The organism is Corallococcus silvisoli (genome assembly GCF_009909145.1).
Classification (GTDB): domain Bacteria; phylum Myxococcota; class Myxococcia; order Myxococcales; family Myxococcaceae; genus Corallococcus; species Corallococcus silvisoli.
This window is the reverse complement of record NZ_JAAAPJ010000001.1, coordinates 1083048-1197570: the sequence shown is the minus strand read 5'-3', so window position 1 is coordinate 1197570 and position 114523 is coordinate 1083048. Positions and strand designations below refer to the sequence as shown.

Annotated in this window: 92 protein-coding genes (1 of these 92 running past the window's edge); 44 read left to right on the top strand and 48 right to left on the bottom strand. The window is 71.1% G+C overall.

Translation table 11 applies throughout. The features are described 5' to 3' along the window. From GTY96_RS04775 to GTY96_RS37460, 3 genes are all read right to left on the bottom strand, one after another. Positions 1-842, bottom strand: partial view of a phage tail sheath C-terminal domain-containing protein gene (locus tag GTY96_RS04775; RefSeq protein WP_235685328.1) — the 5' portion only. Its footprint begins 475 nt before the window's first position; 842 of the gene's 1317 nt are visible here — the first part of the coding sequence; the start codon lies at positions 840-842; its stop codon lies beyond the left edge, outside the window. A 283-nt stretch (positions 843-1125) separates the two neighbouring features. After that, positions 1126-1638 carry a hypothetical protein gene (locus GTY96_RS04770; RefSeq protein WP_143898810.1) on the bottom strand — a complete coding sequence of 171 codons (513 nt, stop codon included), beginning with the start codon at positions 1636-1638 and terminating at the stop codon, positions 1126-1128. A gap of 318 nt (positions 1639-1956) precedes the next feature. Next, positions 1957-3342 (bottom strand): hypothetical protein, encoded by a 1386-nt coding sequence (locus GTY96_RS37460; protein WP_161663974.1) that lies wholly within the window; start codon positions 3340-3342, stop codon positions 1957-1959. Between the two features lie 312 nt (positions 3343-3654). On the opposite strand from GTY96_RS37460, the gene GTY96_RS04760 reads away from it, so the two are divergent. The 6 genes from GTY96_RS04760 to GTY96_RS04740 all read left to right on the top strand — a co-directional run bounded on the left by GTY96_RS04760 (position 3655) and on the right by GTY96_RS04740 (position 12878). Beyond that, complete coding sequence (locus GTY96_RS04760; protein WP_235685327.1) at positions 3655-5790, top strand: bifunctional 2',3'-cyclic-nucleotide 2'-phosphodiesterase/3'-nucleotidase; 2136 nt, start codon at positions 3655-3657, stop codon at positions 5788-5790. A gap of 16 nt (positions 5791-5806) precedes the next feature. Then, positions 5807-6565, top strand: coding sequence for a tetratricopeptide repeat protein (locus tag GTY96_RS04755; RefSeq protein ID WP_161663973.1), 759 nt, complete (start codon positions 5807-5809; stop codon positions 6563-6565). A gap of 353 nt (positions 6566-6918) precedes the next feature. Beyond that, complete coding sequence (locus GTY96_RS04750; protein WP_143898807.1) at positions 6919-8997, top strand: sodium-translocating pyrophosphatase; 2079 nt, start codon at positions 6919-6921, stop codon at positions 8995-8997. A gap of 316 nt (positions 8998-9313) precedes the next feature. Beyond that, positions 9314-9490: a hypothetical protein gene (locus GTY96_RS37115; protein ID WP_186001757.1), complete on the top strand. Its 177-nt coding sequence runs from the start codon at positions 9314-9316 to the stop codon at positions 9488-9490. A 332-nt stretch (positions 9491-9822) separates the two neighbouring features. Continuing rightward, the gene (locus tag GTY96_RS04745) at positions 9823-11568 is read left to right on the top strand and encodes an ABC transporter permease (protein WP_235685326.1); all 1746 of its coding nucleotides are present in this window, start codon (positions 9823-9825) and stop codon (positions 11566-11568) included. After that, complete coding sequence (locus GTY96_RS04740; protein ID WP_143898806.1) at positions 11565-12878, top strand: ABC transporter ATP-binding protein; 1314 nt, start codon at positions 11565-11567, stop codon at positions 12876-12878. The genes GTY96_RS04745 and GTY96_RS04740 overlap by 4 nt, the downstream gene beginning before the upstream one ends. A 97-nt stretch (positions 12879-12975) precedes the next feature. Here the strand turns inward: GTY96_RS04740 and GTY96_RS04735 are convergent, their stop codons facing one another. After that, entirely contained in the window at positions 12976-13488 is a 513-nt protein-coding gene (locus tag GTY96_RS04735) for a hypothetical protein (RefSeq protein WP_161663972.1), read from the bottom strand. A 406-nt stretch (positions 13489-13894) separates the two neighbouring features. On the opposite strand from GTY96_RS04735, the gene GTY96_RS04730 reads away from it, so the two are divergent. The 4 genes from GTY96_RS04730 to GTY96_RS04715 all read left to right on the top strand — a co-directional run bounded on the left by GTY96_RS04730 (position 13895) and on the right by GTY96_RS04715 (position 20207). Next, entirely contained in the window at positions 13895-17008 is a 3114-nt protein-coding gene (locus tag GTY96_RS04730; RefSeq protein ID WP_201755776.1) for a protein kinase domain-containing protein, read from the top strand. After that, complete coding sequence (locus GTY96_RS04725) at positions 17005-17898, top strand: RNA polymerase subunit sigma-70 (RefSeq protein WP_161663971.1); 894 nt, start codon at positions 17005-17007, stop codon at positions 17896-17898. The genes GTY96_RS04730 and GTY96_RS04725 overlap by 4 nt, the downstream gene beginning before the upstream one ends. 177 nt (positions 17899-18075) lie before the next feature. Further along, entirely contained in the window at positions 18076-18933 is an 858-nt protein-coding gene (locus GTY96_RS04720) for a hypothetical protein (RefSeq protein WP_161663970.1), read from the top strand. Beyond that, positions 18930-20207 carry a Kelch repeat-containing protein gene (locus GTY96_RS04715; RefSeq protein WP_161663969.1) on the top strand — a complete coding sequence of 426 codons (1278 nt, stop codon included), beginning with the start codon at positions 18930-18932 and terminating at the stop codon, positions 20205-20207. Before GTY96_RS04720 ends, GTY96_RS04715 begins: the two co-directional genes overlap by 4 nt. Positions 20208-20222: 15 nt before the next feature. Here the strand turns inward: GTY96_RS04715 and GTY96_RS04710 are convergent, their stop codons facing one another. Then, positions 20223-20690: a DUF2147 domain-containing protein gene (locus GTY96_RS04710; RefSeq protein ID WP_143898800.1), complete on the bottom strand. Its 468-nt coding sequence runs from the start codon at positions 20688-20690 to the stop codon at positions 20223-20225. A 219-nt stretch (positions 20691-20909) separates the two neighbouring features. Further along, a complete protein-coding gene (locus GTY96_RS04705) occupies positions 20910-21449 on the bottom strand; it encodes a hypothetical protein (RefSeq protein ID WP_161663968.1) in 540 nt (179 codons plus the stop codon). A gap of 224 nt (positions 21450-21673) precedes the next feature. On the opposite strand from GTY96_RS04705, the gene GTY96_RS04700 reads away from it, so the two are divergent. After that, the gene (locus tag GTY96_RS04700; protein WP_161663967.1) at positions 21674-24148 is read left to right on the top strand and encodes a WD40 repeat domain-containing protein; all 2475 of its coding nucleotides are present in this window, start codon (positions 21674-21676) and stop codon (positions 24146-24148) included. Between the two features lie 96 nt (positions 24149-24244). Here GTY96_RS04700 and GTY96_RS04695 read toward each other — a convergent pair whose 3' ends face one another. Together GTY96_RS04695 and GTY96_RS04690 are read right to left on the bottom strand one after the other, a co-directional pair. Further along, positions 24245-25219 carry an NAD-dependent epimerase/dehydratase family protein gene (locus tag GTY96_RS04695; RefSeq protein WP_143898797.1) on the bottom strand — a complete coding sequence of 325 codons (975 nt, stop codon included), beginning with the start codon at positions 25217-25219 and terminating at the stop codon, positions 24245-24247. Between the two features lie 31 nt (positions 25220-25250). Further along, the gene (locus tag GTY96_RS04690; protein WP_235685325.1) at positions 25251-26243 is read right to left on the bottom strand and encodes a GlxA family transcriptional regulator; all 993 of its coding nucleotides are present in this window, start codon (positions 26241-26243) and stop codon (positions 25251-25253) included. Between the two features lie 135 nt (positions 26244-26378). On the opposite strand from GTY96_RS04690, the gene GTY96_RS04685 reads away from it, so the two are divergent. After that, complete coding sequence (locus GTY96_RS04685; RefSeq protein WP_143898795.1) at positions 26379-27200, top strand: dienelactone hydrolase family protein; 822 nt, start codon at positions 26379-26381, stop codon at positions 27198-27200. A 454-nt stretch (positions 27201-27654) separates the two neighbouring features. Beyond that, positions 27655-28563 carry a LysR family transcriptional regulator gene (locus tag GTY96_RS04675; protein ID WP_161663965.1) on the top strand — a complete coding sequence of 303 codons (909 nt, stop codon included), beginning with the start codon at positions 27655-27657 and terminating at the stop codon, positions 28561-28563. Between the two features lie 33 nt (positions 28564-28596). Here the strand turns inward: GTY96_RS04675 and GTY96_RS04670 are convergent, their stop codons facing one another. From GTY96_RS04670 to GTY96_RS04660, 3 genes are all read right to left on the bottom strand, one after another. After that, a complete protein-coding gene (locus tag GTY96_RS04670) occupies positions 28597-29586 on the bottom strand; it encodes an aldo/keto reductase (RefSeq protein ID WP_161663964.1) in 990 nt (329 codons plus the stop codon). A 55-nt stretch (positions 29587-29641) separates the two neighbouring features. Beyond that, positions 29642-30691, bottom strand: coding sequence for an NAD(P)-dependent alcohol dehydrogenase (locus GTY96_RS04665; RefSeq protein WP_161663963.1), 1050 nt, complete (start codon positions 30689-30691; stop codon positions 29642-29644). Positions 30692-30859: 168 nt separating this feature from the next. Continuing rightward, positions 30860-31222, bottom strand: coding sequence for a DoxX family protein (locus tag GTY96_RS04660; protein WP_255441863.1), 363 nt, complete (start codon positions 31220-31222; stop codon positions 30860-30862). Between the two features lie 174 nt (positions 31223-31396). Here GTY96_RS04660 and GTY96_RS04655 point away from each other — a divergent pair, with 174 nt between their 5' ends. Then, entirely contained in the window at positions 31397-31804 is a 408-nt protein-coding gene (locus GTY96_RS04655; RefSeq protein WP_161663962.1) for a winged helix-turn-helix transcriptional regulator, read from the top strand. A gap of 116 nt (positions 31805-31920) precedes the next feature. On the opposite strand, the gene GTY96_RS04650 is transcribed toward GTY96_RS04655, so the two are convergent. Next, positions 31921-33771 carry a bifunctional metallophosphatase/5'-nucleotidase gene (locus tag GTY96_RS04650; protein ID WP_143898789.1) on the bottom strand — a complete coding sequence of 617 codons (1851 nt, stop codon included), beginning with the start codon at positions 33769-33771 and terminating at the stop codon, positions 31921-31923. Positions 33772-33866: 95 nt separating this feature from the next. Continuing rightward, positions 33867-36008, bottom strand: coding sequence for a M28 family peptidase (locus GTY96_RS04645; RefSeq protein ID WP_161663961.1), 2142 nt, complete (start codon positions 36006-36008; stop codon positions 33867-33869). A 203-nt stretch (positions 36009-36211) separates the two neighbouring features. Between GTY96_RS04645 and GTY96_RS04640 the strand changes: the two genes are divergently transcribed. From GTY96_RS04640 to GTY96_RS04625, 4 genes are all read left to right on the top strand, one after another. After that, on the top strand, positions 36212-37630 hold the full coding sequence (locus tag GTY96_RS04640) for a hypothetical protein (RefSeq protein WP_161663960.1): 1419 nt from the start codon (positions 36212-36214) through the stop codon (positions 37628-37630). A gap of 225 nt (positions 37631-37855) precedes the next feature. Further along, positions 37856-38935, top strand: coding sequence for an SGNH/GDSL hydrolase family protein (locus GTY96_RS04635; protein WP_328700765.1), 1080 nt, complete (start codon positions 37856-37858; stop codon positions 38933-38935). A gap of 101 nt (positions 38936-39036) precedes the next feature. Continuing rightward, entirely contained in the window at positions 39037-39753 is a 717-nt protein-coding gene (locus tag GTY96_RS04630; protein WP_161663958.1) for a hypothetical protein, read from the top strand. 37 nt (positions 39754-39790) lie between these two features. After that, positions 39791-40336, top strand: coding sequence for an ester cyclase (locus GTY96_RS04625; RefSeq protein WP_143898784.1), 546 nt, complete (start codon positions 39791-39793; stop codon positions 40334-40336). Between the two features lie 42 nt (positions 40337-40378). Here the strand turns inward: GTY96_RS04625 and GTY96_RS04620 are convergent, their stop codons facing one another. Next, on the bottom strand, positions 40379-40759 hold the full coding sequence (locus tag GTY96_RS04620; protein WP_143898783.1) for a GFA family protein: 381 nt from the start codon (positions 40757-40759) through the stop codon (positions 40379-40381). Between the two features lie 222 nt (positions 40760-40981). Here GTY96_RS04620 and GTY96_RS04615 point away from each other — a divergent pair, with 222 nt between their 5' ends. Continuing rightward, positions 40982-42394 carry an RtcB family protein gene (locus tag GTY96_RS04615; protein WP_235685323.1) on the top strand — a complete coding sequence of 471 codons (1413 nt, stop codon included), beginning with the start codon at positions 40982-40984 and terminating at the stop codon, positions 42392-42394. A 12-nt stretch (positions 42395-42406) separates the two neighbouring features. On the opposite strand, the gene GTY96_RS04610 is transcribed toward GTY96_RS04615, so the two are convergent. Then, positions 42407-42847 carry a hypothetical protein gene (locus tag GTY96_RS04610; RefSeq protein ID WP_161663956.1) on the bottom strand — a complete coding sequence of 147 codons (441 nt, stop codon included), beginning with the start codon at positions 42845-42847 and terminating at the stop codon, positions 42407-42409. 33 nt (positions 42848-42880) lie between these two features. Here GTY96_RS04610 and GTY96_RS04605 point away from each other — a divergent pair, with 33 nt between their 5' ends. The 4 genes from GTY96_RS04605 (at position 42881) to GTY96_RS04590 (ending at position 45670) form a co-directional block, all read left to right on the top strand. Next, positions 42881-43276 (top strand): type II toxin-antitoxin system PemK/MazF family toxin, encoded by a 396-nt coding sequence (locus GTY96_RS04605; RefSeq protein WP_143898780.1) that lies wholly within the window; start codon positions 42881-42883, stop codon positions 43274-43276. 130 nt (positions 43277-43406) lie between these two features. Then, positions 43407-43997 (top strand): hypothetical protein, encoded by a 591-nt coding sequence (locus GTY96_RS04600; RefSeq protein ID WP_143898779.1) that lies wholly within the window; start codon positions 43407-43409, stop codon positions 43995-43997. Beyond that, positions 43994-44896, top strand: a complete 903-nt coding sequence (locus GTY96_RS04595) for a nucleotidyl transferase AbiEii/AbiGii toxin family protein (protein ID WP_143898778.1) — start codon at positions 43994-43996, stop codon at positions 44894-44896. Before GTY96_RS04600 ends, GTY96_RS04595 begins: the two co-directional genes overlap by 4 nt. 246 nt (positions 44897-45142) lie before the next feature. Then, positions 45143-45670, top strand: a complete 528-nt coding sequence (locus tag GTY96_RS04590) for a class I SAM-dependent methyltransferase (protein ID WP_235685322.1) — start codon at positions 45143-45145, stop codon at positions 45668-45670. A 22-nt stretch (positions 45671-45692) separates the two neighbouring features. On the opposite strand, the gene GTY96_RS04585 is transcribed toward GTY96_RS04590, so the two are convergent. The 3 genes from GTY96_RS04585 to GTY96_RS04575 form a co-directional block, all read right to left on the bottom strand. Then, positions 45693-46559: a formylglycine-generating enzyme family protein gene (locus GTY96_RS04585; RefSeq protein WP_161663954.1), complete on the bottom strand. Its 867-nt coding sequence runs from the start codon at positions 46557-46559 to the stop codon at positions 45693-45695. 87 nt (positions 46560-46646) lie between these two features. Further along, complete coding sequence (locus GTY96_RS04580) at positions 46647-48359, bottom strand: alpha/beta hydrolase (protein ID WP_161663953.1); 1713 nt, start codon at positions 48357-48359, stop codon at positions 46647-46649. Between the two features lie 232 nt (positions 48360-48591). Then, on the bottom strand, positions 48592-48930 hold the full coding sequence (locus GTY96_RS04575) for a MarR family winged helix-turn-helix transcriptional regulator (protein ID WP_235685321.1): 339 nt from the start codon (positions 48928-48930) through the stop codon (positions 48592-48594). Positions 48931-49113: 183 nt separating this feature from the next. Between GTY96_RS04575 and GTY96_RS04570 the strand changes: the two genes are divergently transcribed. Together GTY96_RS04570 and GTY96_RS04565 are read left to right on the top strand one after the other, a co-directional pair. Beyond that, positions 49114-49686: a class I SAM-dependent methyltransferase gene (locus GTY96_RS04570; protein ID WP_161663951.1), complete on the top strand. Its 573-nt coding sequence runs from the start codon at positions 49114-49116 to the stop codon at positions 49684-49686. 91 nt (positions 49687-49777) lie between these two features. After that, positions 49778-50284, top strand: a complete 507-nt coding sequence (locus GTY96_RS04565) for a DUF1993 domain-containing protein (protein ID WP_143898772.1) — start codon at positions 49778-49780, stop codon at positions 50282-50284. Here the strand turns inward: GTY96_RS04565 and GTY96_RS04560 are convergent. Both GTY96_RS04560 and GTY96_RS04555 read right to left on the bottom strand, forming a co-directional pair. Continuing rightward, the gene (locus GTY96_RS04560; RefSeq protein WP_235685319.1) at positions 50265-52202 is read right to left on the bottom strand and encodes a 2,3-oxidosqualene cyclase; all 1938 of its coding nucleotides are present in this window, start codon (positions 52200-52202) and stop codon (positions 50265-50267) included. The genes GTY96_RS04565 and GTY96_RS04560 overlap by 20 nt on opposite strands. After that, positions 52193-53236: a phytoene/squalene synthase family protein gene (locus GTY96_RS04555; RefSeq protein ID WP_161663950.1), complete on the bottom strand. Its 1044-nt coding sequence runs from the start codon at positions 53234-53236 to the stop codon at positions 52193-52195. The genes GTY96_RS04560 and GTY96_RS04555 overlap by 10 nt, the downstream gene beginning before the upstream one ends. A gap of 91 nt (positions 53237-53327) precedes the next feature. Between GTY96_RS04555 and GTY96_RS04550 the strand changes: the two genes are divergently transcribed. Then, positions 53328-54737, top strand: coding sequence for an FAD-dependent oxidoreductase (locus GTY96_RS04550; protein ID WP_143898770.1), 1410 nt, complete (start codon positions 53328-53330; stop codon positions 54735-54737). Here the strand turns inward: GTY96_RS04550 and GTY96_RS04545 are convergent. The 3 genes from GTY96_RS04545 to GTY96_RS04535 are packed head-to-tail and all read right to left on the bottom strand — an operon-like array spanning position 54677 to position 59435. Next, positions 54677-55876 carry a glycosyltransferase gene (locus GTY96_RS04545; RefSeq protein ID WP_143898769.1) on the bottom strand — a complete coding sequence of 400 codons (1200 nt, stop codon included), beginning with the start codon at positions 55874-55876 and terminating at the stop codon, positions 54677-54679. The genes GTY96_RS04550 and GTY96_RS04545 overlap by 61 nt on opposite strands. Further along, positions 55873-58131 (bottom strand): MMPL family transporter, encoded by a 2259-nt coding sequence (locus GTY96_RS04540; protein WP_143898768.1) that lies wholly within the window; start codon positions 58129-58131, stop codon positions 55873-55875. Before GTY96_RS04540 ends, GTY96_RS04545 begins: the two co-directional genes overlap by 4 nt. Beyond that, complete coding sequence (locus tag GTY96_RS04535) at positions 58128-59435, bottom strand: hydroxymethylglutaryl-CoA reductase, degradative (RefSeq protein WP_143899106.1); 1308 nt, start codon at positions 59433-59435, stop codon at positions 58128-58130. Before GTY96_RS04535 ends, GTY96_RS04540 begins: the two co-directional genes overlap by 4 nt. Positions 59436-59800: 365 nt before the next feature. Here GTY96_RS04535 and GTY96_RS04530 point away from each other — a divergent pair, with 365 nt between their 5' ends. Then, positions 59801-60193 carry a VOC family protein gene (locus GTY96_RS04530; protein ID WP_328700764.1) on the top strand — a complete coding sequence of 131 codons (393 nt, stop codon included), beginning with the start codon at positions 59801-59803 and terminating at the stop codon, positions 60191-60193. A gap of 192 nt (positions 60194-60385) precedes the next feature. Here the strand turns inward: GTY96_RS04530 and GTY96_RS04525 are convergent, their stop codons facing one another. After that, on the bottom strand, positions 60386-60862 hold the full coding sequence (locus GTY96_RS04525; protein ID WP_143899104.1) for an SMI1/KNR4 family protein: 477 nt from the start codon (positions 60860-60862) through the stop codon (positions 60386-60388). 13 nt (positions 60863-60875) lie between these two features. Further along, the gene (locus GTY96_RS04520; RefSeq protein ID WP_235685316.1) at positions 60876-61316 is read right to left on the bottom strand and encodes a hypothetical protein; all 441 of its coding nucleotides are present in this window, start codon (positions 61314-61316) and stop codon (positions 60876-60878) included. A 535-nt stretch (positions 61317-61851) separates the two neighbouring features. Between GTY96_RS04520 and GTY96_RS04515 the strand changes: the two genes are divergently transcribed. Then, positions 61852-62268 (top strand): EamA family transporter, encoded by a 417-nt coding sequence (locus GTY96_RS04515; RefSeq protein WP_143898766.1) that lies wholly within the window; start codon positions 61852-61854, stop codon positions 62266-62268. A 7-nt stretch (positions 62269-62275) separates the two neighbouring features. Here GTY96_RS04515 and GTY96_RS04510 read toward each other — a convergent pair whose 3' ends face one another. Further along, positions 62276-63721 carry an HTTM domain-containing protein gene (locus GTY96_RS04510; RefSeq protein ID WP_161663947.1) on the bottom strand — a complete coding sequence of 482 codons (1446 nt, stop codon included), beginning with the start codon at positions 63719-63721 and terminating at the stop codon, positions 62276-62278. Beyond that, complete coding sequence (locus GTY96_RS04505; RefSeq protein ID WP_161663946.1) at positions 63714-64934, bottom strand: imelysin family protein; 1221 nt, start codon at positions 64932-64934, stop codon at positions 63714-63716. The genes GTY96_RS04510 and GTY96_RS04505 overlap by 8 nt, the downstream gene beginning before the upstream one ends. Positions 64935-65115: 181 nt before the next feature. On the opposite strand from GTY96_RS04505, the gene GTY96_RS04500 reads away from it, so the two are divergent. Then, positions 65116-66642 (top strand): NHL repeat-containing protein, encoded by a 1527-nt coding sequence (locus GTY96_RS04500; protein WP_143898763.1) that lies wholly within the window; start codon positions 65116-65118, stop codon positions 66640-66642. 118 nt (positions 66643-66760) lie between these two features. Next, positions 66761-69142: a TonB-dependent receptor family protein gene (locus GTY96_RS04495; protein ID WP_161663945.1), complete on the top strand. Its 2382-nt coding sequence runs from the start codon at positions 66761-66763 to the stop codon at positions 69140-69142. On the opposite strand, the gene GTY96_RS04490 is transcribed toward GTY96_RS04495, so the two are convergent. From GTY96_RS04490 to GTY96_RS04480, 3 genes are read right to left on the bottom strand one after another with little or no spacing between them, the layout of a single operon-like run. Further along, positions 69139-72201, bottom strand: a complete 3063-nt coding sequence (locus GTY96_RS04490) for an efflux RND transporter permease subunit (RefSeq protein WP_161663944.1) — start codon at positions 72199-72201, stop codon at positions 69139-69141. The two genes, GTY96_RS04495 and GTY96_RS04490, sit on opposite strands and share 4 nt — an antisense overlap. 18 nt (positions 72202-72219) lie before the next feature. Next, positions 72220-73398, bottom strand: coding sequence for an efflux RND transporter periplasmic adaptor subunit (locus GTY96_RS04485; protein WP_161663943.1), 1179 nt, complete (start codon positions 73396-73398; stop codon positions 72220-72222). Continuing rightward, positions 73391-74710 (bottom strand): TolC family protein, encoded by a 1320-nt coding sequence (locus GTY96_RS04480; protein ID WP_161663942.1) that lies wholly within the window; start codon positions 74708-74710, stop codon positions 73391-73393. The genes GTY96_RS04485 and GTY96_RS04480 overlap by 8 nt, the downstream gene beginning before the upstream one ends. A 142-nt stretch (positions 74711-74852) precedes the next feature. Here GTY96_RS04480 and GTY96_RS04475 point away from each other — a divergent pair, with 142 nt between their 5' ends. The 4 genes from GTY96_RS04475 to GTY96_RS04460 are packed head-to-tail and all read left to right on the top strand — an operon-like array spanning position 74853 to position 78675. After that, on the top strand, positions 74853-75509 hold the full coding sequence (locus GTY96_RS04475; RefSeq protein ID WP_143898758.1) for a response regulator transcription factor: 657 nt from the start codon (positions 74853-74855) through the stop codon (positions 75507-75509). A gap of 22 nt (positions 75510-75531) precedes the next feature. Next, complete coding sequence (locus GTY96_RS04470) at positions 75532-76860, top strand: sensor histidine kinase (protein WP_161663941.1); 1329 nt, start codon at positions 75532-75534, stop codon at positions 76858-76860. 10 nt (positions 76861-76870) lie between these two features. Beyond that, positions 76871-77545: a response regulator gene (locus GTY96_RS38520; RefSeq protein ID WP_143898756.1), complete on the top strand. Its 675-nt coding sequence runs from the start codon at positions 76871-76873 to the stop codon at positions 77543-77545. Further along, complete coding sequence (locus GTY96_RS04460) at positions 77542-78675, top strand: sensor histidine kinase (protein ID WP_161663940.1); 1134 nt, start codon at positions 77542-77544, stop codon at positions 78673-78675. Before GTY96_RS38520 ends, GTY96_RS04460 begins: the two co-directional genes overlap by 4 nt. Here the strand turns inward: GTY96_RS04460 and GTY96_RS04455 are convergent. The 4 genes from GTY96_RS04455 to GTY96_RS04440 form a co-directional block, all read right to left on the bottom strand. Then, entirely contained in the window at positions 78590-80140 is a 1551-nt protein-coding gene (locus tag GTY96_RS04455) for a glycosyltransferase family 39 protein (protein WP_161663939.1), read from the bottom strand. The genes GTY96_RS04460 and GTY96_RS04455 overlap by 86 nt on opposite strands. Positions 80141-80263: 123 nt before the next feature. Next, positions 80264-83296 carry an efflux RND transporter permease subunit gene (locus GTY96_RS04450; protein WP_161663938.1) on the bottom strand — a complete coding sequence of 1011 codons (3033 nt, stop codon included), beginning with the start codon at positions 83294-83296 and terminating at the stop codon, positions 80264-80266. Beyond that, the gene (locus GTY96_RS04445; protein ID WP_161663937.1) at positions 83293-84366 is read right to left on the bottom strand and encodes an efflux RND transporter periplasmic adaptor subunit; all 1074 of its coding nucleotides are present in this window, start codon (positions 84364-84366) and stop codon (positions 83293-83295) included. The genes GTY96_RS04450 and GTY96_RS04445 overlap by 4 nt, the downstream gene beginning before the upstream one ends. Then, positions 84356-85552, bottom strand: a complete 1197-nt coding sequence (locus GTY96_RS04440) for a TolC family protein (protein WP_161663936.1) — start codon at positions 85550-85552, stop codon at positions 84356-84358. Before GTY96_RS04440 ends, GTY96_RS04445 begins: the two co-directional genes overlap by 11 nt. A 251-nt stretch (positions 85553-85803) precedes the next feature. Between GTY96_RS04440 and GTY96_RS04435 the strand changes: the two genes are divergently transcribed. Continuing rightward, positions 85804-86379, top strand: coding sequence for a CYTH domain-containing protein (locus GTY96_RS04435; protein WP_143898750.1), 576 nt, complete (start codon positions 85804-85806; stop codon positions 86377-86379). An 18-nt stretch (positions 86380-86397) separates the two neighbouring features. Here GTY96_RS04435 and GTY96_RS04430 read toward each other — a convergent pair whose 3' ends face one another. From GTY96_RS04430 to GTY96_RS04415, 4 genes are all read right to left on the bottom strand, one after another. Beyond that, positions 86398-87330, bottom strand: coding sequence for a serine/threonine protein kinase (locus GTY96_RS04430; RefSeq protein WP_161663935.1), 933 nt, complete (start codon positions 87328-87330; stop codon positions 86398-86400). A 73-nt stretch (positions 87331-87403) separates the two neighbouring features. Next, positions 87404-89764 carry a phage tail tape measure protein gene (locus GTY96_RS04425; RefSeq protein ID WP_235685315.1) on the bottom strand — a complete coding sequence of 787 codons (2361 nt, stop codon included), beginning with the start codon at positions 89762-89764 and terminating at the stop codon, positions 87404-87406. Between the two features lie 174 nt (positions 89765-89938). Beyond that, entirely contained in the window at positions 89939-90361 is a 423-nt protein-coding gene (locus tag GTY96_RS04420; protein WP_143898747.1) for a VOC family protein, read from the bottom strand. A 58-nt stretch (positions 90362-90419) separates the two neighbouring features. Beyond that, complete coding sequence (locus tag GTY96_RS04415; protein ID WP_143898746.1) at positions 90420-91376, bottom strand: alpha/beta fold hydrolase; 957 nt, start codon at positions 91374-91376, stop codon at positions 90420-90422. A 256-nt stretch (positions 91377-91632) separates the two neighbouring features. On the opposite strand from GTY96_RS04415, the gene GTY96_RS04410 reads away from it, so the two are divergent. Further along, positions 91633-92643 carry a lytic transglycosylase domain-containing protein gene (locus tag GTY96_RS04410; RefSeq protein WP_161663934.1) on the top strand — a complete coding sequence of 337 codons (1011 nt, stop codon included), beginning with the start codon at positions 91633-91635 and terminating at the stop codon, positions 92641-92643. A gap of 150 nt (positions 92644-92793) precedes the next feature. Then, positions 92794-93309, top strand: a complete 516-nt coding sequence (locus tag GTY96_RS04405) for a hypothetical protein (RefSeq protein ID WP_143898744.1) — start codon at positions 92794-92796, stop codon at positions 93307-93309. Between the two features lie 6 nt (positions 93310-93315). Here the strand turns inward: GTY96_RS04405 and GTY96_RS04400 are convergent, their stop codons facing one another. From GTY96_RS04400 to GTY96_RS04390, 3 genes are all read right to left on the bottom strand, one after another. Further along, positions 93316-93813 carry a hypothetical protein gene (locus GTY96_RS04400; RefSeq protein ID WP_161663933.1) on the bottom strand — a complete coding sequence of 166 codons (498 nt, stop codon included), beginning with the start codon at positions 93811-93813 and terminating at the stop codon, positions 93316-93318. A gap of 26 nt (positions 93814-93839) precedes the next feature. After that, positions 93840-94481: a DUF6585 family protein gene (locus GTY96_RS04395; protein ID WP_328700763.1), complete on the bottom strand. Its 642-nt coding sequence runs from the start codon at positions 94479-94481 to the stop codon at positions 93840-93842. A 246-nt stretch (positions 94482-94727) separates the two neighbouring features. Further along, a complete protein-coding gene (locus GTY96_RS04390; RefSeq protein ID WP_235685313.1) occupies positions 94728-95600 on the bottom strand; it encodes an acyl-CoA desaturase in 873 nt (290 codons plus the stop codon). A gap of 185 nt (positions 95601-95785) precedes the next feature. Between GTY96_RS04390 and GTY96_RS04385 the strand changes: the two genes are divergently transcribed. The 3 genes from GTY96_RS04385 (at position 95786) to GTY96_RS04375 (ending at position 100977) form a co-directional block, all read left to right on the top strand. Next, positions 95786-96595: a hypothetical protein gene (locus GTY96_RS04385; RefSeq protein ID WP_143898740.1), complete on the top strand. Its 810-nt coding sequence runs from the start codon at positions 95786-95788 to the stop codon at positions 96593-96595. A gap of 162 nt (positions 96596-96757) precedes the next feature. After that, on the top strand, positions 96758-100351 hold the full coding sequence (locus tag GTY96_RS04380; RefSeq protein WP_161663930.1) for an annexin: 3594 nt from the start codon (positions 96758-96760) through the stop codon (positions 100349-100351). Then, complete coding sequence (locus tag GTY96_RS04375; RefSeq protein WP_161663929.1) at positions 100348-100977, top strand: hypothetical protein; 630 nt, start codon at positions 100348-100350, stop codon at positions 100975-100977. Before GTY96_RS04380 ends, GTY96_RS04375 begins: the two co-directional genes overlap by 4 nt. 63 nt (positions 100978-101040) lie before the next feature. On the opposite strand, the gene GTY96_RS04370 is transcribed toward GTY96_RS04375, so the two are convergent. The 4 genes from GTY96_RS04370 to GTY96_RS04355 form a co-directional block, all read right to left on the bottom strand. Next, on the bottom strand, positions 101041-101913 hold the full coding sequence (locus GTY96_RS04370; protein WP_161663928.1) for an NAD-dependent epimerase/dehydratase family protein: 873 nt from the start codon (positions 101911-101913) through the stop codon (positions 101041-101043). A gap of 99 nt (positions 101914-102012) precedes the next feature. Beyond that, entirely contained in the window at positions 102013-102963 is a 951-nt protein-coding gene (locus GTY96_RS04365; RefSeq protein ID WP_161663927.1) for an HTTM domain-containing protein, read from the bottom strand. Beyond that, positions 102960-103508 carry a hypothetical protein gene (locus GTY96_RS04360; RefSeq protein ID WP_161663926.1) on the bottom strand — a complete coding sequence of 183 codons (549 nt, stop codon included), beginning with the start codon at positions 103506-103508 and terminating at the stop codon, positions 102960-102962. The genes GTY96_RS04365 and GTY96_RS04360 overlap by 4 nt, the downstream gene beginning before the upstream one ends. Positions 103509-103511: 3 nt before the next feature. Then, positions 103512-103979: a hypothetical protein gene (locus GTY96_RS04355; protein ID WP_143898735.1), complete on the bottom strand. Its 468-nt coding sequence runs from the start codon at positions 103977-103979 to the stop codon at positions 103512-103514. A 156-nt stretch (positions 103980-104135) separates the two neighbouring features. On the opposite strand from GTY96_RS04355, the gene GTY96_RS04350 reads away from it, so the two are divergent. From GTY96_RS04350 to GTY96_RS04335, 4 genes are all read left to right on the top strand, one after another. Then, positions 104136-104642: an Mpo1-like protein gene (locus tag GTY96_RS04350; RefSeq protein ID WP_143898734.1), complete on the top strand. Its 507-nt coding sequence runs from the start codon at positions 104136-104138 to the stop codon at positions 104640-104642. 424 nt (positions 104643-105066) lie between these two features. Beyond that, the gene (locus GTY96_RS04345; RefSeq protein WP_143898733.1) at positions 105067-105417 is read left to right on the top strand and encodes a DUF3175 domain-containing protein; all 351 of its coding nucleotides are present in this window, start codon (positions 105067-105069) and stop codon (positions 105415-105417) included. A 283-nt stretch (positions 105418-105700) separates the two neighbouring features. Continuing rightward, positions 105701-107953 carry an RCC1-like domain-containing protein gene (locus GTY96_RS04340; protein WP_235685311.1) on the top strand — a complete coding sequence of 751 codons (2253 nt, stop codon included), beginning with the start codon at positions 105701-105703 and terminating at the stop codon, positions 107951-107953. Positions 107954-108084: 131 nt separating this feature from the next. Further along, positions 108085-109260, top strand: coding sequence for a serine hydrolase domain-containing protein (locus GTY96_RS04335; RefSeq protein WP_268903912.1), 1176 nt, complete (start codon positions 108085-108087; stop codon positions 109258-109260). A gap of 9 nt (positions 109261-109269) precedes the next feature. Here the strand turns inward: GTY96_RS04335 and GTY96_RS04330 are convergent, their stop codons facing one another. From GTY96_RS04330 to GTY96_RS04320, 3 genes are all read right to left on the bottom strand, one after another. Then, a complete protein-coding gene (locus tag GTY96_RS04330) occupies positions 109270-109860 on the bottom strand; it encodes an SRPBCC family protein (RefSeq protein WP_161663923.1) in 591 nt (196 codons plus the stop codon). Between the two features lie 149 nt (positions 109861-110009). Further along, on the bottom strand, positions 110010-111311 hold the full coding sequence (locus tag GTY96_RS04325) for an acetamidase/formamidase family protein (RefSeq protein ID WP_161663922.1): 1302 nt from the start codon (positions 111309-111311) through the stop codon (positions 110010-110012). 54 nt (positions 111312-111365) lie between these two features. Further along, positions 111366-114437: an aminotransferase class I/II-fold pyridoxal phosphate-dependent enzyme gene (locus GTY96_RS04320; protein ID WP_161663921.1), complete on the bottom strand. Its 3072-nt coding sequence runs from the start codon at positions 114435-114437 to the stop codon at positions 111366-111368. Positions 114438-114523 lie beyond the last annotated feature (86 nt).

Genomic DNA, 114523 nt, shown 5'->3' with positions numbered 1-114523 from the left:
CTGCCCACGAGCCCCGCCACCGCGCCAACGACGCCATTGGGCGCCACCAGCACGAAGCGGTCACTCACGAGGTTGCTGGCAAGCTGCGTGTGAGCGCTCGCCGCCCCCGAGGGGGGCACCTGGCCCAGGCCCAGCCGGCCCTTGCTGTCGCCGCTCAAGCTGTTGCAGTGGCTGATGACGTCGCCGTAGATGCGCGTCACCTTCGCCCGGTCGCTGAAGTCCTGGACGGCGGCGATCACCAGGTCGACGTCGGGCTCGTTGGACAGCCGGCCGAGCGCGGTGGCGTAGTCGTCCGCCGTCGCGTCCTTGCCGCCCGCCAGCGTGTACGTGCCCGCCGTGGGCCAGCCCACGGGCTTGGACGCGTCCACCTTCACGAAGGACGAGCCCTCCAGCGAGGAGACCAGCGACGCGGAGCCGACGCGCCGGAACACCTCGGAGGCGCCGCTGGCCGGGTGGGTGATCTCCAGGTCGAAGGACACCGACTTGTCGATGTACTCGCGGTACTCCACCTTGACGGTGAGGCCGTTGGCCCAGGGGCCGGGGGCCTTCGCCGTCAGGGTGATGCCCGCCTTATCCCCCGTGGCGCCCGCGGGGAACCGGCTGGCGTCGCCCGCGATGGCGATCGAGGCGGCGGCCCCGGCTCCCACGGGGAGCGGCGAGATGACCAGCTCCGAGACGCCGTTGTCGAGCGCCTGTCTCGCCTCCGGGAGGCTGTAGGCGCTGGCGCGCCCCATGACCTCCACGAAGCGGGACCAGCTCTCTGCGCGGACGACCTTGCCGGCGTTCTGTTCCGTGAAGCCGGTGATGCCAAGCACTCCCGAGGGGGCGAGTTGCTGGGGCAAGACTTCCTTGACGACCGTGACCTGGACACCAGGAATGATGAGGCCTGTGGCCATACCCTCTCCGACCCTCATGAACGAGGGGGTGGATGCCCCTGCTCAGGGTGCAGGTTCCCTGGACCGTATCGATGAGCCATCAGCCCACCCCTCAGGGGTACGGTCCACTGCATCAGCAATGACTTCACATCAATGGTGAGGGCGTGCGCAGGGCCGTGATGACACGCTGAATCCCGTCCGCGGCGAACCCGGCTCCGCGACACGCTCACGCGACTTGCAACCGGGAGGACTAGCCGGCCGCCAGGACGTTGACGCCGGACTTCTTCAGCGCGGCGATGGTGGTGTCCGCCAGGCGCGCGCCCTCGTTGATCAGCGCCTTGCCCACGTTGAGGAGCAGGTCGATGATCGCGACGATGTGCTCGACGCCCGCGCCCACGAAGTCGACGATGATGTTGAGGAACCGCTGCCCCGTCTGAGCCAGGCTGCGCGCGGAGTCCGGCAGCAGGTCCAGGGTGGAGTTCACCAGATCGCGGCCCGCCTCGAGCACGTTCTTGATGGAGTCCACGACCTTGGGATCCATCAGCGGCTTGATCAGGACTTCGACCTGCTTGAGCACCGAGCTGAGGACGTTGCGAACCGGCGTCCAGATGACGGAGATCTTCTCGGTGATGCTCTTGAAGCCGTCCCCACTGACGGCGAGATACAACTTGTAGAGTGCCTGCTCGACCTTGATGGCGACGTTGTCGACGGTGGCGAGTGCACTGGACACGTTCGTGGCTGCGTCGTCTGCCGCTGCTGGCATGGATGTCTCCCCCTGCGGTGCAAAAAACCCGGCGGACTGTACGGTATCGAACTCCGCGTCAGCAAGGGTTTACAAGGTAGGGAAGATTCAGAAACACGGATCCTACCGAACCCGGCTGGTCACGACGGACCCTGACGACATGACGCATCTGGTCGCATGTGTCTCGGCCCATGCGCAGGGGGGCTTATCGTTTCTGCCCCAAGTTGAGCCGGTGCGAGATACATGTGTCAAGGTTGTGTCACGGCTCAATGCCTCTCCAAGAGGAGGGGCCCCCTCCCCTCCTCCAAAGACAGGCATTGTCACACCGGGAGGCCAGCCTCAGTGGCAGAGCCGCTCGACCGACTTGATCCGCGTCGTGCCGTCGACGTTGGCGTCATTCGTCTGGTCGCCGATGGCGATGGTGCCGGTCGTCGTGAAGTTGTTCCGGGTGAGCTTCGCGACGCCGTCGACGCTGACCGTCGCCAGCTTCGCGGCATCCACCGCGAGCTCGTAGACGTGGTACGCGCCGTCGGTCACCGCGAACGCGGCGGACTGCGTGTCATCCGCCCAGCCAAGCTTCGCGCTGTCCAGGTAGATCATCTGCGCGCGGTCCGTGGAGTTGCCGACCGACGGGGTGAAGCTCCCCATGATGGCCGCGCCACTGTCCAGGGAGTTGTGGGCGTTGACCGACTCGACCTGCATCGTCACGCGGAGGGTGAACGGCTTCGTTGGGTCGACCGCGTTCGCCCGCACGATGAGCAACTGCCCGCTCGTCCGACCCCCGACGTTCGTCGACGTCGCGAGGCTGACGTAGTCCGCTCCGTAGGTGAGCGCGCTCGGCGCCTGCGAGACCGTCGTCCACCCCTGCGCCGCGAGGTCCTCGCCGCCGACCAGCAGCGGAATGCTCGCGGCCGCCGTCCACGCCGTCGTGGACGTCTCCGGCGCGCACACCTCGCAAGCATTCGCCGGGTTCGGCGCCCCCGCGGCGTGGAGCCCGCCGTCGATGAAGCACTTCGGGCTGCACATTCCGGCCGAGCAAACCTGGCCTGAGTCGCACTGCGTCCCGTCCGCGCGGGGCGTCCACGCCGTCGTGGACGTCTCCGGCACGCACACCTCACAAGCATTCGCCGGGTTCGGCGCCCCCGCGGCGTGGAGCCCGCCGTCGATGAAGCACTTCGGGCTGCACGTGCCGGCCGAGCAAACCTGGCCTGAGCCGCACTGCGTCCCGTCCGCGCGCGGCGTCCACGCCGTCGTGGACGCCTCCGGGACGCACACCTCGCAAACGTTCGCCAGGTTTGGCGCCCCCGCGTCATAGAACCATCTGTCGATGAAGCACTTCGCGCTGCACACGCCAGCGGAGCAGACCTGCCCCGAAGCGCACTGCGTCCCATCCGCGCGAGCCGTCCACGTGCTCGAGGACGTCGCTGGCGTACACTGCTCGCACGCGTTCGCCGCATTCATCGTTCCGGCGGCAACCTGCTCGCCGTCAATCTCACAGAACGCGACGCAGACGCCGCCCTCACAGTCCTCGTGGGTTCCGCAGGAATTGTCGCACGCCCCGCAGTGCTCCGGGTCGCTCTGGATGCTCACGCAAGCACCCTCGCACAGCATGTCGCCGGCGCTGTCGCACTGCTTGACCGGGTCGGGAGTGGAACTGTCACCGCAAGCAGCGATGAAGCCGAGCACAAGGAAGAAGGACAGGGCGGTGGCGCGAAGGGAGACCATGGTGCCCGCTATCTTACTCGTCCCCACGCTCGCGCTCCGCCTTCAACTTGCCTGGAGGTGGAGCGACACACCGCGGCGAACCCGGCGGGGCTTCGTCCGCTTCCCGCCGGTCCCGGACGCGCCGTGCGCCTTTCTTCACACCCGTCCGCGACCGAGGCGTGGAGCCAGGGTCACGCGCTCGTGAAATCGCGCGATTTCGAGCGCGGCGCGATGAAGGTGTGACACAACCCGCAGCGCGTTGTTTCACGAGTCACCGAGAGTCCCGCGCACCGGAGCCTCCTCTCCTCAGCGCTCCGGCGGAGACCTCCCTCGATGATTGCGAAGCTCTCGCGCTCCACCGCCGCCATGCTGCTGGCGAGCGCCATGACCCTTTCCGCGTGCGAGGGCCCCCAGGGCCCTGCCGGCGGAAACGGCTCCCCGGGCCCCGCCGGTGAAGACGGTGCCCAGGGCCCTGCTGGACCTGCTGGACCCACCGGCCCCGAGGGCCAGCCGGGCACGCTGCCCACGCAGCCCACGGCCGTCGGCACCACCGCGGAGCTCGCGCTGCTCGAGTCCACGGACCTGCACACCAACATCCGCAGCTACGACTACTACAAGCTGGCCGAGGACAAGAGCCTCGGGTTCGAGCGGCTCGCCACCTTGATCAAGGCGGCGCGGATGGAGTTCCGCAACTCCCTCCTGGTCGACAACGGCGACACCATCCAGGGGACGGTCCTTTCGGACTTCCAGGCCCTGGTCCAGCCCCTTCGCTGCGATCAGACCCTCGCGATGTACAAGGTCATGAACGCGCTCAACTACGACGTGGCCGGCGTCGGAAATCACGAGTTCAACTACGGCCTCGACTTCCTCAGCCAGGTCACCGGCAGCCGCTTCGAGGTGAATGGTACGCCCAACCCCAGCGCGACGAAGTGCGCGGGTCCGCGCTTCCCCATCGTGCTCGCCAACGTGCTCAGCGCGAAGACGGAGAAGCCGCTCTTCCAGCCCTACACCCTCATCGAGAAGGCCGTCACGGCCATCGACCCGTCGGGCAAGGAGGTCGCCGCGAAGGTCAAGGTGGGCTTCATCGCCTTCACGCCTCCCGCGATCATGAACTGGGACAAGCGCTGGCTGGAGGGCAAGGTCTACACCGCGGGGCTGAAGGAGACCGCCGAGAAGTACGTGCCCGAGATGAAGAGCAAGGGCGCGGACATCATCGTGGCCATCTCGCACGGCGGCCTCGATGACCGGACCTACTCGCCCACCATGGAGAACGGCAGCTACCACCTGTCGCAGGTCCCCGGCGTGGACGCGCTGCTGCTGGGCCACTCGCACCAGGTGTTCCCCGACGCCGCCTCCACGCAGGCGCAGTTCAACCTGCCCGGCGTGGACAAGAAGGCGGGCACGGTCAACGGCGTCCCCGCGGTGATGGCGAACTTCTGGGGCAAGCACCTGGGCGTCATCGCGCTCCAGCTGACCTTCGATGGCACGCGTTGGTCCATCGACAAGACGAAGACCCGGGTCGAGGCGCGCTCCACCCAGTTCGCGGACAAGACGTACGTGGACGTCGAGCCCGCCATCGCGGCGCTCGTACGGACCGAGCACGAGGGCACCATCACCTACGTGAAGACGGCGATTGGCGCGTCGGACTTCCGCATGACCACCTACTTCGCGGACGTGGGTGAAGTGGGCGCCGTGCAGATCGTCAACCAGGCCCAGGCCGCGTATGTGGACCAGTACGTCAAGAACAACCTGCCGCAGTACGCCGCGCTGCCCGTCATCTCCGTCAGCGCGCCCTTCAAGAGCGGCTTCGGCGGCGGTGGGGACTTCACCGACGTGGCGGCGGGCAACCTGGCCATCAACAACGCGGCGGACCTCTACCTGTACCCCAACACGCTCTACGCGGTGAAGGTCACGGGCGCCGGCCTGAAGGCCTGGCTGGAGATGGCGACCACCCGGTTCAACAAGATCGACCCGACCAAGCCCGCGGCCCAGAGCCTCATCAGCACCTTCCCCGGCTACAACTTCGACATGCCGACGACGGCGGACATCCAGTACGAGATCGACGTCACCCAGGACGTCGGCGACCGCATCAAGAACCTCTCCTACAAGGGGACGGCGGTCAGCGAGGGCCAGGAGTTCATCGTCGCCACCAACAACTACCGCGCCAGCGGCGGTGGCGGCTTCCCGGGCCTCGATGGCAGCAACATCATCCTCGCGTCGCCCGACGCCAACCGCGACGTCCTCATCAACTACGTCAAGGAGGCGAAGAACCTCACGCGCGTGGCCAACGGCGCGGCCCGAAGCTGGCGCTTCACGCAGGTGACCACCGCGGGCCCCGTCACGTTCGCCTCGGCGCAGGGCAAGCTCGACGTCGCGCAGGCCGCGGGCCTGAACAACATCTCCGTGTTGAACGCGGACGATGGCACCGGCAAGGGCATGGCGCTCTACGCCATCGACCTGAGCAAGTAGACCTCGGGAACCGACCATGCTGAAGCGTCCCATCGCCGCCGCGGCGACCCTCGCGGCGGCGCTCCTCGTCCTCTGCGTCGCCCTCTGCGCCGTCGTCCTGGTTCGCGCCGGGCGCGAGCCCTCCCGCATCACCGCGCTCGGCGCCAGGGCCTATGCCGGCCATGACCGGGGGGCGAAGTGGGAGCTGCACCTGCTGGCCCTGGCAGGGCGGCCCCGCGCGAACCTGATGATCGGAGAGGCGACCTTGGACGGCGCGGCGGGGGTCCCTCCCGCGGAGGGGCTGCCGTACCTGCGCCGTGCGGCGGAGGCGGGGGACCGGACGGCTCAGCGCGTTCTTGGAAAGGCGCTGCTGCGCGGTCGAGGCGGCATCGCGAAGGAGCCATCGGAAGCCAGCCGATGGCTCCAGGCGGCGGCGGAGGCAGGAGACCCCGCCGCGGCCTATTACCTCGGCGTGCTGTACCGCACGCCGGGGGTGCCAGGGCATTCCTTGAGCGAGGCCATCCCCTGGCTGCGCCGCGCGGCCGACCAGCACCTGCCAGCGGCCTTGTTCGTCCTTGGCAACGCGTACCGTTCAGGAGCCGGGGTCGCGATGGACGAGCGCAAGGCGCTGGATTGCTACACCGAGGCCGCGGAGCTGGATCATCCCGAGTCCATCCAGGCGCTCGCCATGGCGTACCAGCAAGGGGAGCTGGGCCTCGCGGTCGACCCGGAGAAGGCCGCGGAGCTGATCCGGGACCTCGAGCACGCCATCCACGACGCGCCCGCCAATCCTTGAGCGGTGGATTCGCGCCGGGTGTCGACCCGAGCGTCCGGCGCGCGTTGTAGTAGCGCTGGAACTCGCGAAACAGTCACCGGGCGTGGACTTCGCTCAAGGTGACGTCAGAGACCAGCAATTCCCGCCAGGCCTGTCCGTTTCCGAGGGGGCGTCCCCTCTTGGGAGCCCTCCTGGCGGCCGGAGCCGTGGCACACCCGTCCCCTCCCTCGACAGGCCGAGCCGTCCAGCCGGGGCGCTCCGAAGAGGCTCCCCGCTTGCCCTGAAATCACGTATACGCCCTCCGTACAATTTTCGTGGCACACGAGCGACGCGGAGGGAGAGGTCAGGCCCCCGGAACTGCTCGGGAGGAATGGATGGAGTTGTCGAGTCTCGAGTCGAATTTCTGGGCAGTCGCGCCGGGCGTCATCGGCGCCATCGGGCTGCTCTTCTCTGCGTTCTTCTACTTCCGCGTCAAGGGCCTCCCGGACGGCGACGCGACGATGAACCGCATCGCGGGCTACATCCGCGAAGGCGCGATGGCGTTCCTCGTCCGCGAGTACAAGGTGCTCGCGATCTACTGCGCGGTCCTCGCGGTGGTCATCGGCCTGGCGCTGGGTTGGCTGGCGAGCGCGTGCTTCGTGCTGGGCGCGTTCCTGTCCCTGCTCGCGGGCTACATCGGCATGAAGGCCGCGACGTTCGCGAACGTGCGCACCGCGCAGGCCGCGCGCAGCGGCTCGAAGCCGAACGCGCTCCTGGTCGCGCTGGACGGCGGCGCGGTGATGGGGCTGGCGGTCGCCGGCCTGGGCCTGCTTGGGATGGGCGGCGTCTACTACGTGTTCCGGGGCAGTGAGCACATCTCCCCCATCCTCCACTCCTTCGCCGTGGGGGCGAGCTCCATCGCGCTCTTCGCGCGCGTGGGCGGCGGCATCTACACCAAGGCCGCCGACGTCGGCTCCGACATCGCCGGCAAGGTCATCGAGAACATCCCCGAGGACGACCCGCGCAACCCCGGCGTCATCGCCGACAACGTGGGCGACAACGTGGGCGACGTGGCCGGCATGGGCGCCGACATCTACGAGTCCATGGTGGCGGCCATCGTGGCCGCGATGGCCATGGCGCTCACCGCCAATGCCTCGGAGCTCTCCCGCCTCGTGGTGGACCCGTCGGCGACGGGTGGCGCGCGGGTGGCGGGCGTGGTGCTCCCGCTCGTGCTGTCGGCGGTGGGCCTGGTGGTCAGCGTGCTGAGCATCTTCATCGCGCGCGCCCTCAAGCACATGAACCCCGCGCAGGTCCTGCGCAGCGCGCTCATCATGCCCCCGGTCATCCTGGTGGGCATTTCGTTCGTGATGATGAACGTGTTCGGCCTGTCGCAGTCCATCACGGTGGCGCTGGCCGCGGGTGCCTTCGGCGGCGCCATCATCGGCCTCGTCACGGACTACTACACGTCGTCCAGGCCGGTGCAGCGCATCGCGGAGGCCTCCATCACGGGCGCGGGCACCAACCTCATCCGCGGCCTCGCGGTCGGCATGGAGAGCGTGGGAATCTCGATGGCCACCATTGCCCTGGTGGCCTACATCGCGGACCGGGCGCTCGGCCTGTACGGCATCGCGCTGTCGGCCGTGGGCATGCTGGGCGGCACGGCCGTCGTGATGACGGTGGACGCCTACGGCCCCATCTCCGACAACGCGGGCGGCATCTCCGAGATGTCGGGGCTCGGCCCCGAAGTGCGCGCCATCACCGATGAGCTGGACGCGGTGGGCAACACCACGGCGGCCATTGGCAAGGGCTTCGCCATCGGCTCCGCGACGCTCACCGTCATCGCGCTCTTCTCCGCGTTCAACCTGGAGGTCAACCACACGCGCGTCGCCGCGGGCCTGCAGGAGATGACCCTGCTGCTCACCGACCCGCGCGTCATCGTGGGCCTGCTGCTGGGCTCCATCCTCCCGTTCCTGGTGGGCGCCTCCACCATGCTCGCCGTGGGCCGCGCGGCCGGCGCCATCGTCGAGGAGATTGGCCGTCAGTTCCGCGAGATTCCCGGGCTGATGGAGCTCAAGGCGGACCCGGACCCCAAGAAGATCGTCGACATCGCGACCAAGAGCGCGCTGCGCGAGATGATCTTCCCGGGCGTCATCGCCGTCGTCGCCCCGCCGCTGGTGGGCTACGTGCTGGGGCCCGCGGCGCTGGCGGGCCTGCTGGCCGGCGCGCTCGTCGTTGGCGCCACGATGGCCCTCTACATGGCCAATGCGGGCGGCGCGTGGGACAACGCCAAGAAGTACATCGAGAAGGGCAAGCTGCCGGGCCACGCGAAGGGTTCGCAGGTCCACAAGGCCGCCGTCGTCGGTGACATGGTGGGCGACCCGTTCAAGGACACCTCGGGTCCTGGCGTCGCCATCCTCATCAAGGTCATGAGCGTCGTCTCGCTGCTCGTGGCCTCGCTCATCGCGCTCAGGTAGTCCCCATCCGCGGTGTGGCGCCCGAGGCCCAGGCACCCCACCGCGGACAGCAGCTCGGGCCGCGCGGCTCCCGGTGGGGCCGCGCGGTGCCTCGGATGTAGAGCACCGAACACCTCGCCACCCGATGTCCCGGGGGGGCCCTGGGCGGTGGGCACACGCGCACTACACTTCCTCGTGTTCCGCGATTGCCTGCGCGCCAGACCCGACCCGGAGCAGCGGCACCGCCCCAGCGGACCTGACGCGCGCGCTCTCGCACCCGTTCCCTCGGGTGAGAGGGTGAAGTGCCACCGCCGTTGCGCTGACCGAGAGGTGTCCCATGGTCCTGGAGCTCTCCCAGCAGCAGATCCGCCTCCTCCATACGTGCCTCGACGAGAGCATCGACGAGCTGCACGACGAGGTCCTCCACACCGACGAGCGTGAGATGCGCGGCGAGCTGAGGGAGAAGCTCGACCAGTTGCAGGCCCTCCAGCGTCAGGTGAAAGCCCTGATGTGAGCCGGAGCCGGTGAGCGGTCCGCGCGACGCTGTCGAACGGGCCCGCTTCCGATGCGCCACGAGCGTGACCTGGACGCCCAGGTCGAAGCCCCTCGCGCTGGCGGCGGGTTCCTGGAGCCGATGCCCGCGGCCCTGGCGGTGGCGATGCGCACTGGATGATCAGGAAGAGCACTCGGCGACACTTCGCCCGGGCGCGTTTGCATCGATGGGTGGGGGGGGATATCGGCACATGGAGCACGACCGGGGGTCCCCATGCGCCTGCCTTCCGTTTGTTTCCGAAGAGCACCTCAGGCCGCGGCCTGCGTCTTCGCGAGCACGGGAGGGGCGCGCCCTTGAGGCACCTCCTCGCTTCCGTCTGGGGCCGTCCCACGGGGGCCACGGAGCCGCGCCTCCCGCTGCCATGGATTGACGTCCTCATCCTCGTCGGCATGGCGGGCATTGCCCTCGCTGTCTTCCAGACGTCACGAGAGTGGGTGGGACATCTGCGGCCGACCGTGCGGATTGAACTCACCCCGTGGGCCCTGCCCCGCTACACCCTGCTCTCCCTGTCGCGAGGGATGATCGCGTACGTCCTCTCACTGGGCTTCACGCTCGTGTACGGATACTGGGCCGCGAAGGACAAGCTGGCGGAGCACGCCCTCATTCCCCTGCTGGACATCCTCCAGAGCATCCCGGTGCTGGGGTTCATGCCGGGCCTGGTCCTCGCGCTGGTCAGCGCCTTCCCCACCAGCAACGTCGGGCTGGAGCTCGCCGCGGTGCTGATGATCTTCACCAGCCAGGCCTGGAACATGACGTTCAGCTACTACTACTCGCTGAAGTCCGTGCCGCTGGACCAGCGCGAGGTGGCGCAGGTCTACCGCTTCTCGCGGTGGCAGCGGCTGCGCTGGGTCGAGCTCCCCTTCGCCACCCTTGGGCTGGTGTGGAACAGCATGATGAGCATGGCGGGGGGGTGGTTCTTCCTGATGATCAGCGAGGCCTTCGTCCTGGGAGACAAGGACTTCCGCCTGCCCGGGCTGGGCTCGTACATGAGCGTGGCGGTCGCGCAGGGGAACACCGCCGCCATGCTGTGGGCCGTCCTCGCGATGGTGGTGATGATCGTCGTGCTGGATCAGCTCCTCTGGCGCCCGGTGGTGGTCTGGGCCCAGAAGTTCCGCGTCGAGGAGGGCGGGCTGGCGGAGGAGATGCACTCCTGGTTCCTCGACTGGCTGCGACGCTCCCGGCTCATCCGCTGGTTCGCGTCCTGGCTCAGGCGCCTGAGCGGGGCTGTCGCCCGCCGGCTGATACCCAAGGGCCCCCACCACCCCGCACCGCACCCCGGCGTGGCCCGGGTCGGCCGCGCCGTGTCCGGCGCGCTGTACCTGTTCATGGTCGCGGGCCTCCTCTATGGCGTCGTGCGGCTGGTGATCCTCCTGCATCCCGTGACGGTGGCGAGCTGGGGACACATCGCGTCCGGAGCGGCGCTGACGCTGGGGCGCGTTCTGCTCTCCACGGCGTTGGGGACGCTCTGGGCGCTCCCCGCGGGCCTGGCGATTGGCCTCTCCCCACGGCTGTCCCGCCTGCTGCAGCCCGTGGTGCAGGTGGTGGCGTCGTTCCCCGCCCCCATGCTCTTCCCGGTGGTGATCGCCGCGCTGAAGGCCGCTGGCGTCACGCTGGGCTGGGGCAGCGTGGTGCTGATGCTGCTCGGGACCCAGTGGTACATCCTGTTCAACGTCATCGCCGGCGCGATGGCCATGCCCGCGGACCTCCGTGAGGCGGCCCGGAGCTACCGGCTGGGGCGGTGGCAGCGCTTCACCTCGCTCTACTTCCCGGCGGTCTTCCCCTATCTGGTCACGGGGTGGATCACCGCTGCGGGCGGAGCCTGGAACGCCAGCATCGTCGCCGAATACGTCACCTTTCGAGGGGAGGTGCTCACCACCAGGGGGCTGGGGGCGCAGATCAGCGCCGCGGCGTCGTCCGCCAACTTCCCGGCGCTCGCGGCCAGCATCGTCGTCATGTCCATGGTCGTCGTGGCATTCAACCGCTTCGTCTGGAGACGGCTGCAGGGCCTCGCCGAGACCCGCTTCTCGCTCAGCAAATGACGCCCGACACTCCTCCGTCCCCGCGACCCTCCTCGACGGCGCTCTGCGAGCTCGAGCACGTCACCCATGAGTTTCCCCAGCCCAACGGCACACCGCTTCGCGTCCTCCAGGACATCAGCCTGCGGGTGGAGCCAGACGAGGTGGTCGCCCTGCTGGGGCCGTCCGGCTGTGGCAAGTCCACCATCCTCCGCATCCTCGCGGGGCTGATCCGCCCCACGTCCGGGAGCGTCCGCTACCGGGGCAAGCCCCTGGTGGGCTTGAACCCCGGGTGCGCCATCGTCTTCCAAAGCTTCGCGCTCTTCCCGTGGATGACCGTCATGCAGAACGTCCAGGCGGTCCTCAAGGCCGCCGGCATCCCGGAGGCGGAGCGCCCGCGACAGGCCGCGAACGCCATCCGGGTGGTGGGGCTGGAGGGGTTCGAGGAGGCCTTCCCCCGGGAGCTGTCAGGCGGGATGAAGCAACGGGTGGGGATGGCCCGGGCGTTCTCGCTCAACCCCGAGCTGCTCTTCATGGACGAGCCGTTCAGCCAGGTGGACGCGCTCACCGCGGAGAGCCTGCGCGCGGAGGTGCTCGACATCTGGAGCGCCAAGGGCCGGAACCCCTCATCCATCCTGATGGTCAGCCACGACATCAAGGAGGTCGCGTACATGGCGGACCGCATCGTGGTGCTCGGAGCGCACCCCGGCGTGGTCCGCACCGTCGTGGAGAACCGGCTGCCCCGGCCGCGCGACTACCGCTCTCCCGAGCTGCTTCAACTGGTCGACCGGCTCCACGACATCATCACGGGCTCGGAGATGCCAGACGCGCCCCCCGCGCTCGCCCCCGTCGCGGACCTCATCGAGCCCATCCCCTCGGTGACCAGCGGCGAGGTGGTCGGCCTGCTCGAGTACCTGGACGCCCGGGGCGGCAGGGACGACATCTTCCGGATCGCCAATGACACGGACCGCGAGTTCGGTCACATCATCAACGTGGTGAAGGCCGCCGAGTTGCTGGACCTGGTGGACACCCCGAAACGGATGGTGCTCCTGGACTCGGTGGGTGTCCGGCTCGTGAGGGCCTTGCCGGAGGAGCGGAAGGTCCTCTGGCGCGAGCAGCTCCTCCATCTGGGGCTGTTTCGCAGCGTGAAGGCCGCCATCGAACGAAGCGAGGAGGGGTACGTCACGCGGGAGTTCGTCCTCGAGACGGTGGTGATGGCGATGCCCTCCGAGAACTACGAGCGGATCTTCGACACCCTGGTGCGCTGGGGGCGCTTCGGCGACCTCTTCGCGTACGACGAAGACACGGAGCAGCTCTCCCTCCGCGAGGTGTGACGCGGCATCGCGGAGGGGATCTTGATTCGCTGGAGCACAACGTGCTCCCAGCCGAAGCTGCTGCGTGAGGACCGACACCTCCGGCTGTCGCACTTCGTTATCGTGGACCCTTCAGCGGATAGAGCTTTTTCACCTTGTCGTCGTCACGCGCGTCGTCGGGCTCATCCACGTCGCCTCCTCCATCCATGCCGTCCGGCCCGATGGATTTCGGGCCCCCGTCTGGACCGAGCCCCTTCACGTGACCCGCGAGGCCCTTGAGGACAGTGCCCGCCTTGCCCGCCAGCTCCTTGGCCGCCTCCGCGACCACATTGGCGGCGACCCGGGCCGCGTCGCCGGCGACCAGACAGAGAACACCTCCGGCATTCCTGACGACGTCCTCGAGCCCGTCAAGCCGCGCCCCATGAGACCTGGAGACAGCTTCCGCGGCGCCGACTTGCTTCAGGTGCTTGTCTTTCCTACGGGTGGGAGATTGGCTCGGCGGCGCGCCGACAGGCGGCCTGAGGATGCTTGTCTTTTCACGTGTGGAAGACCCCGTGCCAGGACATCCCGTGGACCTTGGGCTGTCTACCTTTGAGGCCGCCCGACGATTGAACGGCACGACCTTACCCATGAAAACATCCCCCTCCTGCCATCCACCAGGACTTCACCATGGGTGATTCACACACCATTCACATCCCCAAGAGCCAGGGAGCGTCCACCCACGCCGCAGCCGGAGCTCGAACACATGTCACCTGCCGCGTCGACCGCCTGTCTCCACCGACCATCCTCCCTTCCCACACATTTTGTATGCCTCCGTAGGAATGGCGATGACGCCCGCGCGTCCAGGGCAGGCGTTCCCCACCGACAGACATGGGGCGGCTTGAGGCACCCTCGCGGGCTTCCACAGTTCGACGAGGGACATCTCCGCTCCACGGGGCACCCCAGGCTTATCCGGCTATCGGGAAATAGGAGGGAATGGGCTAGCCTTCATCCCAAGAATCCTTGGGCGCCCCCGTACGTCCGCGGAACCCTTACCTATGCAGCCATGTCCGCAGGAAGCGACGCTGACTGACTTTCTCTCCGGTCTGCTCTCCGAAGAGGACCGGGTTCGTGTCCTTGCTCACGTGGAGAGCTGCTCGGACTGCCGGTGGGCCCTCGCGGCGGGTGAAGGCGGTCCCGCGGCCCGGTCCGGTGCTCCCGCAGCCCCATCCGAAGCGCATTCCCCACCCCAGCTCCTTCCTGGCCACAGCGTCTCCCGCTACGTGGTGCGCGAAACCCTCGGCGCGGGGGCCATGGGCGTCGTCTACGCGGCGGATGACCCGGAGCTGGGCCGGCGGGTGGCCCTCAAGGTGCTGCGCCCCGAAGGGCGGCACCACCAGGAGCTCCAGCAACGGCTGCTGCGCGAGGCCCAGGCGCTGGCCCGGCTCTCCCACCCCAACGTCGTCACCCTCTACGACGTCGGCACCCACGGCGACGGGGTCTTCCTGGCCATGGCCTTGGTGGAAGGCATCACCCTGGCGGAGTGGATGAAGCAGCCCCACCCCTGGCAGGACGTCCTGCGCGTCTTCCTTGAAGCCGGCAAGGGCCTCGCCGCCGCGCACGCCGCGGGGCTGGTGCACCGTGACTTCAAGCCCGCCAACATCCTCCTGGGGAAGGATGGGCGCGTCTTCGTCACGGACTTCGGCATCGCGCGGCTCTTTCAGGAGGAAGAGGCCGCGGCGCGCGAGGAGCACGCGGAAGCCCCTGTCGCCCCCGCCGGCCAGCTCACCCGGACGGGCCAGCTTCTGGGCACGCCCGCCTACCTCGCTCCGGAGCTGGTGCGGGGTCAGCGCGCGGATGCCCGCTCCGACGAGTTCAGCTTCTGCGTGGCCCTCCACGAAGCCCTCTTCGGCGGGCGCCCCTTCCAAGGCGAGACGCTGAAGGAGCTGGTCCAGGCCGCGCAGCAAGGCAGGCTGAGCCCGCCGAAGCGCGACGTGAAGATCCCGACCCGGATTCGACGCGCGGTCCTCCGGGGGCTCAGCGCGAAGCCCGAGGAGCGCTTCCCCTCCATGCACGCGCTGCTGGCCGCCCTCGCGCCACGGCCCGTCCGGTGGCTCGCGCGGATCATGGCGACGATGGCCGTTGCCGGCCTCATCGGGACGCTCGCGGCCTACGGGACGACCGCGCAGCGGCGCGAGGCCAGCTGTGCGCAGGAAGCGGAGAAGGTCGCGGTGGCCTGGAGCGCCGCGCGGCGAGAACAGGGCCGCGCGGCCTTCCTCGCCACCGGCCTGCCCTATGCCGCGCAAGCCTGGGAACAGCTCGCGGCGGTGCTGGATGCCCACACCGCGCAATGGCAGTCGCTTCGCACCGAGGCGTGCCTGGCCATGACGGGTGAGGCCGCGGCCTCGGCCAGGCAGACCGCCGCATGCCTCGATGCGCGGCTCTGGCAGCTGGCCGCCGTCACGGAGGTGCTGGAGAAGGCTGACGCGCAGACCGTGCAGAACACGCGCCCGCTCGCGGCCTCCCTTGAGGGGCTCGCCGGGTGCCGGGACACGAGCGGACTCGCCATCCGCCCGCAGCCGCCCGACAGCCTCCTCTCCCGGGTGGAGGCGGCGAGGCACAAGCTGGCGCAGGCCCGGGCCCACCTCGTGGCACGCCGTTTCACCGACGGCCTCGCGGTGACGTCCGCGCTCCTCGAAGAGCAGCAGGGGCTTGGCTACAAGCCGCTGGAGGCGGAGGTGTTCCTGGCCCACGGCGAGCTCCTGGAGCAGAGCGACAAACCCAAGGAAGCGGAGTCGGCCCTCTACGAGGCCGTGTGGGCCGCCGAGGCCGGGCGTGACGACGAGAGCGTGGCGCGTGCATGGCTGGAGCTCATCTTCGTGGTCGGTGAGGCGCAGTACCGCCCCGCGGACGCGGAGAAGCTCATCCGGCACGCACGGTCCGCCGTCGAGCGACTGGGGCGGGAGCGCTTCCCGGACCTCACGACGCTCCTGCACCTGCGCCTGGCCTCGCTGCGGGAGCAGCAAGGCAACCTCGCCGAGGCGGAGAAGGAGGCCGTGCAGGGCCTGGAGTTCTCACGCAGGAGAAACGGCCCGGACAGCCTCCACACGGCGAGCCTCCTCCACGAGATGGGGAGGATCCGCATGGTCCAGAACCACGACAACGAGTCACTGGAGTTCCACCTCCAGGCGCTCGAGCTGCGCAAGCGCCTGTTGGGCCCCGACAACCCCGAGCTCGTCGCCTCCTACAACCGGGTCGCCTCGGCCTATCTGCACGTGGGCAAGCGCGCCGCGGCCGTGGACATCTGGCGCACGGCCCTGGCCCTCCACGAGGCCTCTCACGCCCCGGAGAATACCCTCCTCGCGACAGCGCTCCTGAACCTCGCGGCGGCCCTGCGCATCGAGGGCCGACAGGAGGAAGTGGCGCCCATGCTCGAGCGGGCGCGCGCCATCTTCGAGAGAACCCGCGCTCCCAATCACTACTCGGTCGTCCAGGTGATCGAGGAGCAGGCGATGGTGGCCGGGGAGGCCGGGAAGTTCGACAAGGCGGTCGAGCTCTCCACCCAGGCCCTGGAGCGCATCCAGCAATTGCAGGGCCCCGACACGACGCGAGCCGTCCCGTCGCTGGTGGTCCGAGGGCTCACGCTCATGAACCTGGGCCGCCACTCCGAGGCACGGCGCGACGTGCTGGACGCGCTGAGGCGGCAGGAGAAGGCGCATGGGCCGGAGGGGGCCGGGTTGCTGTCCGTGCTGCTTCCCCTGGCCGACGTGACCCTGGCCGCCCAGGCCCCGCAGGACGCACTCATGTACTGCGAGCGCGCGCTGAAGCTCACCGAGAAGGCCGACGGCGTGGAGTCCCAGGATGGTGCCGGTGCCCTGTCCTGCGCTGGAGAGGCACAGCTGGCGCTGGGCGCCGTGGCGAAGGCCATCCCGCTGCTCGAGCGCGCCCGGCGCATCCAGACCCAATCCGGCGACATCAAGGACCCGTGGTTCGCTGGCAAGACCGCCTTCGCGTTGGCCCGGGCGCTCGTGGCGACGCGGTCCGCCCCGGACCGGTCGCGGGCGCTCGCGATGGCCGACGAGGCCCGGGCGCATCTGGAGTCCGTGGGAATCCGAGGTCGCCCGGAGCTCCAGCAGGTGTTGGCGTGGCAACAGCGTGAGGCGAGGCCATGAGCGACGAACGGAACCCAGGCACCCTCGCGGCGCTGCTGCGGGAGCACCTGCCACGGGGGCAGTCCGCGGAGCTGGAGGCCGTGGAGGGGTGGGAGGCGCTGCTGCACGGACACGTCGAGGCGGCCCGCGCCGCATGGCCCGCCCTCCCGCTCCCGGCCGAGTCCTTCGTGCGGCACCTGGCCCGGCACCTGCCCGCGGGGAAGACCCTGGAGGTGCTGCGCGTCCTCCATGCCGCCGACCTGTACCTCGCGTGCGCCTGCGCCACCGGGGAGTCCGCCGCCCTCCGGGCCTTCGAGCAGCACCTCCTCCGGCTCGTTCCCTCCCGGCTTGGGCGGGTGTCGCCGAGCATGCTGGACGAAGTGCTGCAGATGCTGCGCGAGCGGCTGCTGGTGGCCAGCGGCGGCGCGCCCCCCAAGATTTCGAGCTATGGGGGACGAGGGCCCCTGCTCACCTGGGTCGTCATCATCGCCGCGCGCATCGCCGGGGAGCTGGTGGGCCGGGACGAGCGCCATCAGCTCGTGGCGGATCCTCCCGAGGAGCTCGCGCGGCTGCTGGCCCCGAGCAATCCCGAGTACGCGCTGCTGCGCGAAGACGCGCGCCAGCTCCTCGTCGAGTCGCTGCGGAAGGCGGTGGAGGTGCTCCCCGAACAGGAGCGGACCCTGCTGCGCCTGCACCACTTCCACGGGTTCACGATGGACCGGCTGACGCTCCTGTATGGCGGCTCACGCTCCAGCGTCGCGCGCAGGGTCGCCGACGCCCGCGAGTTGCTCCTCGAGCGCGTCCGGATGGAGCTCACGCCCCGGCTGAAGCAGGACCAGCTCGCGCTGGAGAGCCTGCTGGGCCTCGTCAACAGCCGGCTGGATATCAGCCTGCACGGGCTGCTCGACTGACTCGCGGAGCAGGCTGACCCACATCGGGCCGCCCAGGAATTCTTGGGACGAAATCCAGCCCGCCCCCTCTTCCTGCCTGGAGACCCGGACACCCCTGGGTCGCCGCGTGGAGCGGCCCCGTCGCGCCCCACTGCCTCGACGCCAACACGCGGGACGCGTTTGAAAGAAGTCCAGGCGATGCCAACGAAACAGCTCGTGCCCATCCGGGTCTGGCCCCTGCTCCTGGGGCTCGCCCTCATCCCAGGGGTCGCCCGGGGCGACGACTCCACCGAAGTGCACCGCTGCGTGGTCTCCGTCCATCGATTGATCGAGGACCTCGCCTACGAGAGCGCGCTGGAGCAGGTGGCCCGCTGCAAACAGCTGTCGACGGGGCCCGAGGATGACGTGGCGATGTTGCTCTACGAGGGGATCATCCTGGCGGAGCAGATCAAGAACCGTCAGAGCGACGCCGCCTTCAGGGCCTGTCTCATCCTGGACCCCGACGCGACGCTGCCGCTGAACGTCTCGCCCAAGCTGAAGCGGCGTTTCGAGGCCATGCGCAAGAACGTGCGAAGCGAGCTGGCCACACGAGGAGAGGACCGCGAGCCCCCGAGACGGGAAGCCCTCGCGCTGACCCAGGCGAGTCCGCCCCCCTCCGAGCCGCTTCCGGTGGCGGTCTCGGTGGCGCCAGTGGCGGCCCCCGAGTCGGCGCTGGACGCGTCCGGCTCACGGGCCTCGCTGCGCACCCGGGCGCTCATCCCCGCCGTGGCGGGAGGAGCCCTCGTGGCCACGGCGGGGATCTTCTGGGGGATGGCGGAGGGGAGGAAGGCGAAGCTGGAGGGCGCGGCCCCGGACCTCCACTCCCGAGCCGACGCCCTCGACGTGGCGCGCGGTGCTCGCGGGCTCCAGAAGGTCAGCGTGGGGCTCTTGATGGGGGGCGTGGTGGGGCTGGGCGCCGCCACGGGAATGTACCTCCTGGGTGCGCCAGAGAAGCGATCGTCCTTGCAGGTAGGAACAGACGGCACATCCGCGTTCGTCGCCGGGAGGTGGCCATGAGTCCTCCACTTCGCTTCGCGGCCCTGGGACTGCTGGCGCTCGGCATCCACATGGCCGGGTGTCTCGACGTCGATGGCGCCGTGGATCGGTTCTGTCAGGCCAACCGCGTCACCTGTCAGGACCCGGGGCCCGCGGAGGATGGAGGAGGCGAGCCCGATGCAAGCGTTGACGGTGGGGATAAGCCGGATGGTGGAACGGACGCAGGGTCTGACGGGGGGCCGCTGGAGACCGAGCCACCGGGGTGGAAGCCGGTGCCTCCAATGCAGACGCGGCGCATGGGCCACACCGCCACGGTCCTGAACGATGGCCGGGTGCTCGTCGTTGGCGGGAGCAGCAATGGCTTCTCGCCGACGCGCTCGACGGAGCTCTACACGCTCTCAACCAACAGCTGGAGCGATGGCGGGGTCCTCACGACAGCGCGGATGGACCACACCGCCACCCTGCTGGGCGATGGCAAGGTCGTGGTGGTCGGCGGACGGGGTCCATCAGGCAGCGCGCTGAGCAACGCGGAAGTCTACGACCCGGAGACCCGTGCGTGGACCCAATACGAGTCCATCGACCTGGGAGCACGTGCCAGCCATGCGGCCGTCCGTCTGCCCTCGGGGAAGGTGCTGGTCGCGGGTGGCGGGACCTCGGATTACGACGGGCTGAATACCTCGGCGCTCTACGACCCGGACAGCCACACCTGGACGAACGCGGGGAACCTGAATGTCGGCCGAAGCGCGCTGACACTCACCTTGCTCGACGAGGACATGGTGATGGCGATCGGTGGCTTCAATCAAAACGGTGCGCAGACGACCGCGGAGCTCTACGACTCGAGTCAGCCGGATGCTGGCTGGCGCCCCCTCTTCGCGCGGATGAAGAATGGGCGCAACGGGCATGCCGCCACGCTATTGCCGTCAGGCGAAGTCCTGGTCACCGGCTCACGGGTGGGGTCGCCTGGATGGGTCATCAGCTCGGTGGAGCGCTACGACTGGGAGACTGCCGCGTGGATTCCCCAGGAGGACATGAAACACGCTCGCTTCGTCCATACGGCCACCGCCCTGCCCTCGGGCGACGTGCTCGTCACGGGCGGGTATTCCTCCACCGACTACACAGCCCCGCGCGACTCCGCGGAGCTCCTCCGGCCGGATGGCGGCAGGGAGCTCATCGCCCCCATGGCCGCCGCGCGCGCCTACCACACGGCCACATGGCTGGATGCCGGGGGCGTGCTCATCATCGGGGGCGACTCCGACGGCGGGGTCTTGAACACCGCCGAGCGGTACGTCCCTTGAGTTCAGCGCCTCCGGCTACTCGGCGCGGTTCCAGTGCTGGGTGCGGCCCAGCAATGACATGCCAATGTAGCCGCGGACCTTCAGCTTCTTGCCCCCCTCCTCGACGGCGATCTTGCACTTGTAGGTCTTGCCGTTCGCCGGATCGAGGATGGTGCCACCGGACCACTCGTCGTCGTCCTTCTTCAGGTCGCGCAGGATGGTCATCCCGATGATGGGCTGGTCCTTCAGCGCCCCCTGGCACTTGTCACAGACCGGGTTCTGCTCTTCCGTGGGCTCGCGGAAGAGCTTCTCGATCTTCCCGTACAGCTTGCCGTTCTCCTCGTAGATGGCGATGACCGACTTGGGCTTCTTCGTCTCGTCATCGATGGTCGTCCACCGGCCGACGGCGCCCGTCGCCTCCGCGGGGGCCTTGTCCTCGGCCAGGGAGTTGGAGGCCAGCAGCAACATCAGGGAAGCGAGTCCGAACCACCGGGTTGCGTTCATGTCGGCATGTCCTTCTGCGCGAGAGTTCACGTCGGAGGGAGCGCTTGCGCGCCAGAGTCACGTCCCACCCTGTGTACTCCACCGCCGTGCCGGCAGTCAGGTCTTCCGCACGCTCTGTGCGATGACCAGCAGCGTCACACCCCGGCCCCGGAGGTCTCGCGGCGGGCTCGCGAGGGAGGAGCGTCACGGGGGCTCTGGACGCTCCTCCGGATGACACACCTATCTGCGTCGAGCGGTGCCTTCCAGGTACGTCCGGAACTCGGCTCCGGGTGGGGCGATCTCGAATTTGACGTTGAGCGTGCCGTCCGCGTTCAGCCGATACGAGAGCCGGAAGCGGGGGCCGCCGCGGCCTTCGTCGGTGACGAACTCGGCGCTCGCGGGTGAGTCCTCCGCGTGGGCCGCGTACTGCAGGACATGCCCCTCGTTGTCGAAGTAGCTCGCGCGGACCGCGTCGGGCGTCGGCAGATAGAGGACCATCAAGTCCTCATGGATTCCAGCGGGCGTCGAGGACTCGTTCCGGCGGACCAGCACCTGCCCCTGCACATCGGGTTGGAACGTGAAGGTCCCCGCCGACGCGCCGGGCGTACCGCCGCCCGCCGCATCCCAGGTGCCCAGGAGGAAAGCGAAGGGCTTCAAGGCCCCGGCCAGCTCGACCACCTTGGCCGGCGCGGCGTGAGCCTCCACCGGGCGCTGCGTGCCCGTGGTGGCACAGCCTGAGAGCGAGAGGAGGACCGAAGCGCCCACGACGAAGGTTCGCAACCTCGTGATGTTCATGAGGTGACCTGAGCGTCGAGCCGGGGAGTGGATGTCATCGCCAGAAAATAGCGGAGGCGCGTCCCGAGCCCAAGTGTGAGCCGCCGCCCCGATTGCGTGCTCACACCCGGGCGACGGCCGGCTGTTCCCAGCTCGGTCACGGGCATCTTCGAGCCACCGGCGCACGCTGGGTGCGAGTACCCTCCAGGCCTCACTGCCCCGGCGCCACCATGTCCCCTGACTCCCCGTCCCTCGCGTCACTCACCGACCTGCCCACCCTCGAACGGCTGCTGAAGGCCGGGGGCGTGGACGCGCTCATGGCCGCCCTGGATGACGGACTCGCGCGGACGCCCGCGGAGGCCCGTGTGTCCACGGCAGGAGGTCCCATCGTGGGCCCGCGGACGCTGCGCTTCCTCCGGAGCGCCGTCGCGCTCGACGCGGACTTCCTGCGCGAGCATCCAGAGGCGCTGTTTCAATGTCTCTACAACCGCCTGCGCTGGTTCGACGCGCCAGACGTCGCGTCGCACTACCCTCCGGAAGCGCGAGGCGCCTGGACCCATCCAGAGGCACACCTGTTCCAACTAGCGAAGCTCTGGCGCGGGCAGCGGGATGCCGCTGGGGGCGGGCCCTGGCTGGAGTCGCTGCTGCCGCTGCGTGGCGAGCTGGACTCCACGGATCAAGTCCTCCCTCACGGCGCCATCGTGCTCTGCGCAAACTTCAGCCCGTCGGGGACGATGCTGGCGACGGGGTCATGGGAGGACGAGCGGAACGTGAGCGTCTGGGACCTCGCCACGGGCCAGCGCCTGCGGGTGATGGCGGGTCATGAGGCGGAGGTGCGCAGCGTCGCGTGGAGCCCGGACAGCACGCGGCTGGCGTCGGGCTCCCGCGACCATGAAGCGCGCATCTGGGACGTGCGCACGGGCGCGCTCCTGCACGCGCTGACCCGGCAAGAGGGGCAGGTGACGTCGGTGGCGTTCAGTCCCGACGGGAGGTGGCTCGCCGCCGCGAACCTCGGGTGGGTGGTGCGCCTGGTCGACGTCGAATCCGGCCAGGAGGTGCGCACGCTGGAGGGCCACCAGCAGTCCGTGCTGTGCGTGGCCTTCCATCCCTCTGGGCGGTGGCTCGCCTCGGGCGCCTCGGACAACACGGTTCGCGTCTGGGACACCGAGACGGGCACGGTCGTGGCGGTCCTCCCCTCCCAGATGCCCGTCGAGTCCATCGCCTTCAGCCCCGACGGGCGGTGGCTCGCGATGAGCACCGACAACGGCATCGCGCGGGCCGAGACCCGCGACTGGAAGCTGACGCCCGGGTCGAGCGGGCACGTTGTCTACTCCAGCGTGGCGTGGCTCGACGACACCCGCCTGGGGGCGCTCACGTTCAACCGCGTGGAGGTGCTGGACGCGCGCACAGGAGAGGTCCTGCTGACGCGCCCGTACCCCCACAACTGGCGCCAGCGAAGCGTGGCCTTCCACCCCAACGGGAGGCGCTATGCCCTCACGGCCTCGGACGGACGGGTGCGCGTCAACGACCTGGATGCGGAGGTCCCGCCCACGCTGCTCGCCGAGGGGGATGGCGTCCTGGCGCTGTGGGGCCCCTCGGAGGGGAGCATGGCCATCGCACGGCGGCTCCAGTCGTCGCTCGCCATCGACGCCCAGGGCCACGCGCGCGCGTTTCCCAACGACCCCGCCGAGGCGGGCCACCATCCATGGGGAGTCTCGCCCGGAGGCGAGCGGGCGGCGTACTCCATCCGGCGCTCGGGTGAATCACCCCTCCACGCGGGCGTCCAGGTGATGGACCTGCGAACGCTCGCGCCGGAGCGCGTGCTCGCGGCACCGCCGGGCCCGCCCGAAGGGCCGGATGTCCTCCTCTCCGAGCAGCCCATCGCCTTCTCCCCCGACGGCCAGCTCCTGGCCGGACCCGTGGAGCCGGACACGGTGCGGCTGTGGCGCGCGACCGACGGGGCCTTGCTGCACGCATTTCACGGCCCCGGGGGAACGGCCGACGTGGTGGCCTTCACTCCGGACGGCGCGCACCTGGTGACGTGCTACCCGGAAGACTCCCGCTTGCAGGTGCATGACGTCATGAGCGGAGAGCGGATCGTCGACACCGAAGCGCTCATGGATCCCCAGCCGTCCTGGGCCACCGCGGAGCGGGCACCCCGTCTCGCGGTGGGTCAGGCCTCGGGGGCGGTGGAGCTGTTCGACCTGACTGGAGGTTCGTCGAGCGTCATCGAGACCTCGGAGGAGCCCGTCGGCCTGGGGCTCTCCGCGGATGGAACCCTCCTGGCGGTCTGCGGCATGGATCGCGTCGTGCGCCTCTACGACGCGCGCACCGGGGTGCTCCTGCACGCGTGGCCCCACCCAGCGCTGGCCTTCGCGGTCGCCCTGGGCGAGAGCGTCGCCATCACCCAAGCCAATGACCAGATCACCCGATTCTTCGACCTGGAGACGGGCGCCCTTCGCGGGGAGGTCGAGGGAGCGGTGGCGCCCGAGGAGGCCCTGCGCCGGCCGCTCTGGGAGGCGCTGGGAGACGGCCCCGTGGCGTTCCACCAGAGGCGGGACATCACGCCGCTGGTGCACTTCCACGACGCGATGGAGGAGGTGGTCATCCTGCGCGATGGGCTGGTGGTGGCGCGCGGGCGTACGGAGAAGGACTTCCTCTACGTCCTGAAGCTCCGCGGCCAGGTGAACACGTCATCCCGTTGAGCCGCGTCGACGGACAGGGCGAACGCCGCGCCTGTCGCGGCGGCGGCCCCCGCTGCCCAGCGGACGCCGGGCCCACATGCCCCCGGAGCGGTCCGCTCAGACAGGTGTCGCAGGCTCCGCGTGGTACCCCTTCGAACCGACGATTCGCGAGAGCTCGCTGCGGTGACTCCGCGAGAGCAGCAGCTCCTGCAGCACGCTCCGGAAGTCCCACCGGGGCCGCCATCCCAGCTGCGTCCGCGCGAGCTCATTGACGTACACGCGCTCGATGGTGGGAAACATGGCCCAGCCGCGCTGCTGATACAGCGCCTCGAACTCGGGCGCGTACCGGCGCACGACCGCGGGCGCGTCGGTGCGCAGGAGCGCCAGGTCGTCACGGGTGAAGGGCGTGGTCGCGCTGATGATGTAGCGGCCAAAGCCAATCGACCGCGCCTTGGTCATCGCGAGCAGGTGCGCGTCGACGACGTCTTCGATCTCGACTCGGCGATAGAGGAACTCGTTGACCTTCGCGTTGGTGTCCTCGTAGGCGCTGCGCATCGCCGCGTCGTCGTCCCCCTCGGGAAAGAAGCGGGAGGTGCGCAGCACGATGCATGGCAGGCCCGCGTCGCGGTGGGTCAGCTCGCACAGGTCCTCCGCGGCGACCTTGGTGACGCCGTAGATGTTCTTCGGCACCGGCACCACCGCCTCGGTGATCCACGCTGCGGGCTCGCCTTCGGGCGGCACGAGCGCACGACCGAAGGTGCTGGTGGTGCTGGTGAAGACGAAGGCGCCCACGCGCGCCGCCACCGCCTCCTCGAGCAGGTTCAGCGTCCCGGTCAGGTTGGTGTCGAGGAAGGCCTGGCGCGAGTGCGTCGCGACATGGGGCTTGTGCAGGGTCGCCGCATGAAGCACCGCCTCGACGCCGTCCATGCAGTCGCGCACGAAGGCGCGGTCGACGAGGGTGCCGACGCGCTGGGTGAACGGGGAAGGAAGCCGGTCGACACCGATGGCGTCATGTCCCTGGCGAAGCAGCGTACGCATCAGCGCCTCGCCCAGGTGGCCGGCACTGCCAGTCACGAGGACTCTCTTCTTCATGCGTTCATCGTCGCGTTCACCCCGAGGGCCGTCAACGTGACCGCTCCGCGCCGCCGCCGTCCCCACGGGCCCTCCGGGTGACTTCACCGGCTCGCGACCGGAGGCTGCCCGTCCGCTTCGCTCGGGGCGCCTCTCCGGTTTCACGACGGAAGACGCGCCGGAACGCCGCTGCGTCCGCGTAGCCCACACGCGCCGCGATGCTCTCCACGGAGTCGCGGGTCGTCTCGAGCAGGTGCACCGCGCGGGAGATCCGAAGCCGTTGCGCGAAGCGATGGGGCGTCGTGCCGAGCGCATCCTCGACCCTCCGCGCCAGGGTGCGGGGCGAGGTGGCCGTGGCGCGAGCCATCTGCTGAATCGACACCTGCCGCTCGATGTTCGCCAGCACGAACGCTTCCAGTTCCCGGACCGACGGGTCCGAGCTGCGAAGGTGCTCCGTCACCATGTAGCGCGACTGCGAGGTGCGCTCGTCGAGCACCAGGTAGCGCGCCACCAGGTGCGCCAGCGCCGGGCTCGCCGTGCGCGCCACGATGGCGAGCATCAGGTCCGCGTGCGCGAACGCGGAGCCCGCGGTGAGCACGCTCCCCGCGTCCACGACCATCCTGTCCGCGCGCAGCGTCACCCCCGCGAAGCGTCGCGCGAAGGCACCGCTGAGCCACCACGTGGTCGTTGCCTGCCGCCCGTCCAGAGCACCGGAGGCCGCCAGCACGAACGTCGCCGAGCACGATGCCGCCAGCACGACGCGCTTCCTCGCAGCGCGCGTGAGGAGTTCCACTCCGCGCGAGATGTCGGGCCGCTGGAGGAGCCCGGCGACCTGGGACTCGGTGGCCGCCCCGAGCCCCGGCAGCGCCAGCACGTCCCCCTCCCGGAGCCCGCGCGCCGACAGCGCACCGTCGACGGGCAACGTGCGCCCGGCGCCCGTGCGGACGGGCCTGCCATCCACCGACACCACGCACTGGCGCAAGGCCCGCTCGGGCACGGACGCCGTGACGAGCCCCGAGCGCAGGAGACGCGCGGCGGTGCTCATGACATCCAGTCCGACGCCCAGTGGACCGTCCGCGACTCCGTCGAAAACCAGGTGCGTCACCATGTGGCGATATTAGACCGAAGGTTGTCATTCCTGCCACTTGGCCCCGACCGGCTTCTCGCTCATCGTCGGCGCATGACTCTCTCGAACGAAACCACGGCCGACGATCCGCTCGATGACTTCGAGCGTCGCGACATCACCCTGCAGGACCAGCAGAAGGCGGTCCATGTCACCGGCAGCGGCCCCGCCGTCATCGTGCTGGCCGAGATGCCCGGCATCAGCCCACACGTCGCGCGCTTCGCGCGTTGGGTGAGGGACGCGGGCTTCACGGTCTACATGCCTTCGCTCTTCGGCCGCGACGGCGCCTACCCACTCGCGGGGGAGGGGCGCGCGGTCCTGCAGCGCGCTTGCGTGAGCGCGGAGTTTCGGGCGTTCGCGGCGAATGGGTCGAGCCCCGTGACCCAGTGGCTGCGCGCGCTCGCGAGCCTCGCGCATCAGGAGTGTGGGGGGCCGGGGGTCGGCGCGATCGGGATGTGCTTCACGGGGAACTTCGCGCTCACCCTGATGCTGGAGCGCGCGATGCTCGCGCCCGTCCTCTGCCAGCCGTCGTTGCCGCTGAACGACCCCGGCGCGATCCAGCTCTCGCAGGATGAGGCGTCCGCGGTGCGGGAGCGGCTGGAGCGCGATGACCTGACGGTGCTCGCCTATCGGTTCGAGGGGGACCGCTTCTGTACGGCCCAGCGGTTCCAGGCCTACGCGGCCGCGCTCGGAGACCGCTTCGTTCCGAGGGTGCTCCCGTCGTCCGCGGCGAACCCGACCCCGCCTCCATTCTTCGCGGAGGTCATCGGGAGCCCGCACAGCGTCGTGACAGCACACCTCATCGACGCCGCGGGAGAGCCCACCCTGGCGGCGCGCGATGAGATCCTCGCGTTCTTCGCACGCAGGCTGCGAGCATGAGGGCGCGCGGGGCCGGGGAACGCGGCGTCGAACCGGCTCATAGGCGCCAACCCCATGACGGGCATGGGCACCTCACGGGTCTGACGCGGGAGCGGCTCGCGGGGGGACTCAGGGCTGCGCGCCGTACTGCGCGTCAGTGACCTTCTCCATCCACTCGACGACCATGCCGTCGCTCGCCTCCTGGCTGGCCAGGTGGGTCATGGCGGTGGTGGGCGAGGCACCGTGCCAGTGCTTCTGACCCGGCGGAATCCACAGGCGATTGAGAGTGGCGTGCGCCCACCTCCCGCATGGAAGTCCACGCTGGACCCCAGGCCGACTGGACAGCCCGAGGCGGATGGGCTCTTAAGCAATGATTGAAAATCGAGCGCGGCACCCTCGGGGCCGGACTGGCCCCTGGGTGAGTCCGCGCGCGGGGTCGGGCGAGGTTTCCCGAAGCCTCACAGGAGCTATCGCGATGAAGCCGGCCCTCCTCCCCCAGCTGCAGGTGTTCCTCGTGGTGGCGCGTCAGCGCAGCTTCAGCGGCGCGGCGCGCGAGCTGGGCGTCTCCACGGCCGCCGTGAGTCAGTCCGTGCGGCAGCTCGAGAAGCACCTGCGCGTGGTGCTGCTCGCCCGCACGACGCGCAGCGTTTCACTGACGGACGCCGGGAGGCGGCTGGTGGAAGGCGCGGGGCCGGCGCTGGCGCAGGCGACCGCGACCCTCACCGAGGTCTCGGCCCAACCGGGCGAGGCCGTGGGCCGGCTGCGGCTGTCGCTGCCTCGGGCCGCGGTGCCCTTCATCATCGACCCGGTGCTGCCGACCTTTCGCGCGCGTCACCCACGTGTGGAGGTCGAGGTGTCGCTCGAAGACCGCCTCGTGGACATCGTCGCGGGGGGCTTTGACGCGGGCGTCCGGCTGAGCGAGACCATCGAGCGCGACATGGTGCAGGTCCGGCTCACGGATCCGTTTCGCTTCGTGGTGGTGGGCACGCCCGAATACCTGGCGCGGCACGGGACACCGCAGCGCCCCGAGGACCTGCTGCACCACGAGTGCATCACCTTCCGCTCCCCGACCACCGGGACGCTCTATGCCTGGGAGCTGGAGCGGGGGCGGAGGACCTGGCGCGTGCCGGTCCGCGGCGGCGTCGTCACCAACGATGGCCTGATGTGCTCCTCGATGGCGAAGATGGGCCTGGGGCTGGCGTACGCGTTCGAACCCAGGGTGATGGAGGAGCTGAACAGCGGGCAACTGGTGCGGGTGCTCGAACCCTACGCGCCCACGGTTCCTGGCTACTTCCTCTACTTCCCCAGCCGCGCGCAACGCTCCGGGCCGCTGCGCCTCTTCATCGAGGCGGCCAGGGAGCTGGCCCTTCGCGGCGTGAAGTGACCCGCGAGGTGCCAGGGCCGCGGAGACGTGCCCTCAGAGACCGGTCCTGCGCTCCAGGTGCTCCGGGTAGCGCGCGCCATGCACGGCGATGCTCGAAGCCGCGGTCTCGATTTCGCGCAGCTCGTCGGCGGACAGGTCGATGCCCGCCGCGCCGTTGTTCTCCTCCAGCCGACTCAGCTTCGTCGTGCCCGGAATGGGGACGATCCACGGCTTCTGCGCGAGGAGCCACGCGAGCGCGACCTGCGCCGCCGTCGCCTTCTTGCGCGCCGCGACCTTGCCCAACAACTCGACCAGGGCTTGATTCGCCCCAAGGGCCTCCGGCGTGAAGCGCGGGAGGATGTTCCGGAAGTCCCCCTTGTCGAACCGGGTCTGGGCATCCATCTTGCCCGTCAGGAATCCCTTCCCCAGCGGACTGAACGGGACGAACCCGATCCCAAGCTCCTCGCAGGTGGGCAGCACCTCCGCCTCCGGGTTTCGCGTCCACAGCGAGTATTCGCTCTGGATGGCGGCGACCGGCTGCACCGCGTGCGCGCGACGGAGGGTCTTCGCCCCCGCCTCCGAGAGGCCGAAGTGCTTCACCTTGCCCTCACGGATGAGGTCCTGCACGGCCCCGGCGACATCCTCGATGGGCACGGCCGGGTCCACGCGGTGTTGGTAGAAGAGGTCGATGGCCTCCACCTTGAGCCGCTTGAGCGCTGCCTCGGCGACCTGCTTGATGTGCTCGGGCCTGCTGTCAGTGCCCACCTGCTGCCCGTTCGCATCGAACTTGAACCCGAACTTCGTCGCGATGGCCACCTGGGCACGGAAGGGCGCGACGGCCTCGCCCACGAGCTCCTCGTTGGTGAACGGGCCGTACGCCTCGGCCGTGTCGAAGAACGTGACGCCCTGCTCGAAAGCCGCGCGGATGAGCGAGATTCCCTGCTGCCGGTCCATCGGCGGGCCGTAGCCAAAGCTCATCCCCATGCAGCCGAACCCGAGGGCCGAGACCTCCAGGCCGCTCTTTCCCAACATGCGTTTCTTCATCGCATCTTCTCCTGAGTGGGCTCCCGAAACATCGGGAGCGATTCGGGCTGGTCTGTCAGCCTTTCAAGCTCGCCATGTCGATGACGAAGCGGTAGCGGACGTCACTCTTGAGCACCCGCTCGTAGGCCTCGTTGATCTTCTGGATGGGGATGACCTCGATGTCCGAGGCAATGCCATGCCTGGCGCAGTGGTCGAGCATCTCCTGCGTCTCGGCGATGCCGCCGATGATCGAGCCCAGGAGCCGCTTGCCCCCGAGGATGAGCGAGAACGGATGGAGCGGCGACGCGGTCGCCGGCGCTCCGACGATGGCCATCGTGCCCCGAGGGCGGAGCAACCCGAGATAGGCGTTGTAGTCATGTGGCGCGGAGACGGTGTCGATCAACAGGTCCAGCCGACCCGCCAGCCGTTGGAAGGACTCCGCGTCCTTCGTCACCACGAAGTCGGTGGCGCCGAGCCGGCGGGCGTCGGCTTCCTTGCCGCTGGACGTGCTCAGGACCGTCACCTGGGCCCCCATGGATGCCGCCAGCTTCACCGCCATGTGGCCCAGCCCGCCGAGTCCAACCACTCCCACGCGGTCGCCCGGCTTGCAGCCACTCTGGCGCAGGGGCGAGTACGTGGTGATGCCGGCACACAGCAGGGGGGCGGCGGCCGCGGGGTCCATGCCCGCGGGGATGCGCAGGGCGAAACGTTCGTCCACCACGAGCTGGCTGGAATAGCCGCCATAGGTGGGGGTCTTCCGGTCCATCTCGGTGCCGTTGTAGGTGGGCGCATTGCCCTCCTGGCAGAACTGCTCCAGGTCCTCCTTGCAGGGGCCGCACGTCCGGCACGAATCGACCATGCAGCCCACGCCCGCGATGTCACCGACCTTGAACTTGGTGACTCCGCTCCCAAGTCGCGCGACCCGCCCCACGACTTCGTGCCCCGGGACCATGGGGAAGACGCCGCCCGACCACTCATCGCGCGCCTGATGGATGTCGGAGTGGCAGACGCCACAGAACAGGACGTCGAGGACGACGTCGTGAAGGCCCGGCTCGCGCCGCTCGATGATCATGGGCGCGAGCGGAGTCCCCGCCGCGGCAGCTCCCCAAGCTTGAATCTTCTGCATCTCTCTGCTCCTGGATGAAGGGAGGGTTTCTCCGGTCAGGTGGAGAGAGATACGGTCTTCGTTCGCGCAAGACTAGGCGCCGGGGATCGGATGGGCTTTGAAGCCGTGCTTGATAATGGAGCGTCCCGGCCCGGCGGGCGGACAGGCCCTTCAAGGGACTCCCGCGCCTCACGCACGCGGCGGGATGGGCCACTTCGAGCGCCGTCCCCAGACGACGAAGAGCGCGAGGAACACGAGGAAGAAGTTGAAGGGCGTATTCGCCGCTTCACCGCGTGACAGGTGAAAGACGATGGCGCTCACCTGAAGGAGCGCGCACCCCAGCGCCGCGAGCCAGGTCAGGCCTGGCTGGATGCGCGTCAGCGCGGGCAGCACGAGCCCGACTCCGCCCAGGAGATCGATCACGCCCGTCGCGAGGAAGAAGGCCGCGGGGACCTGTCCAGCCCAGGGGATCAGCTCGGCGATCCTGGGGATGGGGGTGAGGAGCTTCCACAGCCCCGTGCCGGCGAAGGTGACGGCCAGGAGCGCCTGCACGACCCATAGGCCGACATGAAGGGCCTTCGATGGCTGCGCGTTGGATGTGATTGGAGCGGCCGCGTCGTTCATCGCGTTCCTCGGGGTTCCGGGTGGTTACTTTCGTGTGCCTGGTCACTGAAGGTGACCGAGGGGTTATCTTGCGTACCGCGCGACGCCTGACAAGGAGGCACATTGAAGTCACTAGGGAACGGAAAGCTGACCAAGCGCATCGCCGACGACTGCGTCGCCACGCGCGAGGTCCTGAACCGCGTCGGCGACAAGTGGAGCGTGCTGGTGATCGTCAACCTGGGGGACGGCGCCCTGCGCTTCAGCGACCTGAAGCGCGCCATCGAGGGCATCTCCCAGCGCATGTTGACGCTCACGCTGCGGAGCCTCGAGCGGGACGGGCTGGTGAGGCGCACCGTCCTCCCGACGACTCCACCGCGCGTCGACTACGACCTCACCCGGCTCGGGCGGACGCTGCTCGAACCCGTGACCGGCCTCGCGGTCTGGGCCCAGCGCCACAGTCCCGACGTCCAGCGGGCCCGCGACACCTTCGACCGGGCCGCGCGGGAGACGCCCCGCGCGAGCGGCGGCTGAGCCCCGAAGAACCGGGGCGCTGTCGCGCGACGGCGCTTCACGAGCGCCCCACCCTTCGCCGGGGTCCGGGCGCGCACGAACCTCGAGCGCCCGGACCCATGGAAGTCCGCCCGCTGCTACTCCGGCTGCACGCACTTCGCCGCGCCGAGCGTGGACGCGAAGTAGTGCGTGTAGAGGTCGGGGGCGAGCGAGAAGTTGCAGGTGTTCACCGCGTCCGGCGACAGGCCCTGGTGCGTCTGGAGATAGCGCGCGACGTAGTCACGCACGCCGTCCGCCGAGGTCCACAGCACACGGCCCTCCCGGAACATGCTGTACCCACCGCCACCGCCTCCGCGGTAGTTGTTGACGGCGATCCGGAAGACCTGGTCGTCCCGGACGTCCTGGCCCTGGAAGCGCAGGTGCGTGAGCCGCGAGCCCGCGGGCTTCGTCAGGTCGTACCCGTAGTCGATGCGCGAGTAGAGGTCCCAGTTGTAGTCCGCGACGACGGGCGAGGTGGCCTTCGCGCCCTCGGGCTTCGCGGGCAGGTTGTTCGCGTCGAGCGTGGCGAAGTAGAGCGTGTTCATCTCCAACGCACGCCGGAGGATGGAGCCGTTGATCTCCATCACATACAGCGTGTTGTCGTAGATGTAGATGCTGTAGGCGTCGCGAAGGGTGACGTCCCCCGCCGGCAGCGCGCCATCGTTGGTGAAGAGGGCGGTCGCGGACAGGTCCACGGCATGACCGGCCTCCAGCGCGGCCTCCTCCTGCACGATGTTCAGCAGGTCCGCCAGGGGGCTGTCCACGTAGCGCCCGGCGAAGCCGCCGGGGAACGCCGCGGTGGTGGTGCCAATCTTCTGGTTCACATAGGTGACCGTGGTGTCGTGGTAGGCCTGGGTCAGCCCCGCGACCGTGGCATCCACGGCCACGCTGTCGTCCACCGCATGGAGCCGGGCGTCGTGGGTGTCCACACCCCAGCGCTCGCCGCTCCAGGTGACGCGGAGCTGGACGTCGGCCAGATGGCTGCCCCAGCGGTTGGGCTGGGTGAGCAGGACCTCGTGGCCGTCCTGGTTCTTCAGCAGCATCTTCGGGATGGGTTGGTGGGTGTGGCCGGTGAGGAGCACGTCCACGCCGGCCACCTCCTGGGCAATCTGAACGGCCTCGTTCTCACCCGGGAGGTTGCCCCGGTCCGTCCACTTCGTGGCGTCCGCGTAGTCGGCGAGCCACGACTCGGGGCTGCTCGCGCTGCCAACCGGCTGCTTGTCCGGACCGCTGTGGATGGCCACCACCACCACGTCCGCGCCGGCCTGCTTCATCTTCGGCACGTAGGCCTTCGCGGTCTCCAGGGGGTCATCGATCCGCAGGCCCGCGATGTTCTCCGCGCGCTCCCACGTCGACACGCCGGGCGTCACCAGACCGAGGATGCCGACCTTCACATCGCACACCGTCGTGAGCACATACGGCGTGAAGGCCTCGGAGCCGTCCGCGCGCTTGCGCACGTTGGCGCCCAGGAGGGGGAAGTTCGCCTCGCTCTTGAACTTGTTGAGGACGTCCAGGCCGTAGTTGAACTCATGGTTGCCCAGGGCCATGGCGACATAGCCCAGCTCATTCATGGCGGCGGCCATGGGGTGCTTGGGCGCGTTGTCCACGAGGGCATAGTAGGTGCCGAGCGGCGTGCCCTGGATGGTGTCACCCGTGTCCACGAGCAGCGTGCAGTCCGGATTCTTCTCACGCTCTTGCTTGACGAGCGTGGCCACCTTGGCGACGCCGCGCTTCGCGTCTGGCTTTCCGGTGAAGTAGTCCCACGGGAAGATGTTGGTGTGCAGGTCGCTCGTCTGGAGCAGCGTCAGCGTGCGCGGCGAGGTGTCCCGTGGGGGCGGTGGCACCGGCGGATCCTCGCTGGAATCACCACAGGCGGTCAGCAGCGAGCAGGAGCCCACGAGGAACAGGGAGGCGGTGCGCAGCGCACGCGCCAGGACAGGGAGACGCATCAATCAACCTCAACGAAGTGGAATGCCGGGAGGGAATACCCAGCCGGCGGACCCTAACGTCTCCCTTTCCATCCCAGACATGAATTCACCTTCTCTCAGCGAATCCGCGTCATGACGCCGCCCTGCTCCAACAATCCAAAGAGCTCCACGAGTGCATCCACGGGAAAGACATGGCCGTACTCGGCATAGGCCGCGTCGCGGATGTCCGCCACGGAGCGCTTGCCGTCGGCGTAGCTCGCGAGGGCATCCGGCAGTTGGTAGAAGCGCAGCTCCCCCTCCCCACGCTCCCGCAGGGCCGTCTCCGCGGCGGTGATGGCGGCCTGCACGGCGGCCACCCGGGGCTGCTGCTCGGGGGCCGCCTTGCGCGCCAGCTCGTCGAACGAAGCAAGCTCCTGGCCCTTCACGCGGCGCGGGACGAAGGTCCGGGCCTGGCGTTCGGCCGCGCTGGGAGAAGCCTCTCGCAGGGATGCGCCGCGAGCCTTGCCGTCCACCTCCAGGCGTCCCAGTGCCTGCGCCTCCGCGCTCTCCAGTGCCTTGGCCATGGCCTGCACGGGGGCGGCGGGCGCGCCCAGGGACAGACAGGAGCGCAGGGCCTCGCGCTCGCGCTGATAGGCGATGCGCACCGCGGCGCGGGTGAGCCGGTAGGTCTCCGGCAGCTCCGCCACCGGGACCGAGGTCAGATCGCGGCGGGCCCTGAACTCGTCCTCCGCCACGCGCCGCACGCCGTGCAGCGCCACCAGACGCGCCAGCTCCAGGGCGCCCGCGCCTTCCGCCCAGGCGGCGACGGTGATGGAGGCCAGACCCGCGAAGGCGGCGCGGTGCAGCTGGGTCGGGTCCACGTTCTCCGGCCGGTCGCCGCTGGTGTGGTAGCCATCGTCGGGCCAGGTGGAGAAGGCCACGCCGGGGATGCCGTGGTCGTTGAAGAGCTGGTGATCCGAGCCGCGGCCGTAGCGCTCCATGTGCGCGTCCATGGGGTCCTGTGACCCGGTGACCGAGCCGATGCGGAAGTCCTTCCGCGGCGGATACACCACGCTGTTGAAGCGGTTCATGAAGGCCAGCGTGGATTCGGAGACGGCGTTCACGAAGCTGCCGTTCCAGTCCGGGGTGTAGGACACCTGGAAGCGCGAGTGGGCGCGGGTCAGGCTCGCGCCGAGCATGTCGAAGTTGAACTGGGCCACCCGTCGCACCGGCTCCTCACCGTGGAGGGAGAACCATTCGCGGGTGCCCTCGAACTCCGGCAGCCAGAGCACGCGCAGGGTGCGCACCGGCGGCGGGAGCACGCCCCGGCGGATGAGCGTGGTGTAGGTGCGCACCAGCTCCAACAGGGTGGCCGACCCCGAGGCGTTGTCATCCGCCCCGGGCTTGTAGTGGTCCAGGTGGGCAGTGAGGACGAGCTCCTCCCCGGCGCGGGTGCCAGGAATGACGCCGCTGACGATGCTCAGGTGTCCCGTGTCGGTCTGCGTGGCGATGCTAACGTCCACCTTCACCGGGCCCGCCCGAAGCTGGGCGAGCAGCTCGCGCCCCTGCCGGTCGGAGATCATGAACAGGAAGGGTGCTGGCACGCCCGGCGTCGACAGCGACCTTGGGACGACGCCCCAGCCCACCTGATCCGGAAAGTCGCCGTCCATGCGGTGTGACAGGTTCCAGGGCGGCGTCGAGTAGGACGACACCACCCCCACCGCGCCGCGCTTCACCACGGCGTTGCGCAGGGCGGCGACGGGGTGGCCCCGGGTGAGAGCCACCTTGCCCTTCAGGTCCTTGCCCGCGTACTCCGCCTCCTGGGTGCCCGTGCCCACGTCGACCAGCTCCACGTCCGCGCCCTCGAAGGCTCCGCTGCCCGCCGCCAGGGACATGGGCAGGTCGGCGTACGACGTCACGCGGTACCGGTGGGCGCCGGCCACCCACAGCTCGCCGCGGGTGGCGCGCCACTGGGGACCGTCCTTCATGGGCTCCAGGCGCACGTCCTGGAGTCCGGCGGCCTCCGCGGCGGTCTTCGTCCACGCGGCGGCTTCGGTGTAGCCGGACTGGGTGTCCCGCGCGATCAATGCGAGCCGCTGCACGCCGTCATGGATGCGGTCGCCGGAGCTCTCCTGGATGAGCGCGCGCACCGCGTCGTCCCGCAGCACCAGACCGGTGGTGGGCGACACGGGCCCCAGCGGGGACGTGGGCGGCTGCGCGGCGGCGCTGAGCGTGATGAGAAGGACAAGGGAGGCGAACGGATGCGGGCAGGTGCGCATGAGGTCCCTCCTCAGTACGAGCGCCAGCGGATGTCCAACAACTTCCGTGGTGGGAGCCAGGACCCGCGCCCGTTTCGCTCACCGCGTCATGCGCACGCCCTGGCTCGAATCCCTCTCCTCACGACGAATCATTGCCACCCGGGGCCCATTGCCAGACATCTCCAAACGCTGTCTGTTTGAGCGCTCACCCAAAGGAGAAGGTCATGGCACATCGCGGATTCGGCCTTGAGGTCTTCTGCTGTATCGCGCTGTTGGGATGGGGGTGCGGTGGAGTGCCTCCGGGCACCGACGAGCCGCCCAGCGCGACGCAGGTGGAGATGCAGCTCCAGGAAGCGGTGGAGGAGGAGTCCACGGAGGACGCCCGGGGCCATGGCCACACACCGCCCGGGGCGAGCGTGGAGCTGCGGCAGCTCCAGGCCTTCCCGACCTCCATCACACATGACCGGGACGGCAACCGGGTCCTCCTGGCCTCCTTCGCCGGAACCGTCGACTTCGGAGGGGGGCCCGTCTCCGTGCCGGGGGGCGGCGGCGGCTTCGCGCTGGTGGGATACAAGCCCCATGGCGCCTTCAAATGGGCTCGGGCCTTCGCGGGCAGCGCCTCGTCATTGATTGGCCCGGCGATCGACAGGAAGAGGAACCTCGCCCTGGTGGTGGAGAAGTCATTCCAGGGAGCCATCGACTTTGGCGGAGGCCCCATCTCCGCCGCGCGTTTCATCGTCGGGTTGGATCCATCCGGTGGCTTCCGCTGGGTCCGCCCCATCGCCGGCCAGGGCTTCTTCCAGCCCTATCAGATTGTCGCCAGCCGCTCCGGAGACATCACGATCTCGGGCGTCTACAACGGCGTCGTGGACTTCGGGCAGGGCCCGCTCGCGTCGGCGCTGGATACGGCCTTCATCGCCCAGTATTCCGCCGATGGCACGCCCCGCTGGAGCCACATCTTTCCCGACGTGAAGGGCAGCGAGGCCACCGGGCTGGCGGTGGATGACGACGGAACCGTGTACCTGGGAGGAACATTCACCACCGCCTTCAACGGAGATGGCAGCTACTACGGCGACTTCTTCCTCATGCGATTCACGCCCAGAGGCACCCGGGTCTGGAGCCGACGAGTCCTGGGCCCCCTGGGCAACGTGAGGCGTCTGGCCATGCATGGCAACCGGGTGGCGCTGACTGGCTTCTTCCGCGAGCCCTTCTCCTTCGCGGGAAAGACCGTGACGCCCTCGGACGGGCGGGATGCCTTCGTCGCGACCTACTCGACTTCAGGCGCGGAGTCCTGGGGGTGGGGCTTCGCGACCGACGGGCGCTCCATCGACATGTCCCCGAAGGGTGAGGTGGTGGTGGTCGGTGAGTACGTGGACGGAGACTCGATCGTCGGAGTCCCGCTCCCACCGGTGCCGCCGAGCGCGTCCCCTTGGAGCCTCTTCGCCGCCAGCTTCGAGAGTTCGAATGGACGACTCCGGTGGGCGCAAGGATTCCCCTCCACCGGCATCTGGGTCTCCGACGTCAGCATCGGCAAGCAGGGCGTGAGCAGGGTCGTGGGGTACTTCTGGGGAGACACGGACTTTGGCGATGGGCCGGTGATGCCCGGGTCGTCGCCAGGGTTCGTGCTGGGACTCGCGCGCTGAGGTGAAGAGTCCGTCAGGGAGCGTGCCCGAGAGACGGAAGCGATAGTCTCCCGCGCCATGAGGATGAGCATGCACGCCGCGCCCGGAACCCCCTCCTGCCTGGGACGAGGACTCCGGTTCGCCAGCCTCGGCCTCGGTGTATCCCTGGCGGCATGCAGTGCTCCTCCTCGGCCACCGGCGGGGGACCCCGGCTCCGGGGCCCCCACGGTGGGAACACAGACGTGGGTGAACCTCCCCGCCGCGGACGCGCGCGTGCAGTACATCGGACGGACGTGGCGCTCCGGCACCGGCGTCACCTTCTCCCACCCCGGGGTGACGATTCGCGCGCGCTTCTGGGGGGACGCCGTGCGGATGCGGCTCGACGACGCGGGCCAGGGCGGCGAGGTGGGGACCAACTACTTCGACGTGGCGATTGACGGGGCGCCTCCACAGCGGCTCGCGGTGCGAAGCAGCCAGTCCACCTACCCGCTCGCCAGCGGCCTTCCGGTCGGACTTCACACGGTGGAGCTCATCAAGCGCACTGAGTCCTCGGTGGGCTCCAGCACGCTCGTGGCGCTCGAGATCCATGGGGAGCCCCGTGAGCCGCCCGGTCGCTCGAAGCTCCGGATGGAGTTCGTCGGGGACTCCATCACGTGTGGCTATGGCACCGACGTGGCGTTCATCCCTGAGTCAAAGTCCTGGAGGGCGCCCACCTTCACGTCGAAGCACGAGAATCCCAGACGCAGCTACGCCTGGCTCACGGCCATGCACCTGGGAGCGGAGCCCACCTTCGTCTGCTATTCGGGCCATGGGGTCTACCGGAACCTGGACCTGTCGACGTCCGGGTTGCTCCCCGCGCTCTATGAACGCGCGGTGCCAGACCTGCCCGCCTCCTGGGACTTCTCACGCGATCCCCCCGCGGTGATTGTCATCAACGCGGGCACCAACGACGTCCTCGCGGGAAGCGGCACGGACGCGTTCCTGCCCGACGAGGCGGCCTTCAAGGCGGCCTATCGGGCCTTCCTCGAGCGTCTGCGGGCGCTGCACCCCGAGGCACACATCGTCTGCACGCTTGGCAGCATGACGGACGGCTACAAACAAGCCTCCCGGGAGGGTGTGGTGACTTCGGCGCATGTCGGCGAATGGATCACCGAGCTGGTCGCGGAGCGACAACACAGGGGGGATGCCCGGGTCTACCGGCACGTCATGGCCGTACAGGTCCCGGGCGTCGACGGCGTTGGCGAGGACTGGCATCCGTCCGCCGCCACGCACCGGAAGATGGCGGAGGCGCTCAGCCGGTTCATCCAGGACGTCGTGCGGCCCTGAGCGCGAGCCGACCTGCGCGGGCGCCACGCCGATGAAATGGCTTCTCCCTGGAGAGGTGTCGCTCTAAACCAGGGGGAAGACACCCATCAGGAGCGAGCGACGTGTTCTGTGAGCACAAGGCCATCAGGTGGAAGAAGGTCAGCGCGAAGAAGGCCCGCCAGACCTTTGTCATCGAGGAGCGCAGCCAAGGGCTGATCGACCCGGAGGAGAACTTCCCGGAGGAGCCGAGCCACTACTTCGTGGCCACGGGAGACGTCGTGATCGACGGTCCGATTGGCTTCGGCGCGGAGGACGATGATGACGCCACGGTGTACGTCATCGACGGCGACCTCACCGTGCGCGGGCCCCTCAGCGCCACCCAGGGCGACTTCTACGGCGTCCTCCTGGTCACGGGCTCCGTCACCTGCGAGGACTTCGAGTCCATGTGGGATGGCCAGGTCGTCATTGGCGGCGGATTGACGGTCTCGCGGCTGATGGTCACCAACCTGGGTGACGCAGGCGTCCTCGTGGTCAGGGGCCGTGTCTCCGCCGGGACCTGGCTTGAAATCAGCGGACGGGGCTCGATTGACCTCTCCGGCCCCGCCAAGGGCCGGATGCTCCGAGGTCCCGGTGAAGACTTCCCCGAGTGGTCCACGGGCCGCGACGAGGACGGCAACCCGCTGGACCCTGACGAAGACGACGCCCCGCACTACATGTTCGATGCCTCCACCGCGAGCGACGCCTCCACCGCGCTCCGGCCTGAGTTCATCGAGGACGGTGAAATCGACGCGGACGCCCTGCGGGACGCGATCCGGGAGGGGCGCCCCGTCCTGCGCTGACCGACGCGCCCTGACATTCCCCCGAAGCGAGGCACGCGTGCTCACAGACCAGGTCCGCAAGGCCAGACAGAAGCTGGTGTTGAACCACTTCCACGACGAGGTGAAGCAGAACTGGGACGACGTCCTGTCGACCTTCCCGCACCCGCACTACGAGCTGATCCCCACCCTGACGGTGCATGACGGGGACCGCGCGGTGCGCGACTACTACCGGGAGACCCGCGTCGCGTTCCCCGACCAGCACCATGAAATCATCGCCCTGCGGCACAGCGACGATGCCGTCATCGTCGAGTTCTGGCTGATGGGCACCCACCTGGGGCCGCTGGGCCAGATTCCCCCTACGGGCAACAAGTTCCGGGCGCGGATGTCCGCGTACTTCATCTTCGACGAGTCCGAGACGCTGGTCTGCGAGCGCGTCTACTTCGACACGCTCAGCATCCTCAAACAGCTCGTCGGAGGCCTCGACATGAAGCGCCCGAAGAACTGGCTCCTCGCCGTCCGCTGCCTCAAGGGCCTCCTGGCGATGTCCGGCGACAAGCCGGTCCCCGCGCTGACCGAGACCACCCCGCCCACCTTCACCGACTGACAGCCCCTGTCGCGCACGGCGTTGACCGCGACGCGCCGTGCGTCAGTGCGCGTTCTGGGGCAGGCCGTCCCCCAGCTCGTAGTAGTCGCCCTTGTCGGCCACGAAGATGTGCATCGCCAGCCGGGCGCCGGTGGGCGAATCGAACGCCCCCATGGCGATGGCGAGGGTGTCCTTCGGGAGCGGATCCCAGAAGAGGAACGAGCCGCAGACGGAGCAGAAGCCCCTGCGCACCTTTTCGGAGGAGCGGAACCAGGTGAGCTTCTCCGCGCCGTGGATCGTCACGGCGTCGCGGGGGACATCCGTGGACGCCCAGAAGTGACCGGACTGCTTGCGGCACTGTGAGCAATGGCAGGCATTGGGCGGAGGCAAGGCGCCGGCGACCTCGAAGCGAACGGCTCCGCAAAGACAGGATCCCTGGTTCATGGCGTCCTGCTTGGTCGACATCCCCCGGCGGGTCAAGGCCCGCCCGGACGGAGCGCGCCTCCCTCTGCCCGGGGCTGTCAGGTCCCGTGGGCCGGGCCGTCCAGGGGGCGCGGATGCTCCGGCGTCCCGACCGCGGCTGCTGACCCGAGGTCCCGAATCTCATCGCTCACGTCCCCCGGGCAGTCCGCCGGGTCAGATTCCGAGAAGGTCATGCAGCCGAAAATGAATCGGCTCCTGCGGGCGCTTGCCCGTGAGGGGCTGGATGTCACCTACGACGGCCGTGTCTACACGGTCCGCCTCCAAGCCGATCCCCATGCGCCCCCCGCCGAGGTCCTCCTGCCACCGGACCTGCCGGTGGAGGGCAAGGCGCTCCAGCAGCTCGCGGCGCTCGCCGCGCTCCATCATCCCGCCGGAGGGCGCGTCAGACAGGTGCGCGCGACGCCGGACTTCCATCCGGGCGACTCCGGGGTGGCCATCGGCTCGGTGGTCCACACCGAAGGGCTGGTGGTCCCCGGCGCCGTGGGGACGGACATCAACTGCGGCATGCGCCTGCACGTCGCGGACATCCCCGTGGACGCCTTCCTCGCCCGCCGCGACGCTTTCGTGGAGCGGATGAAGGGGCACTACTTCTTCGGCACGCGAGACGTCGCCCAGGGCTCGCGCGCGCTGGAGGCGCTGCTGCGCGACGGACTGCCCGGGTGGCGCCTGGAGACGGAGGCCCAGCCGCTGGGCATGTCGGCCCGGGCCGACCTGGGCCAGTTGGGGCGCGAGTCCGCGCGCGTCCACCTCGGCGGTGCGCTCGAAGGAGACCCGGCCTGGGCGCCCACCGGGCTGCGCCGGGAGGGCGTGGTGCGCGACCCCGGCCTGGCCACCATTGGCGGAGGCAACCACTTCGTCGAGGTGCAGCAGGTGGAGGCCGTGGTGGACCGTGCACGGGCCTGGGAGTGGGGCGTGCGCGAGGGCCAGCTGGCGTTCATGGTGCACTCCGGCTCGCGGGACATGGGCAAGCATGTGGGGCGCACGTGGCAGGAGCGGGCGCGGGCCGCGTGGCCCGTGGGAGTGCCCTACCCCGCGAGCGGCATCTTCCCGCTCGCGGATCCGGACCGCGTCCGCGAGTACCTGCGGGCCGAAGCCACGGCGGCCAACTACGCCTTCCTCAACCGGCTGCTCCTCGCGGAGCTCTTGCGGCAGACCCTGCGCGAGCTGTTCGGGGACGTCGAGGCGCCGCTCGTCTACGACGTGCCCCACAACATCACCCTGCCCTGGGAAGACGGGTGGCTGGCGCGCAAGGGAGCGTGTCCTGCGGAGGCCGACCAGCCGGTCATCATCCCCGGCTCGATGGGGGCCACGTCCTACCTGATGAGCGGCCTGGGCAATGCGCGGGCGCTGTCCTCGGCCTCGCATGGGGCGGGCCGGGCCCACTCGCGCTTCTCCATGGCGCGAGGTGGCGCGGAGCACCGCGAGGAGGCCCTGGGGCTGACCGGGGTGGACTGCATCGCGCTGCGGGCTGAGCGCCGCATCGAGGAAGCCCCCGCTGCCTACAAGCCCATCGGCTCGGTGGTGGCCGCGCAGGTGGAGGCGGACATCGTCCGAGAGGTGGCGAGGCTGCGCCCGCTGATGACCTTCAAGGCCTGAGGCCCGGCGAGGTCAGGTCGCGGAGAGGAAGGCCTCCGCGTCACCGGCCTCGCACTTCCAGTGGGCGAAGACCCCTACGAGCTGGCAGCCCATGCACATGCATCCGATGTAGTACCAGCGGACGTCATTGCTTTCCGCGTAGAGGGCCACCGACGACAGGAGCTGGAACACCTCTTCCCGGCAGACGCAGACGTGGTGTTCGAACTCCGCCTCGTCCGCGTACTGAGCGCTGTCTCCCATCAGGTGGACCGCGCCGCAGGTCGCGCAGACACGCCTCGCGGCGCCCACCTCTTCGTCGCTTTCGAGCTTGAACGTCAGGCTCCCACACGGACAGACGGGCGAGGAGAATCGCGTGGCGGGATAGCCGTTGAGCTGGCTGAACCGGACCACTTCGGCCTGGACATCCTGGGTGTCGGTTCCGTACCAGTACTTGCCCTTCTTCTTCAGTCCCATGCGGCATCTCCGAACCCACGTCGCGAACAAGCCATGAAGACGACCCCAGTCGAATCGGCGGAGGCAGGGCCCGTGCGGATCCACCGCGGAGACGTGTTCTGGCTGGGCCCCGATGATTCACGAGGCCCCGCCCCCAGCTACTCGCATCCTCATGTGGTCGTCCAGGAGGACGTCTTCAACCACTCGCGAATCACGACCGTGGTCGTGTGCGCGTTGACGTCGAACCTGCACCGGGCGAGCGAGCCGGGCAATGTCCTGCTCGAGGTCGGCGAGGGAGACCTCCCCAGACAGAGCGTGGTGGTCGTGTCGCAGATCTCCTCGGTCGACAAGACCCGCCTGGGTGAGCGCATCGGGTCGCTGTCCGACGCACGGGTGGAGCAGATCCTGGCCGGACTGCGCTTCCAGCAGGCGTCCTTCTTCGCCCGGTAGGGTGGGGCCGCGGCCTGGGCGCGGCGCCCCCGTGGCGCCACCCACGAGGCCCCCCGCCTGGATAGATTGGCTGCCGTCAGGGCCTCCGTTCCGCCCCGTCCTGGCTCCAGTCCCGAAAGCCCTCGCCCTCATGCTCCTGGAGACCCACCTCACCCTCGCCCTACCGCTCGGCACGGAGCCTGAACTCCGGGCCTGGGCCGCGCGCCATGGCGTGAAGGCGCTGTGCATCGAGCTCGGGCGCGGGGTCGCGCCACGGCAGGTGATGTTGACGCTGCATGGAAGCGCGTCGGTGGAGGAGGCGCTTCAGCGCGCACGGGCGCTTGCCTCCGAGACCCTGCTCCTCCATGGCGCACGGCCGCGACGAATCAAGGTCGAGGCGACCTGGAACAACACGCGGCTCCCGGAGCATGCGCCGGCGTACCTGGAGCACCACGTCCGGGTGGCCACACACGACCTGGAGTCCCTGGAGCGCATCGCGGCTTCGCGGGGAGCCCACCTGTCCCGCAACGCCTACAAGGTGTCTCCCGACGGGCTTCAGGAGCGCTTCCTCACCCAGCGCTTCGGCCCCACGGACGATGCGACCATGAGCGAGGCCTTCGACGCGCTGATGATGGCGCTGGTGGACGCGAGGCTCCCGGTGACGAAGGTGGAGCGCGAGCGCGTGCTCTTCGACGACAACATCGCCCTCGATGAGGGCTGGCTGGAGGAGACATCCCGATGAGCGACCCCACGAAGCCCGTTCCGCTGAGGCGCCAGCACCCCGCGGGCTACGAGCACGACGACAACCGTCCGGATGTGTTCGACCCGGCGCTGAAGCATCACGACTCCGGGTACATCAAGGGCCCTCCCCGCTTCGAGGACGCGGCGGAGGCCGCCCGCTTCCGTGAGGCTCGCGCGCGGCTGCTCCGGCGGTGCCTCGCGGGAATCGGCCGCGCGCCCGTGGGAGCTCAGGTCGTCGCGCGCGGCAGCGTGGTCCTGGCGCTCTGGTACGGCGAGCGCGCCCGGCCCGCGAAGGACATCGACCTCGTCGTCACGCCCGAGACCGTGGGCCCGGAGTCGAGCGAGGGGCGCCAGCTCATGGCGGAGCTGACCCGGGCCGTCACGGACGCACTGCGGCTCGAGGGCATCGACCTGGATCCAGCGACCATCCCGGTCGACGGCATCTGGACGTATGAGCGCGCCGAGGGCCGGCGACTCACCTTCCCGTGGACCTGGGAGGGGCGCGTTCGCGACTCGGTCCAGGTGGACGTCGTGTTCAACGAGCGGCTGTTCGAGGCGCCCCTTCTGCACGACGTGGACGACGTGAAGGTCCAGGTCGCCACACCGGAGGAATCGCTCGCGTGGAAGCTCATCTGGATCGCGCATGACATGTGGGCCCAGGGCAAGGACCTCTACGACGCGGTCCTGCTCGCGGAGAACACCCCACCCCAGCCGCGCGTCATCCAGCAGGTGTTCGACGCCCAGGAGGGCAACTGGGCGGAGTACTTCAACCACGGCGTGTATGAACCGGCGGGCGACGTGGACTGGCCGAACTTCGTGCTCGAACACCCCACGCTCGCGGGGGGAACCCTCGAGGAGTACCGGGCGCGGTTGGATCGCGCGCTTCAGCGGGGCTTCTGAGCGGCCGCTCGAAGCGGTCGACTGGAGAGGGATTCCCTGGTTTGCTCCTGGCGCCATCCCTTGCTTGTCCCGGTGATTGGAATGACGCCCATGCGCTCCCAGGCAGTCCCCCGCCCGCTGATGGGATTGTGTGTCTGTCTCGTGCTGGCCGGCACCGCGGCTTGTCGCTCCGAGGGCGCCAAGGAGGAGCGAAGGGAGGCCCCTCGCGCGGCGGTGGAGGTGACTGAGAAGGACACTCCGGCGCCCATGCATGGGGTCGGGGGAATCGAAGGTGAAGACCCCACCTTTGATCAGGCCCGCCAGCCCGCCCGGGTCATCGCCGCGCTGGGAATCACACCGGGACAGCACATCGCGGACATCGGGGCGGGGCGCGGGTACTTCACGCTGCGGCTCTCGGATGCGGTCGGGCCGGAGGGACAGCTGGTTTCAACCGACGTCGATGACGCGGTCATCCAGCAGCTCCGCATGCGTGTCTCCGCGCGGAAGAATGTCGTGGTGCGGAAGGTGGGACCGGACGACCCGGGGCTCGAGGCGGGAGCCTACGACCTCATCCTGCTCTCCGAGGTGGACCACTTCCTGTCGGACCGCGCGGCCTACCTGATGAAGCTGCGCGCCGCGCTCGCTCCACACGGACGAATCGCGGTGACGCACCTCCGAGCCATGCGTCCACCGCTCGTCGCCGCCGCCCAGGCCGCGGGCCTCTTCGTCGCCTCCGAGGACACGAGCCTCCCGGACCACTACCTGCTCATCCTCCAGCCCGCCTCCAGCCACTGACGCGGCCAGGGCGCGTGCGGCACTACCGCCGCACGCACCGGAACCCGACGCCGCTCAGCCCATGAGACGGGTAGTTCCGGCCACGGTGCGCGGCGCGGAACAGCGAGGGGACGTGGTTGAGCCAGGAGCCACCCCGGTGGATCGGATCCACCGGGTCTCCCGGGGGGACGACGTTGACGTCTCCGCTCAGGTGCTCCTGATAGCCGGTGAGGGTCCATTCCCAGACATTGCCCGCCGTATCGCAGAGCCCCCAGGCGTTGCAGCGGGCTCCCGTCTCCGCGACGGGGGCCGTCTCCCCCCGGCACCCTCGCGCGGCGCATGACACCGAGCTGATCACCCGCGTGTCATCGAAGCCGGGCCCCCACCAGAACGGGCCGGTGGTTCCGGCCCGCGCGGCGTACTCCCACTCGGCTTCGGTTGGCAGGTCGCCCCCCGTGAGCCGGCAGTACGCACGGGCGGCATGCCAGTTGACGCAGTTCGCGGGGTGAGCGCGCCGGGTCGAGCCGAGATTGCACTTCCCTCGCCATCCTTGCGGCGTCTCGTCCTCGCGCCACCAGCGGGCCGCGGGAGCGACCGCCTGAAGTTCGGCGATGCGTGCTTCAAAGGCCTCTGTCGTGACGGGCGTCCGGTCCATCCGGAAGCCCGCGACGGACACCTCTAGCCGAGGACCTTCATCCGTGTCCCGCTCCGCCTCATCGTCAGGCGACCCCATCCGGAACACGCCCGCCGGGATCTCCACGGCGTGCTCACGCGAGTCCACGGAACGGGGCGCCCGCGCGACCTCCGCCGCCGCGGGCGTTCCCCGTCCAGGCGTGGCACCGCACGCCAGCAACACCACTCCCGAGATGCAGCTCCCCCACCGGGCCCACAGGCCCGCCGTCCTTGTCATCCGCATGACCTCGTGCCCACAGCGCGCCACCAGTCTCATGGCGCGCACGATACCCACAATGCGGACGCCCTGGTGGACAGGTCTGGCTCACTGGCCGGACTGGCGGGCCGCTGCGAGCAGGAGCTCCCGCAACCGCGCCGTCTTGTCCGCGGTCCAGCCCTCGGGCCGCAGGAGCGCGGCCCAGCCGTCCACGTGCTCGCCGGTGTACACGTGGCCGTAGCCGGCGGGGACCTCCATCCCCAGCGGGAGATCCGCCGTCACCTGCCAGAACGTGACGAAGGGGATCCACACCATCTCCCCGAGGACGTCATCGCCCCGAGGCTCGCGCAGCCAGTCCGGCCGCTTCACCAGGAGCCTGGGGCTCCACCAGGTGATGGGGTCGGAGGGGTGCAACAGATACAACACCCGGGAGTCCCCCCACGGAGCGGACGCCGGGGGGATGTCCTTCCCGGGCCTGCGACTGAAGCGGACGATGCGGCCGTCGCGATAGACGGGCTCCACCTCCGGACTGCCCGCGTCCCGGTGGTCGGTGAACTCGCGATACAGGGTGTTGAAGTTCGGCGGCCCCACGAACAGCACACCGTCGGTGCGATTGGCCAGGTCTCGCTCGCCGCTGAACGCCGTCTCGCCACCGTAGGAGCCCAGGCTCTCGCCGAAGACCAGCAGCTTCGGGCGGTGGTCCGGGGGGAGCCTGGACCAGCGCTCGTAGACCTCATCGAAGAGCGCGCGCCCCGACTCCCGTGCCCGCTGCTGATCGACCAGGACGGAGAGCCACGACCACAGGTGTGAGTACTGCATGGCGACGATCGCGGAATCGCCGCCGGCCAAGTACTCGAAGGCGTCCACGGCGTCCGGCACCACCCAGCCGCTGCCCGTGGTGGTCACGACCAACAGGTAGGCGCGGTCGAAGCCACCCGCCCGCTCCAGATCATCGACGGCGAGCCGGGCCCTGCCCTCCGCATCCGGCGCGGACGCATAGCCGGCGTACGCGCGGATGGGCTCCTTCACGGGCGCCCCATGGAACCGGGAGAGCTCGTCAACGGAGGGCCCGCGTCCCACGAAGTTGCGCCCCTCCCGCCCCAACGAGTCCCACGTCACCCGCGAACCGGGCCCCCCGGAGCGCAGCGCGGTGCGCGGGGGGACCACTCCCTTGTCCGTCGTCAGGTCCCGCACCTCCAGGGTGCGGTCCGCCATCCCGATGAGCCCGTCCCACAGCACTCCGCTGGCCACCAGGGCGGTGAACACCACCACCGCAAGGCCACTCGTCGCACGCGCCGCGCGAGGACCGATGTGCTTCGCCAGCCGCGCATCCAGCCCGCGGTACACCGCCCGCAGCCCGCGCCCCAGGGCGATGAACAGGAAGAAGACGACCGCCCCGACGAAGGGCGCGAGCAGGTACCCCGCGCCGCTCGCGAGGGGCATGCCCATCAGCTCCCGGATGCGCTGCTGCCAGTGCCATCCCAGGAGCAGCGAGCCCACCAGCGCCACGCAGCCCGTCACGAGAAAGGCCCGCCACGCGCGCGGGCGAGGTGCCCTCGCGGGGCGGGGGGCGAACTCGCGCCAGAGCCAGGCGCCCAGGCACCCCAGCCCATAGCCAATGGCCGCGCTGAGGCCACTGACGAATCCCTGGAAGGGTCCGGTGCGCGGCAGCAGCGACGGGGTGAAGGACAGACACGCGAGGAGCAGCGCGACCCAGGACCCTGGCAACGTGTAGCGCAGCCACCGCGGCCAGGCCCGCTTCACCCGCCAGGCACCGCGCGCCGGTGCAGGCTGATCCGCGCGAGTGAGTAGGTGCTCCATGCGAACCCCCAGGGAAGACGCTCGATGGCCCCACGGTGGCGGGGGCCGCGCGGGCGCCCCTTGCCTTGGACGTGCACCAGCCCCGCCTGCCGGCCAGGGAGCCGCCCGGCGTTGGACGTGGTGCTCGCCGCCTCCCCAGGGCGCACTCCAGAGGGTAGGCCCCGAGACCGCTCCCCGGCAGCGGGCGCCTGGCATGCCCGGCTCCAAGACCGCCGACACGCCCGGGTGCTCTTCAGTCCTCGGCCGTGGGGTCCAGGTTGCTCACCACGCGGCGCAACAGCGCGATGAGCGTCGCGCGCTCGCGCTCACTGAAGCCCGCGGTCGCCTGGTCGGCGACCTCCCCCAGTTGCTCCCTCGCCTGGGGTACGCGGGCCTTCGCCTTCGCGGAGAGCGAGATCCGCATCGCGCGCTTGTCCCCCGGATGCGGCTCCCGCGTGATGAGGCCATCGCGCTCCATCCGCGTGAGGAGCGCGGCCATCGTGGGTTGCTCGACGCGGGCGAGCTCCGCGAGCTGCTTCTGCAACAGCGCGCCGTGCTCTTCCAGCTCCCCGACGACCGGGAGGTAGGCCATCCCGAAGTCCAAGGGCCGGAGGCGCTGCTCGAAGTGGCGCATCAACAGGCGGGACGCGTGGTTGATCCAAAAGGTCGGCGCGGCCGCGGGGTCCCAACGGGGGGGAGTCTTGACTTTCATAGCATGCTATATAGATTGCCTCGTGTCCGGGAGCGACGCGCACCGGGCGCATGGAGGCAGCACATGACAGTACCCATGAAGAGCGCTGATTTCGATCGCGCCTACCGGGCTCCCATCACGTTCTGGGGTGACATCCGGATTCCGGAGGAGCTCAAGGCCCTGGCGCGGCAGGGCTCGCCCCGGACGGCGCTGGAGCTGGGGTGTGGCGTCGGAAGGTTCTCCCGCTATCTGGCCCAGCAGGGACTCCGGGTGACGGGGGTGGACTTCTCGCCGGTCGCCATCGCCAAGGCGCGGGAGGGCGCCGCCAGGGAGACCCTCCGGCCCGAGTTCATCGTGGGTGACGTGACCCGGCTGGAGGCGCTGAGCGGCCCGTTCGACTTCTCCTTCGACGTCGGGTGCTTCCACTGCTTCGACGCGCAGGGCCAGCGGGCCTATGTGGCGGAGGTGTCCCGGCTGCTCAAGCCGGGGGGCATCCACCTTGTCTGGGCATTGGACTCCGGTCCGAGCGGCCTGTCGTTCTCGCCTGCGTCGGTGAAGGAGGCGTTCGCCCCTGGCTTCGAGTTGCAGCAGGCGCTCAAGAGCCGGCGCCGCCTCATTCGTTCCCATTGGTACTGGCTGGTCCGCGCGTCGGGCTGAAGTGCCCATGACGCACCCTCCCAATTCACAGACGGAGGAACCCCGAGAGATCAGGTGGTGCGGAAAGAGCCCCACGGTTAGCTTGCGCGCCATGTACTTCGAGACCTTTTCCCAGATGAAGAAGCAGCTCGGGCAGATGGAGAAGTGGCTGGAGACGGCGGCGACCTTCGCCAAGTCGAAGCCCTTCGACCCGAACATCTACAGCGGGTTCCGGCTGGCGCCGGACCAGCTCCCGTTCGCGCGGCAGGTGCAGATCGCCTGTGACTCCGCGAAGCTCGGAGCGTCACGACTGACAGGCAAGGCCGCCCCGTCCCACCCCGACACGGAGCAGACGCTGGAGGAGCTTGGCGCCCGCATCCGCTCGGTGGTGGCCTATCTGGATGGGTTCACCGCCAAGGACTTCGAGGGCGCGGGGGAGCGCGTCGTCACCCAGCCTCGTTGGGAGGGCAAGGTGATGAGCGGCGCGGACTACTTCCTCCAGCACGCGCTGCCGAACTTCTACTTCCACGTCACCCACGTGTACGCGATCCTCCGTCACAACGGCGTCAACCTGGGCAAGGCGGACTATCTGGGGTCGCTCAACCTCCGCTCGCCTTGAGGCTGGAGGCCGGGCGCTCCGCGAGCGCGAGCGCCCACAGCGGGAAGATGCGCAGGTAGGCGTCGTAGTGGATGGCGCAGGTGCGGCTGAACACGCCGGCCAGGGGCTCCTGGGGCCACTGGCCTCCGGGCCCCTGTCGCTCGCGCAGCCACGCCACACCCCGGCGGGCGGACTGGGAGTCCGCGTCGCCCGTGGCCACGAGCGACAACACCGCCCAGGACGTCGTTACCGCGTGCCCCGCGCGCCCCTCCACCCAGCGGCGCTCACGGCAGCTCTGGATGGTCTCGCTCCAGGAGCCGTCGTCGCGCTGGTGGGCCTTCAGGAACGTGGCCGCACGGCGCAGCGCGGGGTCGTCCTTCGCGGCGCCCGCGGCCACCAGCCCGTTGACCCCGAACCACGTACCGTAGCTGAAGCACACGCCCCAGGAGCCCTCCCAGCCTCCCTCCGGGCGCTGCTGGCGGCGCAGGAAGTCCGCGCCTCGCGCGATGGCCCGCCCCACCGGCGCCTCCGGTCGTGCACTCCGCCACGCCGCCAGCGCCTGCACGCACGCCGACGTGCACTCCACATAGCTGGTGTCCACCATGATGCCGGCGAACACGTCCGACGGGTTGAACCGCTCCAACCAGCGCGGGCCCCGCTGCCGCTCGTAGGTGGCCCAGCCGCCATCGCGGTTCTGGAGCGACAGGATGAACGCCACCGCCTGCGCCAGCCGCTCGCGCGACACGCGGTTGAGCCCGAGCGGCTCCAGCAACAGACACGCCTTCACCGCCTCCGCCGTGCAGTCGCTGATGGGCCAGCCGTGGGCACGCGTGCTGAAAGGCCAGCCGCCCCGGCTCGGATGCCGGTGGAAGCGCGCGGCGCGCGGTGAGTCCTCCAGCACCTGCTCCGCCTCCAGGAAGCGCCCTGCCCGCTCCAGCGTGTCACGCGTCCCCGCGTCCGGTCCGGCGGCCACCAGGGACTGCACCGCGAACGCGGTGTCCCAGAGCTGCGAGGAGTTGTAGCCGTTGAAGGTGATGCCTCCGCCAGACTCTTGGAGGTAGTCCGACAGGCGCTCCAGGTGGGCGCGCACCTCCGGGCCTCCCGGCCGCGCCAGGTGCCACACCACCGTGTCGAGCACCTTGTTGATGGGCCCGATGCAGAGGTGGTGCGTGGCCTCGTCCTCTCCTCGAATCAGCGCCAGGGATTCATCCAGCGCGCGGGCCCGCAGCCGCTTCGAGTGGATCCGCTCATACCCCCCCAGCACGCGGTGCGCCGCGCGCAGCAACGGCCCGTGGGGACTGTAGGCGTCGGACGGGGCCACCCGGCCGCGCGCGCGCTTCCAGTCCACGTCCGCGTACGGCTGGGGATACAGCTCACGCCGCAGCTCGGCCAGCAGGGGCGTCTCCGGCGCGCGGGCCCGGCGGCCATAGAGCCAGCCCATGGGCAGGTACACCATGCGGCAATGGCACCACAGCCGCGAGGGGTGGAACGGCAGCGCTCGCGGCAACAGCCACAGCTCGGGAGGCACGGGGGCCAGCCCGTCGTATTCGTAGAGCCCCAGCAGGGCGAGGATGAACTTCCCCCAGGACGCGCTGCCCAGCGGCCCTCCCCTGGGGAGGAACCACTCCCGCGCGCGGACGAGCCCCGGGTCCGCGGGGCCAACGCCCATCAACCGCAGCGCGACGTAATCCAGCACCGTCGTGAAGACGAGGCTGGGCGACTCCACGTCCAGTCCCCATCCGCCATCCGCGTTCTGGTGGGCGCGCAGGTAGGCGATCATCCCCTCCCGGGTGCGCGCGTCCGGGGTCTGGCCCATCACATACAGCCCGGCCACGTACACCGCGCCCAGGAAGAGCGGGCCGCTGTAGTCCCCCTTCCAGGAGCCATCCGCCTCCTGGGTCCGGGCCAGCGTGGCGCGGGCCCGCCGCATCACCGCCATTCCGCCACCCCCGCTTGCGCCCGCGAGCACTCGGCGTAGAGCGCCCGCAGCGCGTCGTCGGACGCCACCCGCTCCTGCGTGAGCTGCATCAGCATCCCCACCGCCTCGCGGCTCATCTTCACGGGGGTGGGGTCGAACACGGCGGGGTTGCCCTCCAGCGTGTTGAGCGTCATCACCGCGAAGAACAGGGGGTAGAGACAGAACAGCCGCAGGCCGGGTTCGTCGGCGGGCAGGGCCAGCGTGTATTCGAGCGCCGCGTCCAGCTCCCGCCGCGCCACCGCCACCAGCTCCTCCATCAGCGCCACCGCCCGCGCTCGGCTGCCGGGCAGCGCGAGCGTGGCTGGCGTCAGCCCATGCGCGGACATCCGGTCCCTGGGCAGCCAGCAGCTGCCCCGGTCCAGGTCCTCGCGCACGTCCTTCAGGATGTTGGTGAGCTGCAGGGCCCGGCCAAAGGCAAGCGCCCGCGGCGCGAGCCGCTCCTGCCGGGGGGCGACGCTCGGGGAGCCGGCGATGAAGAGCCCGGTCAGCATCTCGCCCACGACGCCCGCCACGTAATAGCAATACATGAACGTCGCCTGGAGGTCGGGCAGGCCCATGACCTGACTGTCGCCCCCGTACAGCCGTTGCATCTGTCTCATCCCACCGGTCATCGTGCGAACGCACCGCGCGATATGCGGGTGGACCCAGGAGGGGAGCGCCGCCAGGGTCTCCAGCACCGTGAGCGTGCGTGCGACGAGCTCGGCTTCCGCTTCGGGGACCTCCGGCCTGAGCGCGAGGCCCGCCCGCCTCGCGAAGGAGCTGGCGCGGGACTCCCAGTCCGGCCCCAGGCACACGAGCTCTCCCAGCTCGTCGAGCAGGGGCCCCTGGAGTGCCCCCGGGGCCTCGTCCTCCAGCGTGTCCGCGATGCGGCACAGCAGGTAGGCCACCGTCACCGCCAGGTCCAGCGGCCCGGGCAGCAAGGGGATGTTGAGCGCGAACGTCCGGGATACCCGGGGCAGCTGCGTGCGACAGAACGACTCTCCCGGCAACCTCATGCCTGCCTCCTCTGCGTGCGGCACGGCGACTCAATGGCTAACTCGTCCATGACAGGACAGACCAGGTGTCTTCAGACCGAGTGGGGGCCGTGTGTTGGACGTCGACGTCGTGATTGCCGGTGGTGGGCCCGCGGGGTGCTCGGTGGCGGCGGCGCTCCACGAGCTGGGCTTGTCCGTCATGCTGCTGGACGCGGGCGTGGACCGGCACAAACAGCTCGCGGGCGAGCTGCTTCACCCTCCCGGGGTGCGGGACCTGCGCGCGCTGGGCTTCGGGGACGTCGTGGATGCCTGGACGGCCCAGCCGGTGCGCGGCTTCGCGGTGCGCTTCCATGCCCCCGCGCGCACGCTCCTGCTGCCCTACGGGAACGGGGTCACGGGCCTGTCGCTCGAGCATGCGGCCCTCACCGTTCCCCTCCTGGAGTCGGTGGCCCGGAGGCCCGGCGTCACCGTGCGCACCCGGGCCCGCGTGACGGCCGTGGAGCACAACGACACGCACGGCGTGCGGGTGCGCTTCTCCCATGAAGGGGCCGAGCACACCCTGAGCGCCCGGCTGCTCGTGGCCGCGGACGGACGCGCGTCGCCCGTGCGGCGGATGCTGGGCATCGCCGAACACCTCACGCGCATCTCCACCATGCTGGGCGTCACCGTGGACAGCGCCTGCCTGCCCTACCCCGACCACGGACACCAGTTCGTGGGCGGCCCCGTGCACGCGCTGGCCTACGCCATCCAACCCGGCGTGGCGCGGGTGATGGTGGATCTCCCCCTGGGCAGCACGGCCCAGATGTTGAGGGCCCATCCGGAGTACCTGCTCGCGCTGCCCGCCCGGTTGAGGGATGAGGTCCGGCAGGCGCTGGAGCAGCAGCCCACGCCGCGCATGGCCTCCAACGACGACCGGCTGTCGGAGACCGTCTGGATGGGGAGCGCCGTGCTGGTGGGCGACGCCGCCGCGTGCTGCCATCCGCTCACCGCGAGCGGCATGGCGTCGTGCTTCCACGACGCCCGCGCATTGCAGGAGGCCCTGTACCACCACCGGGGGAACATCCCCCGGGCGCTCGAACACTACGCGCACGAGCGGCGGCCGGCGCAGCGCACCCGCGTCGCGCTCGCCTCCGCGCTCTACAGCGCCTTCGCGGGGCAGGACGACGGCATGCGGGCGCTGCGCCTGGGCCTCTTGCACTACTGGCAGTTCAGCCCCCGCGGCGCGCGCGCCTCCATGGCCCTGCTCTCCTCCGAGGAGCCCCGCATGCGGGTGATGGCCCGCGAGTACCTGAGCGTCGTGGGCCACGCCTTCGCGGCGATGCTCTCGCCGAGCGGACCGGGCGGGAACCTGCGGTCCGCCGCGCCGCTGCTGCGCTCGGCCGGACCGCCGCTCCGGAGCACCGTGGCGAGCGCGGTGGAGCAGATGGGGAGTTGGCTGCATCGTCGCGTCCGCCGTCCCGTCTACACGCTGGCCCGGGCGGGCTGGGCCTCCCCCAGGCGAGCCTTCGCATCCAACCGGTAGCCGCGGCCGCGCCAGTCCACGTCGCGAGACAGCCGCGTGGACAGCGCCACGCCCGCGCCCAGCAGCGGCAGCACCGCCGGGACCCAGAAGTGCCGGGGCGCGACGCGGGGCCCGTGGCAGGCGCGCTGCAACCGCAGCTGGCTCCACACGGAGAAGCCAATCGGCAGGGCCGCCAGGGCCGCGGGCCCCCAGGCCCTTCGCGACGCCGCCGTCACCAGGCCGCCCCACGACAGCCAGCCCACCAGCCCCCGCACCCAGTTGGGCCGCGCGAAGGCCCAGGGCAGCCCCGCCTCCGAGAAGAGGATCCACCGCCGGAAGATGCGCAGGAAGGCGCGCAGCTCCAGGTTCCCCGTGACGATGCGCAGGGGCGCGTGGATGACGCGGTTCTTCCACCCGGCCTCGTGCAGCCGGCGCCCCAGGTACATGTCATCCACGAACTGCCCGGCGGCGCAGCCCACGCCCCCGATGGCCGCGAGCGCTTCGCGGCGGAAGACCATCAGCTGCCCCATGATGAAGGGCAGCGCGCCATCCGGCCCCGCCGTGCGCGCCACCGACGCGCCGTACCACGCGTTCACCAGCAGCCCGTAGCCCACGTCGCCCGCGAGGGGCGTGTCCGCCGCCGCGTACACCGGCGCGAACGTGGCGCCCGTGCGCGCGTCCTCCAGCAGGGCCCCCACCAGCGCCGTCAGGCCGCCGGGTTCGGGGCGCGTATCCGAGTCGCTGAAGGCCAGCAGGTCTCCCCGGGCCCGGGCCACCCCCACCTGCATGGCGTTGAGCTTGCCCGTCATCCCCTCCGGGGGCTCGCCCGCCACGATGAGCGCCACCCGCTTCGCGCGCGTCGGGTGCGAGCCCACCTCCTCCCGCGTGGGAGCGAACGCCGGGTCGTCCTCGCTGTCGAAGATGAAGAGCACCTCCCACTCGCCGGGGTAGTCCAGGTCGAGCAGCGCGCGCACGTTGGCGCGCGCCTCCACGTCCAGGCCGCGGATGGGGCGGATGACCGTCACCGACGGCGGGTCGAACCGCTTCCCGGAAGGCGCCGGGCGCCGCCGGACGCCCGCCATCAGCCCCAGGTGCCCGTGCATCAACAGACCGAGCGCCGCCGCCCCCGCCGCCGCCCATCCCAGGTCCCGCGCGTTCATGGCCTCACCTCCGTCCCCTCCGCCCGCACGTGCGGACGCCCGCGATGACCGGGCCCCCACCAGTTCAGGTCCCCCATCAGGCGCATCATCGCGGGGACGATGAGCACGCGGACCAGCGTCGCATCCAGCGCGACCGCGATGGCCATGCCCACTCCCATCGCCTTCACCACCACCACCGACGCCAGCGAGAAGGCCGCGAACACGGCCACCATGATGGCCGCCGCGCTGGTGATGAGCCCGCCGGTCCGCTCCAGCCCCTCGGCCACGGCGTGGGTGTTGTCCCCCGTGCGCAGCCACTCCTCGCGGATCCGGCTGAGCAGCAGCACCTCGTAGTCCATGGACAGGCCGAACAGGGCGCAGAAGAGCAGGATGGGCAGCGACGGTTCGATGGGGCCGGGCTCGAAGCGCAGCAGCCGGTGCAGGTGTCCCTCCTGGAAGATCCACACCAGCGCCCCGAACGACCCGGCCAGCGACAGCACGTTCATCAGGAGCGCCTTCAGCGGCAGCACCACCGAGCGCAGCAGCACGAAGAGGACCAGGCACGTCATCCCCATCACGAACCCCACCGCCGCGGGCGTGTGGTGGCGCACGAAGGCCCCGGCGTCCACGTCCGTGGCCGTCTGGCCCCCCACCACCCAACGACCATCGCCCACGACGCGGTTCTCGCGCAGCGTCCGGACCAGGTCCCGCGCCTCGCGGCTGCTGGGCGGCGCGGACGTCAGCACCTGCATCACCGCCACGCTCCCGGTGAGGTACGCGGCCCGGGAGGCGGCCAGCTCCGGTGGCATCGCCTGGGGAGGCGCCGCCGCGAGCCGCTGCACCGTCGCGCGATCCATCCCGGGCACCAGGTCCACCGCGCTCTCCACGCCCAGCACGCCGGGCAGGGCCGCGATGCGGCGGCTGGCATCGAAGAGGGCTCCGGCGCGCTCCGGCGTCAGGGGGTTCCCCGACGGAAACTCCACCGCCACCAGTACACGCGTGGCGGCCTCACGCGGGAACAGGCGGGCCAGCCGCTCCGCGCCCTGGCGCGCCGGCGTGTCCTCGGGCAGCGCCGTGATGTCCGTGGCCGCCAGCTCCAGCCGCCGGAACGGCAGCCCCATGGCCAGCAGGAGCGCGAGCGTGGGCAACAGCACCCACCAGGGATGCCGCATCACCCAGGTGGCCAGCGCATGCCAGAGGCCGCCGCGCCCCGCTCCGCGTGTGAACGGCAGCCTCCCCCGGTCCACCCTCGGCCCCAGCCACGAGAGCAGCGCGGGCAACACCGTGAGCGCGAAGAGCACGGCGAAGGCCACCACCAGCGCGCCCCCCAGCCCCATGGCGCTCAGGTAGGAGCCGCGAAAGAAGAGCAGCCCGCCCAGCCCCACGGCGACGGCCAGCCCGGAGAACGCCACCGCCCTCCCGGCGGTGTCCAGCGTGCGCATCAAGGCCCGCTCCGTCGTGAGTCCCGCGGCGAGCTCCGCGCGGAAGCGGCTCACGATGAAGAGCGAGTAGTCGATGGCCACGCCCAACCCGATGAGCGACACCACGTTGAGCGTGTACTGGGCCATGTTGGTGTACCGCGACAGCAGCAGCACGCCCGCCACGCCGCAGAGCACCGCCAGCCCGCCCACCACCAGCGGCAGCACGGCCGCCACCACCGTCCGGAACACCCACAGCAGCACCACCAGCGCCAGCGGGAACGAGAGCAGCTCCGCGCGCAGCAGGTCGTGCTCCAGCAGCTGGTTCAGCGCGTCCAGGAAGGCCACCTTGCCGGTGAGCGTCGTCTGGAAGCGGGGATCCTCCAGCGCCTCCCGCACGGCGGGGAACGCGGCGGTCGCCTCGCGCTCACCGCCCTTGAGCCGCACCAGCGCCAGCAGGTCATGCCCCGTCTTCGCCACGAAGCGGGCGCGGATGGCCGGCGGCGCGTCCACGGGCGACACCACCGATTCGACCTCCGGCAGCCGCCCCACGCGCGCCAGCACCTGCGTCACCGCCTGGGTGAAGCGCGGGTCCTCCGCCGTCCAGTCGTCGCGGTGGAAGATGACGGCCAGGGTCTGGTCGTTCGACCCCGCGGCGGCGCCCCGGGCCAGCGACTCGGCCCGCGCGGCCTCGATGCCGTCGATGGTCCCCGTGGTGAGCGCCCCTCCCTGGAGCAGCAGCCAGAGCGCCGCGGCCAGGAGCGCGAGGGTGCCCGCCAGCACCCGGCCCCGGTGCCGGTGCACACCCGAGGCCCACCTGGTGAATACGGAGGGCGCGTCCCCCGCCGGCTCGTTCATGGCGCGGGAGCCTCCTGGAGGGAGGCGAGGATCTCCCGCGCGGTCTCCACCTTGACGCTGCCGCGCTCCACGAGCAGCACCGCCACCTTCTCCACGTCCATGCCGCGCGCGCCCGCGGTGACCGCGACACACCGCGCGTGCAGCGCCATGTGGCCCTTCTGGATGCCCACCGACCCCAGGGCGCGCACCGCCGCGAAGTTCTGCGCCAGCCCCACCGCCGCGAACACCATGGCCAGCTCGCGCACGGAGCCGACGCGAAGCAGCTTGAGGCCCAGTTGGGCGCCGGGGTGCACCTGGATGGGCCCGCCCACCATGCCCAGCGCCAGCGGCAGTTCGATGCGCCCCACCAGGTGGCCCTGCTCCAGCGTCCAGCGCGACAGCGGACCGTAGCGGCCCTTGCGGCACGCATAGGCGTGCGCGCCGGCCTCGATGGCCCGCCAGTCCTGGCCGGTGGCGATGGCCACCGCGTCGATGCCGTTCATCACGCCCTTGTTGTGCGTGGCGGCGCGGTAGGGGTCGGCCTCCGCGAAGCGGCTCGCCTGGAGGATGCCCTCCGCGATGTCCTCGCCCGGCAGGTCGAAGTCCGCCAGCGCCTCCACTGGGATGCGGCAGGAGGCGCGCGCCAGCCGCTGGTCGGCCAGATTGGAGAGGATGCGCACGAAGACGCGGCCTCCGGTGAGCTGCTCGATGAGCGGCGCCACGCCCTCCGCCATGGTGTTGATGAGGTTGGCGCCCATGGCCTCCCGCGTGTCGACCACGAGGTGCACGATGAAGAGCGGTTCACCCTGCGGGCCCTCGGGCGCGGGCAGGATGCGCACCTGCACGTCGCGCGCGCCGCCGCCCCGCCGCTGGAGCGCCGGGTGGAAGCTGTTGGCCAGGGCGAGCAGCTGCTCCCGGGCCGCCAGCAGGCGCTCCCGGGCGACCTCCGGCACGCCGTAGCGGGTGAGCTGCACCTGACCAATCATCAGGGAGGGGTCCGCGTCCGCGGTGAAGCCGCCCGCCTCGCGCACCACCTTCGCCGCGAACGACACCGCGGCCACCACCGACGGCTCCTCCACCGCCATGGGCACCAGGTGATCACACCCGTTGACGGTGAGGTTCAATCCCAGACCCAGCGGCAGGGCGAACACCCCCACCGCGTTCTCGATCATCTGGTTGACGATGTCGAAGGAGGGCGTGCCCAAGGCCCGCAGCACCCGCAGGTCCTCCGGTGAGACGTCGCCTCGCCGCGCCAGTTCCCGCCACCGCGAATCCATGTCGCGACGGTGAAACCCCGGCAGGCGCGACGACGGTCTGTCCGGAATGAGCTCCGGCAATCCCTCGTCCCCCAATCCCGACATTGATGCCCCCCCGCGATGGATCCATTCCGCCCCAGGGAACTGGTGACGGACGAGGGCATTGGACAGGGGGCGGCGCGACTTTCATCCCTTGGGGCGGTCCAGGACCGGACGACAGGGCCCGCGATGTGGACCGACAGGCGTTCGCGCGGCATGCCTGCCCCTCCCTCCAGGATGGCGCGACCGTCGTGGATCCGCCCGGGCCCACCCGCGCGAGTGGCTTCACGCTGGAGTCACCCGCGGACGTGGATGAGGTGATTGTCCGGCCGACCGTTGGGACAGGGACACAGGCGGCGTGAGCGGACTGGAGCGGCCAGCCCGCGTGGAGTGGGATGGCCTCAATGATCGACCACACGGGCATCGGGGTGGCGGACATGGCCCGCTCCGCCGCCTTCTACGACGCGGCGCTGGGCGCGCTCGGCCTCCACCGGGTCATGCAGCTTCCAGAGGGCGAGGGCAGCGACGGCATTGGTTACGGCCGCGCCCATCCCGTCTTCTGGATTGATCGCTTCCATCCTCCTGGTGTGAAGCAGCACACGGCCTTCGCGGCAGGAAGCCGCGCCCAGGTCGACGCCTTCCACGCGGCGGGCCTCCGAGCGGGCGGCACGGACAACGGTCCGCCGGGACTTCGCGACCCCGCCATGGGTTATCCGCCCGGGTATTACGCCGCGTTCGTCCTGGATCCGGACGGCAACAACATGGAAGCCGTCTTCCGCGAGCGCTGAAAGCCGAGCAGTTTGAAGGCTGGAGGGAGTGTTACTGGCAGGGGGCGCGATGTCGGGTTGCTTCGCGGCTGATGGATGAAAGCCGAGAGCAGTTGGCCGAAGCGAATCCGGAGTGTGCGTGCGCGGTGGCACCGCCGCCCGTGCCGCAGGCGGCACCGCGTCAGCAGGACAGCAAGGCGCCGCGCCTTGGCCTCACTGCCCCTCTTCTTCGATGGATTTCAGCCAGTATGACCTCCCAGCGGCCGCCAGCGCGCCCGCCAGGAACTCCGCGAACGAGTGGGCGATGACCGGGCAGTAGTACGGGTCCGGAAATCCCTCGCGATATCCATCGCGGAGGGGATAGCGCCCATCGAACTGTTGCCCCACGTCCAGGAGCACGTAGTTGCTGTCCTGGAGCTGGCACACCGCGTACCAGGACGCGGGGCCCGCCGCGTCAGTGTCGGCTTGGGACATGACCACCCGAGCGCGACGCACCTCTGCGAGTGGCAGGATCTGGTAGGGCGCGTTGGAGCCGCGGAACAGCTTCGCTCCATCGAAACGCGAGTAGAAAGCACGCAGGTCCGGGTCCAGGCGCCATCCCATGCGATGCTCGAACGCCTCGACCGCCGCGGCCGTCGCGGGCGGGTGCGGATAGTGCTGGGCCGCCACGACGTTCAGGAGTTCGGTCATCGTCGGCATGTGGCTACTCTCCGTAGGGGTAGCTGCCCCCGACGCTCGTCCACGGGGGCTGTCCCGCGTAGCACTGGTTGTAGACCTGATTCAGGCCGGAATGCAGTTCGGACGGATAGGGGATGATGTTGTCCCAGTCGGTCGGGTTACCGCCGTGCTTGAGGTCGCGGATGTGGTGGGCCGGATAGTTGTTCCCGCTGGCGTCGGTGGGCCACTGGCCGAACTTCTCTGCCCAGCGCTCGCGGAAGCCATCGCGGATGGACTCCCAGCGTCCCCGCGCCGTTGCGTTCTGGCTGACGCTCAGGGCCGGATAGTTACAGCAGCAGTTGGTGATGCCGAACCTGGAGCCCGCACGGACCACGTCGCCGTCGAAGTCCATCTTCACGTCCGCGAGCCAGACGCATCCCTGGAGCGCGAATCCATCCCCGGTGCACTTATCGCGGCAGTAGTTCATGAGCTGCTGACTGCACTGCCACGGGCCGTAGAAGATGTTTGTCCTGAATTGCCCGCCACCTGGGACCGTGACCTGAGGGCCCACCCATCTGCGGACGCCGCTCGCCGTGGACATGGCGCCTTCGGCGCATGCAGACAGGGACAGCGCTCCAGCCAGATGGACAGCGAGGCGGAGCCGCCAACGCGCGGCAATCGTGGTTGTCATGCTGCGCACGGTAGCGAACGGCACCGACGCGCTCGCTGCGCTGCCCCCAGGGCTCGGCAGGGATGCGTTCAGGCACGCTCTGGCCACGGAGTAGGTGTTGGAAGGCGGGCCGCACGGTGGAGGACGTGATGGGCGTGCGGGCGGCACGGACAACGGTCCGCCGGGACTTCGCGACCCCGCCACGGGTTATCCGCCCGGGTATTACGCCGCGTTCGTCCTGGATCCGGACGGGAACAACATGGAAGCGGTCTTCCGCGAGCGCTGAAAGCCGCGAGAATGACGGGCACGGCGGAGCCGTCACTGGAGTCGGGCCCGCGCCCAGGAGTCACACATGACGTGGTGGATCTACGCCCTGGCCTCCGCGGGTTTCGCCGCGCTGACGGCCATTCTCGGCAAGGTGGGCGTGGAGGGAGTGCCCTCGACGCTCGCCACCGCCCTGCGCACCGTGGTGGTGCTCGCCTTCGCCTGGACCATCGCGTTGGCCCGGGGCGAGGGGGCGGCGCTCCCCACCCTCAGCCGGCGCACCCTCCTCTTCCTCGCGCTCTCCGGCGTGGCCACGGGCCTGTCGTGGCTCGCCTACTTCCGCGCGCTCCAGCTCGCGCCCGCCTCGCGGGTGGCCCCCATCGACAAGCTCAGCCTGGCGCTCACGCTCGTGCTGGCGTGGGGCCTGCTAGGCGAGCCCATGTCGTGGAAGCTCGTCGTGGGCGTCGGGCTGATGGTCTGCGGTGCCCTGCTGACCCTGGGCTGACGGGACGTCAGGCGCCAGGGCTCCGCGCCTGCGAGGCGCGCGTGGGACGCAGGTGCACCGGCGGCCCCTCCGGCGCGGGGAGGATCCACGCCTTGGGTCCCAGGCCGTCCTCCTCCTTCGACAGATCCACCGTGGGGTCCACCAGCCGCTCCGACATCCGGCCGTTCAGGGACACGCGGACGTCGGCCCGCACCTCCACGGGGTGGTGCGTGGTCGCCTCGAAGTCCCGGGCGATGCGGTGGGCCAGTTGCAGGATGAGGTCCGGCTGCACCGCCATCTCCCGCTCCTGAAGCCGCGTGAGGTACTGGCTGGGCGGCACGTGCCACTCGCGGCCGGTGACGCTGTCGCGCACCATGAACGTCGCGCTCCCGTTCTTCTCCCGCGTCATCACCCGCCACGAGAAGCGCATCCCCTGCTCGTGCCAGAGCACGTTGCCCCCGTACGCGTGGGTGCGCAGCGGCAGCGCCAACTGGAGGAGCGCGTAGACCGCCGCCGCCCCCAGCGCCAGCTGGCCCTTCCAGCCCGGCGCCACCGCCGCCGTGGGCGGGATTGGGGGAGCGGGGACGGGCCGCCGCCGCACCCGGGCGAGGAGCGCGCGCGGCCACGACGGGTCGAAGAACACCAGCGCCCCCGTCACCATGATGAAGGGGAACATCCCGATGGGGAACAGCACGAACGTCACCGCGTGGAACCCCAACACCACGACGTACGCGAAGGGCCGCGTGCGACGCCACAGCAGGAACAGCACGATGGTGCTGTCGAAGAGCATCCCGCCCCAGGCCGCCGCGTAGGCCACCCAGCGCTGCTCCAGCAGGGGCCCCACCCACGGCAGTCCCGTGCGGGCGGCCAGCCAGATGTTGAGCGGCTGCGCGTGCACCAGCCAGTCGTTCGTGACCTTCGCCAGCCCCGCGAACACGTAGACGACGGACACCTGGAAGCGCAGCAGCACCGTGCACCACGCCGGCAGCCAGTCGCTCCGCAGCGCGGGCTTGCGCCACGCGTCCACGGAGAAGGCCCGGTGCGCCGGCACGAAGCACAACAGCGCCAGCAGCAGGCTCACGAGGTAGTAGTGGTTGAGGTAGTTCGTCACGTCCAGCAGCTGCACGTACGCGAACACCGCGAAGAGCAGCACCACCGTGACCCGGTAGAACAGCCCCACCATCAACAGCACCCCCAGCACGCCCAGCGCCACGAAGAGCGCGGGCATCCAAGGGCCTGGGATGACGGGCACCCAGCCGAACCCCCAATAGGTGAAGCGGAACCGAGGCTGCGCGAACAGCACGCCCACCCAGCCGTAGGCCAGGAAGCGCACCGCCGAAACGGCGATGAGCAGGCCCAGCGCCACCCGGAACGCCGCCAGCGCGGCGATGTCCCGGGGCGACAGCAACCACGCCCACACCCGCGCCACGGGGCGCGAGGACGTCACGCCCCCGGCGCCAGGCGCGTCAGTCATTGTCTCCCTCGAGGCCCGCGGGCGGCTCCAGGTCCAGCGTGGTGATGAAGTCCGTCTTCAACAGGTCCGTGATGCCCTTGAACTCGGTGTAGACCGCCTGCACGGACGCCTTGTCCTGCGCCAGCGCCTGCCGCAGGTCGTCCTCCTCCACCGCGGCCAGCGCCGCCTCCGCCTCCAACACCTGCTGCCGCAGCCGCGTGGCCACCGCCTCCGCGCCCGCCGCCGCCAGCACGTCGTCGAAGCCGATGCCCGTGTAGTCCGGCCCGCAGCCGTCCACGATGCGCCGGAAGCCCACCAGGTTCAGGTGCAGGTTCTGCTTCGAGCGGCCCGCGAACTGCGACTCCAGCAGCTCCGGACAGGTGTCCGACGCGCAGTCGCGCAGCGCCAGCGGACGCGCCAGCTTCTGGTCCTTGCCCTCGCGCTCCACGTAGAAGAGCGCGTCGCTCATCGCGTTGAGCGCCACCTGCGTCGTCGGGAACACCTTGTTGCCGGAGCCCGCCGTCGCCAGCGTCTTCAGGAAGTCGCCGCTCTCCGGCGCCCACGCATCCACCAGCGCCTGCGCGCGATTGCGCACGTCCGCCGCCACCACCGCCGCGTAGGCCCGCTTGCGCGCCGCCCGCTCCTCCGCGGACAGCGCCGCCCACGTGCCCTGCGCCACGATGGCGGAGTTGGGCCCGCACACCGTCTCCGCGCCCTCGTAGAACAGCAGGTACTCCAGCGCCAGGAACCCGCGCCGCGTCACCAGGCTGGTGGAGAAGCTGGCCGACTCGTAGCCCCTGGAGACGATCTGCTCCTCGATGGAGCACCGGTTGTAGAGCGGGAACGAGTGGATGTTGTCGCGGATCTCCGCGCCACCCGGGCTGCTGCGCGGCGCCGCCGGCCCCACCTGCATCGCCTCCATCGTCTGCCAGACGTCCATCGCCTCATGGAACGCCGTGCGCGCCGCCGCCTGGGCCGCCGCGTCCGGGGCGTCCCGGAGCGCCGCCGTCCTCTGCTCCAACGTCGTGGCCTTGGGCAGGAAGTCCCGCGCCGTCCCCAGGATGCAATCACCCGCCGCCTTCAGCAGGTCGACGCGCACATCCACGCCCTCGGGCGGAGGCGGCACCGGCTTGGGCTTGCCGTCGCTGCACGCCACGCACAGCACCGCGGTGAACGCCAGGGCCCTCACTCCCAGCCAGGAGGGCGCTTCGGGACGGGTTCGAAAGACACTCATGCCCGTCGAAGTACCAGCCAAAGTTGAGACTGACAATCATTCTCGACGCAATGAACAGCACCGTGTGTCAGTCGGCCGATGCCTTGACTTCACCGGACTCGCGGTCTACTCAGGCGCCCCGTCAACGCGTTTGAAAATGAGAATCGTTCTCATTTCAAACGCACCCTACCCGAGGGTTTACATGTCGAATCAGAGGAAGCACCGGAGCTTCAAGAAGCTGCTGCCCAGCATGCTGGTCCTGGGCCTGGCCGTGACCTACCTGGGCGGCTGCGGCGATGACGAAGAGCCCACGCCGACGCCGGACGCGGGCACCCAGACGGATGCCGGCACCGACGCTGGCACCGACGCGGGGACTGACGCTGGCACCGACGCGGGGACCGACGCTGGCACCGTCACGCCGGACACGGACCTGGCGTTCCTGCGGCTGAACGCCAACGGCACGGTGGACAACAGCTTCGGCGCGAACGGCAACGGCATCTCGCGCGTGAACCTGGGCACGGGCGCCGGCACGGTGCGTGACTCCATGTGGGGCATCAGCCGCGACGCGCAGGACCGGCTGGTGGTGTTCGCGACGAAGAAGGCGGAGGGCACGCGCACGGACACCGACCGCGTGGTGGCCCGCCTCACCGCCAACGGCGCGCTGGATGAGACCTTCAACGCGACCCCCGCCGCCAACGCGCGCAAGGGCTTCTACGCGCTGGACATCGGCGGCCTGGGCGACTCCGCGCGCCACGGCTTCGTGCAGGCGGACGGGAAGATCATGTCCGCCGGCTACCTGTCGCAGCCCTCGGGCGTGGGCGCGCAGTCCGCCAACCGCATCGTGCTGCTGCGCCTGGAGAGCACGGGCACGGTGGACAACACGTTCGGCTCCAAGGGCGTGCTGAACTCGGCGCCGTTCGCCACGAACGACCCGACCAAGGAGTGGGGCATCTCCGAGGCCTACGCGGCGGTCCGCCAGTCCACGGGCGCCTACGTCACCACCGGCTATGGCCGCGCGGCGGGCGTGGCGGGCAACACGGTGGACCTCATCTCCTTCCGCTACACGGCGGAGGGGCTGCTCGACACCACCTACGGCACGAACGGCGCGTTCATCCTGGACCTGGCCGGTGACAACGACCGCGGCCGTGACGCGGTGGTGCTGAAGGACAACCGCGTGTTCATGGTGGGCAGCGGGACCCCGACGTCGGGCAACATCGACGCGATGGCGGTGCTGATCACCCCGGACGGCCACCCGGCGGCCGCGGACGGCTTCAACGAGGGCTTCAAGCTCTACTCCTTCGACCGTCCGGACGAGGCCTTCTTCAACGTCGCGAAGGCGGACATCGGCGCCGACGAGTACGTGGCGGCCGCGGGCTACCGCGCGGGTGGCGGACAGGACGACGACGCCATCCTGCTCATCCGCAACATCACGACGGGCGCGGAGTTCGCCGGCGCGGTGCCCTTCTCCGAGACGGAGAACGACCGCTTCTGGGGCGTGACGTTCGGCCCGGACAACAAGGTGTACGCCGCGGGCTTCGTCACCGAAGGGGGTGACAACCGCTTCGCGGTCGCCCGCTTCAACCTGGATGGCACGCGCGACACCACCTTCGGCACCGGCGGCATCGTCACGGTGAACATCATCGCCGGCAAGCTGGACGAGGCCGCGCGCGGCATCACCGTGCAGTCCGACGGGAAGATCGTCGTCGCGGGCGCCGCCGAGGCGCAGTAGACGTCCACGCGGTCGCTGTAGCGGCGGTCTTCCAGGACCGGCGGGGACGCGTCACGCCCCCGTCGGTCCGGTCGGCCGCCGCGCTTCTTCGCACGTTCCTCCGGGAGTCTTCGTCTTCATGGGTGCACCGGCCTGGGCAGTCGCAGTCGTCTCCTTCGTCGTCTCCTCGTCGGCCCTGGCGCAGGCGCCCGCGCCGCAAGAGGCCTCCCCGCCCCCCTCGGAGACCCCGCTGGCACCGCCGCCGGCCTCCGAGCCCGCGCCCGAGCCGGCCGCCGCCGGAGCCCCGTCCGTCCCGGGCTCCGCCGCCGCTGCCGACGCGCCGCTCCAGGCCCCGCCGCCTTCGGAGCCTCCCCTCGCCGGACCCGCGCCGTCCGACGCGCCCGTCGTCGAGGCCCCGCCCACCGACAACCGCCGGTTCGAGAGCGTGGTGGTGGGCACGTCCGAGGCGAAGACGAGCGGCTCCATCCACATCCTCAAGCCGGAGAAGCTCCAGCGCTACGAGCTGGACGACCCCCAGGCCATCCTCCAGTCCGTGCCGGGCGTGTACGGCCGCGGCGAGGACGGCTTCGGCCTGCGGCCCAACCTGGGCCTGCGCGGCGTCAACCCGGACCGCAGCAAGAAGGTGACGCTGCTGGAGGACGGCATCCTCTTCGGGCCGGCGCCCTACTCCGCCCCCGCCGCGTACTACTTCCCGCTGATGACGCGCATGCAGTCGGTGCGCGTGCTCAAGGGCCCCTCGTCCGTGCAGCAGGGCCCGCAGACGGTGGGCGGCTCGGTGGACCTCATCACCCGGGACATCCCCGCGCAGGAGTCGTTCGGCCTGGACGTCGCGGGCGGCCAGTACCTCTACGGCAAGGCGCACGGCTTCTTCGGCGCCAGCACGGAGCGGGCGGGCTTCCTCATCGAAGGCGTGCACCTGCGCAGCAACGGCTTCAAGGACATCGACAACAGCGACGCCACCACCGGCTTCCACCGCAACGAATGGATGGCCAAGGCGCGCTACCGGCTGGTGCCGGACGGGGAGCTGCGCCAGACGCTCCAGCTCAAGCTGGGCTACTCCGACGAGGGCTCCAACGAGACGTACCTGGGCCTGTCGGACGCGGACTTCGCGGCGAACCCGCTGCGCCGCTACAAGGCCAGCCAGTTCGACCACATGCAGTGGCACCGCACCCAGGCGGTGCTCAGCCACGTGCTGGAGGGGCGCGACGTCGCGGTGACGACGTCGCTGTACCGCCAGGACCTGGACCGCACCTGGCGCAAGGTGAACGGCTTCCGGGGCATCTCCATCTCCGACGTGCTGGCGGACCCCACGAGCGCGCGCAACGCCATCTACTACGCCGTGCTCACGGGCGAGCAGGACTCGTCCACGCCCGGTGAGACCATCCTCATCGGCCCCAACCACCGCGTCTTCGTCAACCAGGGCATCCAGAGCATCGCCCGCTGGACGGCGAAGACGGGCCCGCTGTCGCACAACGCCGAGTTCGGCGTGCGCTACCACTTCGACAGCATCGACCGCCGCCACACGCAGGACGGCTTCCGCATGGTCAGCGGCGAGTTGGTCGCCGAGGGCGGCACCACGGAGGTCACCGCCGACAACAAGGACTCCACGCACGCGCTCGCGCTGCACGCGACGGACGCCATCGCCTGGGGCCCGCTGGTGGTGACGCCCGGCGTCCGCCTGGAGATCATCCGCTCCAAGTCCGCGGACAAGCTGGCGGACACCGTGCAGCACGGGTCGCTGGAGGCGCTGATGCCGGGCGTGGGCGTCTATGGCGCGCTCACCCCCGCGCTGGGCCTGTTCGCCGGCGCCTACCGGGGCTTCTCCCCGCCCGCGCCGGGACAGCCCCAGGCCGTGGGTCCGGAGAAGAGCGTCAACTACGAGGCCGGCGCGCGCTGGGCGCGGCGCAGCGAGCGCTTCGAGGTCGTGGGCTTCTTCAACGACTACTCCAACCTCACCGACGTCTGCACCTTCTCCAACGGCTGTCTCAACGACAACCTGGACCGGCAGGTGGACGCGGGCGAGGCGAACATCTACGGCCTGGAGGCCTTCGCGGAGAAGACCTTCCGTCCGGGCGGGGGCATCACCTTCCCGCTGACGGTGGCGTACACGTTCACGCGCACGAAGCTGCTCAACGACTTCCGTTCGTCGGATCCCCAGTTCGGCAACGTGGTGGTCGGCGACGAGCTGCCGTACGTGCCCCACCACCAGCTCTACGCCTCCATCGGCATCGAGGGCGCGCGCTGGGGTGCCTTCATCAGCTCCACCTATCTGGCCAGCATGCGCGAGCAGGCGGGCCAGGGGGAGATCCCCGAGGGCCTGAAGACGGGGGCCCTGTTGACGTTCGACGTGAACGCCAGCTGGAACATCACCCGCTGGGGACAGCTCTACGTGAGCGGCCGCAACATCCTGGATGAGGCCGTCATCGTCGGCCGCCGTCCCTACGGCGCCCGCCCCAACGCGCCCCGCACGCTCATTGGCGGCTTCAAGATCCAGCTCTAAGCCGCCCCCGCTCCCCTCCCGAAGCGCAGGTACAGGGAGGGGACGAGCAGCACGTTGAGCACGGCGGACGACACCAGTCCGCCCAGGATGACCACGGCCATGGGGTGTTCGATCTCCTGCCCCGGCCGCAGGCCCCCCGCCACCAGCGGCACCAGCGCCAGCGCCGTCGTCAGCGTGGTCATCGCCATGGGCTGGAGCCGCTCCAGCGTCCCGCGCAGGACCAGCTCGCGTCCGAACGGGACGCCCTCGCTGGCCTCCAGGTGACGGTAGTGGCTCACCAGGAGGATGCCGTTGCGCGCGGCGACGCCCAGCACGGTGACGAACCCCACCAGTGAGCCCAGCGAGACGACGCCCCCGGTGAGCAGCACCCCCACCACGCCGCCCACCAGCGCGAAGGGCAGCGTCCCCAGGGTGAAGGCCACCAGCCGCGGCGACTGGAAGTCCAGGTAGAGGACCAGGGCGATGCCCAGCACCGCGAGGAGGGAGAAGGCCAGCAGCCGCGTCCGCGCGCCCTGGCGCTCGGCGTACTCGCCCAGGACCTCGGCGTGGTGGCCGACCGGCCAGTCCAGTCCGGAGAGCGCGGCCCGGATGTCGGTGACCACCGCCCCCAGCGCGCGGCCCTGGGCGTCGCAGGTGATGTCCAGCCTGCGGGACGCGCCCTCGTGCTGGATGACGTTCGGGACGGAGACCATCTCCACGCGCGCCACGTCGCCCAGCCGGTAGGGCATGCCCGAGGGGGCCACCAGGCGCAGGGACTTCACGGCGGCCACGTCCTGGCGCAGCGACTCCTCGCCCCACACGACGACATCGAGCGTGCGCTCGTCACGGTACACCTCGCCCACCTTCGTGCCCTGGAGCAGCGTGGCCACCGCGCGCTGCACGTCTCCCGGCGTGAGCCCCAGCCGGCGGCCCGCCTCCGGCTCCAGCCGCACCTGGAGCTGGGGCACCAGCACCTGGGGCTCCACCTTCAGGTTCACCACGCCGGGAATCCCGCGCAGCCTCGCTTCGATGTCGCGGGCCTTGGAGCGGAGCGTGTCCAGGTCCGGCCCCGAGGCGCGCACCACGATGGAGCCGCTCGCGCCGCTGAGCACCTCCTTGATGCGCTCCTGGAGGTACGTCTGCACGTCGCGGTAGAGCCCGGGGTAGCCCTCCACCACCTCGTGGATGCGCTGGACGGTCGCCGGGTAGTCGTCGACGGGGCCCAGGCTGATCCACAGCTCCGCGAAGTTGGGGCCCACCACCTCGTCAGCCACCTCCGCGCGGCCGATGTGCGCGCCGAAGTGCCGGACGCCTGGAATGGCTCGCAGCTCCTCACTGGCGCGCAGCGCCGTGCGGAGGACGGCGTCGCCGGACGTCCCCGGCTTCGCCACCCAGTGCATGAGGAAGTCCGACTCCTGGAAGTGGGGCAGGAACCCCTCGCCCAGCCACGCCGCGAGGAGGCCTCCCGCCAGCAGCACGGCGAGCACGCTCCGGACCGCCAGCTGGGGCCGGTCCATCATCCAGGCCACCAGCGGGCGGATGCGCTCGCGCAGCCATCCTCCCAGCCGGGGCGCCCGCTCCTCCCCCCGCTTCGACAGGAACATGAGGCACAACACCGGGGTCAGCGTGAGCGCGACCGCCATCGACGCGCCCACCGCGAGGACATACGCCACCGCGAGCGGACGGAAGAAGGCGCCGCTCACGCCCTCCAGCAGGAACACCGGCAGGAAGACGAGGACGACGATGACCGTCGCGTAGACGACGGCGCTGCGGACCTCCAGCGAGGCGTCGAGCACCACCTGGAAGGCGGAGCGGGGGCTGCCCAGCGCGCGGTTCTCCGAGAGGCGCCGCTGCACGTTCTCCACGTCGATGATGGCGTCATCCACCACCTCGCCCAGCGCCAGCACCAGCCCCGCGAGCACCATGGTGTCCAGGGTCGCCCCCACCAGGCGCAGGGCGACCACCGCGCCCACCAGCGAGAGCGGGATCGCGACGAGGCTGATGGCCGCCGTCCGCACGTCCTGGAGGAAGGCGAACAGCACCACGATGACCATCACGCAGCCGAGCAGCACGGCGTGCTGGAGGTTCCCCACCGCGGTCTCGATGAAGGTCGCCGGACGGAAGATGCCGGGGACCACGGTGACGCCCTGGAGCGCCGGACGCAGCTGTTCGAGCGCGGCCTCCACCTGCTCGGTGACCTCCAGCGTGTTGCCCCAGGGCTGCTTCTCGACGATGAGGAGGATGCCCGCCTCGCCGTCGACGATGCCCTCGCCGATGGGCGGCGGATGCCCCTCCTGCACCGTCGCCACGTCCGCGAGCCGGATGGACGCTCCGTTGCGGAAGGCCACCGGCACCTCCTCCAGCGCCGCCAGCGTGGTGGCCCCCGGGAGGGTGACCGCCAGCCGCTGGTTGGGCGTGTCGATGAAGCCTCCGGAGGACGGCAGGCTCGCGGCGCGCGCCACCCGGAGCACGTCGTCCAGCTGGAGGTTCGCGGCGCGCAGCCGCTCCGGGTCCACCCTCACCTGGAACTGGCGGTCCCGCTGTCCCCAGATGGCGACGTTCGCCACCCCTGGGATGCCCATCAGCCGGGGGCGGAGGGTCCACCGCGCCACCTCCGACAGCGCCATCCGGTCCAGCGTGTCGGAGCGCAGGCCCACCTTGAGGACCCGGCTCGTCGCCGACACGGGAGAGAGCATCACCGGGGGCCGCGCCACCGAGGGCAGCGTGGCGGCGATGCGCGCCAGCCGCTCCTGCACCAGCTGCCGCGCCCGGAACAGGTCCGAGCCCCGCTCGAAGATGAGCACCACGGAGGAGAGGCCGAGCACGGACTTGGAGCGGAGCGTCTTCAGCGCCGGCACCCCCGCGAGGCCGTTCTCCAGCGGCGTGGTGACCAGCTTCTCCACCTCCAGGCTGGACAGGCCCGGGACCTCCGTCTGGATCTCCACCAGCGGGGGCGCGAACTCCGGGAAGACATCCAGCGGCATGCCGCGAAGGCTCGCGTAGCCCAGCACGAGCAGCAGGGCCGCGGCCGCGATGGGGATGAGCCGGTAGTGGAGACAAGCGGAGATGAGTCGATTCATGTCGAAACCCGGTCTTCCTCAGTGGCCCGCGCCGAACTCGGTCCCAAACAGCTCCGCCGCGCCCACGGCCACGACGGGGGTGCCCTCCGGAGGTCCCCGGCCCAGCAGCAGGTCCGTCCCCTCCAGGCGCACGACGTCCACGCGGACGCGGGCGTACACGTGGTCCTGCTGCCGCGCGTAGACCCAGGCCCCGCCCAGCGCGTCGTAGACGACGGCGGACGCGGGCACGGCCAGCAGCTCCGCGTCCTCCTCCAGGTGCAGCGACACCGCGACGCGCTGGCCCGGCGCGAAGCGCGCGGCGGCGGGCAGCTCATAGAACCGGTCCACCGTGGCGCTGACCGGATCCGCGCTGGGGGGCCCCATCACCGGCAGGGCCTCCACGCCGTCGTCCCGGCCCGACAGGAGCGCGTGCACGCGCGCGGGCACGTCTGGCTTCACGCGGGGGGCCTCGTCGACGAAGAGGGGCACGCGCACCCAGTTCGCGGTGACGCCCACCACCTCGAAGAGCGGCGCGCCCGCAGTGACGGACTGGCCGGGCGCGACCGAAACCTGCCGCAGGACGCCGTCGCGAGGCGCGCGGATCCGCAGGCTCACGTCCGACTCCAGCGGCGAGCGGCTCACCAGCTCCATCCGCGTGCGCGCGGCCTCCAGCTCCGACCGGGCGACGGCCCGCTCCGCGCGCGCTTCCTCCACGGCCCGCTCCGTCCCCGCGCCGTCGCGCAGCAGCCGCTCCGTCCGGGCGAGCCGCCCCGCGGCGACCTCGTCGCGGGCCGCCGCCGCGTCCACCGCCCGGCGGGCCTGGGCCAGCAGGTCCCGGTCCACGGTGGCGAGCGGCACCAGCCGCAACAGGACATCGCCTCGCTTCACCGGGGCCCCGGGGCGCAGCGCGGGCGTCGCGCCCTCCGCCGCGACGCCGCCCGCCACGGGCGCGGTCACCACCAGGGCGTTGCCGGACGGCACCACGACCTCGCCGCCCAGCACCTGCCGCCGCGGCGCCTTCCGCTTCTCCACGGGTTGGACGCGCAGGGCCAGCCGCGCCTCGGCCTGGGGCTGGAGCGTCACCGTCGCCAACGAGGCCTCGGCCACGTGGGCGCTCACGGAAGCCGCGGGGGGCGCGGGCGCGGGCTTTGGATCCCGGCAGGCGAGGCAGGAGACGACGACACCGGCGACGGCGGCCAGCCGGACATGCCTATTCATGGGCCACTCCCTGTTTGCCCAGCCCCCGGTCCAGCTGGGCGAGCGCGCGGCGCAGGTCCGCTTCGAGTTCAAGGGTGCGAAGCCGCGCGTCCGCCAGGCGGCGCAGGGCGTCCAGCACCAACACATACGGCGCATCCCCGGCGTCGAAGGACTTGCGCACGCCCTCGCTCGCGGAGGTGAACGCCGGGAGGATGTTCGCTTCGAAGGCCTGGAGTGACGCGGCGGACTGGAGCACCCGCTCCCGGGCCACGAGGACCTCGTTCGCGACCTGCTGCCTCAGCAGGACGTAGCGGGCGGAGGCGCGCATCAGCTCCGCCTCCGCGCGCCCGACGCCGCCCGGGTTCCAGTTGAAGAGCGGCAGCTCCAGCTGCGCGCCCGGCACCCACAGCGCCTGGGGCGAGCCCTTCGCGGACGTGGACGGCTTCACGTCCAACCGCGCGAGCAGGTTGACGATGCGCGACTTCTCCCAGCCCAGCCGGCCTCCCGCCATCTGGATGCCCAGCTCCGCCGCGAGCACGTCGGGCCTCGCGGCCTGCGCCAGCTGGATGAGGTCGGGGAGCGGCCGCGGGGCCTTGGCTTCCAGGGGTGCCCCTCGCGGGCGGGCAGCGGCGAACAGCGGGCTCTGGACCACGCCCATCAAGAGCCGCAGCCGCTCCCGGGCCAGCAGCACGTCCGTCCGCGAGCGCCGGGCGGTGTCCTCCGCCAGCAGCGTCTCCGCGCGCAGCGCGTCCATCTCCGTGCGGCTGGCGTCACCGGCCTCGAAGCGCGCCTGGGCCAGCTCCAGCGTCCGCGACCACAGGGCCGACAGCTCCTCGAGCGCCACGCGCCGTCCCTCCGCGAGCACCCAGTCCGCGTGGGCGACGCGGACGTCCCTGGCGACATCCAGCCCGTTCTGCACCAGCCCGCGCGCGACCTGCTCCACCTGGGCCTTCGCGGCGGCGACGCGGGCCGGGCGCTGCCAGAGGGAGAACAGCGGCAGGAGCAGCGAGGACTCGATCGTCCGGGGCCCCACGGGCAGGAGCAGGGAGAAGGTGGGGTTGGGGAGCGCTCCCGCCTCGGCCAGGTCGGCGCGCGAGACGCCGAGCTGTGCCATGTCGGCCTGGAGCGCGGCGCTGTTCCAGAGCGCGACGGCGACCGCGGTCCGCTCGTCCAACGGCTCCGCGTCCTCGACGCCCGGGGGGAGGGAGGCGGGGGTGTCCACGCCCGGCCCGAGGGGGGCGGCGAGCGAGCCAAGCTCCGCGGACACCCACGCCCGGTCGTAGGGCGAGGTGGCGCAGGCCGTGGCCATCAGGAGCCACGTGAGCACCATCATGCGAGCAGCGGGCGTTCGGGGCCTGCACCGGGAAGACATGCGCGGACCCTGCCAGCCCCTGTTGAACGGCGGCTGAACGGCCTCCGGAGCCCATGGGCCGGAGGCCGCTCGCCGGTGCTATAGGTCGGCCGGGAAAACCGCCATGCGCGTCCTCGTCGTCGATGACCATCAGGAACTCCGCGCCCTCGTCACCCAGGCGCTGGAGCGCGACGGCCACGTCGTCCGGCAGGCCGCCGACGTGGAGCAGGCGCGGCAGGCGCTGGTCGACGCGGTGGACGTCATCGTGCTCGACATCGGCCTGCCGGATGGCTCCGGGCTCTCGCTCTGCCGGGAGCTGCGCGCGGACGGCCTCCAGACGCCCATCCTCATCCTCACCGCCCACAACCGCGTGGACGAGCGGGTGGAGGGGCTGGACGCGGGCGCGGACGACTTCCTGGGCAAGCCCTTCGCCATCGCGGAGCTGCGGGCGCGGGTGCGCGCCGTCGGACGCCGGAGGGAGCGGACGGGCACGGTCCGCGTCCAGCGGGGCGACGTGGTGCTCGACTTCGGCCGGAGGGAAGCGCTCCGCTCCGGCGCGGCCGTCCCCATCACCGCGAAGGAGTGGGCCATCCTGGAGACGCTGGCCGCGCACGGGGACCGCGTGGTGGGCCGCGACGCGCTGCTGGAGTCCGTCTGGGGCGAGGTCTCCGCCGGGGCCGCGAGCAGCCTGGAGGTCCTGGTGGGGAGGATCCGCCGCAAGCTGGGCGACGACGTGGTGCGCACGCTGCGCGGCGAGGGGTATGGCCTTGGACAGGGCTGACGACGGGCTCCCTCGGGATTCCATGGTGCGCCGGCTGTCGCGCGCCATGCTGGCGGTCACCCTGGCCAGCAGCGCGCTCACGGCCGCGGCCACCGGCCTGATTGCCTACCACCTGCTGCTGGAGGGAGAGGACCGGCGCCTGCGGGACGCGGCGGTGGACCTGGTGGAGGAGGTGGCCGGGATGACGGACGCGGAGGCGGGGGCGGCGGCCCAGTCCGAGCAGCAGGAGCTGGCGGCCTTCGGCATCCACATCGCCCTGTTCTCCGGGGAGCGGCGGCTGGGCGGCGCGCCCGGCATCCCCGTCGCTTCGGGCTGCGGTTGGTCCCCGCTCCCGGCCGAGTCAGGCATACGGTCCTGCGGCGTGATGGCCCACGGGAGGCTGGCGGTGGCGCGGGAGAACCTGGAGAGCATCCCCCTGCTGCGGCTCTCCCTGCCGCTGGCCGCCCTGCTCGCGGCGGGCTGCGCGGCCCTGCTCAGCCTGGGCGTGAGCCGGCGCGTGGCGCGCTGGGCGGCGCGGCCCCTCACGGAGCTGAGCGCGGAGCTTTCGCGCATCGAGCCCGGCGGCCCCCTCCCCGCCCCGCTCCACGCCCCGGCCCGCTACAGCGAGGTGAACGCCGTGCGCGCCGCGCTGGTGGACCTGCTCACGCGCCTCCAGGAGGCGCTGGACCAGTCCCGCCGCTTCGCCGCCAACGCCGCGCACGAGCTGCGCACGCCCCTGACCACGCTGCGGGCGGAGCTGGAGCTGCAGGCGGAGCTGTCCCAGCCCCCGGACACCGCCCAGGCGCTGGAGCGGATGCACCGGACGGTGGTGTCGCTGGGGGTGCTGGTGGAGCGGCTGCTGGTGCTCGCGGACGGGACGCGGGGCGCGCTGGAGCTCCTCGAGCCGGTGAGCCTGTCAGGCATCGTGGAGGACGCCCTGCGCTCACTGCCCGAAGGCGAGCAGCGCCGCGTCGACTTCGAGGCCGGGACCCCGGGCGTCATCCCGGGGGATGGCCACCTGCTGCGGCAGCTGGTGGACAACGTGGTGGAGAACGCCCTCAAGTTCTCCAACGGCGGGCGGGTCCACGTGTCCCTCCAGCAGACCCCGGACGCCACGCGGCTCGAGGTCCGGGACGAGGGACCGGGCATCGCCCGCGAGGACTCGATGCGAGTCTTCGAGCCCTTCTACCGCACGCCGAGCGCCCGCGCCGGCAAGCAGGGCCATGGCATTGGCTTGTCCCTGGTGGCGCTCGTCGCACGGGCCCACCGGGCCCACGCGGAGTTCCTTCCTTCGACGGAAGGGGCCCACCTGCGGCTGTCGTTCCCCCGCGACGGCCACTCCCCCGCCGCCCCTCCCGGGGCAGGCTGCTAGGAATCCCATCGTGTCCATCCTCATCGTCGAAGACGAGCTGCGAGTCCGGGCCTTCATCGCGCGGGGCCTCACGGAAGAGGGGTTCCGCGTGCGCGAGTGCGCGGACGGGGCCCAGGTCCAGGAGCTGATGCGCCACGAGCGCTTCGCGTTGATCATCCTCGACTGGATGCTCCCAGGGCTGTCGGGGCTGGAGCTGCTTCGGGCGTTGCGCGCGAAGCAGGACACCACGCCCATCCTCATGCTCACCGCGCGAGACGCGGTCGCGGACCGCATCAGCGCGCTCAACGCGGGCGCGGACGACTACCTCATCAAGCCCTTCGCCTTCGACGAGCTGCTGGCGCGCATCCGCGCCATCCTCCGCCGGGTGGACAACCGCGCCACCCCGCTGCTGACCCACGCGGACCTGACGTTGGACCCCACCACCCGGAAGGTGGTCCGGGCGGGCGTGGAGATCCCCCTCACCGCCCGCGAGTACGCCCTGCTGCAGTTCCTGCTCGAGCACGCGGGCGAGGTGGTCTCGCGCACGCGCATCGTCCAGGCCGTGTGGGACCACGACTTCGAGACCTTCTCCAACGTCGTGGAGGTCTACATCCGCTACCTCCGGGCCAAGGTGGACACGCCCTTCCCCACCCGGCTCATCCACACGGTGCGGGGGGTGGGCTACGTGCTCCGGAGGCACGGATGAAGCGCCCGCGCACGCTCCGCGGCCAGCTGACCTTCTTCTTCGCCAGCTCCGTCCTGGGCACCCTCCTCCTCTACGGCGCGCTGGTGACGGCGGTGCTGGCCACGGGTGAGTGGCTCGAGCACCGCGCGGACCCCCGCCTGGGGCTGACGGAGGGCATCTTCGACGAGGCGTTGCAGGCCCTGGGCGCGATGTTCCTCAGCATCCCGTTCGCGGTGGTGGGGTCCCTCGCGCTGGGGGGCAGGTTGGCCGACCGGGCGCTGGCCCCGCTGCGCGAAGCCAGTGACCGGGTCCGCGTCGCGCGGGCCTCGGAGCTGGACCTGCGGCTCCCCGTCCGGGGGACGAGCGACGAGTGGGACACGCTGGCGTCGACGCTGAACGAGCTGCTCGCGGATGCCCGCGCGTCGTTCGAGCGCATCCGCTCCTTCACCGCTGACGCCGCGCACGAGCTGCGCACGCCGCTCACCGTCATCCTGGGCGAGACGGAGGTCAGCCTGCGCAGGGACCGGGCGCCGGCGGAGTACCGCCGCACGCTGGAGGTCGTGCTCGACGAGACGCGCCGGCTCACGCACCTGGTGGATGAGCTGCTTCAGCTCGCGCGCGCGGACGCCGGCGCCCGGGTCCTGGAGGCGGAGCCCGTGGACCTGTTCCTCCTGGCGAAGGGCGCCCTCCAGCGCACGGAGCAGCACCTGGCGGCGCGCTCCCGGAGCCTGACGCTGGAGCTCCAGGGCAACCCCACGACGGTGCAGGGCAGCCCCGTGCTGCTGTCCCACGTGTTGGACAACCTGCTCTCCAACGCCTTGCGCCACGCCCGGCAACGCATCCGCGTGGAGGTGCGCGCGACGGACGCCGGGGTCCAGGTCACCGTGGGCGACGACGGCCCGGGGGTGGACCCCGCCTTCCAGGCGCGGCTCTTCCAGCGCTTCGCTCGCGCGGACCCGTCACGAACCGGAGAAGGCACGGGCCTGGGGCTCGCGCTGTCGCGCACCATCGCCGAGGCCCACGGCGGCACGCTCGACTACGCGCGGAGCGACGGCGAGAGCCGCTTCACCTTCCGCCTGCCGAAGCCGGGGGCGGCTGACGGACCGCCACCTCTCGGGGCGCATGCCAGCGCTGGCAGGACCACACCCTGAACGTCGTCACCGGGCGCGGGCCGCGGTGCACCGTCACGGAGGGCAGCTCCTTCACCGCGCCGCAGTGCGCTTCCAGGCGGGTGGCCGCGTCGCGCAGCGGCTGGCGCGCGTCCTCGACGACGAGGGCGTCCACCCCGGGGCTCACCCGGTCCAGCCAGAAGCCATACGCCAGCCCGTCGCCGCCCAGCGCGGAGTCGGACTGCGTCTCCGGACGGCCGGGCAGGTAGTAGGCCAGCTCGCTCGCCGTCTTGTAGCCCCACCCCACCACCAGGGGCGCGGGGGAGCCCGCCGCCTCGCGGTGCCGCTGCACGGCGTCCGCCAGCTCGCGCCAACCGCTCACCAGGTTGTCGCGCTCGCGGAAGGGAATCCACGGACAGAGGGGCATCAGGTACATGCCCGTCATCAGCACCGCGCCCACGCCCACGCTCAGCGCCGCGTAGCCGCGCACGGCCCGGTGCTGGCGCAGGGCCCACGCCCCCGCCGCGGCGGCCACCATCAGCCCCAGGTACGCGGGCGCCACCCAGTTCATCTTCACCCAATGCAGCGGGCTCACCAGGGTGAACGCGGCGAGCCCCGGCACGCTGGCGACTCCCAGCAGCCGCGCGCGGACATCCCCCCGCCACGCCTGGCGCACGAGGACGCCCGCCGTCAGCAGCAACGCCACATAGAGCAGCGGCCCCACGGCCACCGCCTGCAATCCCAGATAGCGGCCGACGAGGTAGCCGTGAAAGCCATCCACCGTCCTCGCGCGGCCGGTGGTCTGGAACGCGAAGGACGCCCAGCCATGCGCCTGATTCCAGACGAGCACGGGTGAGAACACCGCGAGCATGAGCACGCAGGCGGCGTAGGGATGCGCGGTGCGCAGGGCCGCGCGGCCCCGGGGCGTCACCAGCGCCGTGGCCAGCACCTGGAGCGGCAACAGCGCGGCGGTGTACTTGGACAGCAGCCCGCCCCCACAGAGCGCGCCCAGCAGGTACCAGCGCCAGCCGAAGCGCCCCGGGCCCCGCCCGTCCGGGAGCACCAGCTCACAGAGGACCCGCAGCGCGGCGGCCCAGAACAGCACCAGGGGCACGTCCGGCGTCATCACCACCGCCCCCAGCCCGAAGAGGACCGTGGCGTTCGCGGCGACCGCCGTCAGCATGCCGACCGCCGGCGAATACAATCGCTTGCCCAGGGAGTACAGGACCCAGCTCAGCGCGGCGGAGGAGAGGATGGCGGGCAGGCGCAGGGCGACCTGCGAGTCCCCCAGGAGCCGGACGGACAAAGCCATCCACCAGGCGCACATGGGGGGATGGTCCAGATAGGACCAGTCCAGGTGGCGCGTGTATTGCCAGTAATAGGCTTCCTGCGGAGCCAGCTCCACCCGCGCCGCGTAGGCGAGCCTCAAGAGGATGAGCCCGCATGTCGCCGCCAGGCCCCAGGGCCACCCACGGGCCTGGGAGGTCCGCTCGGACGTGCGAGGCATCAGGTATCCTCTCGTCCCCAAGGGCCGCCTGGGCATCAGTGCTCCGGTGCGCGGGGAATGTCCTGATTCATGCCCGATGCGGGTTGGCCGTGTCCGCGCGCCACGGGCTGTCTGAGAGAGTTTTCATCGGGCCTTCATCTTCGCAGGGGAATCACGGCGCACCCACGCGTAGGCCGCGGGCAGGCCCACCAACACCGTGAAAGTCGACAGAGCGAGCCCCCCCAGGACCGTGACGGCCAGCGGGCGTTGCAGGTCGCCGCCCTCCCCCAGGCCGAGCGCGAGCGGGACGAGTCCCAGCAGCGTCGCGAGCGTGGTCATGAGGATGGGGCGCAGGCGCACGGCGGTGGCGGTCGCGACGGCCTCCGCGGCCGGCAGCCCTTCGGCGAGGCCCTCCTCCGCCCGGTCGAGCAGGAGGATGCCGTTCTTCACGACGAGCCCCACGAGCAGGATGCAGCCCATCAACGACGACACATTGAGGGGGATGCCGGTGAGCCGCAGGCAGGCGATGCCCGCCGCGAGGGCCACCGGGACCGCGCCCAGGATGAGCAGCGGCAGCACGACCCCGCGGAAGTGGAACGTCAGCACCAGGAAGACGCTCAGCGTGGCCAGCAGCAGCACGAGCACCAGGGCGCGGAAGGACGCGCGTTGGCTCGGGTGCTGCCCGCCCAGCCGCACGTCCACCCCCGCTGGCGGCGTCAGCGTGGCGAGCCGCGCCTGGACGTCGGCGGTGACGCTCCCCAGGTCGCGCGACTCCAGCCGCCCCGTCACCGCCACCAGCGGGCGGAGGTTGTCGGACCGCAGCTCCGACGGCAGGCATTGCTGTCTCACGCGCACCACCTGCGTCAGCGGGACCTCCACCCCCGACGGGGTCCGCAGCCGCAGGTGCTGGAGCACCTGGGGCTCCAGGCGGTCCGCGTCGCGCAGCCGCACGCGCACGTCCACCGGCTGGCCCTCGCGGGGGAGCGTCCCGACGACCTCCCCCAAAAGCGCGGTCCGGACCTGCGTCGACACGTCCCGCGTCGTGAGGCCCAGGCGGCCCGCGCGGACCAGGTCCACCTCCAGGTGGGCCTCCGGCGTGCAGCCGGCGACCCCGTCGAACAGGTCGGCGAGGCCCGGGATGTCCTGGAGCCGCTCGGCCACTCGCGGCGCGAAGCCCCGCAGCACCTGGACGTCCGGGCCCAGCAGCTTCACCTCGACGGGCTCTGGCGCGCCCTCCAGGTCGGAGAGCATGTCCTGGAGCAGCTCGACGAACTCCAGGCGCACGCCCGGGAGGGCGGCTTCGGCGCGAGCGCGCGTCTCCTCGATGATGGCGGGCCCCGGGCGCGTGCGCCGGGGAGAGAGCGACACGGTCAGGTCGCCTCGCGAGGACTCGGTGGCCGCCGGAGGGCCCAGCTCCGCGCCCAGCCGGCGGCTGGTGCCCACGACCTCCGGGACCCCCGCGACCACCGCCTCCAGCGCGCGCCCCAGCCGGTCCGCCTCCGCGACCGACGTCCCCGTCGGCGTGAAGTAGTCCACCACGAACGCGCCCTCATCCAGCTCCGGCAGGAAGCCGGTCCCCACCCCATGGCCCAGCACCGCCAGCAGCACGGTGAGCAGCGCCACGCCCGCGACGAGCACGCCCGGCCTCCGCCGCCACCGCGCGCGCAGGAACTCCGGGAGGGAGGGCGCCGGCGGGGCGTGGGTGCCGGGCGCGACGAGCAACCATCCGCACAGCAGCGGCGTCAGCGTGAGGGCCAGCAGCAGGGAGAACAGCACCGCGGCGCACAGGGTGAAGGCCAGCGCGGAGAAGAACTGACCGGACACGCCGGGCAGCAGGGACAGGGGCGCGAAGACGACGACCGTGGTGAGCGTGGAGTTGGTGACGGGCCAGGCGATCTCCCCCAGCGCCTCCGCGGTGGCCGTCCACCGCTCCATGCCCGCCGACACCCGCCGGTACACCGCCTCCACCACGACCACGGCGTCGTCCACCACCAGCCCGATGGCGACCGCCAGCCCGCCCAGCGACATCAGGTTGAGCGTCCCGCCCGTGAGCCAGAGCGCGCCGAGCGTCATCGCCAGGGCAGCGGGGAGCACCACCGCCGCCGCCGTCATGGCCCTCCAGGAGCGCAGGAAGAGGCCCACCACCCCCAGCGTGAGCAGCCCGCCGAGGAGGACCTCGTCGCGCACATGGGCCACGGACCGCGCGATGAGCCCGGCTTGATCATAGGAGACCTCGATGGCGATGCCCGGCGGCAGGCCCCCCCGCATCCGCGCCAGCTCCTCCTGGATGCCCCGAGCCAGGGCGACGGCGTCCGCGCCCGGTCCCCGCCCCACGTTGACGAGCACCGCGGGCCGCCCGTTCGCGTACGTGAGGGAGAGCCGGTCCGCGTGTCCCTCCTCGATGCGCGCGACGTCCCCCAGCCGCACCGGCGCGTCGGGGGTGCCCCCCACCACGAGCGCCGTCAGCGACCCCGGCGAGTCCACCGGTCCCCGCACCACCACCAGCTCCTGCTGGTAGTGCACGTCCACGCGGCCCGCGGGCTCCAGCATCAGCGCGCTGCCCACCTGCGTGGCGAGCGTGGGTAGGTCCAGCTTCGCCTGCGCCAGCCGCTGCGCGTCGGCGGTGATGCTCCATTCGCGCACGTCGCCGCCCACCACGTCCACGCGCCCCACGCCCGGGAGGCCCGCCAGCGCGGGGCGCAGCGTCCCCAGCGCGAAGTCCCGCATCCGGGCCTGCGACGCCGTGCCGGTGACGGCCAGGGTCTGGATGGGAAAGGACGACGGGGTGAGCCGTTCGGCGGTGAGGGTGGCGTCCGGGGGCAGCGCGCCCCGCACCTCCGCGAGCCGGGCGTTGACCAGCCCCAGGGCCCGCTCCATGTCCGCGCGCGAGTCGAACCAGAGCGAGATCTCCGACGCCGCGCGGAGGGTCCTCGAGCGGACCTGCCGCACGCCGATGACGGTGGACAGGCCCTCCTCCACCGGGCGCGTCACGGTCAATTGCATCATCTGCGCGCTGGCGCCGTTCAGCGTCGCGGCCACGACGATGCGGGGGAAGGACACCTCCGGGTAGAGCCCGCCGGGCAGTTGGAGGGCGCCAAGCCCCCCCGCCAACGTCAGCATCGCCAACAGCACCACGACCCCGGGCGCGTTGCGCCGCAACAGCGCCAGCCACGTCACCGCAGGACCTCCACGCCGGCGTCGTCCGGGAGGGAGTAGCCGCCCTCCACGACGACGGGGTCGCCCACCGCGAGCGGCCCCTGGATGACGGCCCGGCCCTCGTCCTCGGACACGATGCGCACCGGCACGGTGTGGACCCGGCCGTCCGCCACCCGCGCGACCGCGACGCCCCCGTCCTCCTGGGGGAGGAGCGCGGAGGACGGCACGGCCAGCGCGGCGCCCAGGTCCTCCAGGACGACGTGGGCCCAGGCGGCTCCGCCCAGGCGCAGGTCGTCGCGCGGGTTGGCGAAGCGCAGGCGGACCCCCACGTTGCCGCTCAGCGCGTCCACGGCCGGGGCCACCGCGGTGACCTCGCCCTCGCGTGCACCCGCCAGCCCTTCGACGCGGAGGCTCGCGCGCTGGCCGGGCCGGAGCGCCGCGGCCTCCTGCTGGGTGACGAACGCGCGCAGCTCCAGCGGATCCGTCGCGGAGACCTGGACCACCGCGGGCGTGGAGGCATCCACCATCTCGCCCTGCCGCACCCACACCGTCGTCACGACGCCGTCGAAGGGGGCCTGGAGCGCGGTGCGGCCCACGCCGCGCCGGGCCAGCTCCAGGGCACTGCGGGCCCGCGTCTCCGCGGAGCGCGCGGCGGCCTCCGCGCTCCGGTCCTGCTCCGCGTCCTGACGGGCCGCCACGCCGCGGTCGACCAGGACGTCCGTGCGCGCGCGCTTCTCCCGAGCGGCCTCGAGCGCCGACGTGGCCTCCTTCAGCGTGGCCTCCGCCTGCTGGAGCTCCGCGGTGGCGGGCCCCAGGTCCACCTGCGCCAGGACCTCTCCCGCGCGCACCCGGTCTCCTTCGGCCACGCGCAGCAACGACAGCCGGCCGGGCACGGGCGGCGCGAGCCGGACCTCGCGCCCGGGAAGCGCGGACAAGAGGCCGGTGACTCGCAGACCGCGCACGGCCTGGCCCGGAGCCACCGGGGCCACGCGGACGCGCGGCAGCGGCTGCGCGCCCTCCTCCGGCGGCGGGCGCTGGCAGGCCGCGACGGTGACCAGCAGACAGCCGAGCCATGGGAGTCTAGGGCTCATCGAGGGGGACCCCGGCCGCGAGTTCAAGGTCCGCGAACGCGGACTGGGCGGAGAAGGCGGCGTCGATGGCCTGCGTCCGCGTGTCCGTCGCGGCCTGGAGCGCGGCGTTGAGCGCCACCCGGGGACTGCGGCCGGCGCGGTAGGCCTCGAGCGCCATGCGCTCCGTCCGCTCCACCGCGGGGAGGATCTCCCGCGTGTAGAGCGCGAGGCTGGCGACCGCGGCCGCCAGCCTCGCGTGGGCCGCGACCAGCTCCGTTCTCCGCGAACGAACGTCCTCGTCCTGGCGGGCCCGGGCGGCCTCCAACTGCGCCGCCGCCCGCACCGTCTCTCCCCTCCCCAGGCCGGGGAGGACCATCTCCAGGGCGAGCGCGCCCCGGAGGAAGGCGTGGCGACCCGCCGGACCGTCCCCCTCCATGGAGACGCCCACCGTGGGGGTCGGCCACCGCTCCCGCCGCGTCGCCCGCAGGGTCGCCTCGGCCGCCGCCACCTCCGCCTGTCGCGCTTCGGCGGCGGGAGCACGCGAGCCCAGGGCCAGCACCGCGTCCAACGAGGGCAGGTCCGGCGTCCGCGCATCCACCGGCTCCAACACGCCACCCGGCGTCCGCCCCAGGAGCAGCGCCAGCGCCACCCCGGCGCCGGTCAGGTCGCCCTGACGGGTGAGCACCTGGACCTCCGCGGTGCCGCGCGCGATGCGGGCCTGGAGGAGGTCCAGCTCCGGAGCCGCGCCGGTTTCAAAGAGCAGCGCCGCGGCGGCCTCCGACTCGCGCGCGAGCGCCAGGGCCCGCGCGCCGGCCTCCACGAGCTGTCGGGCGCGCAGCAGGGAGAAGTACGCGCGCCGGGTCTCCGCCCGGACCGAGGCCTCGCTCGCGCGGCGATCATCCCCTGCGCTTCGCGCCGACAGCTCCGCGGCGTGGACGCGCGCGGACCGGGCCCCCGGGAAGGGGAGCTTCTGGGTCAGGCCCACGGCCCAGTGGGGGTCGTTGCCGCCGCCCGCCAGGAACAGGGTCACCGGCGCATAGGTGCGGGCCAGCGCCTCCTCGCCCTGGGCCACGGCTTCCTGTGCCCGGGCCTGCGCGAGCGCGGGGGCCTGGCTCCGGGCCTCGAGGAGCGCCGCGCGCAGCGTGAGCGGCTCGCCCAGCGCGGCGGTGCCACACAGCAGCAACAGGGTGACGACCGTGCAAGGCATTCCGCTCTCGAGCCACATCGAAGGCCAGACACCACGACGACGGCCCCCGCCACAATCCCCAAGGAGCGCCGCGCATCCCGGGGCATGCACCACGCTGCCCTGGAGTCGGTGAACGTGTCAGCCCGGCGTCGCTTCCGGCACGGCACGGACCCGCCCATCTTGGGGCGCTTCACGTGCGACCGTTAGCGGATGAGAGAGCCCTCATCCCCTCCCCATGCGCGTCTCATGGGCGCCCGCCATCATGACGCGTCATGCGTGAGGTGGAGCTCAAGAGCGTCGTGGACGACGTCGCGCGCTGCCGCAGCCGGGTCGAGGCGGCGGGCGGCACGCTGCGCTTCGCCGGGACGATGGAGGACCGGTACTACACGCGCAAGGACGGCGGCACCGGGCGGCTGCGGATCCGCACCTACCAGTCCCCTGAAAGCCAGTGGTCGGAGCTGACGTGGAAGGGCGGCGCGAGCCTGGAGCACGGCTACAAGGTGCGGGAGGAGTTGAGCACCCGGGTGGAGGACCCCTCCACCCTGCGGGACATCCTGGAGCGCACCGGCTTCACGCCGGGCGAGCACCTGACGCGGGAGATCGCCTGGTACGCGTGCGGGGACGCCACCCTGCGCTTCGAGCAGTTCCCGCGCATGGACCTGCTCGTCGAGGTGGAGGGGTCTCCCGAGGCCATCGAGGGCGCCATCCGCGTTACTGGGATTCCTCGCGAGCGCTTCACCGCGGACCGGCTGAAGGAGTTCATCCGCCGCTTCGAAGCGCGGACCGGCACGAGGGCCCAGCTGTCCGGGGAGGCCCCAGTCCACGCGCCCGCGTCCGCGCTGGATTGAGCCGCGCAAGCAGCCTGTTCACTTCCCCCTGCCCTCCGACTCCTGACGAAGCCGCACCAGCCACTGGCCGCGGTCGTCGGCGTGGAACGAAGGCGCGTGGGCGGACATCCAATCCGACAGCGCGTCGCGCAGCGCCTGGGCGGACGGGTACCGGTCCTCTGGCGACGTCATCAAGGCCCGCTGGAGGATGCCCAGAAGCTCCTCATCCAGAGAGGGCTTGTGCTGTCGCGCGGGGATCAGCCGGCCCTGCCGTACCTCATCGAGCCGCGCGAGATCGGAGTCGCCGCGCAGGTGAAGCTCTCCGCACAAGAACTGGTAGAGCATCACCCCCGTCAGATAGACCTCCGAGCGGGCATCCTCCGCGAGGCCAGCGGCCCATTCCGGAGTGAAGTACTGGAGCTTGCCCGTCATGATGTTCAACCGGGACACCGTGTCGGGAGAGAGCATCCGCCAGTCGTGGGAGAAGTCGATGACCTTCACCGCTCCTCCAAACCCCAGCAGGACATGGCGGGGGGAGAGGCTTCCGTGGAGCATGCCCATTCGCGTATGGGCATGATGCAGGGCCTGACAGACGTCGCGGGTGACGCTCACGGCGATGGGCTCGGGCATCCCCTTCAGGCCCCGTCTCCTGGCCGAGTGCCGCACGCCCATCAGGTCGCGGCCGTCCACCCACTCCCGGGCGAGGAAGTACTCGCCTCCCACCACGCCGAAGTCCAACGTCCGCGCGATGTTGTCGTGGTGGGACTTCGCGGTCCTGCGGGCCGAGGTGAGGAACTTCTCGATGAACGCAGCGTCGCCTGAATAGACCTCGGAGAGCCGCTTGAGGAGCACGGGCGTGCTGGCACCCGGCGCCTCCGTGTCGCGCGCCAGGTACAGCCTGGCGAACCCGCTGAACTCAACCGGCATCAACAGCTCATACCGGCCAAACCGCTCCACCCGGAGTTCGCCCATGCCTGGAGAAGCTAACAGCTCGTGCTCCGACGAGGGCCGGAGCCGTGGCACTCCGCGCGCGGAAGGCCCCCGCTCAGCGGCCGAGGATGGAGCGCCAGGCGTCGCCGTTGCCGCCGTTGAGGTAGCCCTGGACGTCCGCCTCGGAGAGCACGCCTGTCTTCAACGCCGCGTCGAGCGCGGCCTTCGCGCCGCTGCGATCCATGTCCAGGCCGTTCTGGTCGATGAAGCGCACGAAGTTGTCGAGGTAGCCGTTGTCCTTCATGCGGTGGATGAACTCGCTGGTGTACGCCTCGTCGCCCTTGTTCTTGTCGCACAGGCGCGCGTACGTGAGCGGGAAGTCCATCATCCCCGCGTTCTGTTCGAAGTCGCGGTCCGCGCGCAGCCGCGACTCCGCGCTGGCCCCAAAGAGGTCCGGCGCGTGCTCCTGCGCGTGCGCGTAGGCGGTCGGGTAGCGGCCCTGCACATACGCTCGCCAGGAGTCGTCCGTGGAGGTCGGGTGCGTGCCGTCGCCCTGGATCATCGGCTTGACGCCCAGCAGGTCCCACGCGAAGTCCCCGTTGTCCTTCGCCATCGCGTCGATGAAGCCCACCGCGTCCTGGCCCTTCATTCCGCACGCCTTGGCCGCGTCGATGGCGGCCTGTCCCAGGCCCGGGGCGTCGAAGAGCGTCGGGTAGCGCTTCGCGACGTCCTGGATCTGCTCCGGCGACAGGCCCAGGTCCTTGGACAGGCGCTCGGGCTGCTCATCCCCGTGGGCGAGGGTCTTCGCCACGTCGGGGTCCATGCCCATCTGCTTGAGGATGCCCTCCGACTCGTTGTCCAGCGCCTCCTGCTTCTCCTTGCCCACGATGAGGCCGCCCAGCGCGGAGAGCACCAGGCCCACGCCCTCGACAATCTGACCGACGCCGGGGAGCACCGTGCCCAGGCCCGCGCCCACCACGGCCACCGCGTCGCCGAAGGCCTGGACGCCGCCGCCCACGGACGGATCATCCAGGAAGTCCTTGAAGTGCTCCGCGAGCACCACCGAGTTGGCCACCACGCCCAGCGCGGGCGCCAGTCGGGAGAGGAACTGCGCCGCCTTCTCCCCCGTCTGCGCGGCGATGCGGCCGGACTCGCCCAGGGTGCGCATCACCGCGGCGGCGGCCTGCGCGCCACTGCGGCCCGCGTTCGCCAGGTCCTTGACGACCTTGCCCCACTCACCTCGCGCGGCATCCGTCGCCGCGCTCGCCAGCCCGAAGGCGACGCCCACGCCCGCCAGGGCCGTGCCCAGCTTGCCCCCCGACTGGGAGAGCTGGCGCAGGGGGTTCGGGTCGCCTGAGTCGAGCGCGGCCTTGATGGTCTGGATGCCGTTCTTGAGGGCCGCGCCCCCCTTGGAGAGAGGAACGAGCGGTTGGGTGAGCTCCGTCAGCGCCTTCAGCGCCGCCTGGGCGTCCCCGCCGTTCTCCGTGAGCAGCTGGCCCGCGGCGGTGGAGAGCGCCGGCGCCGTGACGTCCTCGTCGATCTGATCCTTCAGGCCTTCGAAGGCGGTGCCCGCCGGGCCCTGCGGATCCATCGCCTTGGCGGCCCACTCCAGCGCGCCCTTGGCCTGGGGCGACTCAGCGAGCGACTTCGCCGCGTCGACGCTCTCCTTCGCGACGTCCGGGTTGTTCTTCGCGGCCTCGAGCAGCTTCGGATCATTCAGCGCGTCGTTGAGCTTCTTCGCCGCGGCCTCTTCGGCGGCGAACTCATCCGGGTGGCTCTCCCGGAACTCCTGCACGTACTGCTGCTTCTGTGCGTCGGTGAGCGCCGGCCCCAGCTTGGCGAGCTCCTGGTTGAGCTTCTCGTTCAGCTCCGCGGTCTTCTTGTGCGCGTCGTCGTACGACTGCTTGGCGTCGACCAGGTTGGTGCGCGCCTCGTCGACCGTCGTCGCGCCAGTGGCCGCCGCGGCCGGCGCCGCCGTGGACGGGCCCGTGACGGCGCCCGCGTCCGCGCGGAAGTTCGCGGGGGTGGCCCCGAGCGAGGGAGTCCCGAAGAGCGAGGCCTTGGGACGGCCGGAGAAGTCACCGCCGTCCGCCAGCAACGTGTTGCGGAGGGAAGGTCCCGCCGGGAAGGGCGCGGGCCGGCCCGCGGCCAGGGCGGTGGTGTTCGCGTGCTGCGTCGCGTTCCGCGCCTCCGTCGCGAGCTGCCGGGCATTCGCGTCCGCCGCCACCGAGCGCTGCTCCAGCTTCAGGCCGCCCTGCGGATCCGCGCCGGGCTGACGCGAGGGCCCCACGTTCGTCGACGCCGCCTGGAGCTGTGCCCTCGCCCGCTCCGCCTCGGCCGCCGCCTGCTGGGCCCGCCGCATCGCCTCCTCGGCCGCCCGCCGTGCTTCCTCCGCCGCGCGCCGCGCCGCCTCCGCCGCGCCATCGCTCCCGGAGGCCGTGCCCGTCTGAGAAACACCACCGCTATTGACGCGCATCGCCATCTCCGAAGCCCGAAGCTCGCGGCCGGGTCCGTCCCGGTCGTCTCGGATTATGGGAAGAGGGCGTCCGGAAGTTTCCTGCTTCGAGAAGACGTCATGCGCCGTGGCAGGACCCGCGCGACGAGCGCGAGGCCCCGCTGTGTCGAAGCACGGCGATGCCGCGAGCGAGGCTCACGCGCCCCCGTGGCCACCGCCCGCCGCTTCATCCCAGAAGGACGCCTCCACCTTGTGGCCGTCGGGATCCCTCACGAAGCAGCCGTAGTAGGGCGCGCCGTAGAGGGGACGCGGCCCCGGAGCGCCGTCATCGGTGCCTCCCGCCGCGAGCGCCGCCTGATGGAAGTCATGCACCGCCTGCTTCGACGGCGCGATGAAGCCGAAGTGCGTGCCATTGCCCAGGCTCGCGGGCTGGCCATTGATGGGGGCCTGGACCCAGAACTCCGGGAACTGGCGGCCGTAGGCCGCAGCGTTCGGGAACTCCAGGACGCGGCGGCAGCCCAGCGTGGCCAGGACCTGATCGTAGAAGGCCACCGCCCGCGCGTAGTCATTCGTGCCAACGGAGACATGGGACAGGATGCTTGGGTTCTCAGCGCTCATGGGGCCGTCGATAGCACGACGCGCGCGCGGAGCCAGCGCCTCCTGTCCCCCCGCCCTGTCAGGAGGGCAACGCCTTCAGGAAGTCCAGGAGCGCGGCGTTCACTTCCGCAGCGCGCTCCTGTTGGAGCCAATGGCCCGCGCCCGGGAGGACGTGCTGTCCCCGGAGGTCGGGCACCAGGGCCGCCATGAGGTCGGGAGGGGCGAAGGCGCGCCCCGGGTCCTTCTCTCCGATGAGGAAGAGCGCGGGCTGCTCGATCTTCACCGTCGCCAGTTCGGGCAGCTCCGCCCAGTCGCGGTCCATGTTGCGGTAGCGGTTGAGCCCTCCCCGGAAGCCGCTGCCGGCCAGCTCCTTCGCGAAGTACGCGACATCCGCCTCCGTGAGCCAGGAGGGCAGCGTGTCCGGGGCCTCGAGCCCCGTGAGGAACCCGTCCCCTGCCTTCTTCGCCTGCACGGTCCGGTCCTTCGGGTCGAAGCCGGGGACGCCCGCGAGGAGGATGCGGACCGTCCTGGGGATGTCCGCCTCGAACTCCGCCTCCGCGACGCCCGGCTCCTGGAAGTAGAGGATGTAGAACCACGTCTCCCCGAACATGCGCTTGAAGAGCTGCGTGGGCGGCATGGGCGCGCGGCCCAGGTGCGGCACGCTCATGCCGACGACGGCGCGGAAGCGGTCCGGGTGGAGCGCCGCGCAGGTCCACGCCATCGCCGCCCCCCAGTCATGCCCGACCACGACGGCGGTCTTCTCCCCCAGCGCATCCAGCAGGCCCACGAAGTCCGCCAGCAGCTGCTTCATGCTGTACGCCTCGACGGCCTGGGGCTTGTCGCTCTGGCCGTAGCCGCGGACGTCCGGCGCGACGGCGTGGTAGCCGGCCTCCGCGAGCGCCGTGAGCTGATGGCGCCACGAGTACCAGGACTCCGGCCACCCATGGAGGAGCAGCACGAGAGGCCCGCGCCCCGCCTCCGCGATGTGGAGGTGGATGCCGTTCGTCTTCACGATGCGGTGGGTGATGTCGGCCATGCGGCCCGTTCTGCCCGACTCGCCCTCCTCCGCCAATCCCGTCCGCGCCCGGCGGTTCGGCTGGTGACGCTGGCCACCGGGCCGATGACGGCAGTCATCAGGGCGCCCCCCACCAGCGCCATCCCCGTGCTCCGGCGCCCCATGTGAAATCAATGGGTTGCCAGCGCCCGGCCGGTCCGAAGGGGCTGGCACACCGGCTGCTAAGGGAGTCCCCGTCGCTTCACCGAACTCCCAATCCCCTTCGAGGAACACCCCCATGAGCATCTCGGCCTTCCGCAGCGCCTCCGCTCCCGCCTCCCGCCTCTCCACGCAGGACAGCGCCGTGTCCCGCCCGTCGAGCTTCCAGGGCGGCGTGGGGGGTGCCTCCTCCAGCCAGAAGCCGGGCTCCCGGCTGTCCTCCCCCGGGCTGGCCGCGCTCCAGCAGGACGGCTTCGACGCCGGCTCCGGCAAGGGCCAGGAGCTGGGCAAGCTGCTCCAGGACACGCTGTCGGTGCTGAGCTCCATCGTGCAGCTGGTGGCGCAGGCGAGCGGCGCGCAGGGGCTCCAGGGCCTCACCGGCGGGCAGGACGCGCAGGGCGTCACGGGCGCGAAGGGGTGCTCGGGTTCGCAGTCCTCCGGCAGCAGCTTCACGCCGAAGGACGCGTCGGGCCGGCCTCCCGTGGACCTCAACCCCGTCGCGCAGAACACGGGCCCGATCCCGCCCCCGCTGCGCCAGGATGGCGCCAGCCCGGCGCCGTCGCAGCAGAACACCCCCAGCCCGGTGACGTCGCAGCAGGGCCCGTCCGGCGGCTCGCGCCTGGGCGGCAACCTGCCCGCGGGCCTGGAGAAGTTCCGGGGCGCCATCGAGTCCGCGGCGGCCAAGACGGGCATGCCCGCGGAGATGCTGGCCGCGCAGATCTGGCAGGAGTCGCGCGGCAACCTGGAGGCCGTCACCACCAACGGCGGCAATGGCCTGACGGACACCGGCCTGATGCAGGTGAACCCCAACACCTACCAGGAGCTGCAGGCGAAGCACCCGGAGCTCCAGGGCAAGAACCTCGCCGACCCGGAGACCAACATCCTCGCGGGCGCCTTCTACATGAAGGACATGAAGGAGCAGTTCGGCAGCGTGGACCTGGCCCTGCGCGCCTACAACTCCGGCCCGAACGGCGTGGACAAGAGCAACCCCGACGCGATCCCCGCGGGCACGGGTGACGCCACCTACGTGCAGAAGGTGAAGAGCTTCATGAACACCCTGGCCACCGGCCAGGGCACGCTGCCCGCGTAGTCCGCGCTCAGGCAAGAGGCCGTCCCGGGGAACGCAGGGCGCGTGACGCGCCTTGCGATTCCCTTTGGGGCGTCATGACGGACCGATGACACGCTGACCAGCGGGCCGTGGAGCAGCCGGTGCGCGGGGGCGTCTAGCCTGACGCTCACCATGCTCCGCTCCCCCTTGCGTCCGTCCCTGTGCGTCGCCGTCTCCTCCGCGGGCCTGCTGTTCGGGGCCTGCTCCACCACGTCCCGGCCCACCGACTCGCTCTCCGTGCGGGAGCTGAACATCGTCGATGAGAAAGGACAGGCGCGCGTGCGCATCAGCGCGCCCATGCCCGACCCCAAGGGCCTGAAGCGCGCCGTCACCGCCTACGGCATCCAGTTCATGGATGCCTCCGGCGAGGAGGTGGGCGGCCTGGGGATGATCGACTCCCTGGACATCCGCGGGCTGTGCTTCGACAGCAAGGAGGGCTACGAGGCGATGTGCATGAGCCTCATCCAGGGCCAGCCCAACATCACCTTCCGGCGTGACTGGAAGGAGCGCATCACCCTGGGCGTGGTGGATGGCGTGGCGAGCATCGTGCTCCACGACGCCCAGGGAAAGCCCCGCCTCACGCTGGAGGTGGACAAGGACGGCGGGACACGGGTCGTCGGCCTGCCCCCCGCTCCGGCCGTCCCCTAGCCCCGCTCAGCGCGCGGAGGACGGGCTCTCGCCCTGGCTGTAGCTGTCACAGAGCGCCAGGTACTCGTCGCTGTTCATGGCGAGCGCGGAGACCCGCAGCTTCTTGAGGCGGGGCTTCTTGAGCGTGGTCTTGACCTGCACCAGCTTCATGATGGGGATGCCCATGTACGACTGGTGGAAGTAGACGTTCTCCTCCATGTCCGCCCAGGCGATGAGGACGCCATCCGGGAAGCGGATGCCGTCCCGGCCAATGAGCAGCACGGGCGTGTCCAGGCTCCCCAGCGGCCGGACACAGCTGAAGAACATCCAGGCCGCGCCCAGCGTGACCACCCCCGCGAAGGCCAGCGCGCCGGTCTCCGTCCTCGAGCGCCAGGCGAGCGCGCCGAAGAAGGCGACCGCCAGCGACCAGATGACCGCGCCGATGATGAGCCGGGTCCGCGAGTAGTAGATGGCCTTCGGCTGCTCCACCTGCTTCTTCGCCTTGGGGGAACGGTAGACTTCCATGGGAGTGTCCGGGTGTGAAGAGGAGGTCAGCCGGCCAGCCGGTCTGACAGGTAGGCCAGCAGCACTGGCGCGTTGACGATCTTCGAGGTGTCGAACTTCCGGGTCCTGCCCTGCGCGACGATGACCAGCTCGCGCGCCGCCACGCCGTGGTCCACCTCGTCCTGGAGGCGGATGCTCTCGATGTCCTCCCAGGTCAGCAGCCGCCCCTTGTGGGTCAGCCCCGCGTCGCCCAGGGTCAGCGGGCCGAAGCGCACCGCCTGCCCGGCGGCGACCTGGAGGTGCACGCGCTCCAGCAGCCGCGACACGACCTGCCCCTGCACCTCCTGGTGCAGCTCCTCCGAGTCACCCCAGAGGCCCAGCCGCAGCCGGTAGCGTCCCCCCGCGTGGCGCAGGACGACCCGGTCGTGCGCGGGCTGTTCGACGATCTCCCGCACGTCCCGCCACCGCACCCGCGTGTCGCCGTCGCGCAGCCCCTCGTCGTCCAACGTCAGCGCGCGCGGCGCGACCATCCAGACGAAGAGGTCATCCGCCCGCCACCCAATGAGGTAGATGCCGCAGGGGGCGCCGAACAACAGGATGAAGGGCCCGAAGCGGTCATGGAACAGGGCCTGGATCACCTCCAGGGGCAGCAGGCGCACCGAGGTGGGCGCGAGAAACGCCGCCGCCACCACATAGATGAGGACCCCTCCCCCAACGAACCAATACAAAGAGTGCGTGGGAAAGTTCCGGGGGTACGAGCGCTTCAGTGCTGCCTCCAAGCGGGCCTTGGCGGAACACGTCCTATAAACAATCGCGAGGGGCTCCGCGATGTCTTTCGTCCCCACCCGGTGCGTTCTCGCCCCCTGGGAAATTCCCCCTCGCCCACCGAGACGGCGCTGGCTGGATTTGCGCGGACTCTGTTTTATCCAAAGACATCACAGCCGGGATGGTTCACCGTGAAAGCGGTGGCTTCTGACCGAGCGGACGAGCCCGACGGCCTCCATCGCGCGGAGGCTGAGCCAGCCCAGGTCGAGCTCGTGGGTCCGCAGGCCCATCCGCGCCGAACCGGCGAACGCATGGTGGTTGTTGTGAAAACCCTCCCCGAAGGAGAGCACCCCCAATAGCCAGACATTCGTGCCGCTCTCCGTCGCGCCCGGAACGGCATGCGGCCGCGAACCCCAGACATGCGCGACGTAGCCGACGAACCAGTGGCCCAGGATGCCTCCGGCGGTGCGAGCGCAAATACAGACAGCCACCGCGCCAGGCCCGCCCACCGCGAAGGTGACCGCCGCCAGCGCGAGCACGTGCAACGGCCAGGTGCGCGCCAGGAAGCGCAGCCACCGGTCCTCCATCACGTCCGGAGGCAGGCGCGACAGGGCCCGGTCATCCGCCGCATCGAAGCGCAGGTGCAGGTTCCACACGAAGTCGCGCGCCAGCGAGTGCCGGTACGCGAAGTACGGCGGGCAGTCGCGCTGGTTCTGCCAGTGGTCGCGCACGGCGTGCAGCCGCGCCCAGGACAGGGGCCCGCCCAGGCCGCTCAGGACGAAGAGGTACGCCAGGGCGCCGCGCACGACGGGGCCCGCTTCGTAGGTGCGGTGGATGACGCCCCGGTGCAACCCCACGGAGTGCCCCAGGCACAGCGTCAGGAAGGTCATCCCCAGGGACGCCGTGAGCGTCGCGGGCGTCACGGACAGGGGCCCGAGGACCACGCCTGGAATCACCATGCTCCAGAGCCAGAGGCTCTTGAACGCATCGAACCGGACCTGACCCACTTCCAGCGGCACGGGGGCTGCTGTTTCGTTCGACATGGGGATGCGGCCTTTCGTCGTCCCGGAGGACGCTGACGGCGACCCATGACCACGGCGCATGCGTAACCGCCACGAGCCCCCCTCGCAACCCGCGCCGTGTGCCTGGATTCACAAGCCGCGCGGCGGGGCTAGACTCGCGGCCCATGCACGTCCTGCGACGCGGTCATGCACCCCATCAGCCTCTCTTGCTGCGCCCCCTGTTCGGCGGGGTGCAACGCATTGGCATGCGCTCGGAGAGCACCACCACGCTGCGCGACGCGGGCCGGACCAGGCCCGGGCCTTCGCTTCCAGGCGTCCAGATGGTGATGGTCGCGGAGGTGCTGCGGGTGCTCCCGGACGGCACCGCGCGCTACCGCTTCACGCTGGAAGAAGTGGACCTGCTCGTCGCCGCGCGCACGCCCGTGCGCGCCGTGGAGGCGGCCCGCGCGCAGCTCGCGCCCCTGCCGGGATTGAAGGGCGAGGGGCAGGTGGGCCCCCACGGCCGCTCCACCGGCTTCGAGTGGAAGCTGCCGCCGGACCTCTCCGCGCCCGTGCGAGGCCAGATGCAACAGATGGCGGACCTGCTCAAGGACCTGGGCACCTTCCTGCCCACCGAACCCGTGGGGCTCGGGGCCCGGTGGGAACAGCAGGGCGTGGGGAGCGGAGCGCTCACCGGGGCCACCACGCGCGTGGAGCTGCGCAGCCTGGAGCGCCAGTCCGTGGGCCTGCGCCTCCAATGGGAGACGCCGCGCACGCCCCAGCCGGTGCCCGCCTCGCTCCGCACCCCCAACGGCGGAGAGACGATGCACACGGAGGCCAAGGGTCACGGAGGCTGCCTGCTCGCCCTGGACCGGCTGTGGCCCGTCCAGTTGGAGTTGGACGTGGAGTCCCACGTCGCCCTGCGCGCCGGGGCCCAGGAGGCGCCCCGCCGCTTCGATGGCTTCACCACGTCCCGGCTCCGCGTCCGGGAGCTGTCTTTCACCCCACCCCGCCTGCGCGCCACGCGCACCGTGTAGGCAGACACCCACTGTAATTCCTACCCATCGGGGGCCATCCGAAACCCTGGGGTGGGTCGGTGCGATAATCTGAAAAGGATTGCACCCGGTGGCGGGGGACGCCGCGGTTCCAGGGCGCCAGCATTTGGACCCACCGAGCGCAGAAGTCTTCGGAGACAGACGATGGCGATCGACGGTCCTCGCAACAACGGCGTTCAGCGCACGCTCCCGCAGCAGCCCCAGGCCCCCGCGCCGCCTCCGCCCCCACCTCCCCCTCCCAAGCCTCCGCAGCGGGACCGCTCCTCCTTCGAGCGTCCCCAGGCCCGGACTGGCCCGTCGCTGGGCACGCCCACCCCGCCCGCGACCGCCAGCACCGTCGCCGGTCCCCAGGTCGCGGCCACGCCTCCCGCGCCGGCCCCCGCGCCCGCCGCGCCGTCGTATACGCAGGCCCAGGCGGACAAGGACGCCAGCGCCCTGCGCGAGGCCATGGAAGGGGGCCTCACCGGCTGGGGCACCGACGAGGACAAGCTCTTCCAGACGCTGGAGGGCAAGAGCCCGGAGCAGCTGGCGATGATCCGCCAGAGCTACCAGGACCACTACGGCAAGAACCTGGATGAGACCATCCGGGGCGAGCTGAGCGGCTCCGACTGGCAGCGCGCGGAGGGCATGCTCCAGTCCAACACCGCGAAGAGCGACGCGGTCAACCTCCAGTCGGAGATGGACAGCCTCTTCGGCACCAACGAGGACATGCTCAAGGTGCTGGAGAAGCGCGCCCCGGAGGAGCGCCACGCCATCGCCCAGCAGTTCGCGGAATTGAACGGCGGCACCGCGCCGGGCCAGACGCCCGAGGACTTCCTGCTGTCCCGCCTGGGACGCGAGATGGACGGCGCCCAGCTGGAGCGGGCCCGGAGCATGCTCGGCGCGGGACAGGCCACGAACCCCGCGGAGGCCACGGCGCTGGAGGCCCAGGCGCTCAAGGCCGGCCTGGAAGAGGACATGGCCGGCTGGGGCACCGACGAGGGCCGCCTCTTCGAGCGCCTGGAGAAGGCCACCCCCGAGCAGCGTCAGATCCTCGCGCAGGACGAGGGCCTGAAGGCGAAGCTCAAGGACGACCTGTCCACGGAGGAGTACGACCGCGCCATCGGCATGCTGCAGGGCAACCCGGCCCAGGCGGACGCGGCCCGGCTGCGCGAGGCGATGGGCGGCTTCTTCGGCGCGGACGAGAGCGGCGTGCGCGACATCCTGCAAGGCAAGACGCCCGACCAGCTCACCGCCATCAAGGCCGAGTACCAACGCCAGACGGGCCAGTCCCTGGAGGACCAGGTCCGCCAGTGGGACGGCGGCGACCGCGACGTCACGCTGCGCATGCTCAACCCGCCCGCGGCCGACGACGCGCAGGGGCAGGCGGAGGCCGCCGCGGAGAAGCTGTTCCTGGCCATGGACGGCCTGGGCACGGACGAGGACGCCATCCGCTCGGTGCTGAGCGGCAAGTCCAAGGAAGACCTCAACGCCATCTCCGCCGCCTACCAGCAGAAGTACGGCAAGGACCTGCGCTCGGAGCTGGACAGCGAGCTGGACGGCCGCGACGAGCTGGAGCTGCTCAAGCAGGACTTCGACCTGGGCGCCATCGACCCCAACGACCCCAACGCCGCGCAGGAGCGCGTGCGGCGCCTGCGCGAGGTCCAGGCCAACGAGTCGGGCCTGGGCGTCAGCCTGCTGGACGGAGTGCAGCACCTGACCAAGGGCGAGTCGGACAACGACATCCTCGACCGCAACCTGGGCCGCGCGGAGCAGTCCCTCCAGACAGGGGATACCCAGCGCGCGCAGACGTTGACGGGCTACGCCACGGAGGACGTCAAGGCGCTCCAGGCGGGCAAGGACTCGCTGGCGGAGACCACGGCCACCGTGGCCGTCGTCGCCGTCACCACCGCGGCCGTCATCGCCACGGGCGGCGCGGCCACGCCGCTGGCCATCGCCGGATACGCGGCGGCGGGGGCCACGACGCGCGCGGTGACGTACGCCGCCATCCAGGGCGACGCCGCCGGGGCGCAGGACCTGAGCCGCCAGGCGCTCATCGGCGCGGTGGAGGGCGGCACGGCGGTCATCCCCGTGGGCAAGGGCGCCAGCGCCATCACGGGCGGCACCCGCGCCGCGGCCACCACCGTCACGGAGGCCGCGGCCCGCACCGCGGTGAAGGAGACGGCGGAGAGCGGCGTGAAGACCGCCATCAAGCAGGGCATGAAGGAAGGCGCCTTCGGCGGCGCGGCCGGTGGCGCCGTCGACGCGGCCACCCAGCGCGAGACGTGGCAGGACGGCGCCCTCAAGGGCCTGGGCCGCGTGGCCACCCGCGCGGCGACGGACGGCACCGTGGGCGCCATCACGGGCGGCGCGGTCAGCGGCGGCTTCGCCAAGGGCGCGGAGCTGCTCAAGCCGCGGGAGATCCCCGTCCTGCGCAACCCGGACCTGCCGGGCAACACCACCCAGGTGCGCTACGACAACGGCCGGGTGCGCATCGAGGCGGGGCCGCACGCCACGCCCGCGGACATCGCGGCGCACCAGGAGACGGCCCGCCTGCTCCAGAAGTACGAGGGGCCCACCGGGCAGATCCGCCAGCTCAAGGACCGCGTCCAGCAGGCCCTCACGCGCACGCCGGGCTACGGCACGCAGGGCTTCGAGTCGAAGCTGGAGGTGCAGAAGCTCAAGAACATCCTGGGCGGCCTGGAGGCGGCGCAGAAGAGAATCGACGACAGCATCGCGGGCATGAGCGGCAAGCCCACCGCGGCCACCGTCGCGGAGCGCGCGGCGCTCCAGCGGGACATCGCCAACGTCGAGTTCCAGATTGAGTTCCACGCCCAGAAGCTGAACTCGCTCGCGCCGGGGACGGGCTCGGTGGCGATGCACGGCCAGACGGGCGCGGTGCCGGACTGGCCGGGCGTGGGCACGACGGTGAACAGCCAGCTGGCCGTGACGCCCCCCGCGCAGGCCCCCATGAACGCGGCGGAGCACGCCGCCATCAACAACCCGCGCGCCCCCACGGAGACGAAGGCCGAATACAAGGCCCGCGTGAGCGAGGGCCACCGCGCGTACGCCGAGCGCACCTACGACCCGAAGCTCCGCACCCAGGCCGAGCTCAACCAGGACATCAAGCCCGGGCCCTACACCCGGGAGGATCCGACCACGGGGCAGAAGGTCCCCGTCGAGACGAACCAGTACGCCAAGGTGCGCGCGGAGAAGGCCCAGGCGGAGATGCTCCGCCGGGGCGTCATCCGCGATCAGCAGCTGGCCGCGGCGTACCCGAATGGCCCCGTCCTCGACGTGGCCGCCAACGACCTGGCGCACGGCACCGCCCACAACGCGCACACGGTCGACCGGCACGGCGCCTCGGTGCCCACCTCCGTCGCGGACGCGCCGCCGGGGGCCCGCAGCATCGAGAGCCGCGTCACCACGGGCGACGGCTGGAACAAGGCGGAGCCCCTGTCGTTCCAGTGGGAGAGCGACGCGACGATGAACGCGACCCTCAACCAGTACGTCGCCGACAACTGGCCCCGCATCCGGACCGAGCTGGCCCTGGAGGGCGTCAGCGACAACCTGGACATCCCCGTCCCCACCGGGACGAAGGTGGGCAAGGGCTTCAAGGGCGTGGAGGATCCAACGACAGGCACCAGGCGGGCCGTCCCGCTGGACGCGACCCACTACAACATCCGGCTGCGCCTGCTCGACGGCACCCCGCCGCAAGTGGTGGTATTGACCGCCTTCCCCGGTAACAAGAACCCATGAACGCCGACCCCAAGGCAGCCGCCACCTTCGAACAGCTCCAGGCTCGGATGGAGGCCCTCCAGAAGGCGCCCGCGCTCGAGAAGGCGCGCACCTTCCTGAAGGCCTACTGCGCCCCCAACTCGGGGCTGGAGGAGGTGGAGGAGCAGGTCCAGCACGCGCTCGGCTTCAACAGCATCCCGCTGTGGACGGGGCTGGAGGGGCTGGAGACCCTGCTCGCCGACAAGGCGACCCCCGCCGCGACGCTGGTGGCGCTGGTGCGCGAGGACGCGAAGCGCCAGGAGCTGCCGGCCACGGCCGACGCCGCCCGGGACTACCTGGGCAAGGTCGTGGGCCTGCTGCGCAAGCACCTGCCCACCCGGCCCGAGGGCGAGGGCGTGGTCAGCTTCAGCATCGACGACGTCTACAACCTGCGCGACCCCTCGGGGAAGCTGGAGCGGCTGCGCTGCATCGACGTGGTGGGCGTGGGGACGGAGAGCTTCGCGGTGCTCGTGCCGGAGCATGCCAGCGAGGACAAGGGCCCCTTCACGGTCTACCGCTACCGCGCGGTGCTCGGGCAGCCCTTGAGCTACGAGCGCGTGACGGACGCGGGCGTCGTCGCTCGGGTTCTCAAGGCGGCCCGGAGCTGAGGTCCGGGCCGCGGTGCCGCCGCCCATCGGCCTCGGGGGCCGGTGCGCGGCGGGGGTCCTGCATCAGCGCCGCGCGTACGAGCCGGCGCGCAGGTCCTCCAGGAGGCCGGGCCCCCGGGGTGCCCAGCCCAGCAGCTTCTCCGCCTTCTGGGAGGTGAACTGCTGATCCAACGCCAGCGCGTCCGCGAACGGGCCGAACTGCTTCCGGGCCTCCTCCAGGGGCCACGCGACGGTCTTCCCGGCCACGCCAGCGGCCTCGCTCGCGGCGGCGGCGGCGTCCTTCACCTTCACCGCCGGGCCCTGCGTGGCGATGAGGACGGTGCCCGCGGGGGCCTTCTCCACGGCGCGCACGTAGAGGTCCGCCAGGTCCTCCACGAACACCACCGGCCAGTGGTTCTCACCGGTGCCCACGTAGCGGACGGCGCCGCCCTCCTTCGCGGACGCGACGAGCATCGCGGGGATGCCGGTGCCGTGGCCGTAGACGACGCCCGGGCGGATGACGATGCCGCGCACGCCCGGCGTGCTCAGGGCGCGCCGCTCCACGGCCGGACGCCAGGAGACGATGGGCGTGGCGTTCAGCGGGGACTCCTCCGTGGCGACGCCGCGCGTGTCCCCGTGCACCCAGACGCCGCTCGTGTAGAGGAACGCCTTGTTCGTGCCTTGGAGCGCGTCCAGCACCGCCGCAACGGCGGGCGCGTCCACGGCCTCGCTGTTGGCCGTGGCCGTCCAGATGACCGCGTCCAGGTCCTTCACCAGGGCGGCCAGCCCCGCGGTGTCCTTCAGGTCGCCCGTCACCGCCTGGACGCCCCGGGCCGCGAGCTTGCCGCGCGCCTCCTCCGAGCGCGCCAGCCCCAGCACCTGGTGGCCGGCCCGCTCGAGCGCCTCCACCACCGCCCCGCCGATGTAGCCCGTCGCACCAGTCACCAGAATCTTCATGGTCCGCCTCTCCTCCCGTTCGGGTCGCGCCCCCGCTCATGCTCCCGGGCCTCCAGCGGGTCAACCCGGAATGCGCCAGAGGTCCAGAACCTGAAACGGTCAGGCCGCCTCGGTGGTCAGGAGCGGGGCCTCCGGGTGCGACTCCGGGGGCGCGTCCTTCGCGGGCGCGGCCTCGGTCCGCCACTCCCAGGCGAACGCGGCCAGGTTGAAGGCCATCATCATCAGGGAGAAGAGCCACAGCCGCAGACAGACGGCGATGCCCGCGTGCAACGCCAGCGTGGCCAGGAGCCAGTGACGGCGCAGCCGGGGGACCCAGATCATCCCGGCGTAGCCCACCTCGATGACGAGCGTGCCCCAACACGCCAGCTGCGCGACGACCGGGTACGACGCCAGCCACGAGAAGTCGAAGACGCGGAACTGCGGCTGCATCAGCGCGCGCCAGAGGGCCTCGCCGTTCCACCACTGGGGGCCCTGCGCCTTGGCGAGGCCGGTGTCCAGGTAGATGAAGCACAGGTGCAGCTGCAACGTGCGCTGCGCCACGCGGGCCCGCGAGGACAGGCCCGTGAGGACGCGGCCCGCGCGCGCGTCCAGCGACCAGCGGCCCGCGGACGGCATGAACGCCAGATAGAAGAAGAGGACGTGGAGGATGGTGTCCACGCCGTAGAGCGACAGCGTCGCGTTCGCGGACGTGATGCCGTGCGTGACCCACGTGAGCACCGCGAAGAAGCGCGTGCGGTAGCCCACCAGCAGGCCCACGAGCCCCACCGCGTAGAGGACGAAGACGCCGTAGAGCGTGGTCATCGCGCTGACGCCCAGCGGGGCCAGCAGGATGCCCAACCGGCCCAGGCTCGGCGCCCAGTCCCCCGCGCTCATGTCGGTGATGACCCACTGGACGAGGCCGAAGTTGCCGTAGAGCGCGGGCAGGTGCGGCCAGAGGATGACCAGCTGCGTGAGGGCGATGGTCGCGACGGCCAGGCGCAGGAAGGCGAGCGCGTCGGGAGCGGCCGGCTCCAACCAGAAGCGGCGCAGGAGGGAAGGGACGCGGTTCATGGCGTGGACTCGGGGGCCGGGCCGTCGCGACGGTCGAAGGTCCCGGTGTAGTTGAGGGTCCAGTCCGGCCGCTTCCCTGCCGCCCAGGCCCGCATCGGCGGAAGCACGTAGGACTGCGTGACGACGGTGACGCGGGAAGCCTCTGGATGCACTCCCAGCATCACCGCCGCCCACGACTGGGCCAGCACATCCTGCACCTTCTGACTGGAGCGCAGGCTGGAGGCGACGATGCATTGGTAACGGAGCCCCACCTCCAGCTCCCCGGACTCCAGGGACTGGAACAGCGTGCTTCCGTCGCGCAGCTCCAGGAAGAAGCCGGTCCGCGTGTCGCTGGAGACCGCGGGCGCGAAGAAGCGGTAGTCGCTGACGACGCCGGACAGGCCCTTGTAGGTCCGCACGCCGCGGTCGAACGCGGTGTCCGAGTTCCCTCGGGAGAGGTCCGTCCAGATGAAGGCGCTCACCGCGGCCAGATGCAGCACCGCGACGCACGCCCACACGCCCGCGGGGCGCTCATCGCCCACGGGCCGGGATGGGGGGGTCCGCATGGGCTACCTCAGGAACTGGTAGCTGTTGGGAGTGATGTTCGCGAGCACGGCTTCAATGGCCAGCGCGGCGCGCTCCGACTTGGCGCCCGAGGCCGTCTGCGACGCGTTGTTGGGGTCCATCACCAGCCCCATGATGTTCGCGTCCTCGTTGAGGACGACGTTCTGGGCGCTCGCCATCCGCCGCACGTAGGCGATGGGCAGCGACCCATAGAGGCGCGACCCGTTGACGACGCCCCGGGCCGAGAACGTGGGCAGCCGGACGTAGAACGTGTCCGAGGACACCGTGCGAATCTGCGCGACGATGCTGTCCACGTCCGCCTGGGTGAAGTCGTGGGTCAGCGTGCGGGTGGAAACGGACGCGAAGCTGATGGCGCTGGTCAGCGCGAGGCCGACGGTGGCGGCCGCGGCGACCTTGAAGCCCACGCCACGGAACGCGCGGCGCAGGACGCTGGGAGACAGGAGGGTTTTCATCGGGGAGTGACCTTCAGGGTGAGGGCAGCGGTGAACGGCGTGCTGCCCCTGGGTTACGCCCCGGTGCAAAATTATTCTCGGGCCCGGGGTGTCCCCCGACCGCGAACCCCCATGGGGAGAGGCATCCCGGACGCGGATGGCCTAGCCTGGGGGCCCATGAGCTTCGCCGACAAGATGCGCGTCTGGATGCCCCTGCACGAGAACGGCGTCAGCCGCGCCGTGCACTTCCTGGGGGCCTACCTCTTCACCTTCGCGCTGCTGGTCCCCCTGTGCTGGGTGCGGGTGCCCGGCCTTCCCGTCACCGCCGCGCACCTGCTGGTGGCCGCGGTGGCGCTGTACGCCGTGACGCTGGAATGGACCGCGGGCCTGCTGATGGCGGTGCCCCTGGTCCCCACGCTGCTGGCCGCCGAGGCGGTGGCGGGGCTGCCCACCGGGACGGCCGCGGGCGTGGCGGTGGGCGTCATGGTGGTTCGCTTCGCGCTGGTGGTGGGCGCGCACGTCGTCTTCGAGAAGAAGACCCACGGCCTGTCCCTGGGCGGTCCGCTGCTCTTCTTCATCGAGCCGGTGTACCTGCTCACGCTGGTGCTCTTCGGACTGGGCTTCAAGCAGGACCTGCGCGCTCGCGTGACGTCCGCGGAGCCCGGGCTGGCCGCCGGACACTGAGCGGGCGGGCGCACCGGCGGGTGACGCCGGCGCGGCAGGGCTTTGATTCCCGTCCCCCCGGGGGTCGATGCGCGATGGCCCCGAACCGGACCCGCTGAAGGGTCCGGCCGGACGCCGCGGAGCCCAGGACGCCACCCGCGGGACGGCGTGCCGGACGGGAGGCAAGCAACAGAGCGAGGCACCCCCACCACCTGGGAAGGCTCCGGCCAGACCCATGTGACGAGGCGGCGCCCGGGGAACGCGCCAGAACCCATCCGCGGGGGAGTGGAGCGACGCCTTGCCTGTGCATGAAGCGTCCTCACCTTTGGGACAGCACCCGAACCCCTTGGGAGGAATGAATGCCTGGCGAACAGACCGTGGAGCAGGCCCGGGAGGACCCGCGCGAGGGCAAGAGCACCCCGACCCGGGCGGGGAGGTAGCCACGATGGCCTCCGTGACGAAGAAGCCGCGCGGCCACACCGCCCCCCGGAAGCGGCCGTCCACCGCGAAGCGCTCCACGGCGAAACGGCGCTACTGGTCCGCGGAGGTGACGGCGCACAGCAACGCGATGAAGTTGGAGGACCGGGTCTTCACGCGGTCCCCGAAGCAGATCGCCCGCTCCGTGAAGCGCTCCGCCGAACGCAGTGACCGGCTCAAGGCCTCGCCCTTCCAGTCGGCCATGTCGATGCTGTCGTTCTACGGCAACCGCGCGGGGAAGAACCTCCCGGCCTCGCGCAAGCGCGCGCTCCAAGAGGCCAAGGCGGAGCTGCGCAGGCTGTACCACCGGCCGCCCTGACGCCTCCCGTGGAACGCCGACGGCGGGCGCGAGCCCCCCATGGAGCTGGCGGGACAGGGGCCCTCGCGAGGCCTCGCTCCGGTGCCCACGGAGGGAGCCGGTGTCGTCTGGCCTGAGCTGTCTGGCATTGCATGTCGTCCATCGAACACCCATGCCGTGAAATCCACACAGACCTTCCGTGAATTACGAGATGGGCACGTTTGAGCGGGGGGGTGTGCCTGAAGGGCCTGCTGGATGCCCGGCAACACCATCCACGAACATGGGAGACGAGATGCGTTCAAGGATGCGCCTGGAGTTGTTCCGATGGTGGGGAGCCTGGTTGTCATTGCTGCTGGGAATGGCCTGGAGCCCGGCCCTGGCGGCGGACGGCACCGTGGGGAAACAGGGGGCCGACGCGGCGTCGCGCACCGCGTTCTCCGGCCGCATCGCCGCGAACGTGAGTCACTCACTGGCCATCCGTCCGGATGGAACCGTGTGGGCCTCCGGATACAACAGCCAGGGGGAGCTCGGAGATGGCACCCGCCTCCAGCGCGTGAACCCGGTCCAGGCCTCGGGACTGAGCAGCGTGGCGGCGGTGGCGGCCGGCCGGAACTTCTCTCTGGCCCTCCGCTCGGATGGCACGGTGTGGGCCTGGGGCAGCAACACGTACGGGCAGCTGGGCATGGGTGACACGGCGTCCCGGCTGGTACCGACCCAGATCCCGGGACTGGGGAGCGTGGTGTCCGTTTCCGCCGGAGACAACCATGCCCTGGCGGTGCGCTCGGACGGGACCGTGTGGACCTGGGGCTACAATGGCTACGGCAACCTGGGGAATGGCACCACGACGTCGCGCTCGACGCCGGGGCAGGTGCCCGGGCTCGCCAATGCGTTGATGGGGGTGACGGGCAGCTACCACTCGCTGGTGTTGCGCGCGGATGGGACGCTCTCCGCCTGGGGATGGAACCACCGCGGGCAGCTCGGGGACGGCACCCAGGTGGACCGCGCCTCTCCTGTCTCCGTCGCGGGGATGACAGGCGCCGTGTCTGTTTCGGCGGGCTCATACCATTCGCTGGCGGTTCGTTCGGATGGCTTCGCGTGGTCCTGGGGCGACAACAGCAACGGCTCGCTGGGGACGGGTTCCTCGACGTTGGCCTTCAGCGCGGTGCCGGTGCGGGTCGCTTCGCTCGACGGGGTCGTGTCGGTCTCGGCGGGCCAATCCCACTCGCTGGCGGTGCGTTCGGACGGCACGGCGTGGGCCTGGGGTGACAACTATTGGGGCCAGCTGGGTGACGACAGCCGGTCGTCCCGCAACACCCCGGTCGCGGTCCAGGGGCTGACAGGCGTGGTGGCGGTGGCCGCGGGGGTCTCCCATTCGCTGGCGGCGCGCTCGGACGGGACGCTGTGGGCGTGGGGGTACGGCGGGGGCGGCGTCCGAGGCGACGGCACGGACTACCGCCGCCCGGTGCCAGTGCCCGCGACGGGGCTGAGCGGCGTGACCCGGGTGGCGGCGGGTGACGCCCATGCGCTGGCGGTCCGCTCCGACGGCAGCGTCTGGGCCTGGGGCTCCAACCGCGCGGGCCAGTTGGGCGATGGGACCCGCTCCAACCGCAGCGCGCCTTTCGCCGTGGCGGGGATCACGAGCGCGAAGGCGGTGGCCGCGGGCGCGGGCCACTCCGTGGCGCTCCGCTCGGATGGCACGGTGTGGACGTGGGGCGCGAACGACTGGGGACAGCTGGGGGACGCCACGGCGGGAGGGCGCAATGTCCCCGCGCAGGTCCCGGGCCTGGGAGGCGTGCTGTCGGTGGCCACCGGCAGCCACCACGTGCTCGCGCTCCGCTCGGATGGCACGGTGTGGGCCTGGGGCTTCAACATCTATGGCGCCCTAGGGGACGGCTCCACCACGGCGCGCTCCGCTCCGGTGCAGGTGGTGGGCCTGACCAACGTGGTCGCCGTGGCGGCGGGGATATACCACTCGCTGGCCCTGCGCTCGGACGGCACGGTGTGGGCCTGGGGCGGTAACTTCTCCGGACAGGTGGGCGATGGCAGCACGACGCACCGCCTGACGCCCGTGCGGGTGACGGGGCTGGCGGACGTGTCGTCCCTCAGCGCCCGGGGCTTCACGTCCATGGCGGTGCGCTCCGGAGGGACGCTCTGGGGCTGGGGCGAGAACGATTACGGACAGCTCGCGGACGGCACCCAGAACTCCCACCGCGTCCCCACACAGGTCCCTGGGTGGACCGGAGGCGGCGTCGTCGCGCAGGGCAGCTATCACGGGGTGGCGGCTCGCTCGGATGGGTGGGTGTTCGCGTGGGGCACCGACGATGCCGGATCGCTGGGCACCGGGGCCCCGCCGGACGCGTACGCGTTGGCGCCCGTCACGGTGTTGGTGAACAGCCTGTCCGTCTTGACGGCGACGTCCGTTGCCGCGGGCGAGAGCTTCTCGCTGGCGCTGCGCAGCGATGGCACGGTCTGGGCCTGGGGCGTCAATTCCGACGGCCAGCTCGGCAGTGGGCGTCCCCTGACCCTCACGGTGCCGATGCGCTCCCTGCTCTACTGACACATCCCGCGGAGGCCTCCGAACGGGGGGCCTCCGCCGCCGCGCGACGGGCCCTTCGTCGCCACATTCCTCTCGGGTCCTCCATGAACACGCCCCCCACCCGCGGTTTCTCTCAGACACGGCTCGCGGACATGACGACCGCCCTGCGCGGCCACGTGGAGCGAGGGGACCTGCCCGGGCTCGTCGCCCTGGTCGCGCGCGGAGACGCCGTGCACGTCGCCGCGCTGGGCACGCAGGGGCTCACCACCTCCAGCCCACCCATGCGGCGCGACACCCTCTTCCGCGTCGCGTCCATGGCCAAGCCCCTGACGGCCGTGGCCACGCTGTTGCTGGTGGAGGAAGGGAAGCTCGCGCTCGACGGTTCCGTGGACCGGTGGCTGCCGGAGTTGGCGGACCGGCGCGTCCTGCGCAGGCCGGACAGCCCGCTCGAAGACACCGTCCCCGCGAAGCGGGCCATCACCGTGCGCGACCTGCTCACCCTGCGCTGGGGCCTGGGCGCGGTGATGGCGCCGCCCGGCACCTACCCCATCCAGGAGGCGATTCGCGAGGCGCGGGTGTCCGCCGGGTTCCAAGCCATCACCGACCCGCCGGATGAGTACATGCGGCGGATGGGCACCCTGCCGCTCATCCATCAGCCGGGGGAGCGCTGGATGTATCACACCGGCTACGAGGTCCTGGGCGTCCTGGTCGCGCGCGCCTCCGGCATGCGCTTCGATGACTTCCTGCGCGAAAGGCTCTTCGTGCCGCTGGCCATGAAGGACACCGCGTTCAGCGTGCCCGTGGAGAAGCGGGGCCGGCTGTCCACCGCCTATGCACGCGACCCGGGAACCGGGCGGCTCGAGGCCTGGGACGAGCCCTCGAACAGCTTCTGGTCCCGCCCTCCCGCGTTCCCCTCCGGCGGTGGCCAGGGAGGACTGGTGTCCACGGCCGACGACTTCCTCGCGTTCGGCCGGATGCTGCTGAGCGCGGGCCGCCACGGCGACACCCGCCTCCTGTCGCCCGCGAGCATCGAGGCCATGATGACGGACCAGATTCCCTCGGAGCAGAAGGACGCCTCGCCCTTCTACCCCGGCTTCTGGGACGCGACGGGGTGGGGCTTCGGCGGCGCCGTCACCACGCGGCCGGATGGCATCTCTCCCACCGCCGGTCGCTATGGCTGGGGCGGTGGCTACGGCACCACCTTCTTCATCGACCCGCGGCAGGACCTGACGGCGCTGCTCCTGACCCAGCGGCGGGTGCAGGGCCCCGAGGAGGGAGCCCTGGCCCTGGAGTTCTCCAAGGACGCGTACCGGGCGCTGGAAGGCTGAAGCGCGGACTCAGAGCGCCGGAGCGGGCGTCGCCGCGGCGGCCTGGACGTTCGCGGGGGAAGCCGGGGCGCCAGTCCGCACGGCGGCGTCCAGGTTCACGAGCCCCTTCTCGAAGTCCTTGCCCACCAGCGTGTCCATGTTGATGACGAGCGACATCGCCTTGCCCATCAGGGTGTTGTCGCCATCCATGCTCCAGCGCACCCGCGTGCCGCCGTTCTCGGGGGTGAGCGTGAAGACCGTCTGGTTCGTGGCGGCGAACGGCTTGACGAACGTCAGCGTGAGGACGACGCGCTGCCCGGGCTGGCTCTCCGTGATGATCATGCTGCCTTCGCCCGCCGGACCTCCTCCGGCCCAGGAGAAGCGGGCGCCCGGCCCCTCGTCGGGCCCCTCGAAGGACTTGGTCAGGCCCGGGGTCAGCTCGAAGCGGTACGGGTTCCACGTGTCGAACCGGCGCAGGTCGTTGATCATCGCGAAGACGGCATCCGGCGAAGCGGCCACGTGCGCGTCGCGCTCCACGCGGAAGCGGTCCGGGCGGGTGGCGATGAAGGCGCCCAGCGCGGCGACGAGGATGAGGGCGGCGATTGCGAGCTTGATGGCCATGGAGGGGCTCCTGTTCCCGTGAAGTGAGGCTCCCGGGGTGAGCGGGAGGGTTCAGCTCCACGTCGAACGAGGGGCCGCGAAATCGACACGCCTGTTTCCGCCCCATTTTCCGCGCCGCCCCTCCCCCCGGTCTGCGCCGGGAGCGCAGGTCACTTCGCTGGGGGACGGAGGGCTTCGAGCCGGACCTTGTCGAGCTTCGCGGCGACCCCCACGCTGCGCCCCGCGAGGTTCGCGACGACGTACTGCACGGAGCTGCCCAGCACCTGCGCGCTCTCCGACAGGGTGAGCCCGTAGTCCTGCTCCAGCCACTGGGCCAGCCCCTGCGTCGCGGAGCGCAGCGCGTCGTCCAGCGCGCCGCCCTGCCCCAGCGCCATCAGGTGCGTGGGGGACTCCACCCGGGGCGTGGAGGGCGGCGGCTTGCCGTGGAGGACGTCCACGGTGAACTCGACGTCCATGGAGGTCTCCAGCGCGTACTGCGACGTCTCACCGTCGCCCTGCGCGGCGTGCGCGTCGCCCAGGTACAGCAGGGCCCCGGGCTGGGCCACGGGCAGGTAGACGGTGTTGCCCTCCACCACCTCGTTGAAGTCCATGTTGCCGCCGTAGCGGCCCGTGTCGCCGGTGGACAGCGGCGCGGAGCCGAAGCCCTGCGCCACCGCCATGCCGCCCAGCATGGGCCGCAGCGGCACGCTGAAGGCCTTCAGGCGCTCCGTCGGGGTCTCCGGCCTCGCGACGCCGCGCTCCAGGTCGAGCGTCCAGCGCACCGGCTTGCCCAGGCCCGCGGCCTTCGCGGCGAGCCCCGGCGTGAGGGCCCGGCCCACGATGCTGTCCAGGCTGTCCGCGAACGACCGGTTCGGCTTCAGGCGGCGGATGTGGATGGCCAGCGTGTCGCCGGGGTTCGCGGTGGCGATGAAGAAGGGGCCCGTCTGCGGATTGCCGAAGAGCGCGCGCGTGACGCCCTTCGCGTCCATGCCGCCGGAGTCGAGCGTCGAGGTCCGCACCGTGTCTCCCGGCCAGACCGTCAGCACCGGCAGGCGGTGGGCGGTGAACTCGTTGGACCAGGTGGTGGGCGTGAAGTCGTGCACGCGCGGAGGCCCCGCGGGGCGAACGGGAAGCAGCCGCGCCGTGAAGGCATGGGCCACCCGAGCCTTCGGGTTGTTGCTGTCCGGGTAGTCCGCGGTCCCGCGCAGCCCCTCGCTGCTCACCTTGCCGTCGAAGACGTAGGTCTGCTGGCGCGAGTCCGTGACGACGAAGTGGACGACGTTGCCCGCGCGCTCCCCTTCCAGCCGGTCCCCGTCGAGCTCCCCCGTCAGGCGCTTCCCGGCGCGCTCGAGCGTGAGGAGCTGGTAGGCGGGGTTGCCCCACAGGTCGGTCGTCACGAGCCAGGACTCGCTGGCCGCGAGCGCGCCGGCCGGAAGGCCGCAGAGGAGGAGGACGAGGAGTGAGCGGATCATCGGTCGGTGGAGTGTAGAGGGAACGACGCGGATCCGCTCGCCGCACGGGCCGTGTCAGCGCAGCCGCTTGCCGAAGGCGCGCAGCCGCTCGCGGGCCTTGAGCAGCTTCTCGCGCGGGATGGAGAACACCGCGCGCACGCGCTCCGCGTCGCCGCACCACGCTCCGCCGTTGAGCACCACGTGGGTGTGCGCGTAGATGACGCGGGGCAGGTTCTCCGGCGTGAGCGTCACCCCATCCACCGAACGCCCCAGCCAGGCTGTCATCCGCGGCGCGAGGAAGAGGCCCCCGGCCTCCGTGGCCTCCGCGCGGCCGTCGTCCGGCAGCGCCTCCGCCAGCAGCGCGCGCTTCTCCGCCAGGTCGCGCCGCATCCTCGCCAGATAGGCCCGCAGCGCCTTGTGCCTCGCCGGATAGAGCAGCTGTCCATCCGGCCCGCGAGCGTGGGCCGCGTACAGGTACGCCGCCGCGCGCGCCGTGGGCGTGTGCAGCACCCCCGGGGCGCTGTCGCGCAGCGCCGCCACCAGCGCCCGGTCCTTCGTCGCGAGCCACCCCACGCGCAGCCCTCCGGCCGCGAACTCCTTGGACAGCCCGCCCAAAAGCACCGTGCGCGCGCCGATGCCGGGCACCGCGCCCTCCAGCGTCACCGGGCTGTGCACCGTCTCCGCGGTGGGGTTCGTGAGGTTCACCAGCCCGAAGATTTCATCCGATACCCAGAGGCAGCGCTGCTCCACGACGTACGTCGCCAGCGCCATCAGCTCCTCGTGCGACAGGTAGTGGCCCGTGGGGTTCGCCGGCTGGGACAACACCACCGCGTCCGGCGCCCCACCCCGCGCGCGGCGAGACAGCAGCGCGCCGAGCGGCCCGGACTCCACGTCGCAGCCCGCCGCGAGGAACGTGGGCGCCAGCACCCCGTAGCAGGGGGTGACCAGGAACACGCGCGGCGCGCGGCCCAGCCGCTGGCGCAGCGCCACGCCCAGGTGGTGCATGAGGGGCCAGACGCCGGGCGCCACGACGACGTCCTCCGGGGCGTAGCGGGCCCCGCGCGTCTCCAGCAGGAAGGCCGCCACGGACTCGGCGAGCCCCGTCTGAGTGGCGTCCGCGCGCGGGGCGACGCCCGCCGCGATGAGCCCTTCCACCAGCGGCAGCGGCAACGGCCCCTCGTTCTCGCCGTAGTCCAGGCGCACCAGCTCCGGGTCGCCCTCGTGGAAGAAGCGCGGCGCGAACGCGGGCTCCTCCGCCAGCCGCGCGATGCGCTTCGCCCGGGGCAGCGGCACCTCTGGCGAGCGGGCCGGCGCGGGCGGCTCCGGCTCCGCGAAGGCCATGCGGAAGGCGAGCAGCTCCGAGAAGGTGCGCTCGTAGAACCACTCCGCCAGGACGCTGATGCGCGAGTACGTCACCTCCGCGGCCACCTCCAGGTCGGCGCGCAGGGGCTCGGGCACCGGGAGCAGCAGCGTCAGCTCCAGGTCCGGCCACACCGCGTTCTTGATGAGCCCGTACAGGATGACCAGGTTGGGCGCCTGCGGCGTGCGCGCGAGGAACTCGAAGAGCGTCCGCGGCTCCACCTCGCCGGTGATGTTGAAGAAGGCGCTCTCATCCAGCACCACCCAGATGCCGCGCCGGGCCGCCTCCGCCACGATGTCGCGCAGCACCGCCAGGTTGGTGCGCTCCCCCGGCTCCACCGTGAGGAGCACCGCCTTCACGTCGAAGGCGGTGAGCAGGCGGCGGATCTCCCCCAGCGCGTTGTGCGTCACGGTGGCGCGCACGCCCGCCTTGTCCAGCGCGCGGGCGTAGAGCGGGTGCAGGCTGCGCGACACCAGTACCGTGTCCCCCGGGTCGCACGTGGCGAGCAGGAACGAATACACGGCCTGCTCGCGCTCCGGCGCGACGAACAGCGAGTCCTCCGACAGCCTCAAGCCGAAGTGCCGGTCCAGGTAGCGCGCCACCAGCCGCCGGAAGGACGCGTCCCCGGCCTCGTGCGCGTAGGGCAGGTGCGGCGACTGCGACAGCCGCTCCGCGAGCGCCGTGACGAAGCCCAGCTGCTCCGGGGACGCGGCGCCCAGGTCCAGCTCCTCCTGGAGCGGCGCGATGCCCAGGGCGCGCAGCGACGCGCGCAGGGCCAGCGTCTCGCGGGGCTGCGACAGGTGGGCCTCCCAGACCGCCACCTCGTGCCAGATGGGGTGGCCCGCCTGGAGCCAGCCGAGCGCGGTCGCGGCGCGCAGCGGCTCCGGGCTGTGGGCCTCCATGAAGAACTCGAACTCCCGCCCGGTGCGCTGCTCCAGCGACACCAGCGGGCGGATGTCCGTGTCCGCCGCCTGCATCACCCGCCGGGCCACGCGCACGCGGGTGGTGAACCCGCGGCGGGTGAACATGCGCGCGATGATGGAGCGGCCCGGCCGGCCCGCCAGGTTGAGGAGCAGCCGCCCCCCGGGCAGCAGCCGCTCCGGCGCCTCGTCGAGCAGCCGCGCGATGAGCCCCAGGCCGAAGTGGTCCTCGTAGACGTTCTGGAGCGACGTGTAGTTGGACAGGTCCAACAGCGCCTGCTCATCCGCCTGCGCCAGCTCCGCGGGCAGCTCATCCCCGCGGAGCACCTGGGGGATGCACCCGACGATGAAGTCCCAGGCCGGGGCCTGCGGCAGGCCGCGCAGCAGGTCGCTCTCCCCGAAGGACAGCCGCGACACCAGCTGCTCGTCTCCGTTGAGCCACGCGTTGCAGAGCCCCACCGCCGGGGCCTGCGGGTTCAGGTCCAGGCCCCGGATGCGCGCCAGCCCCGTGAACTTCGCCAGCGCGATGCAGATCCACCCGGAGCCCGCGCCCACCTCCACCAGCTGCTTGCCGGCGTACTCGTCCAGGGGGACCTTCAGCAGCCCCTCCAGGAATGTGAAGGCCCACGCCTCCGGCGCGAAGATGGACGGGGGGATGAACAGCTCCAGCCGCTCCTGCGACGCGCCCACCGCCACCACCACCGACGCCAGCCGCAGGGGCGCCCCCTCCGGCTGACCGCGCGACAGCTCCGCCAGCTCGCGCAGCTCCACCAGCGCGCGGGGACGCTCCTCCGGGCGTGCCAGCGCCTCGGCGAGCGTACGCAACTGGACAAAGGCTTCACGAGGAGACGCGGGATAGGTGGCCATGGCGCGCCCGACTGTCCGGGCCCGGGTGCCCCCTGTCAACGACAGCCTGTCCCCAGGGGACTGACGCATCGCAGTATCGATTTACA

Bases quoted from the DNA above. Each gene is read 5' to 3' on its own strand.
- GTY96_RS04760 (WP_235685327.1), top strand. From the start codon at position 3,655: ATGATTGCGAAGCTCTCGCGCTCCACCGCCGCCATGCTGCTGGCGAGC.
- GTY96_RS04320 (WP_161663921.1), bottom strand. From the start codon at position 114,437: ATGGCCACCTATCCCGCGTCTCCTCGTGAAGCCTTTGTCCAGTTGCGT.
- GTY96_RS04560 (WP_235685319.1), bottom strand. From the start codon at position 52,202: ATGGCGGTGATGCGGCGGGCCCGCGCCACGCTGGCCCGGACCCAGGAG.
- GTY96_RS04530 (WP_328700764.1), top strand. From the start codon at position 59,801: ATGGCCTCAATGATCGACCACACGGGCATCGGGGTGGCGGACATGGCC.
- GTY96_RS04330 (WP_161663923.1), bottom strand. From the start codon at position 109,860: ATGGCCATCAAGCTCGCAATCGCCGCCCTCATCCTCGTCGCCGCGCTG.
- GTY96_RS37115 (WP_186001757.1), top strand. From the start codon at position 9,314: ATGGTCCTGGAGCTCTCCCAGCAGCAGATCCGCCTCCTCCATACGTGC.
- GTY96_RS04355 (WP_143898735.1), bottom strand. From the start codon at position 103,979: ATGAAAACCCTCCTGTCTCCCAGCGTCCTGCGCCGCGCGTTCCGTGGC.
- GTY96_RS04585 (WP_161663954.1), bottom strand. From the start codon at position 46,559: ATGACAAGGACGGCGGGCCTGTGGGCCCGGTGGGGGAGCTGCATCTCG.
- GTY96_RS04490 (WP_161663944.1), bottom strand. From the start codon at position 72,201: ATGAATCGACTCATCTCCGCTTGTCTCCACTACCGGCTCATCCCCATC.
- GTY96_RS04540 (WP_143898768.1), bottom strand. From the start codon at position 58,131: ATGAACGAGCCGGCGGGGGACGCGCCCTCCGTATTCACCAGGTGGGCC.
- GTY96_RS04730 (WP_201755776.1), top strand. From the start codon at position 13,895: ATGCAGCCATGTCCGCAGGAAGCGACGCTGACTGACTTTCTCTCCGGT.
- GTY96_RS04370 (WP_161663928.1), bottom strand. From the start codon at position 101,913: ATGAAGATTCTGGTGACTGGTGCGACGGGCTACATCGGCGGGGCGGTG.
- GTY96_RS04565 (WP_143898772.1), top strand. From the start codon at position 49,778: ATGTACTTCGAGACCTTTTCCCAGATGAAGAAGCAGCTCGGGCAGATG.
- GTY96_RS04595 (WP_143898778.1), top strand. From the start codon at position 43,994: ATGAGCGACCCCACGAAGCCCGTTCCGCTGAGGCGCCAGCACCCCGCG.
- GTY96_RS04650 (WP_143898789.1), bottom strand. From the start codon at position 33,771: ATGCGTCTCCCTGTCCTGGCGCGTGCGCTGCGCACCGCCTCCCTGTTC.
- GTY96_RS04460 (WP_161663940.1), top strand. From the start codon at position 77,542: ATGAAGCGCCCGCGCACGCTCCGCGGCCAGCTGACCTTCTTCTTCGCC.
- GTY96_RS04400 (WP_161663933.1), bottom strand. From the start codon at position 93,813: ATGGAAGTCTACCGTTCCCCCAAGGCGAAGAAGCAGGTGGAGCAGCCG.
- GTY96_RS04710 (WP_143898800.1), bottom strand. From the start codon at position 20,690: ATGAACGCAACCCGGTGGTTCGGACTCGCTTCCCTGATGTTGCTGCTG.
- GTY96_RS04365 (WP_161663927.1), bottom strand. From the start codon at position 102,963: ATGAACCGCGTCCCTTCCCTCCTGCGCCGCTTCTGGTTGGAGCCGGCC.
- GTY96_RS04570 (WP_161663951.1), top strand. From the start codon at position 49,114: ATGACAGTACCCATGAAGAGCGCTGATTTCGATCGCGCCTACCGGGCT.
- GTY96_RS04665 (WP_161663963.1), bottom strand. From the start codon at position 30,691: ATGCAGAAGATTCAAGCTTGGGGAGCTGCCGCGGCGGGGACTCCGCTC.
- GTY96_RS04685 (WP_143898795.1), top strand. From the start codon at position 26,379: ATGACTCTCTCGAACGAAACCACGGCCGACGATCCGCTCGATGACTTC.
- GTY96_RS04405 (WP_143898744.1), top strand. From the start codon at position 92,794: ATGCTCCGCTCCCCCTTGCGTCCGTCCCTGTGCGTCGCCGTCTCCTCC.
- GTY96_RS04675 (WP_161663965.1), top strand. From the start codon at position 27,655: ATGAAGCCGGCCCTCCTCCCCCAGCTGCAGGTGTTCCTCGTGGTGGCG.
- GTY96_RS04415 (WP_143898746.1), bottom strand. From the start codon at position 91,376: ATGGCCGACATCACCCACCGCATCGTGAAGACGAACGGCATCCACCTC.
- GTY96_RS04350 (WP_143898734.1), top strand. From the start codon at position 104,136: ATGAGCTTCGCCGACAAGATGCGCGTCTGGATGCCCCTGCACGAGAAC.
- GTY96_RS04420 (WP_143898747.1), bottom strand. From the start codon at position 90,361: ATGAGCGCTGAGAACCCAAGCATCCTGTCCCATGTCTCCGTTGGCACG.
- GTY96_RS04410 (WP_161663934.1), top strand. From the start codon at position 91,633: ATGAGCATCTCGGCCTTCCGCAGCGCCTCCGCTCCCGCCTCCCGCCTC.
- GTY96_RS04740 (WP_143898806.1), top strand. From the start codon at position 11,565: ATGACGCCCGACACTCCTCCGTCCCCGCGACCCTCCTCGACGGCGCTC.
- GTY96_RS04555 (WP_161663950.1), bottom strand. From the start codon at position 53,236: ATGAGGTTGCCGGGAGAGTCGTTCTGTCGCACGCAGCTGCCCCGGGTA.
- GTY96_RS04735 (WP_161663972.1), bottom strand. From the start codon at position 13,488: ATGGGTAAGGTCGTGCCGTTCAATCGTCGGGCGGCCTCAAAGGTAGAC.
- GTY96_RS04440 (WP_161663936.1), bottom strand. From the start codon at position 85,552: ATGCCTTGCACGGTCGTCACCCTGTTGCTGCTGTGTGGCACCGCCGCG.
- GTY96_RS04720 (WP_161663970.1), top strand. From the start codon at position 18,076: ATGCCAACGAAACAGCTCGTGCCCATCCGGGTCTGGCCCCTGCTCCTG.
- GTY96_RS04430 (WP_161663935.1), bottom strand. From the start codon at position 87,330: ATGGGCGAACTCCGGGTGGAGCGGTTTGGCCGGTATGAGCTGTTGATG.
- GTY96_RS04505 (WP_161663946.1), bottom strand. From the start codon at position 64,934: ATGAGTGTCTTTCGAACCCGTCCCGAAGCGCCCTCCTGGCTGGGAGTG.
- GTY96_RS04470 (WP_161663941.1), top strand. From the start codon at position 75,532: ATGGTGCGCCGGCTGTCGCGCGCCATGCTGGCGGTCACCCTGGCCAGC.
- GTY96_RS04770 (WP_143898810.1), bottom strand. From the start codon at position 1,638: ATGCCAGCAGCGGCAGACGACGCAGCCACGAACGTGTCCAGTGCACTC.
- GTY96_RS04575 (WP_235685321.1), bottom strand. From the start codon at position 48,930: ATGGCCTACCTCCCGGTCGTCGGGGAGCTGGAAGAGCACGGCGCGCTG.
- GTY96_RS04750 (WP_143898807.1), top strand. From the start codon at position 6,919: ATGGAGTTGTCGAGTCTCGAGTCGAATTTCTGGGCAGTCGCGCCGGGC.
- GTY96_RS04610 (WP_161663956.1), bottom strand. From the start codon at position 42,847: ATGGGACTGAAGAAGAAGGGCAAGTACTGGTACGGAACCGACACCCAG.
- GTY96_RS04500 (WP_143898763.1), top strand. From the start codon at position 65,116: ATGTCGAATCAGAGGAAGCACCGGAGCTTCAAGAAGCTGCTGCCCAGC.
- GTY96_RS04480 (WP_161663942.1), bottom strand. From the start codon at position 74,710: ATGATGGTGCTCACGTGGCTCCTGATGGCCACGGCCTGCGCCACCTCG.
- GTY96_RS04640 (WP_161663960.1), top strand. From the start codon at position 36,212: ATGGCACATCGCGGATTCGGCCTTGAGGTCTTCTGCTGTATCGCGCTG.
- GTY96_RS04670 (WP_161663964.1), bottom strand. From the start codon at position 29,586: ATGAAGAAACGCATGTTGGGAAAGAGCGGCCTGGAGGTCTCGGCCCTC.
- GTY96_RS04580 (WP_161663953.1), bottom strand. From the start codon at position 48,359: ATGGAGCACCTACTCACTCGCGCGGATCAGCCTGCACCGGCGCGCGGT.
- GTY96_RS04435 (WP_143898750.1), top strand. From the start codon at position 85,804: ATGCGTGAGGTGGAGCTCAAGAGCGTCGTGGACGACGTCGCGCGCTGC.
- GTY96_RS04725 (WP_161663971.1), top strand. From the start codon at position 17,005: ATGAGCGACGAACGGAACCCAGGCACCCTCGCGGCGCTGCTGCGGGAG.
- GTY96_RS04340 (WP_235685311.1), top strand. From the start codon at position 105,701: ATGCGCCTGGAGTTGTTCCGATGGTGGGGAGCCTGGTTGTCATTGCTG.
- GTY96_RS04475 (WP_143898758.1), top strand. From the start codon at position 74,853: ATGCGCGTCCTCGTCGTCGATGACCATCAGGAACTCCGCGCCCTCGTC.
- GTY96_RS04615 (WP_235685323.1), top strand. From the start codon at position 40,982: ATGAATCGGCTCCTGCGGGCGCTTGCCCGTGAGGGGCTGGATGTCACC.
- GTY96_RS04525 (WP_143899104.1), bottom strand. From the start codon at position 60,862: ATGACCGAACTCCTGAACGTCGTGGCGGCCCAGCACTATCCGCACCCG.
- GTY96_RS04605 (WP_143898780.1), top strand. From the start codon at position 42,881: ATGAAGACGACCCCAGTCGAATCGGCGGAGGCAGGGCCCGTGCGGATC.
- GTY96_RS04515 (WP_143898766.1), top strand. From the start codon at position 61,852: ATGACGTGGTGGATCTACGCCCTGGCCTCCGCGGGTTTCGCCGCGCTG.
- GTY96_RS04690 (WP_235685325.1), bottom strand. From the start codon at position 26,243: ATGAGCACCGCCGCGCGTCTCCTGCGCTCGGGGCTCGTCACGGCGTCC.
- GTY96_RS04380 (WP_161663930.1), top strand. From the start codon at position 96,758: ATGGCGATCGACGGTCCTCGCAACAACGGCGTTCAGCGCACGCTCCCG.
- GTY96_RS04375 (WP_161663929.1), top strand. From the start codon at position 100,348: ATGAACGCCGACCCCAAGGCAGCCGCCACCTTCGAACAGCTCCAGGCT.
- GTY96_RS04485 (WP_161663943.1), bottom strand. From the start codon at position 73,398: ATGAATAGGCATGTCCGGCTGGCCGCCGTCGCCGGTGTCGTCGTCTCC.
- GTY96_RS04345 (WP_143898733.1), top strand. From the start codon at position 105,067: ATGGCCTCCGTGACGAAGAAGCCGCGCGGCCACACCGCCCCCCGGAAG.
- GTY96_RS04325 (WP_161663922.1), bottom strand. From the start codon at position 111,311: ATGATCCGCTCACTCCTCGTCCTCCTCCTCTGCGGCCTTCCGGCCGGC.
- GTY96_RS04620 (WP_143898783.1), bottom strand. From the start codon at position 40,759: ATGAACCAGGGATCCTGTCTTTGCGGAGCCGTTCGCTTCGAGGTCGCC.
- GTY96_RS04495 (WP_161663945.1), top strand. From the start codon at position 66,761: ATGGGTGCACCGGCCTGGGCAGTCGCAGTCGTCTCCTTCGTCGTCTCC.
- GTY96_RS04700 (WP_161663967.1), top strand. From the start codon at position 21,674: ATGTCCCCTGACTCCCCGTCCCTCGCGTCACTCACCGACCTGCCCACC.
- GTY96_RS04425 (WP_235685315.1), bottom strand. From the start codon at position 89,764: ATGCGCGTCAATAGCGGTGGTGTTTCTCAGACGGGCACGGCCTCCGGG.
- GTY96_RS04715 (WP_161663969.1), top strand. From the start codon at position 18,930: ATGAGTCCTCCACTTCGCTTCGCGGCCCTGGGACTGCTGGCGCTCGGC.
- GTY96_RS04390 (WP_235685313.1), bottom strand. From the start codon at position 95,600: ATGTCGAACGAAACAGCAGCCCCCGTGCCGCTGGAAGTGGGTCAGGTC.
- GTY96_RS04695 (WP_143898797.1), bottom strand. From the start codon at position 25,219: ATGAAGAAGAGAGTCCTCGTGACTGGCAGTGCCGGCCACCTGGGCGAG.
- GTY96_RS04510 (WP_161663947.1), bottom strand. From the start codon at position 63,721: ATGACTGACGCGCCTGGCGCCGGGGGCGTGACGTCCTCGCGCCCCGTG.
- GTY96_RS04590 (WP_235685322.1), top strand. From the start codon at position 45,143: ATGCATGGGGTCGGGGGAATCGAAGGTGAAGACCCCACCTTTGATCAG.
- GTY96_RS04335 (WP_268903912.1), top strand. From the start codon at position 108,085: ATGACGACCGCCCTGCGCGGCCACGTGGAGCGAGGGGACCTGCCCGGG.
- GTY96_RS04360 (WP_161663926.1), bottom strand. From the start codon at position 103,508: ATGCGGACCCCCCCATCCCGGCCCGTGGGCGATGAGCGCCCCGCGGGC.
- GTY96_RS04755 (WP_161663973.1), top strand. From the start codon at position 5,807: ATGCTGAAGCGTCCCATCGCCGCCGCGGCGACCCTCGCGGCGGCGCTC.
- GTY96_RS04445 (WP_161663937.1), bottom strand. From the start codon at position 84,366: ATGAGCCCTAGACTCCCATGGCTCGGCTGTCTGCTGGTCACCGTCGCG.
- GTY96_RS37460 (WP_161663974.1), bottom strand. From the start codon at position 3,342: ATGGTCTCCCTTCGCGCCACCGCCCTGTCCTTCTTCCTTGTGCTCGGC.
- GTY96_RS04520 (WP_235685316.1), bottom strand. From the start codon at position 61,316: ATGAACTACTGCCGCGATAAGTGCACCGGGGATGGATTCGCGCTCCAG.
- GTY96_RS04645 (WP_161663961.1), bottom strand. From the start codon at position 36,008: ATGCGCACCTGCCCGCATCCGTTCGCCTCCCTTGTCCTTCTCATCACG.
- GTY96_RS04455 (WP_161663939.1), bottom strand. From the start codon at position 80,140: ATGCCTCGCACGTCCGAGCGGACCTCCCAGGCCCGTGGGTGGCCCTGG.
- GTY96_RS04600 (WP_143898779.1), top strand. From the start codon at position 43,407: ATGCTCCTGGAGACCCACCTCACCCTCGCCCTACCGCTCGGCACGGAG.
- GTY96_RS04545 (WP_143898769.1), bottom strand. From the start codon at position 55,876: ATGAACGCGCGGGACCTGGGATGGGCGGCGGCGGGGGCGGCGGCGCTC.